This is a genomic window from Leuconostoc inhae, assembly GCF_019656015.1.
GTDB lineage: Bacteria > Bacillota > Bacilli > Lactobacillales > Lactobacillaceae > Leuconostoc > Leuconostoc inhae_A.
The window spans coordinates 1-104,463 of sequence record NZ_BPKW01000008.1; the positions used below are offsets into that span (position 1 = coordinate 1).

105 protein-coding genes, 2 tRNA genes, 1 pseudogene and 1 other annotated feature are annotated in these 104,463 nt (G+C 36.8%); of the genes and pseudogenes, 83 read left to right on the forward strand and 25 right to left on the reverse strand.

The genetic code is table 11. The annotated features are described in order from the left end of the window. The first annotated feature begins 138 nt into the window (after positions 1–138). The 9 genes from K5Q14_RS05825 to dld all read left to right on the forward strand — a co-directional run bounded on the left by K5Q14_RS05825 (position 139) and on the right by dld (position 8,219). Positions 139–396, forward strand: coding sequence for a helix-turn-helix domain-containing protein (locus tag K5Q14_RS05825; protein WP_220734895.1), 258 nt, complete (start codon positions 139–141; stop codon positions 394–396). Between the two features lie 9 nt (positions 397–405). Next, positions 406–969, forward strand: a complete 564-nt coding sequence (locus K5Q14_RS05830) for a hypothetical protein (protein ID WP_220734896.1) — start codon at positions 406–408, stop codon at positions 967–969. A gap of 20 nt (positions 970–989) precedes the next feature. Next, complete coding sequence (locus tag K5Q14_RS05835; protein ID WP_220734897.1) at positions 990–1,913, forward strand: SDR family NAD(P)-dependent oxidoreductase; 924 nt, start codon at positions 990–992, stop codon at positions 1,911–1,913. Between the two features lie 21 nt (positions 1,914–1,934). After that, entirely contained in the window at positions 1,935–2,663 is a 729-nt protein-coding gene (locus K5Q14_RS05840) for an SDR family oxidoreductase (protein ID WP_220734898.1), read from the forward strand. Positions 2,664–2,972: 309 nt separating this feature from the next. Further along, complete coding sequence (locus K5Q14_RS05845; RefSeq protein ID WP_220734899.1) at positions 2,973–4,304, forward strand: dihydrolipoyl dehydrogenase family protein; 1,332 nt, start codon at positions 2,973–2,975, stop codon at positions 4,302–4,304. Between the two features lie 225 nt (positions 4,305–4,529). Beyond that, complete coding sequence (locus tag K5Q14_RS05850) at positions 4,530–5,051, forward strand: PadR family transcriptional regulator (protein WP_220734900.1); 522 nt, start codon at positions 4,530–4,532, stop codon at positions 5,049–5,051. A gap of 66 nt (positions 5,052–5,117) precedes the next feature. Beyond that, complete coding sequence (locus K5Q14_RS05855; RefSeq protein WP_220734901.1) at positions 5,118–5,555, forward strand: OsmC family protein; 438 nt, start codon at positions 5,118–5,120, stop codon at positions 5,553–5,555. A 117-nt stretch (positions 5,556–5,672) separates the two neighbouring features. Next, positions 5,673–6,362, forward strand: a complete 690-nt coding sequence (locus K5Q14_RS05860) for a matrixin family metalloprotease (protein ID WP_220734902.1) — start codon at positions 5,673–5,675, stop codon at positions 6,360–6,362. A gap of 171 nt (positions 6,363–6,533) precedes the next feature. Beyond that, entirely contained in the window at positions 6,534–8,219 is a 1,686-nt protein-coding gene (dld, locus tag K5Q14_RS05865) for a D-lactate dehydrogenase (RefSeq protein WP_220734903.1), read from the forward strand. A 55-nt stretch (positions 8,220–8,274) separates the two neighbouring features. Here the strand turns inward: dld and K5Q14_RS05870 are convergent, their stop codons facing one another. From K5Q14_RS05870 to K5Q14_RS05880, 3 genes are all read right to left on the reverse strand, one after another. Further along, positions 8,275–8,937 (reverse strand): potassium channel family protein, encoded by a 663-nt coding sequence (locus K5Q14_RS05870; RefSeq protein ID WP_220734904.1) that lies wholly within the window; start codon positions 8,935–8,937, stop codon positions 8,275–8,277. Between the two features lie 40 nt (positions 8,938–8,977). After that, positions 8,978–10,381, reverse strand: a complete 1,404-nt coding sequence (locus K5Q14_RS05875) for a TrkH family potassium uptake protein (RefSeq protein ID WP_220734905.1) — start codon at positions 10,379–10,381, stop codon at positions 8,978–8,980. Between the two features lie 134 nt (positions 10,382–10,515). After that, positions 10,516–11,115 (reverse strand): TetR/AcrR family transcriptional regulator, encoded by a 600-nt coding sequence (locus tag K5Q14_RS05880; RefSeq protein ID WP_220734906.1) that lies wholly within the window; start codon positions 11,113–11,115, stop codon positions 10,516–10,518. 105 nt (positions 11,116–11,220) lie between these two features. Between K5Q14_RS05880 and K5Q14_RS05885 the strand changes: the two genes are divergently transcribed. Continuing rightward, positions 11,221–11,715, forward strand: a complete 495-nt coding sequence (locus K5Q14_RS05885) for a folate family ECF transporter S component (RefSeq protein ID WP_220734907.1) — start codon at positions 11,221–11,223, stop codon at positions 11,713–11,715. A gap of 80 nt (positions 11,716–11,795) precedes the next feature. Here K5Q14_RS05885 and K5Q14_RS05890 read toward each other — a convergent pair whose 3' ends face one another. Both K5Q14_RS05890 and K5Q14_RS05895 read right to left on the reverse strand, forming a co-directional pair. Next, positions 11,796–12,209 (reverse strand): Rrf2 family transcriptional regulator, encoded by a 414-nt coding sequence (locus K5Q14_RS05890; protein ID WP_220734908.1) that lies wholly within the window; start codon positions 12,207–12,209, stop codon positions 11,796–11,798. Positions 12,210–12,307: 98 nt separating this feature from the next. Then, entirely contained in the window at positions 12,308–13,162 is an 855-nt protein-coding gene (locus K5Q14_RS05895) for an NAD(P)H-binding protein (protein ID WP_220734909.1), read from the reverse strand. A 246-nt stretch (positions 13,163–13,408) separates the two neighbouring features. On the opposite strand from K5Q14_RS05895, the gene K5Q14_RS05900 reads away from it, so the two are divergent. Continuing rightward, positions 13,409–14,767 carry an MFS transporter gene (locus K5Q14_RS05900; protein WP_220734910.1) on the forward strand — a complete coding sequence of 453 codons (1,359 nt, stop codon included), beginning with the start codon at positions 13,409–13,411 and terminating at the stop codon, positions 14,765–14,767. A gap of 634 nt (positions 14,768–15,401) precedes the next feature. Further along, positions 15,402–15,695, forward strand: coding sequence for a hypothetical protein (locus K5Q14_RS05905; protein ID WP_220734911.1), 294 nt, complete (start codon positions 15,402–15,404; stop codon positions 15,693–15,695). Between the two features lie 70 nt (positions 15,696–15,765). Here the strand turns inward: K5Q14_RS05905 and K5Q14_RS05910 are convergent, their stop codons facing one another. Further along, on the reverse strand, positions 15,766–17,586 hold the full coding sequence (locus K5Q14_RS05910) for an MFS transporter (RefSeq protein ID WP_220734912.1): 1,821 nt from the start codon (positions 17,584–17,586) through the stop codon (positions 15,766–15,768). Positions 17,587–17,792: 206 nt separating this feature from the next. On the opposite strand from K5Q14_RS05910, the gene K5Q14_RS05915 reads away from it, so the two are divergent. The 10 genes from K5Q14_RS05915 (at position 17,793) to K5Q14_RS09920 (ending at position 26,645) form a co-directional block, all read left to right on the forward strand. After that, entirely contained in the window at positions 17,793–18,347 is a 555-nt protein-coding gene (locus K5Q14_RS05915; RefSeq protein WP_220734913.1) for a TetR/AcrR family transcriptional regulator, read from the forward strand. Positions 18,348–18,562: 215 nt separating this feature from the next. Next, positions 18,563–20,119 (forward strand): ABC transporter ATP-binding protein, encoded by a 1,557-nt coding sequence (locus K5Q14_RS05920; RefSeq protein ID WP_220734914.1) that lies wholly within the window; start codon positions 18,563–18,565, stop codon positions 20,117–20,119. Further along, complete coding sequence (locus tag K5Q14_RS05925; protein WP_220734915.1) at positions 20,119–21,255, forward strand: ABC transporter permease; 1,137 nt, start codon at positions 20,119–20,121, stop codon at positions 21,253–21,255. Before K5Q14_RS05920 ends, K5Q14_RS05925 begins: the two co-directional genes overlap by 1 nt. Positions 21,256–21,257: 2 nt before the next feature. Continuing rightward, on the forward strand, positions 21,258–22,214 hold the full coding sequence (locus tag K5Q14_RS05930) for an ABC transporter permease (protein WP_220734916.1): 957 nt from the start codon (positions 21,258–21,260) through the stop codon (positions 22,212–22,214). Positions 22,215–22,594: 380 nt separating this feature from the next. Next, on the forward strand, positions 22,595–23,023 hold the full coding sequence (locus tag K5Q14_RS05935) for a hypothetical protein (protein ID WP_220734917.1): 429 nt from the start codon (positions 22,595–22,597) through the stop codon (positions 23,021–23,023). A gap of 71 nt (positions 23,024–23,094) precedes the next feature. Beyond that, positions 23,095–23,892 carry a hypothetical protein gene (locus K5Q14_RS05940; RefSeq protein WP_220734918.1) on the forward strand — a complete coding sequence of 266 codons (798 nt, stop codon included), beginning with the start codon at positions 23,095–23,097 and terminating at the stop codon, positions 23,890–23,892. 693 nt (positions 23,893–24,585) lie between these two features. Further along, positions 24,586–25,248 (forward strand): hypothetical protein, encoded by a 663-nt coding sequence (locus tag K5Q14_RS05945; protein ID WP_220734919.1) that lies wholly within the window; start codon positions 24,586–24,588, stop codon positions 25,246–25,248. 2 nt (positions 25,249–25,250) lie between these two features. Next, positions 25,251–25,907 carry an ATP-binding cassette domain-containing protein gene (locus tag K5Q14_RS05950; protein ID WP_220734920.1) on the forward strand — a complete coding sequence of 219 codons (657 nt, stop codon included), beginning with the start codon at positions 25,251–25,253 and terminating at the stop codon, positions 25,905–25,907. A gap of 62 nt (positions 25,908–25,969) precedes the next feature. Next, positions 25,970–26,383 (forward strand): hypothetical protein, encoded by a 414-nt coding sequence (locus tag K5Q14_RS05955; protein ID WP_246587582.1) that lies wholly within the window; start codon positions 25,970–25,972, stop codon positions 26,381–26,383. Between the two features lie 160 nt (positions 26,384–26,543). Continuing rightward, positions 26,544–26,645: a putative holin-like toxin gene (locus K5Q14_RS09920; RefSeq protein ID WP_220734922.1), complete on the forward strand. Its 102-nt coding sequence runs from the start codon at positions 26,544–26,546 to the stop codon at positions 26,643–26,645. A 192-nt stretch (positions 26,646–26,837) separates the two neighbouring features. Here the strand turns inward: K5Q14_RS09920 and K5Q14_RS05965 are convergent, their stop codons facing one another. Further along, on the reverse strand, positions 26,838–27,170 hold the full coding sequence (locus K5Q14_RS05965; RefSeq protein ID WP_220734923.1) for a winged helix-turn-helix transcriptional regulator: 333 nt from the start codon (positions 27,168–27,170) through the stop codon (positions 26,838–26,840). Between the two features lie 169 nt (positions 27,171–27,339). Between K5Q14_RS05965 and K5Q14_RS05970 the strand changes: the two genes are divergently transcribed. Beyond that, positions 27,340–28,377 (forward strand): zinc-binding alcohol dehydrogenase family protein, encoded by a 1,038-nt coding sequence (locus K5Q14_RS05970; RefSeq protein WP_220734924.1) that lies wholly within the window; start codon positions 27,340–27,342, stop codon positions 28,375–28,377. Between the two features lie 149 nt (positions 28,378–28,526). Here K5Q14_RS05970 and K5Q14_RS05975 read toward each other — a convergent pair whose 3' ends face one another. The 5 genes from K5Q14_RS05975 to K5Q14_RS05995 form a co-directional block, all read right to left on the reverse strand. Beyond that, complete coding sequence (locus tag K5Q14_RS05975; RefSeq protein WP_220734925.1) at positions 28,527–29,441, reverse strand: L-lactate dehydrogenase; 915 nt, start codon at positions 29,439–29,441, stop codon at positions 28,527–28,529. 113 nt (positions 29,442–29,554) lie between these two features. Then, complete coding sequence (locus tag K5Q14_RS05980) at positions 29,555–30,310, reverse strand: ABC transporter ATP-binding protein (RefSeq protein ID WP_220734926.1); 756 nt, start codon at positions 30,308–30,310, stop codon at positions 29,555–29,557. Further along, complete coding sequence (locus K5Q14_RS05985) at positions 30,303–31,202, reverse strand: ABC transporter permease (RefSeq protein WP_220734927.1); 900 nt, start codon at positions 31,200–31,202, stop codon at positions 30,303–30,305. Before K5Q14_RS05985 ends, K5Q14_RS05980 begins: the two co-directional genes overlap by 8 nt. After that, the gene (gene trpX, locus K5Q14_RS05990; RefSeq protein ID WP_220734992.1) at positions 31,199–32,203 is read right to left on the reverse strand and encodes a tryptophan ABC transporter substrate-binding protein; all 1,005 of its coding nucleotides are present in this window, start codon (positions 32,201–32,203) and stop codon (positions 31,199–31,201) included. The genes K5Q14_RS05985 and trpX overlap by 4 nt, the downstream gene beginning before the upstream one ends. Positions 32,204–32,512: 309 nt before the next feature. Beyond that, a complete protein-coding gene (locus K5Q14_RS05995) occupies positions 32,513–33,400 on the reverse strand; it encodes a LysR family transcriptional regulator (RefSeq protein ID WP_220734928.1) in 888 nt (295 codons plus the stop codon). 335 nt (positions 33,401–33,735) lie between these two features. Between K5Q14_RS05995 and K5Q14_RS06000 the strand changes: the two genes are divergently transcribed. Further along, on the forward strand, positions 33,736–34,866 hold the full coding sequence (locus tag K5Q14_RS06000) for a hypothetical protein (RefSeq protein WP_220734929.1): 1,131 nt from the start codon (positions 33,736–33,738) through the stop codon (positions 34,864–34,866). 260 nt (positions 34,867–35,126) lie between these two features. Here the strand turns inward: K5Q14_RS06000 and K5Q14_RS06005 are convergent, their stop codons facing one another. After that, on the reverse strand, positions 35,127–35,696 hold the full coding sequence (locus tag K5Q14_RS06005) for a cadmium resistance transporter (RefSeq protein WP_220734930.1): 570 nt from the start codon (positions 35,694–35,696) through the stop codon (positions 35,127–35,129). A gap of 83 nt (positions 35,697–35,779) precedes the next feature. Here K5Q14_RS06005 and K5Q14_RS06010 point away from each other — a divergent pair, with 83 nt between their 5' ends. The 5 genes from K5Q14_RS06010 (at position 35,780) to K5Q14_RS06030 (ending at position 40,754) form a co-directional block, all read left to right on the forward strand. Continuing rightward, complete coding sequence (locus K5Q14_RS06010) at positions 35,780–36,103, forward strand: ArsR/SmtB family transcription factor (protein ID WP_220734931.1); 324 nt, start codon at positions 35,780–35,782, stop codon at positions 36,101–36,103. A gap of 201 nt (positions 36,104–36,304) precedes the next feature. Further along, entirely contained in the window at positions 36,305–38,014 is a 1,710-nt protein-coding gene (locus tag K5Q14_RS06015) for a glycoside hydrolase family 13 protein (protein WP_220734932.1), read from the forward strand. A gap of 17 nt (positions 38,015–38,031) precedes the next feature. Beyond that, a complete protein-coding gene (locus tag K5Q14_RS06020; protein WP_220734933.1) occupies positions 38,032–39,456 on the forward strand; it encodes a glycoside-pentoside-hexuronide (GPH):cation symporter in 1,425 nt (474 codons plus the stop codon). 3 nt (positions 39,457–39,459) lie between these two features. Continuing rightward, positions 39,460–39,702 (forward strand): hypothetical protein, encoded by a 243-nt coding sequence (locus K5Q14_RS06025; protein WP_220734934.1) that lies wholly within the window; start codon positions 39,460–39,462, stop codon positions 39,700–39,702. Positions 39,703–39,776: 74 nt separating this feature from the next. Continuing rightward, positions 39,777–40,754 (forward strand): LacI family DNA-binding transcriptional regulator, encoded by a 978-nt coding sequence (locus K5Q14_RS06030; protein WP_220734993.1) that lies wholly within the window; start codon positions 39,777–39,779, stop codon positions 40,752–40,754. Positions 40,755–40,843: 89 nt separating this feature from the next. Here the strand turns inward: K5Q14_RS06030 and K5Q14_RS06035 are convergent, their stop codons facing one another. From K5Q14_RS06035 to K5Q14_RS06045, 3 genes are all read right to left on the reverse strand, one after another. Continuing rightward, positions 40,844–42,133 (reverse strand): pectate lyase family protein, encoded by a 1,290-nt coding sequence (locus tag K5Q14_RS06035; protein WP_220734935.1) that lies wholly within the window; start codon positions 42,131–42,133, stop codon positions 40,844–40,846. A gap of 267 nt (positions 42,134–42,400) precedes the next feature. After that, positions 42,401–43,213 carry a Cof-type HAD-IIB family hydrolase gene (locus tag K5Q14_RS06040; protein ID WP_220734936.1) on the reverse strand — a complete coding sequence of 271 codons (813 nt, stop codon included), beginning with the start codon at positions 43,211–43,213 and terminating at the stop codon, positions 42,401–42,403. Between the two features lie 16 nt (positions 43,214–43,229). Then, complete coding sequence (locus K5Q14_RS06045; protein WP_246587584.1) at positions 43,230–44,804, reverse strand: BglG family transcription antiterminator; 1,575 nt, start codon at positions 44,802–44,804, stop codon at positions 43,230–43,232. Positions 44,805–44,933: 129 nt separating this feature from the next. On the opposite strand from K5Q14_RS06045, the gene ulaG reads away from it, so the two are divergent. The 7 genes and pseudogenes from ulaG to K5Q14_RS06080 all read left to right on the forward strand — a co-directional run bounded on the left by ulaG (position 44,934) and on the right by K5Q14_RS06080 (position 50,607). Next, positions 44,934–46,007 carry an L-ascorbate 6-phosphate lactonase gene (ulaG, locus tag K5Q14_RS06050; RefSeq protein ID WP_220734937.1) on the forward strand — a complete coding sequence of 358 codons (1,074 nt, stop codon included), beginning with the start codon at positions 44,934–44,936 and terminating at the stop codon, positions 46,005–46,007. A gap of 10 nt (positions 46,008–46,017) precedes the next feature. Further along, entirely contained in the window at positions 46,018–46,497 is a 480-nt protein-coding gene (locus K5Q14_RS06055) for a PTS sugar transporter subunit IIA (protein WP_220734938.1), read from the forward strand. Positions 46,498–46,507: 10 nt separating this feature from the next. Continuing rightward, positions 46,508–48,019 (forward strand): annotated as a pseudogene (gene ulaA / locus K5Q14_RS06060) (PTS ascorbate transporter subunit IIC). A 36-nt stretch (positions 48,020–48,055) separates the two neighbouring features. Continuing rightward, a complete protein-coding gene (locus tag K5Q14_RS06065; RefSeq protein ID WP_010017203.1) occupies positions 48,056–48,361 on the forward strand; it encodes a PTS sugar transporter subunit IIB in 306 nt (101 codons plus the stop codon). Positions 48,362–48,371: 10 nt separating this feature from the next. After that, positions 48,372–49,010 carry a 3-keto-L-gulonate-6-phosphate decarboxylase UlaD gene (locus tag K5Q14_RS06070; protein WP_220734939.1) on the forward strand — a complete coding sequence of 213 codons (639 nt, stop codon included), beginning with the start codon at positions 48,372–48,374 and terminating at the stop codon, positions 49,008–49,010. Between the two features lie 2 nt (positions 49,011–49,012). Continuing rightward, positions 49,013–49,876, forward strand: coding sequence for an L-ribulose-5-phosphate 3-epimerase (locus tag K5Q14_RS06075; RefSeq protein WP_220734940.1), 864 nt, complete (start codon positions 49,013–49,015; stop codon positions 49,874–49,876). A 2-nt stretch (positions 49,877–49,878) separates the two neighbouring features. Continuing rightward, positions 49,879–50,607 carry an L-ribulose-5-phosphate 4-epimerase gene (locus K5Q14_RS06080; protein ID WP_220734995.1) on the forward strand — a complete coding sequence of 243 codons (729 nt, stop codon included), beginning with the start codon at positions 49,879–49,881 and terminating at the stop codon, positions 50,605–50,607. Between the two features lie 95 nt (positions 50,608–50,702). Here the strand turns inward: K5Q14_RS06080 and K5Q14_RS06085 are convergent, their stop codons facing one another. From K5Q14_RS06085 to K5Q14_RS06105, 5 genes are all read right to left on the reverse strand, one after another. Beyond that, positions 50,703–52,301, reverse strand: a complete 1,599-nt coding sequence (locus K5Q14_RS06085) for an APC family permease (protein ID WP_220734941.1) — start codon at positions 52,299–52,301, stop codon at positions 50,703–50,705. A gap of 237 nt (positions 52,302–52,538) precedes the next feature. Further along, positions 52,539–52,859 (reverse strand): PTS lactose/cellobiose transporter subunit IIA, encoded by a 321-nt coding sequence (locus tag K5Q14_RS06090; RefSeq protein ID WP_220734942.1) that lies wholly within the window; start codon positions 52,857–52,859, stop codon positions 52,539–52,541. 1 nt (position 52,860) lies between these two features. Then, positions 52,861–53,187, reverse strand: a complete 327-nt coding sequence (locus K5Q14_RS06095; RefSeq protein WP_220734943.1) for a PTS sugar transporter subunit IIB — start codon at positions 53,185–53,187, stop codon at positions 52,861–52,863. Between the two features lie 16 nt (positions 53,188–53,203). Next, positions 53,204–54,295: a DUF871 domain-containing protein gene (locus tag K5Q14_RS06100; protein ID WP_220734944.1), complete on the reverse strand. Its 1,092-nt coding sequence runs from the start codon at positions 54,293–54,295 to the stop codon at positions 53,204–53,206. Between the two features lie 19 nt (positions 54,296–54,314). Further along, positions 54,315–55,601 (reverse strand): PTS sugar transporter subunit IIC, encoded by a 1,287-nt coding sequence (locus K5Q14_RS06105; protein WP_220734945.1) that lies wholly within the window; start codon positions 55,599–55,601, stop codon positions 54,315–54,317. Positions 55,602–56,014: 413 nt separating this feature from the next. Between K5Q14_RS06105 and K5Q14_RS06110 the strand changes: the two genes are divergently transcribed. The 7 genes from K5Q14_RS06110 to K5Q14_RS06140 all read left to right on the forward strand — a co-directional run bounded on the left by K5Q14_RS06110 (position 56,015) and on the right by K5Q14_RS06140 (position 58,764). Beyond that, a complete protein-coding gene (locus K5Q14_RS06110) occupies positions 56,015–56,308 on the forward strand; it encodes a hypothetical protein (protein ID WP_220734946.1) in 294 nt (97 codons plus the stop codon). 289 nt (positions 56,309–56,597) lie between these two features. After that, positions 56,598–56,813, forward strand: a complete 216-nt coding sequence (locus K5Q14_RS06115) for a hypothetical protein (protein WP_220734947.1) — start codon at positions 56,598–56,600, stop codon at positions 56,811–56,813. A gap of 230 nt (positions 56,814–57,043) precedes the next feature. Next, a complete protein-coding gene (locus tag K5Q14_RS06120) occupies positions 57,044–57,271 on the forward strand; it encodes a hypothetical protein (RefSeq protein WP_246587585.1) in 228 nt (75 codons plus the stop codon). Positions 57,272–57,400: 129 nt separating this feature from the next. Then, positions 57,401–57,565 (forward strand): lactococcin family bacteriocin, encoded by a 165-nt coding sequence (locus tag K5Q14_RS06125; RefSeq protein ID WP_220734948.1) that lies wholly within the window; start codon positions 57,401–57,403, stop codon positions 57,563–57,565. A gap of 18 nt (positions 57,566–57,583) precedes the next feature. Continuing rightward, a complete protein-coding gene (locus tag K5Q14_RS06130) occupies positions 57,584–57,802 on the forward strand; it encodes a hypothetical protein (RefSeq protein WP_220734949.1) in 219 nt (72 codons plus the stop codon). A 92-nt stretch (positions 57,803–57,894) separates the two neighbouring features. Beyond that, the gene (locus K5Q14_RS06135; RefSeq protein WP_220734950.1) at positions 57,895–58,086 is read left to right on the forward strand and encodes a hypothetical protein; all 192 of its coding nucleotides are present in this window, start codon (positions 57,895–57,897) and stop codon (positions 58,084–58,086) included. 498 nt (positions 58,087–58,584) lie between these two features. After that, positions 58,585–58,764, forward strand: coding sequence for a hypothetical protein (locus K5Q14_RS06140; RefSeq protein ID WP_220734951.1), 180 nt, complete (start codon positions 58,585–58,587; stop codon positions 58,762–58,764). An 843-nt stretch (positions 58,765–59,607) separates the two neighbouring features. Here the strand turns inward: K5Q14_RS06140 and K5Q14_RS06145 are convergent. Together K5Q14_RS06145 and K5Q14_RS06150 are read right to left on the reverse strand one after the other, a co-directional pair. Beyond that, positions 59,608–60,333 carry a response regulator transcription factor gene (locus tag K5Q14_RS06145; protein ID WP_220734952.1) on the reverse strand — a complete coding sequence of 242 codons (726 nt, stop codon included), beginning with the start codon at positions 60,331–60,333 and terminating at the stop codon, positions 59,608–59,610. Between the two features lie 5 nt (positions 60,334–60,338). After that, positions 60,339–61,523, reverse strand: coding sequence for a sensor histidine kinase (locus tag K5Q14_RS06150; protein ID WP_246587587.1), 1,185 nt, complete (start codon positions 61,521–61,523; stop codon positions 60,339–60,341). 271 nt (positions 61,524–61,794) lie between these two features. Here K5Q14_RS06150 and K5Q14_RS06155 point away from each other — a divergent pair, with 271 nt between their 5' ends. The 5 genes from K5Q14_RS06155 to trhA all read left to right on the forward strand — a co-directional run bounded on the left by K5Q14_RS06155 (position 61,795) and on the right by trhA (position 64,787). Beyond that, on the forward strand, positions 61,795–61,908 hold the full coding sequence (locus tag K5Q14_RS06155; protein WP_220734954.1) for a bacteriocin: 114 nt from the start codon (positions 61,795–61,797) through the stop codon (positions 61,906–61,908). 456 nt (positions 61,909–62,364) lie between these two features. Further along, entirely contained in the window at positions 62,365–62,763 is a 399-nt protein-coding gene (locus tag K5Q14_RS06160; protein ID WP_220734955.1) for a fluoride efflux transporter FluC, read from the forward strand. Next, on the forward strand, positions 62,760–63,098 hold the full coding sequence (locus tag K5Q14_RS06165; RefSeq protein ID WP_220734956.1) for a fluoride efflux transporter FluC: 339 nt from the start codon (positions 62,760–62,762) through the stop codon (positions 63,096–63,098). Before K5Q14_RS06160 ends, K5Q14_RS06165 begins: the two co-directional genes overlap by 4 nt. A gap of 57 nt (positions 63,099–63,155) precedes the next feature. After that, positions 63,156–64,037 (forward strand): DegV family protein, encoded by an 882-nt coding sequence (locus K5Q14_RS06170; protein ID WP_220734957.1) that lies wholly within the window; start codon positions 63,156–63,158, stop codon positions 64,035–64,037. Between the two features lie 111 nt (positions 64,038–64,148). Next, complete coding sequence (gene trhA / locus K5Q14_RS06175; protein ID WP_220734958.1) at positions 64,149–64,787, forward strand: PAQR family membrane homeostasis protein TrhA; 639 nt, start codon at positions 64,149–64,151, stop codon at positions 64,785–64,787. An 83-nt stretch (positions 64,788–64,870) separates the two neighbouring features. Here the strand turns inward: trhA and K5Q14_RS06180 are convergent. Continuing rightward, positions 64,871–64,943, reverse strand: a tRNA-Lys gene (locus K5Q14_RS06180). A 189-nt stretch (positions 64,944–65,132) separates the two neighbouring features. Between K5Q14_RS06180 and K5Q14_RS06185 the strand changes: the two genes are divergently transcribed. The 7 genes from K5Q14_RS06185 to K5Q14_RS06215 all read left to right on the forward strand — a co-directional run bounded on the left by K5Q14_RS06185 (position 65,133) and on the right by K5Q14_RS06215 (position 71,687). Next, complete coding sequence (locus tag K5Q14_RS06185; protein ID WP_220734959.1) at positions 65,133–65,978, forward strand: undecaprenyl-diphosphate phosphatase; 846 nt, start codon at positions 65,133–65,135, stop codon at positions 65,976–65,978. Between the two features lie 110 nt (positions 65,979–66,088). Further along, positions 66,089–66,346: a binding site (T-box leader), on the forward strand. Between the two features lie 186 nt (positions 66,347–66,532). Beyond that, entirely contained in the window at positions 66,533–67,552 is a 1,020-nt protein-coding gene (locus tag K5Q14_RS06190) for a uroporphyrinogen decarboxylase family protein (protein WP_220734960.1), read from the forward strand. A gap of 6 nt (positions 67,553–67,558) precedes the next feature. Beyond that, the gene (locus K5Q14_RS06195) at positions 67,559–68,563 is read left to right on the forward strand and encodes a uroporphyrinogen decarboxylase family protein (protein WP_220734961.1); all 1,005 of its coding nucleotides are present in this window, start codon (positions 67,559–67,561) and stop codon (positions 68,561–68,563) included. Between the two features lie 13 nt (positions 68,564–68,576). Next, a complete protein-coding gene (locus K5Q14_RS06200) occupies positions 68,577–69,437 on the forward strand; it encodes a transporter substrate-binding domain-containing protein (protein WP_220734962.1) in 861 nt (286 codons plus the stop codon). A 24-nt stretch (positions 69,438–69,461) separates the two neighbouring features. After that, positions 69,462–70,184 carry an amino acid ABC transporter permease gene (locus K5Q14_RS06205; RefSeq protein WP_220734963.1) on the forward strand — a complete coding sequence of 241 codons (723 nt, stop codon included), beginning with the start codon at positions 69,462–69,464 and terminating at the stop codon, positions 70,182–70,184. Next, positions 70,181–70,900 (forward strand): amino acid ABC transporter permease, encoded by a 720-nt coding sequence (locus K5Q14_RS06210; protein ID WP_220734964.1) that lies wholly within the window; start codon positions 70,181–70,183, stop codon positions 70,898–70,900. The genes K5Q14_RS06205 and K5Q14_RS06210 overlap by 4 nt, the downstream gene beginning before the upstream one ends. Position 70,901: 1 nt before the next feature. Next, a complete protein-coding gene (locus K5Q14_RS06215; protein WP_220734965.1) occupies positions 70,902–71,687 on the forward strand; it encodes an amino acid ABC transporter ATP-binding protein in 786 nt (261 codons plus the stop codon). A 97-nt stretch (positions 71,688–71,784) separates the two neighbouring features. Here K5Q14_RS06215 and K5Q14_RS06220 read toward each other — a convergent pair whose 3' ends face one another. Next, positions 71,785–72,435, reverse strand: coding sequence for an NAD(P)H-hydrate epimerase (locus K5Q14_RS06220; protein ID WP_220734966.1), 651 nt, complete (start codon positions 72,433–72,435; stop codon positions 71,785–71,787). Between the two features lie 135 nt (positions 72,436–72,570). On the opposite strand from K5Q14_RS06220, the gene K5Q14_RS06225 reads away from it, so the two are divergent. From K5Q14_RS06225 to cysS, 28 genes are all read left to right on the forward strand, one after another. Then, entirely contained in the window at positions 72,571–73,194 is a 624-nt protein-coding gene (locus K5Q14_RS06225; protein ID WP_220734967.1) for a carbonic anhydrase family protein, read from the forward strand. Positions 73,195–73,242: 48 nt separating this feature from the next. After that, positions 73,243–74,754, forward strand: a complete 1,512-nt coding sequence (locus K5Q14_RS06230) for a peptide chain release factor 3 (RefSeq protein ID WP_220734968.1) — start codon at positions 73,243–73,245, stop codon at positions 74,752–74,754. Between the two features lie 560 nt (positions 74,755–75,314). After that, complete coding sequence (locus tag K5Q14_RS06235) at positions 75,315–76,586, forward strand: solute carrier family 23 protein (RefSeq protein ID WP_220734969.1); 1,272 nt, start codon at positions 75,315–75,317, stop codon at positions 76,584–76,586. A 419-nt stretch (positions 76,587–77,005) separates the two neighbouring features. Continuing rightward, positions 77,006–77,731, forward strand: a complete 726-nt coding sequence (gene atpB, locus K5Q14_RS06240) for a F0F1 ATP synthase subunit A (RefSeq protein ID WP_220734970.1) — start codon at positions 77,006–77,008, stop codon at positions 77,729–77,731. Positions 77,732–77,977: 246 nt separating this feature from the next. Next, the gene (gene atpE / locus K5Q14_RS06245; protein ID WP_010016495.1) at positions 77,978–78,205 is read left to right on the forward strand and encodes a F0F1 ATP synthase subunit C; all 228 of its coding nucleotides are present in this window, start codon (positions 77,978–77,980) and stop codon (positions 78,203–78,205) included. Positions 78,206–78,231: 26 nt separating this feature from the next. After that, the gene (gene atpF / locus K5Q14_RS06250) at positions 78,232–78,741 is read left to right on the forward strand and encodes a F0F1 ATP synthase subunit B (protein WP_220734971.1); all 510 of its coding nucleotides are present in this window, start codon (positions 78,232–78,234) and stop codon (positions 78,739–78,741) included. 11 nt (positions 78,742–78,752) lie between these two features. Next, a complete protein-coding gene (gene atpH, locus K5Q14_RS06255) occupies positions 78,753–79,295 on the forward strand; it encodes an ATP synthase F1 subunit delta (RefSeq protein WP_220734972.1) in 543 nt (180 codons plus the stop codon). Between the two features lie 12 nt (positions 79,296–79,307). Further along, the gene (gene atpA, locus K5Q14_RS06260) at positions 79,308–80,822 is read left to right on the forward strand and encodes a F0F1 ATP synthase subunit alpha (RefSeq protein WP_220734973.1); all 1,515 of its coding nucleotides are present in this window, start codon (positions 79,308–79,310) and stop codon (positions 80,820–80,822) included. Positions 80,823–80,837: 15 nt separating this feature from the next. Further along, entirely contained in the window at positions 80,838–81,746 is a 909-nt protein-coding gene (locus K5Q14_RS06265) for a F0F1 ATP synthase subunit gamma (RefSeq protein WP_220734974.1), read from the forward strand. A gap of 156 nt (positions 81,747–81,902) precedes the next feature. Further along, entirely contained in the window at positions 81,903–83,303 is a 1,401-nt protein-coding gene (gene atpD / locus K5Q14_RS06270) for a F0F1 ATP synthase subunit beta (protein WP_220734975.1), read from the forward strand. A 14-nt stretch (positions 83,304–83,317) separates the two neighbouring features. Beyond that, the gene (locus K5Q14_RS06275) at positions 83,318–83,767 is read left to right on the forward strand and encodes a F0F1 ATP synthase subunit epsilon (protein ID WP_220734976.1); all 450 of its coding nucleotides are present in this window, start codon (positions 83,318–83,320) and stop codon (positions 83,765–83,767) included. Between the two features lie 349 nt (positions 83,768–84,116). Continuing rightward, positions 84,117–85,163: a phosphate/phosphite/phosphonate ABC transporter substrate-binding protein gene (locus K5Q14_RS06280; RefSeq protein WP_220734977.1), complete on the forward strand. Its 1,047-nt coding sequence runs from the start codon at positions 84,117–84,119 to the stop codon at positions 85,161–85,163. Positions 85,164–85,314: 151 nt separating this feature from the next. Beyond that, on the forward strand, positions 85,315–86,064 hold the full coding sequence (phnC, locus tag K5Q14_RS06285; RefSeq protein ID WP_220734997.1) for a phosphonate ABC transporter ATP-binding protein: 750 nt from the start codon (positions 85,315–85,317) through the stop codon (positions 86,062–86,064). Beyond that, entirely contained in the window at positions 86,061–86,882 is an 822-nt protein-coding gene (phnE, locus tag K5Q14_RS06290) for a phosphonate ABC transporter, permease protein PhnE (protein WP_220734978.1), read from the forward strand. The genes phnC and phnE (K5Q14_RS06290) overlap by 4 nt, the downstream gene beginning before the upstream one ends. Before the next feature lie 12 nt (positions 86,883–86,894). After that, on the forward strand, positions 86,895–87,704 hold the full coding sequence (gene phnE / locus K5Q14_RS06295) for a phosphonate ABC transporter, permease protein PhnE (protein WP_220734979.1): 810 nt from the start codon (positions 86,895–86,897) through the stop codon (positions 87,702–87,704). A gap of 49 nt (positions 87,705–87,753) precedes the next feature. Further along, positions 87,754–89,259: a bifunctional metallophosphatase/5'-nucleotidase gene (locus tag K5Q14_RS06300; protein WP_220734980.1), complete on the forward strand. Its 1,506-nt coding sequence runs from the start codon at positions 87,754–87,756 to the stop codon at positions 89,257–89,259. 145 nt (positions 89,260–89,404) lie between these two features. Continuing rightward, the gene (locus K5Q14_RS06305; RefSeq protein ID WP_220734981.1) at positions 89,405–90,022 is read left to right on the forward strand and encodes a LysM peptidoglycan-binding domain-containing protein; all 618 of its coding nucleotides are present in this window, start codon (positions 89,405–89,407) and stop codon (positions 90,020–90,022) included. Positions 90,023–90,226: 204 nt separating this feature from the next. After that, the gene (locus K5Q14_RS06310; protein WP_220734982.1) at positions 90,227–91,798 is read left to right on the forward strand and encodes a polysaccharide biosynthesis protein; all 1,572 of its coding nucleotides are present in this window, start codon (positions 90,227–90,229) and stop codon (positions 91,796–91,798) included. Positions 91,799–91,916: 118 nt separating this feature from the next. After that, positions 91,917–93,158 (forward strand): NADH-dependent flavin oxidoreductase, encoded by a 1,242-nt coding sequence (locus K5Q14_RS06315; protein ID WP_220734983.1) that lies wholly within the window; start codon positions 91,917–91,919, stop codon positions 93,156–93,158. 121 nt (positions 93,159–93,279) lie between these two features. Further along, positions 93,280–93,351: transfer RNA gene (locus K5Q14_RS06320), tRNA-Glu, on the forward strand. Between the two features lie 118 nt (positions 93,352–93,469). Continuing rightward, on the forward strand, positions 93,470–95,839 hold the full coding sequence (gene helD, locus K5Q14_RS06325) for an RNA polymerase recycling motor HelD (RefSeq protein WP_220734984.1): 2,370 nt from the start codon (positions 93,470–93,472) through the stop codon (positions 95,837–95,839). Then, the gene (locus tag K5Q14_RS06330) at positions 95,832–96,506 is read left to right on the forward strand and encodes a nucleoside/nucleotide kinase family protein (RefSeq protein WP_220734985.1); all 675 of its coding nucleotides are present in this window, start codon (positions 95,832–95,834) and stop codon (positions 96,504–96,506) included. Before helD ends, K5Q14_RS06330 begins: the two co-directional genes overlap by 8 nt. A 123-nt stretch (positions 96,507–96,629) precedes the next feature. Beyond that, complete coding sequence (locus tag K5Q14_RS06335) at positions 96,630–98,132, forward strand: MDR family MFS transporter (RefSeq protein ID WP_220734986.1); 1,503 nt, start codon at positions 96,630–96,632, stop codon at positions 98,130–98,132. A 1-nt stretch (position 98,133) separates the two neighbouring features. After that, positions 98,134–98,811: a DUF4811 domain-containing protein gene (locus tag K5Q14_RS06340; protein WP_220734987.1), complete on the forward strand. Its 678-nt coding sequence runs from the start codon at positions 98,134–98,136 to the stop codon at positions 98,809–98,811. A 138-nt stretch (positions 98,812–98,949) separates the two neighbouring features. Beyond that, the gene (locus K5Q14_RS06345) at positions 98,950–100,398 is read left to right on the forward strand and encodes a glycosyltransferase (protein WP_220734988.1); all 1,449 of its coding nucleotides are present in this window, start codon (positions 98,950–98,952) and stop codon (positions 100,396–100,398) included. After that, positions 100,395–101,228: a glycosyltransferase gene (locus K5Q14_RS06350; protein ID WP_246587589.1), complete on the forward strand. Its 834-nt coding sequence runs from the start codon at positions 100,395–100,397 to the stop codon at positions 101,226–101,228. The genes K5Q14_RS06345 and K5Q14_RS06350 overlap by 4 nt, the downstream gene beginning before the upstream one ends. 80 nt (positions 101,229–101,308) lie before the next feature. Next, complete coding sequence (locus tag K5Q14_RS06355) at positions 101,309–102,526, forward strand: phosphoglycerate kinase (protein ID WP_220734990.1); 1,218 nt, start codon at positions 101,309–101,311, stop codon at positions 102,524–102,526. A 170-nt stretch (positions 102,527–102,696) separates the two neighbouring features. Further along, positions 102,697–104,106, forward strand: a complete 1,410-nt coding sequence (gene cysS / locus K5Q14_RS06360; protein WP_220734991.1) for a cysteine--tRNA ligase — start codon at positions 102,697–102,699, stop codon at positions 104,104–104,106. The last annotated feature ends 357 nt before the right edge of the window (positions 104,107–104,463 follow it).

Consider the following 104,463-nt stretch of genomic DNA (forward strand, 5'->3'; position numbering starts at 1 on the left):
TTTTGCGTCATGGGTTATTCTCCTACGTCTATTATATCGTAGTAGAAACCGTGTCCATGTTTTTAGACTAACACCATATTGGTATCAAAATGGTAAGATAATAGTAACGAGATACTGTATTTGAAGGTGGGTTTATATATGCAAGATGTACTTAACGAGGCAACCAAACGCATTGGCGAACTGGTTAAATCAAATAGAAAAAAGAAGCGATGGACGCAATCCGATTTAGCAGATGGAATTTGTTCTCAGGCTATGATTAGTAGTATTGAAAGTGGGCGTGACATGCCTAATGTTTTTTTGTTTTATAAATTATGCGAAAAACTAGATGTCACGCTAACAAGTTCATTTTTAAAAGAAATATTGAACTTTGAAACTTCATCGAATTTTTCTGAGTAAGTTTTTCATTTGTGTAAAAATCATCAATATAAAGAAATGATAGAGTATATGGATTCGAGTAAGATTTTGGATAAGCTTGAGTCTAACAGAGACTTTCAAACTTATTATTACTACTATGCTTGTGCCCTCTATCAGACAAAAGGAAGCTTGCATGAAGTAGAAAGATATCTAAAAATTGCTGTAGCTTGTACGCTTAAAAAACCGTATACTCCTAAAAATCAAATCGAAATATTGTTGGTTAACGCACTGGGTGTTGTGAATGTAGACTTTGGTTTTTTTGAAAAAAGTTTTGATCTTTTCGATATAGCCTATAATGCCTTCTTAGAGTGTAAAGAAAACAGTGAAAATTTAAATGTGATTTCTTACCAGTATGGTGTTTTCTTGTACAAACAAGAAAGGTATTTGGAGTCTCTCTCTGTTCTCTTAAAGGGTTTTGACGATGTTGTCAAAAAAGAGACGTTTTTTATGCTGGCTGAATACTCATTATTAATTTCTAAGTGTTATAAACACATTGGTAATAATCTGGATGCAAAACGATATTATGATAAATACGGCGTTTTTTTAGATATGTGAGTAGTTAGGAAAGGAAAATTATGAGACACTTTTCCTTGCATGAACCAAGACCTAAAGTAATACTTGGTGAAATATGTTTGGTGTTTCTAGAGTATTATCAGGAAACAAACTATTTTTATGCAGTAATAAATGTTTTAGAAGGGCGATTACACATTAACAGTAAAACACTTGGATCATTTGTAAAGGATGTAAAAAATATGTCAAGAAGAACAACCAGTGATAAAAAAACTGTTTTTATTACTGGATCTAACAGAGGGATCGGTTACGGGATAGCTAAGTATTGCGATTCACAGGGTTATAATATAATTTTACATGCTAGACATGAATTTTCTGAAAAGATTTTGAGTCAATTTAATAATGTATTAGATATTGCAATTTTTGATATTACGGATAGTAAAACAATGTCCAAAGAAATAAAAAGAATTTTGTCCACAAATGTAGCTATAGATATTTTAATAAATTGCGCTGGTATCACCAATGATTCTATTTTGGTGAACATGACTCATCCTGATTTTACTAATGTTTTAAACACAAATTTTTTGGGAACCGTCAATATCATGAATCAATTAATTCCAAAAATGGTTGAACAAAGGGGGGGATCGATTATAAACATTAGTTCAGCAATTGCTGAGAGTGGAAACGTTGGTCAAGCAAACTATGCTGCTTCAAAATCGGCAATTATTGATTTTACACACATTTACGCACATGAGTATGCATCTGAAGGAATCAGAATTAATGCAATTTGCCCTGGTATGATAGTTAGTTCAATGACCGATAAGTTATCAGAGAAGATGAAAAAATATGCCTTATCCAAAATTCCACTGAAAAGATTCGGAAATGCATCCGAGGTAGCTCAAATTGTTATGGCAGTAGCGCTTAATACATATATGACAGGATCAGTGGTGGATGTTAATGGTGGTTTACGCATGGGAAACAACAGTTAATTATGAAAGGTAATAAATAACATGAAAAAAATTGTGATAACTGGTGGCGGGTCTGGGGTAGGATTTGCCATAGCGAGAGATTTATCAGAAAACAATAGTGTAATTCTGGTTGGTCGTAATGAAAATAAATTACAAGTAGCGAAACGAATGCTTGGAGACAATGTAAATTATGTAACTGGAGACTTGTCAACAACTTTTGGACGCAAAAAAGTTGTTGATTATATTTTACAAAATACAAATAAAATTGATGTTTTGATTCATAGTGCGGGAATTTATCCAGTTAATAGTCGGGATAATATAGACAATAACTTGTTAGCACATTATTATTTGACAGTGGACCTTTTAAATGTTCTAAATGGCAGTCGTGTGTTGATTACTACGGGTAATCCGCAAGCTGTTAATATGGCTCCAATTTGTGAGCAACAATCTAATCAAATGATGCGTGCTGCATGGGTTGTCACTCATAAAACTTTGTTAGTCCAATTGCTTGTCGACAAATTGAGAAATAACAAAACTACTATAAACAGTTTTTTTCCTGGAGATGTTAGAAGTGACTTGATGGATTATACAAAGTCCTTGACAAATACATCAGTGCCAGTAGGTAAATTACTGGCTTTAGGTAAAGAATTTGAGAAGATTAGTGGTCAGTTTTTTGATGAAAAAGGCAATATGGTTGATCTAAATTTGGATAAGTACAATAAGGTTAGTGCAGTGAAATTTTTATCGAACTATATTCCAAATATTAACTAGCAAGACTGATTTCAGATTAGTAGACTTTCTTTGACAGTAATTTTAAAGGCAAAATTAACCTGACAAAATATATTTTATATTCATTTTTTGCTAACCGTTTGTTGCTATATTGAAAGCACAGACGGTTTTCTTACTAAAAAATAGTCTAAAACAATTAAGGTTAATATAGGTCGATACCAAATTATCCACAACCACCCCCAAAGCTAATTCATGTAACTTCACCCAAAGCGGTTTATACTATAGGTAACGTGATCGCTAAACAAGTTGATGTTTAGCGCGATTTCCTAGTACGCCATTGGAGGTTAATGAATGACAAAGCAATATGATTATGATGTGTTATATCTTGGTAGTGGGCATGGTACCTTTGATGGCGCCATTCCGTTGGCACAATCAGGTGTCAAGGTTGGCATCATTGAGGCTGATATGATTGGTGGTACGTGTCCTAATTATGGCTGCAATGCTAAAATCACACTTGATGCACCTGTAACACTAACGCGAGCAGCCGAGCGACTATCTGGTATTGTTCAGGGGAAGCTGACAATTGATTGGACGCAGAATGAGGCCCATAAAGAAGCCGTTATTAATGGCTTGCCGGATATGATTGGTGGGTTATTAGATCAGTCTGGTATCGACGTGATTCACGGACGTGGCGTGTTTGAAGATAATCATACAATCATTGTTGATGGTAAGGCAGTAACTGCTGACAAGATTGTCATTTCAACTGGGTTACGCCCACATCGTCTGGATATTCCTGGTACGGAATTGGCACATGAAAGTCGTGATTTTATGGCATTGAAGACTTTGCCACAAAAGATAGCCATTATTGGATCGGGTTATATTAGCATGGAATTTGCGACTATTGCGAATGCAGCTGGTGCCGACATTACTGTGCTTATGCATGGTGATCGTGTGTTACGACAATTTCACGCCCCTTATGTTGACAAAGTCGTGACCGACTTAGAACAACGCGGTGTCACGTTTATTCCAAATGCTGATGTTACTGCCTTTGAAAAACATGGCAATCAAACGCAAGTGGCATATAGTAATGGTCAGTCTTTGTTAGTTGACTGGGTCTTGGATGCTTCAGGGCGAATTCCTAATGTAGAAAACATTGGTTTAGAAACAATTGGCGTCACTTATAATCAATCAGGTATTCCTGTTAATGATTATCTGCAAACAAACGTTGAGAACATTTATGCATCAGGGGATGTACTTGATAAAAAGCAACCCAAGTTAACACCAACAGCTATTTTTGAATCAACGTATCTTTTCAAACAATTCTCTGGTCAAACAAAATCGCCAATTCAGTATCCTGTTGTACCATCAGTTGTCTTTACATCACCAAGAATTGCACAAGCAGGTGTTTTGGTAGAAGATTCTGAAAAAGGCGATTATGATGTGCAACAAACTGACCTCACCAAAGATTGGTATCGCCAAGTTGACAACGAAACAATCGCTGATAACATCTTGATTTTTGACAAGCAACATCATTTGGTGGGTGTGACTGAAGTCAGTGAACAAGCTGAAAATGTCGTTAATACATTATTACCAGCCATTGAATTTGAATTTGGACCAGATAAAATTGGTCGATTAATTCATTTATTCCCATCGATTGGCATGGCAACTTGGGGACAATTATAAGATAAACTGACAGCGTGGCTTTTGTCACGTTTTTTATTAATTGTTATATATAATCATAAAAAGAACCCTTTCAGTTGGATTTCTCTAACTGAGGGGGTCCTTTTCATCTAGGCATATATTGTGCCTAGAAAAGCATGTTTATTTATTCAAATAAATAAGAATATTAACGAAGACTATGTTAATGGCGTGTATAATAAAGATAGCAAACAAGTGGAGGATATGTTGATGGCAATGAAGGGTAGAGAGATAATTTTAGGTATTTTACAGAGTGGACCGCATACTGGTTATGAAATTAATGACATTTTACAGACACGATTAAGTCATTTTTTTGATGCCACTTTTGGCATGATTTATCCGACTTTAAAAAAGTTGGAAGCCGAAAAATTAGTGACTAAGCAACAAATATCACAAACTGATCGACCAAATAAGAATATTTATACAATTACAGAAGTAGGGCAAGCAGAATTTTCAAAAGCCATCGGTGCACCGACTTCGGATGAAATTCTTAAATCTGATTTTTTGATGCATCTTTATTTTAGTCAAGATTTGCCAAAGGATCAGGTAACCGTATTTTTTCAAGAAGAAATTGCACGTAAGGAAGTTAAGCTGGTGACGTTACAAGCACAATTGGCAACATGGATCGAAAATGGCATGACCGAGCGACAAAAGGTAACGTTTGATTATGGGATTGCTTATTACACAGCGACATTAGCCGTTTTAAAAAAAGCAGTGAAATCAAATCAATAGTCAGCAAATAGTATGCTAACCTGCTACAATAATCTTGTAAAAGTATATTGTCAGTCAGGAGATATTATGATAAATGGCAGCTTGTATCATACTGAAATTGAAAATACAGCTGGTCTAGTTGGTCGCGTCAAAACGGTTACAACCAGTGATTTAAGTGTTCAGACCAGTGGCCCATTAAGTGACGAACCGGGCACTAATCCAGAGCAATTGTTGGGGGCATCACTAGCGACTTGTTTGAATGCGACAATCGAAGCTGAAGAAAAGCGACGACAATTAGCGCATAAAAGCGTTGTGCGTGTTGGCATTGACATGGCACGGGATCAGAAAGGCTTTCAATTTTTTGTAACAGCACAAGTGAAAATGCCACATGTCAATCGTCAAGAGGCGGTAGATATGTTAGCAATTGTTGCGCAGCGCTGTCCAGTATCTAAATTGTTATCGGGCAGTTCGAATGTTCATATTGTATTAGTCGATGAATTTGATTTTAATCAGGCAATAAATTAAAGCAACTAGTCAAAAAGTAGTTGCTTTTTACTTACTTAAAATTAGTTAACATCAATTTAATATGACGCGTGTATAATTTAGTTGCTGATTAACATTTAAATTGGCGGAGGATATCACGTGAAAATTTCTAGAATAATTAAACTAATAATCATAGTCTTTGCGGGGACCTATCTTTTTCAAAATCCTGACAAAGTCACACAGGGGCGCGAATGGGTTGGTCAAAAAGTGCAACAGTGGGCATTTTTACTTGATGAAAAGAGTGATCAGTATAGATCACCAGAACAAACAGCTACGGCAACTAGTGGTGGCACAGTACAAGAATCTGGTAGCCATGATGCGACGCATTTAAATGGGGCAATTTGGGCTAAAAAAACGCTTAATGTTTATTTTGACGTGTCGGCGAATACTATGCCAGAGTATTCTGAAGCATGGCATCGTGCATTTGATCGTTGGAATGCTGTTGGTGTATTAACTTTAGTGGCTGTTACTGATCAATCTAAAGCAGACATTGTTTTGACGACGGAAGATCGTAGTGACACGCAACAGGCAGGGGTCGCGGAAACACAATTCTTAGTTAACCCAATAACTGGTAAAAGAGTGATGACACATGTCGTAGCAAAATTAAATAAGCATTATTTGAATTATTATTCTGCTACGCGTAAAGTCAATACGGCCGAACACGAACTGGGACACGCGCTTGGTTTGGATCATACAGATGATCGTGAATCTGTCATGCAATCTCAAGGATCTGAATATGGTATTCAAACGGTGGATGTTAATCGCTTAAAGGTCTTATATCAAAATTAAAAATTTGTGCTACCATTCACAAAATGATAAAATATCTACTTAAAATTGCAATTCATGTCATAAAAGTGCCCTAAGTCTTTTAAAATCGACTTTTTTAAAATTAAAGTGGTATAGTGTAAATATACTATGCTTTGAAAATTTTTCAAAACATAAATTTTATGGGGGTTTATTATGACAACTGTTCAAGAATTGACAGAAATTGTTGGTAACAATCACATCATCACTTCAGCTGCAAAATCATTACGCTATCGCAGTGGATACCGTAGTGGGCAGGGGGATGCATTGGCGGTTGTACTGCCTGGTAATATGATGGAGTTATGGCAAGTATTGAAAGTACTGCATGCTCATAACATAATTATTATTATGCAAGCTTCTAATACCAGCTTAACTGAAGGTTCAATTCCGGCACCGGGTTACGATCGTGACTGTGTTGTGGTTAATGGGACACGAATTAAAGGGGTACAATTGATTAACCATGGCGAAGAAGCATTGGCTTTTCCAGGGACGACACTATTTAAACTCGAAAACGCATTAAAGGCGATTAATCGAGAACCACACTCAGTTATTGGCTCATCAAATTTGGGTGCGTCTGTTATTGGCGGCATTAACAATAATTCTGGTGGTGCATTGATCCAACGTGGGCCAGCATATACAGAATTATCATTGTACGCCCAAATTGATGCCAATGACGAATTACATCTTGTGAATCATTTGGGTATTGACTTAGGAGATACACCTGAGGAAATGATTAATAACCTTGAAAATCGAAATTTTGATATTGACAAGGTTCAGAAAGATGACAAACGTGTCGGACATAATCGTGATTATGAGGCGCGTGTTCGTAATATTGGTTCACATACACCAACACGTTATAATGCTGATCCCAATGAACTATATGAAGTTTCAGGTTCATCAGGTAAATTAGCAGCGTTTGCTGTTCGCTTAGATACTTTCCCAAAAGAGGGTGCATCACAAGTATTTTATATCGGTACGAATGAGCCAGCGGTGTTAGAAAGATTGCGCCGCCATATTCTATCTGAATTTAAGAATTTACCCGTATCTGGGGAATATATGCATAAAGAGGCCTACGATTTGGCCAAAAAGTATGGGAAAGATTCACTGCTCGTCATTGATACAATTGGTACGAACATGTTACCTTATCTGTTTGGCTTGAAATCAACAGCTGAGCGTATATTAGCTCATATTCCGACCTTTAAACCATACTTCCCTGATCGCATGTTGCAACATGTAGGTCAAGTATTTCCCAATCAATTACCTAAAAGAATTGAAGCTTATAGCGATAAATATGAACATTATCTGCAATTAAAGATGGTGGGTGAAGGCATTGATGAAGCACGTCAATACTTGAAAGAATTTTTCAAAACGGAGTCAGGCGACTATTTGGAATGCACGCCTTCAGAAGCAGACAGAGCGGCAACGCATCGTTATGTTACAGCTGGTGTTGCTATTAGATATCAAGAAGTTTTCCAAAGTAAAAAGTTGGATATTTTACCATTAGATATCGCTTTACCTCGTAATGAGTTTGATTGGTTTGAACATCTGCCAAAGGAAATCGAGGATAAAATTGAACATAAGTTATATTATGGTCATTTTCTTGATCATGTGATGCATCAGGATTATATTTTGAAGCCAGGTGTAGATCCACATGAGTTGAAATTAGAAATGTTGAAATTGCTTGATAAACGTGGGGCTATTTACCCTGCCGAACATAACGTTGGCCATTTATATCATGCTGCTTCAACGTTAGTGAACCATTATAAGCGCAATGATCCAACCAATAGTTTCAATCCAGGTGTTGGTTTGACAACCATGGAAAAATATTGGGGTAATTATTAATTAAAAGTCATAAAAAATACGCGACACATGTTTTAAAACATGTGTCGCGTATTTTTTATTTATTAGTCATTTGATCAAAATCATCAACCATATCTTTTGGCCCAACAACGGATAAAATATCTTTATGGTGTATCTCATATTTCGAATCTGGCGCAACAATCACTTCACCGTCATGGCGTACGGCAATGACATTTAGACCGAATTTTTTGTGAATATTCAATTCGGAAATAGTTTTTCCAGTAAAGGTAGGATTGACAATTTGTACCTCGGCCATTGAGTAATCATCAGATAATTCGATGAAATTTAACATGTTTGGTGCTAGAAGTTTACGTCCAATACGTTCACCCATTTCGCGTTCGGGTTGCACAACCAAATCAGCACCAATTTTTGTTAAGACGCGTAAATGGGTACGATTTTCGGCCTTAGCAATAACATTTTTAGCACCGAGGTCTTTTGCATTGATGGTAGCTAAAATACTGGCCTGCATATTATGTCCAATAGCAATCACAACGTGATCAAAACTTGCAATGTCGAGTTTTCGCAAAACATCATCTTCTTGTGCATCAGCGATGACCACTTGAGTCGCAATATCACGATATTCGTTAACGTGCTCTTCACTGATATCAATGCCAAGCACGTCTTGACCATTAGCAATAAGGGTTTCGAGTAGCGCACCGCCAAAACGGCCGAGTCCAATGATAGCATATGTTTGACGCATAATGAATTTCTCCTAAATTTTGTATGATATAGTGATTAAGCTAACCGATAATAACTGTTTCTTCTGGGTATTGATAAGGTGCGTGATCGGCATGTACGTTTAGAATTGAAAACATGACAGTATAGACACCCACACGACCAATGAACATCGTTAACATGATAACACATTGTCCAAAAACATTTAAATGTGGCGTGAGACCGAGTGTCAATCCGGCTGTTGCGAAGGCACTGACAACTTCAAAAACAATATATTCTAACCCGTATTTGGAATCAGTGCCTTGTGTCAGCATCAGTAAAAATGACAGAACACCTAAGAAAAGTAAGGATACAAAAACAAGTAAGAGCGATCGTGAAATGTTTTCGTTTGTTAATCGACGATGAGCAAAAGTCACGTCTTTTTTACCACGTAAAGCAGCATGCGTCTTGAGTAATAAAACACCTAATGTTGTTGTTTTGATACCACCAGCCGTTGACCCTGGTGTACCGCCGATATACATCATCATAATGGTTAACAGAATTGTAGCGGGGGCCATTTGACTGAAACTAAATTGCGAAAAACCGGCTGTTCGATATGAGATTGACATAAATAAAGTGTTGGCAACGCGATTAAAGCCAGATAAATGTGATGCAATTGCTAAATTACTTTCAGTTAATTCAAATAATAACCAACCGCCAACAATTAGTGCTCCAGTCATCATAAGCGCGAGCTTTGAATGTAAGGTCAATTTATGTGAATGATGATACAGTAGGACATCACGCCAGACTAGAAATCCCAAGGAGCCAGCAATAATCAAAGCGGCAATGATTAATAAAATCCAAGGCTGATTGGCATAAGCCATATCACCAGCTGGCAGTATGGAAAAACCAGCATTTCCAAAAGCAGAAACAGCGTGAAAAACAGCATAGAATAGGCCACGTTTGATACCAAAATCATGAATGAAAAATGGCGTTAATAGTGCGGCGCCAACAAGTTGAATAATAACCGATAATTTAATGACATAACCAAAGACAGCTCGTGTATCATAAAGGCTCTCTAAACTATAGACTTCTTGTACCAACATTTTATCGCGCAGATTCATTTTTTTACGTGTTGCCGTGAACAGAAGTACGGAAAATGACATAAATCCGAGGGCACCAATTTCAATTAAAAACATAATCACAATTTGGCCAAAAGTCGTCCAATGTGTTGCGGTGTTAACAACGGTCAAGCCAGTAACAGAGGCTGCTGACGTAGCTGTGAACAAGGCATCCATGAACGAATGGCCCATATCGCCATTATAGCTAAAAGGCAGCATGAGTAATAATGCGCCGACCGTAATGACAGATAAAAAACCTAACGTCAAACGTTGTGGCATAGAGAGTCGGGACAGAAATGTGCGTCGTTGAGATTGGTTATGAAATTTTTTCATCTCTGCTTCAGTAGGGAGTTCTATTTTCCGTGACATATTTTGTGTAATTTAACTTCCTTTATATCAAAAGTGGGGATTTAACCATTCTAACATGCTTTATTTCATTATACACGTTATAGAACTGTTGATTGATCTCACGGCACATCGTTTTTAAATTTAAATCTTGATTATCAAGTGAGTTGATGCATAAATATCTGAAATTGGTCGTCAATTTGTTGCTCTTTTAGTGTGCCAGTCAATGCCATGATACTCATACCTTCAATGAGCAGCATGAAACTATCAGCAAGTGTTTTGGTATTGTGATTTGTTATTTTATGTTGTTTAACACCAAGATCTAAAATGGATCTCACTGTCGCCTTTGTGGCATTCATTTGTTTTTGTTTTAAATGGCTATCACGAGCATCATGATGAGTAAAAGAATACTCATACATGGCGCGGAGTAGCGATGGGGCACCCTGTATATGATTGATTAGTCGACTTTTGTGTTCACTGAGGTAGGCGTCGAGTAGGTCATCGAAAAGTGGTTCATTTTTAACAGCTTCACGAATATCATCAAATTGGCGCACAGAACGTTGCGTTATTGTTTCAAAAAAAATGTCGTCAGGTGTATGAAAATATAGATAAATACCACCCCGACTAATATCGCAGGCATCAATAATATCTTGCATGGTCACATTCAGAAAGCCTTTTTTTGAAAATACTTTTTGAGCGCCGACTAAAATCGCTGCTTTTTTTGTTTCACTTCGTTTGTTGGAAACATTTTTATTCATACACACACGCTTTCTAAATTTAATATGACACAGATGTCATTATGTAGTATAATTCATTTTATGAAATGACACAAGCGTCATTTTAAAGAAAGAGGGTTTAACTTCATGAATTTATCGATTCAAAAAGTAACAGGGGTTGCAATGCTAATTGCAATCAACATCATATTGGGAAAAATTAGTATTGGTCCAGCGTTTGCTGCTGTTAATTTTGGTTTTGTTGCGTTAGTGTTAGCTGGCTATTTATATGGTGTCAAACTAACAATGCTGGCTGCAATTTTAGCTAATCTGCTGGCTTTTACGATTATGGGTAGTGGTGCTTTTTCATTTTGGTTTGTCATACCGGCAGCCTTGGCAGGGGCAACGTACGGTTTATTGTACCAACCATCTTTACTTCGTATTTTTATGGTTAATATTGTTGTTGTCATAGGTGTCAGTTTTTTGTTGAATACGAGCTTAATTGCCTATGTTTACCATTTGAATTATGAGTTGTTATTGACAACAAGAATATTTAAAATGATTGCTAGCCTTATTGTGCAAACGATAGTTACTTATGTATTATTGAAACACACGGCTATTATTAACTTAAAAAAACAACGATAGTAGAGATATTGTAAGATACAACTAAAAACTGCAGAAGTTCTAAGGTTATTGTCAACAATAACCCCGAGTTTCTGCAGTTTTTATTTTAAAATATCTTGAATCACGTTAGCCAGTGAAATTGTTTTCATTTGGTTATACGCAGCGGATTCAATGTCACTATAAAAGTGATTTAATGTTTCTTGAATATGGCCACCAACTAAACAGTTTGGGTTTGTTTTGGGATCAATATTGAGTAGATTATGTGTCATGTTAATCGCGCAATAAACATCATAAATGCTAATATCATCTGGTGATTTTGCTAGTTGTGGTGTAGCGACACCTTGATGCGTTGAGAGTAGATTGGCCGACCGGAGGTCAAGCATTAAATTACGCACAACACTAGCGTTTGCACCAATGCTAGCTGCAATCGATTTACTGGATAAATCCTGTTGCTTCAATATTTCAATGTAAGCTAAAATGTGTATCGCATCGCTTAATTTATATGAAAGTCCCATATTAGTCGTATCCTCGATTCTATCAGGTAGTCATTCAAGCATTATAGCATAGTTATCACATAAAAAAGGCATCTTATTGGGGATGCCTTTTATCCGGTTTAGTTGCGAGCTAAAATTTCTTTGAGTGCTTCAGGTAGTGGTGTTAATTCGCGACCTAAAACATCAGGTAAGTCATGTGAAGGCACATCTAATGAGCCTTCGTCAATTGGTGACTGGAATGAGGCAAACAAAGTTGCTAAATCCTGAGACAAACCACTTTTTTCAAGTGTGGCAATATAGTCATCTAGTGTTTCTTTTGTTACTGTAATTTTTTCTTCTGTGGCCTGAGCTAAAGCTAAACCAAGTGATTCATAATCATTGATAGATCCAGAGAATTCGTAAATGGCTTTTGGTGCATCGCTGACAAGCACTTTGACAGCAGCTTCGGCATATTCACGTTCCAAAGCCCATCCAGCACGACCGGTTGCCCAATAAGATGTAGCATGTTGACTGGCACCAGCGGTGATAAAGCCCATCTCATTTTCGAGATACCAATTATTTCTTAGTAGTGAATGTGAGAGACCTGATTTTGATAAGGCTTTTTCAGTCGCTAAGTGATCACTTGCTAGAGCACTAACGGACTGATCTGCATGAATGAAACTTGTATAGGCTGCAAAAGAGACTTTACTAGCGACTAGAGCATCAACGACATGTTGATGCTGTGTTTCACGTGGTACTGGGCCACCTGGTTGAGAGGAAATAAACAAGACGCGATCGACACCAGCTAAGGCGTGTGTCATTGCGTCGGTGTCGTCATAATCAGCTTGGCGGACATCAGCACCGGCAAATAATTCTTGCGCTTTTTCCAAGTTTCTAGCAATGACAACAATATCTTTAACGTCGACTAATTCTTGTAGATAATGGTAAGCTAATTGGCCAAAGTGACCTGTTGCAGCAGTAATTGCATATTTCATGGTGTTTTTTCCTTTTCTGTTTTCTATACAAGTATTATAGCACAACTTGTTGTTTATAAAACAACAAGTTACCAAAAAATTAAATGTGATTCAGGTAAAATGATGAATGGCTTGTTTTATTATTGACTTTCATGCCAATTCATCTATAGTTGATATTGGACTAAATAATGATTATAGCCTGTATCAAAGCTGAACGACCAAATTAGGGAGAGCAGTTTTTATTTTTTGAATAGAGGAACTCATTTTATGAAAGAAAATACGTCGTTAAAAACAACTTTAAATATTGTGTCAGTAGCCCTCGTGGCATTCTCAGGAATCATGGCAGAAACAGCAATGAATGTTACTTTTCCAGTCTTATCAAAAGAATTTCATACTGACTTGAATGCCATCCAGTGGGTGACCACTGCTTATTTACTTGCTGTGACGATCATGGTAACAACAAGTTCTTATCTTATTAAACGTTATAGTAGCCGTCATCTCTGGTTGGTTAGTATCGCTTTTTTCGTAATTGGCACATTAATTTGTGGATTTTCATCCAATTTGACGTTCTTAATTTTAGGGCGCGTATTAGAAGGTATTGCTGCTGGTATTGCCATGCCACTAGTCTTTAATATTGTTGTGGCAACAGTACCAGCTGCAAAAATTGGCGCTTGGATGGGTCTAGCCTCGATGATAATTAGCTTGGCCCCCTCTTTTGGACCAACGTACGGTGGTGCCTTAGCCGATACATTTGGTTGGCGGTCGATCTTTTTTATTTTGTTGATTGCGCCAACAATATCTTTGTTGTTAGGTTGGAAAACAGTGCATGAAATAAAGCGCCATCAAGTACAAGGCGCCTTTGATGGATTGGCTTTCTTAGCATTAGCCCTATTTTTAGCAAGTGCCTTACTGTTAGTCAATAAACTAGAGGGTGGGCGCGTTGATTGGACATGGTTCATTATAGCGATTGTCACACTAATTATATTTGTTATTCGGGGGATGACTTCCAAAGCTAATTTCTTAAACCTCAAGCTATTTGTACAGCCAAAGTTCATCGCGTTGTTAATACCTATTTCCTTGTATATGTTCATTTTACTAGGTTTAAATCTTATTATTCCGACTTATTTACAGTACTTTTTACACGCTTCAAGTTTTTGGGCAGGATTTTCTTTGCTCCCAGGTGCATTGATTGGCGCGCTCTTAGCACCACTATTTGGTCGTTTATATGATCTAAGAGGTCCTAAATTACCATTATATTTAGGAAATGGTATTTTTACAGTTGTCATCGTTATCATGACTTTATGGATTCCAAAATTATCGTTACCTTTAATTATTATCCTTTACATTCTTTTTATTATTGGCCGCAACATGGCATATACAAGCGCCCAAACTGCTGTTATTGTAGATGAAGATGCCCTTCAAAAGGCTGACGCGACGGCTATTGTGCAGACCTTACAAATGTTTATGGGGGCACTCGGAACAACTGTCGGTGCACTTTTCCAAGCAAAATATGGTGCTGTTAATGGTTTACAGCATTTTTCTTGGTTATCAGTGGTCTTGTCCATACTAATTTTTGGATTGTTTGCTGTTTATTTTTCTAGAAAACTTCAAGTGAAACGTGCTTAAAAGGGACTAAATTGTATCATAGCTCTTATATTTAAGTTAATGGTAATATCGAATGCACATCAAATTAAATAATATTCAAAGCCAAATATTTGTTATGATAGTATAAGCGTTGAGATTAAGCGCTAGAAGGGAGGTGGACTCCTTTGGAACCTATATATTCTTCACTGCAACAGCTCCAAGCCTCGTTATGGCAGATATTCGTGGCTATAACGGTAATCTGGTTGCAGAAGTTATTTAACGATCACGATCGTTAAATACATGTGCCTCGTCTGGCAGGACGGGGCTTTTCATTTCACAAAAAAAGTTCATCGCTGGCAGGCGACGAACTCGAGGGCTAGTGAACTCCTAGACCTATATATTCTATAATCAAATTATATCATTATACGAGACAAAAACAAAATAATTTGCGTTGCTTTTAAAGGATAAAGATAGTTAAGCATTCGAGTAAGTATGATTCCTACAGTGTCATTAATTAAAATGACTGATAAACTAATGCGTAGACATGATTATTCAGAGCGTGCTCTTTTATGAGGGTAAATGGCGACACAATTATGAGATTAAAAAATGATTTTGATATTAATATCAAGATATATGAGCAAGGTAAAATTAAGAAAAATGGGTGGATTGAGTTAATGTGATTGATTTATTGGGAATGATTGTCATATTTGCTGATGAGCTATTTGATGTGGACGATAAAAAACCTTTTGGCTTTAAATTTTGGTTATCTGTGATTGTGTGGCTCGCTTCTTTGGGCTTTTTAATGACAGCCATTATTTTTGCGTTGTCTTTATTACCCATGCTAAAATCAGACATATGGTGGGTCATTGCAATCGTAGATAGTCTACTGATCATGTTTTCTTTTTACACTGGCAAAAGAGTGATCTTATGGGCTCATGCCATCATCAACAATATCAAAGCACATACTTAAAACAATAAAACCCGATAACTTAGACATCTACGTAGTCTAAGTTATCGGGTTTTATGTCATGTTCATGCGATTAATCCGTCACACGCCTATCTGAAAATAAAGCAATAGGCGAACAAATCACTAATATTATGGCACAGATGAGATAGGTCTTACTAAAGGCTTGGCTCATTTGTGTATTTTTGTGTACTTTAATTTGATGTAATGCGTCTTGCAATTCATCTTTCTGTGCTAAAAGTTGAACTGCGGTTGACGTTTTGTTTTGACCCTTTTCAAGCGTGGTGCTACCGCTCATTAGCGAGTTAATAATTGTCGTTGCTTGTGCATTTGAAGCTGTTAAATGACTCGTTTTTTGAAGTGCTTCGGTTAATTGATTTGTGCCTACGCTTAGTTTTTGTGTGGCGTCGTAGAGTGTTCTATAATCTGTATTTGCTGCAGGGATAGGTAGATGACTTTGATCTGAAGCAGCTGTTTTAAGTTTATGAGTGAGCTGTTTTTGTTTTGCGGCATAATCCGTATTTTTACTGTCATCTTTTGAAAAGAGCGTTTTAATTTCAGTGGTTGCGACATGACGCGTGTGGTCAGAAATGTTTTTGCTGTTAACAGTTGCAATCGCGGTGTCGCTAATATCATTTTTAGCAGTCGCAACATTGGCATTAAGTATGGTCACCAATACGGCAATCCCTAAACACATGCCAATTTGACGTGCAGAATTGGCAATACCAGATCCGGTACCGGTTTTCGCTTGTGGTAGATGCTTAACTGAGGATACGTAAGACACGGTGGAAAAACCAAATCCGGCACCACTAATAATTAAGAATACGATCATCACGGTTCGAGAAGTCTCTGTGGTGATTAATGATAGTGTCAGAAAACTCGCTGATATGAGTAATATACCAATAAAATTGACGGGATTAGCGCCAACTTTATCGGATAATTTTGTACCTAACGGCATGGCGACAACGATTGCTAGAGATACAGGAATAATTGTTAATGCGGCATGCAAGGCCGTATAATTTAAAACGTTTTGCAAATAATAATTGAAAATAACACTAGGAACAACTAAAGCAAAACCAGTGATTAAATAGACAATGCTTGAGGCCGTGAATGTTTTTTCACGGAAAAGATTGAATTCAACGATAGGGGATGATACTTTTAGTTCCACAAAGATAAATAGGATGAGACCAACGATACCAGCACCAAAACTTGATAAAATTAGGGTTGAAGTCCAACCATATTCTCTGCCCTCTAGTAGACCAAATGTCAAACCGCCTAACGTCAGTGTTAACATGAGCATACCTAGTATGTCGAATTTTCCGACTAAGGTGTCGTCATAAGATTCCCTTGTAAAGATGAGTACAAGTAGGAAAGCAATCACACCAATTGGGACATTTAATCCAAAAATCCAATGCCATGAGGTGTATTCAAGAATGATACCGCCGGCAGCAGGCCCACTAGCAGCAGATAGCGCCGTAAACGCACCCACCACCGCAGCAATCTTAGAGATGTTTTGTTTTCCTAAAAGATTAATCCCTATGGGTAGAACAAGTGGTGTGATAATTGCCCCGCCAATGCCTTTGAAAAATCTAAACACGAGTAACATGGACAACGAATTGGCGTACATACAAGCTGCAGAAAAGAGGGTAAAGAAAGCCAACCCTAATAACATGACCTTTTTACGACCAAATTTGTCAGCGAGTTTAGTTGCTGAAATCATAAATACAGCCAACGCCAAGGCATAAATTGTTGCCACCCAACTCGCACCAGATAAATTAGTGTTAAACTCTGTCATGAGTTTCGGCAAGGCAATGTTGACAATTGTGCTATCAAGCGTGCCCATAAACGTGGCAATAATCAGACCTGCAAAACCCAATATTTTTCCTGTTTTACTCATGAAAAATCCCTGCCTTTTTGAATAACATTGTTTATTTCCTCCTTTTTGACAACCTCATAGGTGTCATAATTTTTGTCACTTGTGTGACATCAGTGTATAGTGTACGCTAAATATAGTGAAGAAAACGTTATGTGAATACTATTTTAACTAGTGACGCATTTTTAAAAATGTGTGTCTCACGGTGTGGATAGTCAAAGGAGAGTAACATGAAAAATAGAATAGCGGTACAGACTAAGCGTAGAATTAGGGATGCTTTGTTGACATTATTAAAAGAAGAACAGAACCTAGGGATGATAACCATAGCAACATTGAGTGATGAGGCAGGTATTTCTCGTAGAACTTTTTATCGCTATTATGCATCTAAAGAAGAAATCTTGACAACCTATATCACCAGTTTGATCAATGAATACATTGTAGAATTAAAGCAAAGTCATCCAGAAAAATTTGAAGATTTGGTCGTTTTTTTCTTCAACTTTTGGACGCAGTATGCGGACGAATTATCGATTTTTCAAAAAGCAGGACTATTTTCAATTATTGTGGAAACAAGTAACAAGGTACTGCCTGATCTATATCCGACTGTTGGTGCACCGTGGCAGATCGCATCAAAAAATCAGCAAGATATTGTGTATGCAATAAGATACGGTATTGGTGGTTTTTGGAATGTGCTGAGTCAATGGTTAGCATTTGATAGAGAAAATGTGAGTGTGCCAGAATTATCACATATGTTGTTAAATGCCATGAATTCAGCAAGAGAGAAATAAAAAATTCCTGATACAAAACGTGTTAACTATTTGATTTAATAATAGGGACAACAACTGTCCGGTAAATTAATTGAAACAATTGGACCGCAACAAACATGATATAATATTCTTTAACGAAAAAGCCACGAACAATGTGTGTTCGTGGCTTTTTTAAAAATATTTTAGAAAGTGGAATTGCGTGAGTCGTCTCACGACTCATGCTTTGGTAAAATATAATGACCGAATTAACACCAGTCATTGAGATGCGACATATTATCAAAAAATTTGGTAATTTTGCAGCCAATGATGACATTAACCTACAAGTCCAACAAGGTGAAATTCACGCGTTACTTGGTGAGAACGGTGCTGGAAAATCAACATTAATGAACATTCTAACAGGCTTGTTGCAGCCCACGTCAGGAAAAATTCTGATTAATGGTAAACAAGTGACAGTTGATTCACCATCAAAATCTGATGCGCTCGGGATTGGTATGGTACACCAACACTTTATGTTGATTGATGCTTTTACCGTAACAGAAAATATTATGTTAGGGTCAGAAATTACTAAGGGTTTCTCGCTTGATACTAAAACGGCAGCCCAAAAAATCAAACAATTGTCTGAACAGTATGGGTTACAAGTCGACCCTTATGCTAAAATTTCAGATATTTCAGTTGGTCAACAACAGCGTGTTGAGATCTTAAAAACACTATATCGTGGCGCTGATATTTTGATATTTGATGAACCAACTGCTGTGCTAACGCCACAGGAAATTGATGAATTAATTACAATTTTCCATAACTTAGCCAAAGAAGGTAAGTCAATTATCTTAATTACACATAAACTCGATGAAATTCGTGCTGCTGCGGATACGGTGACGGTTATTCGTGCAGGCAAGTCAATTGAGACCTTCCCAGTTGCTGGTGTATCGTCACAGGAGTTAGCTGACCTCATGGTCGGTCGCGAAGTGCATTTTAAAACGGTTAAAGAGACAGTCGAAGTTGGGGAAACAATCCTTAAAATTGATAAAATTGAAGTCCAAAATGCGCGTGGTGTTGCGGCTGTTAAAGATTTCTCATTAGCAGTTAAGGCGGGCGAGATCGTTGGTATTGCCGGCATTGATGGCAACGGTCAAACTGAATTAGTCCAAGGTATTACTGGACTAACGAAAGTGCAATCCGGTGCTGTGCTGTTACATGGTAAAGATATGACGAATAAAACACCACGTCAAATTACTGAAACGGGTGTTGGGCATATCCCAGAAGATCGCTTACGTTTTGGTATGGAAGTTGATATGACTTTATCCGAAAACTTAGCATTGCAAACGTACTACAAATCACCACTTTCAAAAGCTGGGGTGCTACAACCAGCTGAAATGGATAAATTAGCTCAAAAGTTAGTTAAAGAATTTGATGTGCGTTCAGCTGGTATCCAAGTGACTGCGGGCTCAATGTCTGGTGGTAATCAGCAAAAAGCAGTTATTGCACGTGAGTTAAATCGTGACAATGACCTTATCATTGCTGCCCAACCCACACGTGGATTAGATGTTGGTGCTGTTGAGTATATACATCAACGTCTTATTGCGCAACGAAATGCAGGCAAAGCAGTCTTGGTTGTCAGCTTTGAGTTAGATGAAATATTGAACTTATCAGATCGTATTGCTGTGATTAATGCCGGTCAAATTGTTGGTATTGTTAATGCAAAAGATACAAATAAACAAGAATTAGGGTTGTTAATGACGGGAATGAGTTTAACAGATGCACGTGCAGCACTTAAAGAAAAGGTGAATGCCTAATGACAACACAAAAAAATTCGCTTTCAGTTGCCCTATTTTCTGTTCTTTTTGGCCTCATTATCGGGGCTATCATTATGCTAGTGTTTGGTTATAATCCAATCGCCGGTTATATGGCATTACTTGGTTCTGCTTTTGGATCGATGCAAGATATTGGTGGTGTTTTAACACAAATGACGCCATTAATATTAACGGCGTTAGGTTTCACAGTGGCTCAAACAGCTGGCTTCTTTAATATCGGCTTATCTGGTCAAGCATTAGCTGGTTGGGTTGGCGCTGTTTGGTACAGTCTTAGTTTTCCAGATATGCCAGTTTACCTGATGATTCCTAGTGCCTTGATTATAGGTGCTGGTTTAGGTGCCCTAGCAGGGGCTATTCCAGGTTGGCTACGGGCACAATTTGGTGCCAGTGAAGTGATTGTTACTATTATGATGAATTATATTCTATTATTTTTAGGTAATAACATTTTACAAAATACGATGTCTAAAGGCATTAAAGAATCTGCTGAGACCACAAAACAAGTTGGGGCAAATGCTTCTTTGCAAATGAAATGGTTAACTGATTTAACCCAAGGTTCTAGTATTTCAGCGGGTATCTTCATTTCATTAATTATGATTGTTGTGGTGTGGTTTATCATGACAAAAACGACACTTGGCTTTGAAATTCGTGCAGTTGGTTTGAACCCAGATGCAGCAAAGTACGCAGGTATGTCAGCTAAACGCAATGCAGTTGTCGCCATGGCTATTTCTGGTGGTTTGGCTGGCTTAGCCGGCACAATTGAAGGTCTAGGTAATTATCTGAACTTCTTTACACAAAATGGGTCGCCAGCTATTGGATTTGATGGTATGGCGGTTGCCTTATTAGGTGGCGGCTCATACCTCGGTATTCTTGGCGCTGCGGCTATCTTATCCATATTAAAAATTGGTGGTTTGGGTATGCCAATGTCTTCTGGGGTACCATTTGAATTAGTTGATATTGTGACGGCATCGATTATTTTCTTCGTGGGTGCCAGTTATTTGATTAAGCTCATGCAAGCACGTATTAAAGCCATGGATGAAAAAGCCGCCCAAACAACTAAAGCTAAAAAATTAGCAACTGTTGGTTCGACAAACGACAGTAATCAGAAGGACGGTGAATAAATATGACATTAATGGCGATGTTAGCACTTATTATTTCTAGTACATTAGTTTATTCTGCACCGTTAATTTTCACGTCAATTGGGGGTACTTTTTCCGAACGCGCTGGTGTTGTTAACGTGGGTTTGGAAGGTATCATGGGGATGGGCGCATTTGCCGCCGTGGTCTTTAACCTGACATTTGCAGGTACTTTAGGCGCTGCAACACCTTGGTTAGGGTTACTAGCTGGTGCAGTTGTCGGACTATTGTTTTCGTTACTGCACGCAGTTGCGACAGTCACATTACGTGCTGATCATGTTATTTCCGGAACAGTGATTAACTTGATGGCACCAGCGTTGGGTGTGTTCTTAATTAAAGTACTTTACGGAAAAGGCCAAACGGCACCCATTGCACAAGATTTTGGTTATGCGTCGGTACCAGGTTTGTCAAAAATCCCTTTCTTGGGACAATTGTTTTTTGAAAAGACGTCTGGACCCGCATGGTTAGCAATACTTGTTGCGGTCATTTCTTGGTATATTATTTTCAAAACAAAATTTGGGTTGCGTTTACGATCAGTTGGTGAAAATCCACAAGCAGCTGATACACTTGGATTAAGCGTGGCACGGTTACGTTATTCAGGTGTGATGATTTCTGGGCTACTTGGCGGTGTTGGTGGTGCCGTTGTGGCGCAATCAATCTCATTAAATTATTCAGCCAGCACCATTGTTGGTCAAGGGTTTATGGCAATGGCGGCCATGATATTTGGTCGTTGGAATCCGATCGGGGCGCTATTTGCTTCACTTTTCTTCGGGTTGTCACAATCATTAGCAGTGGTTGGTGCACAATTACCAGGATTGAACACTATTCCATCTATATGGCTACAAATTGCACCTTATATCCTAACAATTATTGTGCTTGTGTTCTTCTTTGGAAAGACACGGGCACCTAAGGCGGATGGTGTGAATTATATTAAGGCAGCTTAGTTGTTGGTATGTGAGTTAAAAGACGTTATACTTTTTAACAAAAAATTGCAATAAGGCACAATAGTTTTGATCAGTAAATCAAAACTATTGTGCCTTATTTTTTATATGTATTACACTAAGTTAATATTATTAAAATTATATATAATTTATCACATTTATATAGACGCTGTACGCGGATTTCTGAGTAAAATCAAATACTGCACGTTTTAAATAACGTAGTTATTTACGAAGAAGTGAGTGGTAAAAATTATAATTGTAAATATTTTCACGAAGCTCAAAATTGAATTATTTATTAATAATTTAATTAAAAATTTAATTTTCATTGACAAGTTTTATATTAACCTGTAATATTATATTTCTATTGAAAAGGAGGATTTTTAATGAATAGAGTGAAACAACTTTGTTTAACTACGCTGGGAGCTGCAATACTGACTACGGGATTTCTAGTAACATCACCAAATGTTAATGTATCAGCAGAGAATATTTATACTGGTCATCAAGAATTTAGATGGAATAGCCCGACAGATTGGAGTTATAACCAGCAAAAATGGACGACATCAGCATATAAATTATATGCGACAAAAATGTCTGTGCCATCTTATAGAGCCACAGCTTGGGGACATTCTTATCTAGCTGGTCGTACTGGGAACGCTGATGTTTCTGAAGGACGAAGCTATGTTGTTAGGCCATATAGCAATATATATCTTTATAATAAGTTAGTGGAGTGGTATGGTACTGGGAATAACGCATTTATTAATGCGTATTCCCAAAATAACGGCAGTGCTGATGGTAGTTGGTACGCGGATTGATGCAAAAATATCTGTGAATTCTATTCATGGATTTTTTTTATGATTAATAATGATATACATGGGGAAGTAAAATGAATTTTTGGATGCATCGATTCAAATTAAAACAATATTTTATAGGCATAACAATTGCTATAGCTATTGTTATTTTTCACGCTGGTTCAACAATTTTAAACATTTGGTCATTTTTCGATCAATCACCTTTTTTATTTACACCATTTACAAAATGGATTTCAATTGATTCTGGACCAATAACATTACTTTTATTTTTGAGTTTACCACTTTTGTGTTGTTTATCAGGTAGTCAAATATATATTGATGATATTGAATCTGGTTTCGTTTGGCATGTTGTTCAAAAAAGACCGTTAAAAAAATATATATTAAGTATTGAAGTCATTTCTTTTTTGAGTGGTTTTATAACTGTCTTTATCCCACTGTTAATAGATTTTGTTATTTTATGGTTTTTTCTACCGTATTTATTGCCGAATTTAGTTGTTAACGAAAATTTAACCGTATTAAATGCAACAACTTTTTTTGCTAATACATATTACACCAAGCCAGTATTATTTGTAATTTTTTATATTTTACTGCCGTCATTTTTTGGCGGTATGTATGCTTTATTTTCGACTATGATTGCAAGTTTTACAGGAAAAAAATTCCTAAGTGTCACAGCTAGTTTTCTAGTTATATCTGTACTATCTGTCATATCGGGAATTTTACCCGATATATTTTATGCGCCAAACCTAATTTCCATAGCTTCCAGTCCTGTTTACTTACCAAACTTTCTGCGGGTTATTTCTAGCTATCTGATTACAATGTTATTTATCTCTATAGCAATCATATTTGGAGTCAGACGTCATGTTAATCAATAAATTTATTGCTAGAAAAAAAACGAGCATACAACGAATAGCGGGATTGTTAATTTTTATGACGTGGACTGTTTTATGTCTTTTGGGTATTTTGAGTGCAACTAGTCATTTAAAATCTGAACATAATTTATTCGAACTTTTTTTTACTGCGATTCAAAACCCTAGAAATCAATTGCAGTATGGCATACCTTTAATGATTGTGATGGCTTTAATCATGTTCATTAAGCCTACGGCACATGAGATTTATAGTTTAGTTAATAATAAGTCTTTGGGAAAATTTATATGGCGCTATTCTTTTAAAATAGCTTTACTGTTTTTATGGGGATCAATGACAGCCTTACTTATTTTTTATGTACTGATTCAAGATCATGACTATGTTATCAAGCAGAGTACAATTATTTTCAGTTTGATACTTTTAGTATTATATTTTCTGAGTATATTCACTTTAGTATTATTGTTAAATTTTATAACTGTTCTATTCAGTAAATTAATTGGGCTAACGTTCGGATTCATATTACTTTTTTTTGAAAATTTTTTATTCACAAATCTGCATGTCACGTTATTTTTTTCTCGTGGTTTGTGGATAGATCCTAAAAGTTATAATAGCTTACTAATCTTTAATTTTCTTATTTTTTCAGTATATTTATATTGTATCTACCATTCAAATAAGCTGATTGAAAAAGTGGGTATAAAATTATGAAGCTACAGCACTATTATTTATTATTAAAAAGAAATCGTATTTTGTATTGGGAGCAAATACGCCTCAAGTTTGTAATTGTCACGCTTGTTTACGTGATGCTTTTGCTACAAGGAAGGTATCAGCAGCAATTTTATGGCATTTTTTATGGTGTCGTACAAGCACCAAATGATTTCGTCATGCCAGTTCAATGGTTTTTAATGATGTTATTGCCGAGTATTGTTGTTGGTGACAGTTTCAATCAATTAGTGAAAATAGAATATCCCTTATTGAATGGTGTGGGATTGGGCATGTATGTTTTCAGTATATTTCAAATCATAGCTGAAATGTTGTTTATGTTTTGGCTATTATGGATTCTAATACCTGGAAGTAATCATTATTATTGGTTTAGTTTGATTTTGTTTTTAAATGTCAATTTGGGCACATTCATTTTCTCATTAATCAGTTTGTTTTTACCACCAGCTATTGTATATTTTATAGCTATACTGTTAACAATGATGACAATTGCCGATAATAATTTGCCAATACTATCTCAATTTATGCTTAGCCGGTTTGATTCAAATTTAATGGTTAACTTGATTAACACAGTTATTTTGATTTTAATCGTGATTATACTGTTTAGTTGCATTCGATTGATAGAATTTACACAGATAAGGAAATAAAAATGACACAACTTGTTGTTGAACTACGCAATGTTAATAAAAAATTTAGAGGGAAACATGTGCTTCATAACATAAATTTAAAGGTTTATGAGAATAAGGTCTATGGGTTTAGTGGTCCCAATGGTGCTGGAAAAACGCTGACATTCAAAACAATATTAGGGTTTATCAAACCATCCAATGGTGAAGTAATTGTTGAAGGTAAACGAATAAGAAAAGATACGATGTTTGCTGAAAATATTGGTTTTTCAATGCAAGAATATGGCGTATTAGGAGATAAAACAGCGACAGAAAATCTAATTTTGCTCAATATGTTGAATAATAATGCAGAGACATCTGATATGAGTATGCAACAATTATTGTCATATGTTGGTTTGGACCATCACAATAACGATAAGATTAAGAACTATTCACTTGGTATGAAGCAAAGATTATCAATAGCGGTTGCGCTTTTAAATGATAATGATATTTTAATATTTGATGAACCGACTAACGCATTAGATGATTCGGGACAAGAATTTCTTGTTGCGCTGGTTAACGATTTAAAGTTAAAGGGTAAGACGATTTTGATATCCAGCCATGATAAAACTTTTTTGAATCAAGTTTCTGATCATATTTTTAAGTTTAATGAAGGCACTATTGTCGGTGAACAAGTACTATGAAAAAGTATGTATTAATAGTTATCATTTGTTTATTAGTGCTATTGCTTATGGTTAGGTCGCAAATGCAAAAAAAATATGTTGGATTTGGGATTAATCAAACCAGTGTCAATCTAGAAAAATCTGATTTTGTGTTAAATAAAAACATTATTTTATTACAGAACCAACAAAAAATAATCAAGCACGGCGTTGATGAAAATGCTGATTTATATATGGCAAATTTAACAGTCAATGTTACAAATCCCAATATGACATTCCCAGTTGAGTCTTTTCGATTATATTCTGAAAAAAGCGGGCAACCATATGCGCCAAATAGTTTTCTGAAATTTAAAATTAATGGTAGGGAAGATAGTAAAAAATTGACTTTAGGTCGCAATAAAATCGAAATGACAACACCGATTTTGAATAAGGCAACGCGATACTATCTTGTTTTTGTTAGACATAGTCACGAAACATTCGATTTAACTCAGATCAATTAATACATTAGTGCGTGCAATAATTTATAATTTTAAAGCCAAAAAGTATATATGGTATACTAGTAACACAGCGTTATAAGTTAAGTGGTGGCTATCCTGAAATGGCGGTGGTGCGTATGGTGTTAAAACCGGTGTATCAGATTCTAGGAAAGGAAAAGCCCTTGTGTCTATTGCTTCAGCTATAGGACTTATGTTCAGTTTTGGTATGTTTATCATTGCTTTGCTAAGCCTTATAATATTGATAATTAACAGCACAAAAAAATAACCGCTTAACTTTGACGAATAACGGTTATTAATTAACAGTTATGATAGTCACTATTTGATATAGTAACGTTGTGGGCACCTATTACAAGTAGGTGCCTTTTCTTATGCCTTAATTATACCAGACCTAGAATAAATATCAATAAATTGATTTGAACGCTTAAAAAATGACATTAACTTTTCTGATCAAAAATACTTACTTAACCATTTGATTATAGTGAGCACCCCATATTTCCATCGCTTCAATAACAGGATAGAGGCTACTGCCTAATTTAGTAACCCGATACTCTGTTTTAACCGGAATGACTGGATAAACGTGTTTATCTAATATGCCATCTGCTTCCAATTCTGATAATTGCTTTGCAAGCATTCTTTTCGAAACATAAGGTAGCTTTGCTTGTAATTCTGAAAATCTCAAAACATCATTTTTAAAAATATGATAAAGTATAACACTTTTCCATTTGCCAGATATGAATTTCAGTGTGTTCTGAACGGGGCAGCCTAAGTCACAATCATAAATTTCTTTCATTTTCAGATCACCTTTAATTTTTACTGACTTTATCATAGCATGTATCAGGTAGAAAAATCAGGTGAATTAAAAGGCACCTAGTCTATATTCAGGCACTTAGTGCCATTAAATTCACGTCTTAACAATTTTTTTAAAAGGGCTATCATTAGTCTTGTCAGGAGGCAAGAAAATGATAAAACAAGTAAAGGCGGTTGGTTTTTATCGCCACTTACCAATTACCGATAACAATAGTTTTGAAGACGTGTCAATTGATACACCAAATGCTAGTGGGCATGACATTCTCGTTAAAGTTGAGGGTGTCTCAGTTAATCCTGTTGACACATTTGTGCGTAAAGGTGGCCGAAAAAATAAGTTAATCAAACCAAAAATTATTGGTTGGGATGCTGTCGGGACAGTTATTGCAAAAGGTGATAACGTATCACTTTTTAATATCGGTGATCGCGTGTGGTACGCAGGGGATTTCACAAAGTCAGGTAGTAACGCACAACAGCAATTGGTAGACGAAAGAATTGCCAGTTTAGCCCCTCATAATTTAGACGACTCACAGGCAGCAGCGATACCGCTAGTAGGGTTAACTGCCTACGAATCTTTATTTGAAAAGCTTAATATGAGTTGGTCTGGGAACAATACTAAAAAAACCATTTTAATTATCAATGGTTCTGGTGGTGTGGGTTCTATAGCCATTCAGCTTGCAAAATTAGCTGGTTTAACTGTCATAGCCACTGCTTCAAAACCAGAATCAGTGGCATGGGTTAAAAAGTTAGGTGCAAGTGATGTTGTTGATCATCATGAAGACTTAATCACGCAAGTTCACAAAACTGGTCATCAATATGTTGACTATATTTTAAATTTGAACAATTTAGATGCACACTGGCATGAGATTGCTGAATTAATCAAGCCAAATGGGCAGGTTGTTGCTACGACAGAAAACCACAGATTAATTGATCTTCAAAAATTGACCAAAAAGCGGGTGACTTTCAGTTGGGAATGGATGTACAGCAAATCATACTATCAGACTGAAGATATGATTAGTCAGCACGACATTTTAAGGCATTTGGCAAAGTTGTATGAGGAAGACAAGTTACAACCCATTGCAACAAAAACTTACCATCCAATTAATGCTGAAAATATGGAAAAAGCGCACGCTGATGTCGAGTCAGGGCATATGATCGGCAAAGTAACGTTAGTTAGTTGGGAGGGGAAATAGGAAAGTCATTATATTAGGGCATAAAAACAATGCCATACACTTCGTAAGTTAACGTTACTTTTGACGTATATGGCATTGTTTATTTTAATGAGTCATGTGATGGTTGTTGAAAGTAGTGGGAGACATATATTGAGTAACTTAGATAATAATTACAAATAATCCGCTGTTTTTTCAGCAATAGCATTAGCAGATTGTTGTAACGCGATTTCTTCATCTGGTGTCAGAGGCAAGTCAAATGTCTGCACAACGCCACCGCGACCAATGATAGCTGGTGTTGAGATATAACTTTTGAACTTGTCATCATAGTGAGACACAATGGCTTCATTACGTGCATCAGATAAGACAAGTTGAGCTAATGAGACGGCAGCATGTGCAATGGCAAAATTAGTATATTTTTTACCATTAAAAACAGTAAAACCACCAACTCTGGCATCGTTAGCAATTTTATCAAGGTCTAAATGGTGTTGCGCAATTAAGGATTGAATGTCTTGACCTAGAATCTTTACGGTTGACCAAGCGGCAAATTGTGAGTCACCGTGTTCACCTAACATATAACCTTGCACACTACGAGGATCAACGTGTAATGTTTCTCCCAAAACACGCTTGAGACGTGCTGTGTCAAGATAAGTGCCAGTACCAAATACCTGATTGGTAGGCAATCCGGTTGCTTTTTGATAAATACCTGTAATAACATCAACGGGATTTGAAATCACAATCAGTACACCATTGAAGCCTGCTTTTTTCAAATCAGCGCCAACTTGTTGTACTTCAGGTGTGTTTGCTTTGAGCTCAGTGAAACGATCACCACCTGGTTTGATTAAATCAATATGGCCAAGAGCCGAAATAACAATATCTGCGTCTGTTAAGTCATCGGCTGTGCCTGCATGAACAGTCACGTGTGTGCTAAGCAAACTAGCAGCGTCACGAAAGTCTAAGGTGTCTGCTGCTACTTTATCTGGATTTTTATCTACTAAAACTAATTCATCAGCTAAACCTTGCGCAATAATAATATGGGCAACCGTTGCGCCAACATGTCCAATACCTACAACACCAATTTTCCTCATGTTTTACCTCGTTAGTATAAAATGTGTCTTTAATTAGATTATACACATATTGAAAATAAAATAAAGGGCATCGTAATGTTTCACGTGAAACATTACGATGCCCTTTATGAAGATTAAGCAATAAAATATTTGAGAATGTCTGCTTCATTTAAGGCTGATTTATCCTGACCACGTACATCAAGCACAATATCACCAGCATTGAGAATAATGAGGCGGTTACCATATTTCAACGCGTCGGCTAAATTATGTGTAATCATTAGAGCTGTTAATTGATTTTTAGTTACTTGCTCGTTAGTTGCTAGCATCAATTGTTCAGAAGTTTTGGGATCCAGTGCCGCTGTGTGTTCATCTAACAGTAGCAGTTCAGGCTTTACGCGGGTTGCCATGAGAAAACTAAGTGCTTGACGTTGACCACCGGACAAATTACCAGTGGCCGTATTCAGACGTGTATCTAAATTATTGCCCATCACTTGTGTGATTTTAGCATATTCGCTGATTTTTTCTTTAGTCAAACCACGGCTACGTAATGTACGTTTTTGACCACGTTTTTCAGCAAGCAACAGGTTTTCAGCAACAGTCATACGTGGTGCGGTCCCCATTTTGGGGTCTTGGAAAACACGCGCGATATAATTTGTACGCGTCACAGCAGATTCATGCGCAATACTATGACCGTGGTGTAGCAATTTCCCAGAATCAATGGCTAAATTACCAGCAATCGTATTAAACAAAGTTGATTTACCAGCACCATTTGTACCAAGAACGGTAATAAAGTCACCTTCATAAATATCGAGATTAAGTGATTTTAAGATTTGTACGTTGTCACCAACAGTGACAATAATATCTTTAAGTGAGAAAACAGGTTCAGTCATGTGTAGCCACACCTTTCTTGATTACTGTATCGAGCTTCAGTGCTTTACGTAATTGTGGGAGCATCATAGCAACAGCTAGCACAATTGCTGAAATCAAATTCAAATCGTTTGTTGAAAAACCAAGACTGAGTACGGCTAACAACACAAGACGGTATAGAATTGAACCAACAATGACGGCAACCAAACGACCATTAAGTGACAAGTCGCCAAAAGCGACTTCACCAATAATAATTGATGCTAGCGCGATAACAATAATGCCAATACCCATGTTAATGTCGGCGTAACCATTATTTTGGGCAATGACTGCGCCACCAAATGCAATTAAGCCGTTAGATAACATTAAGCCCATGATTGTCATACGATCTGTTTTTATCCCAATTGATTGGGCCATATTCGCATTATCACCAGTAGCAATGAACGATTGACCTAGTTCTGTTTGTAAGAAAAATATGAGTGCCAATGTGATGATTGTGATGATGATAAAGCCAACAAAGACAGAATCAAAGTTTTTGGGTAAATGCTGTAGCAATGGGGATGAAAAAATTGATTTTTGATTAAGTAATGAGATGTTGGCTGAACCCATAATACGCAGGTTAATCGAGAGTGCAGCTGTCATGACGAGTATACCAGCCAATAGGATTGGAATCTTGCCTTTCGTGTAGAGCAAGCCGGTTGCTAGACCAGCAATCGCACCAACAACAAAAGCTGCGAGTGTTGCTAAATAGGGATTAATACCATGAGAAATCATGGCAACTGCGGTGGCGGCACCTAAGGGGAAAGAACCTTCAACAGTCATATCAGGAAAATTTAAAATTCTAAATGTGAGAAATAAGGCGACCCCAAGTACAGCCCACAGAAGCCCTTGTCCGATACTAGATACAATAATACTCATTTGAACACCTCGCCTTTAGTTTCTGCTGTTTTTATCATGTCTGCTGGTAATCGCAAACCAAGTAGTTTAGCTTGTTTTAAATTAATTACCATGTCACCCTTGGTAATTGTTTTGACGGGATAAGTTGCAGTGTCTTTGCCTTTTAACACTTGCCCTGCCATAATGCCTGCTTGATAACCAATATCATATTGACTAACTGAAATTGTTGCCACACCGCCATCTTTTACCATTGTATCAACAGCTGGAATGACTGGGATATTGTCTTTATTAGTGATATTAATGAGTGTCTTCATGGCACTGGCCACACCATTATCTTGTGGCGCGTACACGACATCCACCTGACTGGACATTGTTTCGGCCACTTGTTGCATATCATTTGTTGTCGAGATCGTATACATATGCACATCGTAGCCAGCTGTTTTGGCAAGTTGTGCCATTTTCTTAGCATTGTATTCGCCACCATGATCAGATGTGGTATAGATGATACCTAATTTTTTAGCCTTAGGGACAACTTTTTTGATGACGCTAAGATGTTGCTCTAGGGGAGAATCACCAGATGTACCAGTAATATTTGCACCCGGCCGTTGGGCGGTTTTAACTAATCCAGAACCGGCTGGATCAGTGATACCAGCTAAAATAACTGGGCTGTTACCATCAGCGGTTTTAGCCAAAGATAAGGCTGCCGGTGTTGCGATACCAAGTGTCAAATCAGCATTCTCGTTAGCAAATTTTTGCGACATTGTTTTGAGGTTAGCCTGATTAGCTTGGGCATTTTGATAATCAATTTTAATTTTTTTACCCGAATAGCCCTGTGTTTTCAACCCAGCCACGATACCGCGATGGATTTCATCAAGGGCAGGGTGCGTCACGAGTTGTAGTATACCAACTGTTGGCACGTAATCTTTGTTTTTGGTTTGTTGGGCAGGTTTACCTGTTACAATAAAGGCAACTGCTAGAAAGCCAACAATAATGGCGATGGTAGATATAAGACGTTTGTTCATCATTTTTCTCCGAAATTTCCCTAAAATAAAATTGACCTTGGACGGCCATACAAGGCTTTCCAAGGTCAAAAGAAAAGTCTGCATGGCATATTCCCATACAGACTCGATTGCTACACAAAATGCGTCGGTATGGATAAAACAAATGTTTTAAACATCAGCTTTATCCGTTACCGAAAAGCCGACTTTACCGACGCCACCAGGCATTGTTAAGTTGTGCTACTACTTTTTGCATGTGTTATCTCCGAGTTATTTATAGGTTAAGGATACTAAGAATTTGATGAGTTGTCAATAGGTTTTTTGAAATTAACACTAATCGTTCACGTTTAAATTATTTAAAAATTTAGAAACTATGTGAGAATTATTTCCTTTTTTCCAAATAACAGCCTCTTTAACTGTAACTTCTGGCTTTTTGAGAGGATAATAATTAATTGCGCTACTTAAAGTATCCATAAAACTTCCTGGTACAATTGCAATTCCTAAGCCACTAGCAACCAATCCCAATAAAGCTAAATCGGTATCTGCTTCTTGAATAATGTTAGGTGTAAACCCACTGTTATGACAGACAGTAATTAGCTGATCATATGAGTAAGGACGTCTTTCTCGAGAGTAAGTGATAAATGGCATATTACTTAGAGCTACAAGATTGATATCATTATTACCTGTTACAGGTAATAATGAACCTTTAGCGACAGCAATCATGGCTGAGTCAGTGTAAATTGTACGGTAATCTAATTTGTCGAATGACTTATCATAATAAGCAACAATTCCTACATCCACTTGATTATTTATTACCGCTTTTTCCAGTGAAGGTGAGTCCTTTTCAATTAGTTCAACTTTAATTTTAGAAAACTCAGACCGAAAAGAATGAACAATGGTTGGCATCACATTATGCAAGCCCATGCTATTATATGCAATACGCAAAACACCTACCTGACCGTTAGCAATTGCTTTTGCTTCATGAACACCTTGCTCAATAATATTTAGCGCGCTTGTAACTTTATTCCTAAATGCTATTCCAGCAGGTGTCAGTTTGACTGAACGTGTCGTTCGTTCAAATAGTTTAAATCCTAATTCATTCTCTAATTTTCTTATTTGGTAGCTTAATGGTTGTTCTGAAATATGTAAGTCTTCGGCGGCTTTGCGAAAGTGTAGAAAGCGAGCTACTGTTAAAAAATAGTTTAATTGCCTTAATTCCATAACGACACCATTCCTTTTTTAATTAATAATGATTTAAGGTAGTAATTGACACAGTTAAAGTGTTTTATTAATTATAATGATACAGCTATATTAAAAATGTACAATCATTAATTATTATTTTTTGGTTAATCGTTTGAGCAAATTTTTGTTTTTTACTGAACATAATTTTCGATTGTTAGCGTAAAGTTTGAATTCATACGAGTGCCAATAACTTTTTTAATTATGTATGTATTGAGTGTTAAACTGAATCGATTAAGTGATTTTATTTTTATAAAGTTCATTGTATACTTTATGCATAAGCCAAAGCTTAACAAATCCAAGGAGGAAATAAAACTATGGCAAATGAAAATAATTACAATGAAAAGTATAATAGCATTAAGGCTTCTCATGAGGATATCACATTAGAAGACGAAACGACGCATTTCGAATCGCTTTCAGTCCCCTCATCAAAAACTGACATCTGGGAAGAAACTGCTGCAGGAGTTGTTGCAGAGGCAGGAGATTATGATGTTTTGCTATGGGCAGCAGGGTATGCGCTTTTTGGAAATGGGGAAGGCATCTGGGGGCCCGGTCAGTCAGCAGAAAGAGAAATCCAATTAATTGTTGTGCCCAAATCTCAACGTGGTACGATGAAAGACAATAATTTTATACGTGTTGGATGGACACCTAAGGAGCGGTTGCATGGTGATAAATTTAAGGTTACAAAAGCCGCGGATAAAGTTACTTGGGATTTTAACGGACTTAAATTTGTAGCAACGCCACCAACATGGAATATTTCAGGTAAAGCTGGAGCTGCTGAATTGGATCTTGTGTACGAACAAATTGGTACAGCTCTTTGGAACTGGGGGCCATTCGCAAAGGCGAATGAAAGTGACCGTGCTGGATATGATGCATTTGTTAATGTAAACGGCACAATTCGTACAGCGGAACATGATTTAAAAATTGAGAACGGATATGGTGTTCGTGAACACATTATTACAGGGCAATCAAATGATCCAGTAAAAAATCTTCCTGTACCTAACTGGATGTGGTGGCTTTACACAATTAAAGAAGACGTAAAAGTAAACTTTTTCCAACCAGGTCCTAACAAAATTGGTTTCGTAAAATATGGTGATAAGCAAGTTGATTTTGGACCCAATAATGGTTTAATTGAGTATGAAACACTTGAAAAGTGGGAAGATCCCAAAAGCGGTGTATATATGCCTGTTAAGTGGCGATTGAAGATGGAAAAGGATGATTGCGTTGTGGATGTCAAAATCGCTGCGCATGGTCGTTCATACAGTCACTGGCCAGTTGCGACAGGAACACGGATGTATTGCTATCTCCTTTCAACAATGACGGGAACGATTTCTCTTCCAGATGGTCGTGTTGTGACACTTGACAATCACTTGACGGTAAACTCTTTCTGTAAGACTATTCTTACTGCAGGGGAGAACTTATCTGGTTCTAAACCAGAACTTGATTAAAATGAATACAAGATAAAATAGAAGACATAAGCTGCAGATCCTTTATGGTTGATTTTAGTCAATTACCAATAAAGCGTCTGCAGCTTTTTTATGCAAGTGTTCAGTCTTTTTTACAGTCTCCCATTAGTTATAATATGAATCTGTTAATGTCAGTTTGAGGGTGTTTGTTATACGAAAAATAAAGCGTCAATTTTGGGGTTTTATTTCAGTAAAGAGTTTATAAAAGGCAGGGGTTGATGTGAAACTATGACACTAGTTATTCAAACTAAGTTGAAAAGAAACTGAATAAGCCCTGTATCGAACATCACAAAAAGTCCGATTATAATATAAATGATGCGACTTATTGGTGATCCCCAACGTTCAAAAACGTCCTTTATAATTGGAATTTGCCCAAAGAGATAAGCTAATATTAACGATATAGCAGTCAAAATAATAAAATAGATCATTGTTATTAAAATAGCAGTTGTCGTCATTGTGGCTAAAACAGGGACGTAGACAGCAATATTATCAGCGCCACAACTGACCAAGTACATGAGCAACACTGCGATCATTCCTTTTTTTGACGTAGACTTTGAATTATCATCATCATCTTCACCTTTGATGCCCATATAAATTGGTAGTAAACCAAGAAAGCCGATAGCCCATGTAGGAATCATAGTCTGAATTAACTGACCAGCGAGGGCACTGATAGCAAAAACAATGAGCATGCCTAATTCATAGCCGATGAAGTTGTCTCTGAAACGATATTTCTGTAATAAAAATAATAAAATAACAAAAAAATCTAAATTAACGCCAATAAATAACATTGTTACGAGTGATAGGTCTGGCATATTCTTTCTCCTGTTCATGATATACTTAAGATATATCAGTATAAACATATGTTATCATTAACATATGAAGGAGTCAACATATAATGAAAAAAAATAACGATGCACGTTATCAAAGTGAAATGGAACGTATTTTCAAATTATTGAGTAATCCAACCCGGTTGAATATTTTAGTGTTACTCGAAAATCAGCAACTAAGTGTCAATGACATTGTGGAGCAACTTCAAATTACACAACCACAAGTGTCTCATCAATTAGCTATTTTAAAAGCACATCAATTAGTGAGTTCAGAAAAAGTCGGCAAAAAAAGTTTATATCAATTAAACGATCCACATATTTTGAATGTGATTGATTCTACCAAGCAACATGTGGCACATGTACTTGTTGGAAAGCAGCACGGGGAGTTATAGTAAAGCAAGCATGAATTGTCATCATGTTTTTTAAAAAGCAGATTGGGACAACATATAACTGCTCTTACGGTAGTGTTTAATTTTTTATCTAAAGGATTAAAGTTAATAAAAAGTAAAATGTAAGCGCTTGCATTTTACTTTTTATTGTTTTATACTTGCTGTATAGAAATGGAACGTTCCAAATATAAAAGAGGAGAAATTATGGCAGAAGCAATGTGGTGGCAAAATGCGGTTGTTTATCAAGTATATCCCAAAAGTTTTCAAGATAGTGACAATGACGGCGTGGGTGACTTACGTGGGATTATCAATCGGTTAGATTATATTAAACAATTAGGCGTTGATGTTATTTGGTTAAACCCAATTTATAAAACATCCAACATTGATGGTGGATATGACATTTCAGATTATCAGAAAATTAATCCTACCTTTGGTAATATGGCAGATTTTGAAGAACTGCTTGGTAAAGCGCATCAAAAGGGTTTAAAAATCATGATGGATCTTGTGGTTAATCATAGCTCGTTTGAACATGAATGGTTCCAAAAAAGTGTGCAAGATGACAGTAAAGATAACAAGTATCGTGATTATTACATTTGGCGTGACCCTGTTGATGGGCATGAGCCAAACAATTGGGGCTCATTTTTCTCAGGTCCAGCATGGACATATGACGAAAAATCAGGGCAATACTATTTGCATTTATTTGCTAAGGAGCAACCCGATTTAAATTGGGATAATCAAGCGGTGAGAAATTCTATTTTTGACATGATGAATTGGTGGGCTGCTAAAGGTATTGATGGCTTTAGAATGGATGTCATTTCGTTAATTTCAAAACCTGAGGGCTTGCCAAACGCACCAATTCCAGAAGGTGCGTTATATGGTAATTCTGGGGATGCATCTGCTAATGGACCGCATGTACATGACTATTTGAGTGAAATGAACAAACAAGTTTTGAAAAAGCATGATTGGATTACTGTGGGAGAAACAGCTGGTGTGACAACAACTGAAGCCGAAAAATATGCTAATTTGGATGGGACAGAACTCAATATGGTTTTCCAATTTGAACATGTAAGTTTAGATGGTAATCATAATCCAACGCTTGGAAAATGGTCGGATGAGCATGTGTCATTAATGGCACTGCGCAGCAATTTGGTCAAGTGGCAAAAAGCATTAGCTGGCAAGGCGTGGAACAGTTTATATTGGAACAACCATGATCAACCGCGTGCCATATCACGATTTGGAAACGATTCGCCTGAGTATAGAGTAGTGTCTGGTAAAATGCTTGCGGCATTATTGCATTTTATGCAAGGCACACCATATATCTATCAAGGTGAAGAGATTGGGATGACAAATGCAAACTTCCAGGAAATGGCTCAGTATAAAGATCTTGAGTCAATCAATGCCTATCATGAACTCGTTGAACAAGAGCATTTAATTCCGGCTGACGTGATGATGAATTATCTGCGAGCACGCTCAAGAGATAATTCACGTACGCCAATGCAGTGGAATAGCACAACGTATGCAGGGTTTAGTGATGTCACGCCTTGGTTAGAGGTTAATGCTAACCATGAATCGATTAATGTTGACGAAACGTTAAGAGATAAAACATCATTATTTTACTTTTATCAAAAATTAATTAGGTTACGTCATGAACTACCTGTTATTACTGATGGTGTTTTTGATCTCATCACAGACAATGAAAAAGATGAATCCGTATTTGCATACACAAGAAAAAATGACACAGAAGCACTATTGGTGATAGCCAATTTTACTGCGCAATCTGTCAGTCGAGACTATAATATACCGCACAATAGTGAACTTTTGATTCAAAATTATCCAGATGTGACAAGTTCATCACTTAGGCCATATGAAGTCAGGGCTTATCTGTTTCCTAATCAAAAAGATGAATCTGTATAAAGAAGGGAGTTAGTAAGATGGTTGATAATGCAGGAATGACAATAAAAACAGGCCAGGGTAAGTTACCTTGGAATGAGCGATTAAGCTATGGTGCCAGTGATTTCGCATGTAGTTTTACGTTTAGTTTGATTGGTACTTATCTGATGTACTTTTATACCGATGTTTTTGGTATTACAGCAGCAGCTGTTGGTACATTGATGTTGGTTGCCCGTGTGATTGATGCTCTTGATGGCCCATTTTGGGGCATCATGATCGATCATACCCACACAAAATGGGGACGTAGTCGGCCCTACTTATTGTGGTTTAATGCACCATTTACAATATTTACAGTGCTGTGTTTTACAACACCGGATTTACCTATGAATTGGAAAATTGTGTGGGCATACGTCACCTATATCGGCATAGATGTTTTGTATTCCGCAGTCAATATTCCTTTGACATCAATTTTACCAAGTATGACAACGGATCCAGATGAACGTGTCTTACTATCAACAATTCGTTCTCTATTTTCTAATTTTGGTGGCACATTAATCTCTGTGATAGCACTACCATTGGTAGCCCTATTTGGTGGTACTGATAATCCTCGGCGTGGTTTCTTCTGGTTAGCTGTCATGGCTGCGTTGGTATTTTTCGTTATATATTTGGTTGTTTTTGCTAATTTACGTGAGCATGTGCAAACACGACAGTCTCAAAAAGCATTGCCGATTAAAACGTCTCTAAAAGCGCTCAAAAATAATTGGCCTTGGGTTATCGTTGTTGGTTTGAATTTTATTTACTGGCTAGGTATGCAAACAAAAGGTCAGGTGACAATATACTTTTTCAAATATAATTTGGACAAGCCAGGTCTTGCGTCACTTGCGTTATTCTTTAATGCTGTAGGATTAATATCTGTCTTTTTGACACCAAAACTTGTTATGAAGATTGGTAAAAAGCGGACAATATTATCGGGATTGGCATTAAGTATTTTCGGACAACTCATTTTAGGTGTTGGCGCACAAATGTTGAGTATTCCGCTCGTTATTATTGGCACAATTGTTGGTAATTTTGGTAATGGCTTTGTCGGAGCATTAATTGCTGTTTTGTTAGCTGACTCTGTAGATTACGGTGAATGGAAAAACGGTGTTCGTGCGGAAGGAATTGTGACTTCTGCGTCTAGTTTCACTGCGAAGTTTGGTATGGGTATTGGCGGTGCGATAACGGGTATGCTACTATCGATAGGACATTACACACCTAATAAAATGCAATCAGCCGCAGCATTATTTAGTATTGAAGCAAATTATGTCTGGGTGCCATTGATTGCGTTAGTTCTATCATTTATCTTAATATTATTTTATCGTTTAACGCCCGAAAAAGAAGTAGAAATGACACGTTATATTAATGCAAAGCATGCTCGAGAAGATTCAGAAGATAAGCTAGCAGCTGCAAATAGTATAGAGGGGTAAGAGATGATTGATAAAAAAATAAGGATTGATCCTAATGAATTTGCAATGGGATTAATCAAAGACGCCAAAAAAACTGATAATATGACTAATCAAACGTTTATTAAAAAACAGCTAACGCTGTATCTTGAGGCATATTTTTTGATAGAAGACTTTAACAATTTGGAAGTTGACCAACTTGGTAAGATGAAACAACAGCAAATGTTAGATTTATTTGATAAAATGTTATCAGGAAGATTTACACCATAATTATTGTAAAAATGCCGATTAGGCATTTTTTTATTAAATCATTAATTTAGAGAAGGTCACTGAAATTGGTAAATATGAATGATGTCGCTAGTTTAGCTGGTGTTTCAAGAGGATCAGTATCTAATTACATTAACGGTCAAAAGACTAAAGCAAGTACACAGGCTAAAATAAAATCAGCTATTGATACCTTGGAGTATGTTCCAAACGCAATGGCACGCGCCTTAAAAACAAGTAAGTCAAATTTCGTTGTATTTATTGTTCCAACAGTGAATTCACCTTTTTTCTCGGAATTAAGTTATCATATGCAACAAGAGTTACAACGCCACGGCTATAAAATGATTTTATGTAATTCTAACAATAGCTCGGAAGAAGAAATTGAGTATATACAGATGGCTAACGCACAAAAAGTTGCTGGGTTAATTACGATGTCTTATGCTAATGCCGCTAACTTAGTTGATACTAATATTCCATTGGTTTCTATAGAAAAGCGTGTATCTCAAAATGTACCGCTAATTATATCAGATAATTATATGGGCGGTAGACTTGCTGGCGAAACATTAACAAAATTGGGGGCAAAACGATTGCTATTTGTTTCTAAAAAGCCAGTGAGGAACATTTCTGCAGTAAGAGAAAAAGGGTTTTTAGATTACTGCCAAGAAAATAACATTTCTGCTGAAGTTTTTCTAGCTAGAAAGAAAATAAATTTTATTAGTGATTTTAAACGATTTGTTAAGGATAATTTAGTCGATCACCAGTTTCCTTATGATGGGATCTTTTCTGATTCTGATGAATATGCAAGTGATTTCTACAATATACTCATTCAGGCAGGTATTCAGGTTCCCAACCAAGTACAAATTATTGGCTTTGATGGGTCACGCGTGTATGCTAGACAAAGAATTACACTATCATCAATCAAACAGTCAACTGCTCATATTGCAAAATATGCAGTTGAAAAACTATTATCACAAATCGAATCACAAAATAAAGAGACTTTGTTGGGGGAGGCAACTGTTGTACCAGTATCATTTGAAAAGGGCATAACCACTAAGTAACATCATGTGAAAATTTAAAAAATGGCGGTTGTATATAAAAATGCGTAGCCTTCCTCACTGAGGAAGGCTACGCATTTTTTAATGGTTTGTTATTTTAATATGGGACCCGCGCTGTTAGAGACAGCTGTTTTTGCCACAGAGGGATCTTGTAATGTCGTTTGATACTTTGGCGTCCAAGATGCAGGACTTAATTTATTACTTGTTGCTATTCCTGTTACTTTTTGACTGTTTAGCAATGTCCCACTATCAGTTAGATTTGATCCACCGAATATTTTAGCAATATTTTTTGTCGCAAGATTTGGTATATCAAAAATGTTATTTTGTGCGTAAATTTGAGATTGCTTACCAACGCCAAAAGCGTACATAAACTTGTAGACAGATGAGTTGGTTGCTGAATAGTAGTTATTATACATGTGAACTTGGCCAAATCTGACGCGCGGTTGGCGTTGAACAAGGTTATCAAAACGATTATGATGCATGGTTACATGTAATTTACCAGCATCACTTGTTTTGCTATCGCTATTACCAATGTTCATTGATTTGTCATGATTTTGAAGCATATTGTATGAAAGTGTAACGTTATTAGCACCATTAACAATATCTACTAAACCATCATGATGTTGGTACTCTCGGCCATAGTATGAACCATTTTGATTATCTGTTTGTGTACCATCAGAAAAACGATTATGATCTAGCCAAACCTTTGATCCACCAGTGACCGTTAGATTATCATACTGGGAATTCCAGTTGCCACTAGTGCCATCTGTTGGATCCCACTGTGGGAAAAAATCATAAGCGTTTTCAAATATGATGTTACGGACAATCACATTTTGACTGTTAATAATCATGTTACCACCGGTAATTTTAGCATTGTTAGTGCCAATAATCGTTGTGTTAGATGGTACTTTGTATTGAACTTGTTTAGCCTGATTTTTTTGGGCTTTGTTACGTGCTGTTTCCTGCGAGCCAGTAGGTAATTTTTTACCATAAGTACTGGGATCATAAGCTTTCAAATAAGTAGTGAGATTATAACCCGTCCCATCAGCATAATTATTAGCAGTTAAGGTTTTGCCATTACCATCAGTATTCATGTCTATCGTACCAGTAACATAAATAATTTTGTTCGTTTGGTTTGTTTCGTTTCCTAAAGCGCTGAGTAGCTGTGTGCGGTTACTAACTTGATAAGTGTGTGAACTATCAGCTTTACTACCGCCCGTTGTGCCAGCAGCAAAGCCTTGTGAAGCGTCTGCTGATTCTCGTGAAACTTTTTGCAAATTGTCAGAAATTGTTGCTGCGTTAATGCAAGGTGTTAGGCCAAGTGTTGCGATACATATGGTAAGTGCAACAATAATATGTTGCTTATGTCGTGTTTTTGTCATGATTTTCCCCTAATAATTTTGTTTTTTTAATCACAAATTATTATTATACAAGATAAAAACAGAAAAGTAAAATATTCACAAAGATGGGCTATGACAAATAAATTAATCAGTTAAATAACTTTTAAGTTGTGGATTACTCGACAAAAGTACCTGCTTTTAAACAGTGATCAGCAGTTCAGTTTTTGACCATTCAAAGCAAAATAATGACCAGTTAGGGCATTTTGGTAGACAGGGTATGCTATAAAATACGATGGTATTTTACAAGCATTAAAAATAGTTTTCCAAAAACACGGCGACACCATCTTGCTGATTACTTTTAGTCGTATGGTTTGCAACTTGTTTAATACTTGGGATAGCATTGTCCATAGCGACACTAACTTTTGCTAATTTAAGCATGGTGAGGTCATTTTCCTCATCACCAAATGCCATCAAATTGTCTGATGTTAACGAAAAATGGGTCAGTAACTTTGATAAAGCAGTGCCTTTATTAACGCCATGAGGGATAAACTCTAATAAGATACGCCTTGAACGAACAAAAGATAAGTTTTGCGTGAGACGTGGTGTGTGTTGCAGAACGGTTTCTAAATAATCTAATTGGGATTCCGTCGCACAAACCACGAATTTATTGAATGTTATTGCTTGTGGTAATTGGTCTAATGTTGATTCGAAATAAGGAATTAATTGGCCTACCAAATCAACATAATGTGATTTGCCAAAATCTTTAATCGAAAAAACGCTATCGTGGCTCACAATATCAATAGATAAATTCAAATTAGCAATGACATTAAATATATCAGTCACATCTTCGAGAATAAAGTGTTTATCTAAAATATTTTGGTCAGTGTAGATATTTTTAATTAAACCGCCATTAAACAAAATAACGTGATCGTCTGGTTGATTTAAACCTAATTGTGTAACAAAATTTTTGACATTAGGAAATGGTCGGCCGGTTGTTAAAACAATTTTTTTACCATTTTGATGTAATTTTCTGAGCACGTGAGTGCTTTTTTCAGAGAGTGTTTTGTTTGGCAATAGCAGGGTATTATCCATATCTAAAGCAATCATTTGAATAGTTGTCATTTGTAACCTCCATAAGTTAAAGTTGGGCTAAGACTGTTTTTAGACGATCAAACTCATTATTTGTCAATTCTCTATCAATTAAAAAAGTGGGTAATTTCGTATCGATATCCGTTGATTCAGTGATAATTAAATCAAAATTATCACGATCAATTGAAGATTTGTCAGTATTGGTTAATTGCTTAATCGTTAAGTCACAAGGTGTCACATTATTTTTTTCAATGAATGTTTGAAATAAATTTTGACTGTATATTGGTAATGAAGTAAGCATGAGAATATGCAATCGTGGCACTTCTTGATGTTGTAAATTGAAATTATAAAAAATCATGGCAAGAATTGTAATTTGGTCTGGCAATAAGCCAAAGGGAAATAGACGATTATACAATGCTTGGTCGGGTAAGCTATTTAATGATTTTTCAACGTCATTTTCTAATATTGGATCGTGATAGAGATAATCATATACTGTAATACTTTGGTATCGAACTGAATACCAAAAGGGTTTGAGTTGTGTTTGAATGTCTCGCGTAAGCGCCTTTTTTTCAGAAGGCGTGCTATCAATATGAGTAATGACCATAAATGAGTTCACAATGTGCTCACTAAGTATTAGTAAACTTTGAAAAGAGTGTGAACTAAAATGTTCATCCTGTTCTTTGGTCACACTAAGGAGTTGTAACGTTAAAAATAATTTGACAAATGTTGGTATCGTAATAGCAAAATTGGTTGTAATCACGCATGCAAAGTCTTTGATGACAAGGTGTTCTTGACGTTTCTTAAAGGAGTCAATATCTGTTTTATTAAAAAGTGCTGAAACAGACGCCTTGGGATGATAATTACTGTATAAGGATGCGACGACGCTGAAAATCGTTAGTGTCATAGCATTGGAAGCTGATATTTGTTTTTTTAGCGTACTTTTGTACATGTTTTTCAATTTATCGCTGACTAATAAAACTTTGGAATAAGAAAGTTGGCAATCTAACGTGTGAATGAAATGTTCCAAAGCACTAGCATGGTACTGTAATAAGGTTAAATTATTATACACGTTAACTAACAAATCAAATAGCGATTCTTTAAATTCAAAACCATTTTTTTTAGAAAATTCAGGTTTAAATTTGTTTCTCTTTTTTAATTCTGATATATCACGTAAAACAGTATTACGAGACACATCAAACAACAATTGAAATTCAGATAACGTCCATTTTTTTAAAGGTAATGCGATGCAAAGAGACATAATGAGTTGGCGATCATAAGAATTGATATATTCATTAGTAGTAGCAATTGATAATTGAGTGGTTAATACAGACACTTGCTGCGCCGTGATTTCGAAATTGGGAACTAAAAAAGGCTGGTGCACGGAGCGCAATTCAGAATTAGCTGCTTGTAATAAATAGTAAATTTTACGATTTGATAAGTTGAGATGATTTGCAATTGTTTGCACATTTGGCAATAGCTGTTGTGTAGAAATGTAATTGATAAATTTTGTATAGTTCATACCAGATACTTGCATAGCAGTATTCCCTTCTTTTATGAACGCAACTAATGTTGTTTGGTGTTCATCATTATTGTACAACGTAGAGTATGCGCAAAACAGTCTCATTGGGGCAACTTTATTGTGGCACAATGAGACTGTTTTTTTAGATCTTGATAACAGATAATATAATTGTACCAAAAAATGTAAGCGCATACATTTTAAAACAACAATTTAGAATTGGAAAGGGATAGCATCATGGCAAAAGCAACAAATATTGAAGAAGCAACACGTGAAAATTGGATTGAGAACACATTTCCAGAGTGGGGAACTTGGTTGAACGAAGAAATTGAGCAGGCAAATGTGCCTGATAAAAATTTCAAAATGTGGTGGTTAGCCAATAATGGTGTTTGGTTAAAAACACACGAAAATACAAACATTTTAGTAGACTTATGGAATGGGACAGGAAAGCAGACCCATGGCTCAGGATTAATGAAAAAAGGACATCAAATGATGCGAATGAGTGGTGTCCAAAAAATGCAACCTAACTTAAGGTTACAACCGTTTGTTATTGATCCTTATGCCGTCAAAAACGTTGATGCTTTACTTGTAACGCATATTCATTCCGATCATTTAGATATTAATACAGCTGCTGCTGTTTTACAAAATAGTGGTCCAGAAACAAAGTTTATTGGGCCACAGGCTGTGGTTGATATTTGGGAAAGCTGGGGTGTACCGTCAGAACGCACAGTGGTTGTGCATCCCGGTGACGAAGTCACAGTTAAGTCAGTAACCATTAAAGCATTGGAAGCATTTGATCGTACGGCGCTTTTGACAGTAGATTCAGAGGTTAAAATTAAAGATTCATTGCCTCAAGATATGAATGAAATTGCGGTCAACTACCTATTCAAAACTTCAGGCGGTAATTTGTATCATGCGGCTGACTCGCATATGTCAAACATGTTTGCCAAACATGGTAATGAAAATGATGTTGATGTTGAAATCATTAACTATGGTGAAAATCCCCGTGGTATTACTGACAAAGTCACATCATTAGATGTCTTGCGTTCGGCAGAAGACTTGAAAACAAAAGTTGTTATTCCAGTGCATTACGATATTTGGTCTAATTTTGATGCTGATCCTCAAGAAATTGTAAAAATTTGGGAAATGAAAAAGGATACACTGGACTATAAATTCCATCCATTTATTTGGAAGGTTGGCGGTAGTTATACTTTTCCACAAGATAAAGATCGCGTCCAATATCACTATGACCGAGGCTTCTCAGATGTCTTTTCAACAGACAATGACGTGCCATTCCCTTCATTTCTATAAGGAGTAGAAAATGACAATGCTTAAGTATTTTTATGATAATGATTTAGTACGTATTTATGATGAAACGCCTAAACAGTGGCAAGTAGCGTTACGTGTTGCTAGTGAAAACTTGAAAGAAAAAGGCATCATCACCGATGATTATGTTAATGAAATCATCAAAAATGTCGACACAAATGGTGCCTACATTGTCATAACGCCAGGAGTTGTCATGCCACACGCATTGGCGACGGGACCAGGTGTATTAGGAACAGGTATTGGTTTTGCTAAATTTAGTGAACCAGTGTCATTTGAAGAGGGCAATCCAGATAAAGAAGGCAAATTATTCTTTACGTTGGCGGCTAAGGATGAAACCCAACATTTGGAAAATATTCAAAATTTAATGACGTTACTCATGACTGATGGCATGATTGAAGCGTTGTCAGATATTGAAACGATGGCAGATTTTGTTCAAGTGATGGGTCAATTTGAAAATACCCCTGCAGAGCAGTGAGGAGAGAATAATGAGTAATATATTTGCAGGAATATTGAACATTTGGGAATTTTTTGCCAACAATATTTTGACACAACCAGCCTATATGATTGGGTTCATTGTGTTGATTGGTTATATGTTAGAAAAGAAACCTTGGTATGAAAGTTTAGCTGGTTTTTTGAAAGCAACGATTGGTTATATGATTTTGATGGTTGGTTCCACTGGACTTGTTACAAGTTTCCGACCAATATTAACTGGCTTGAAGGACCGATTTCATTTAACAGCAACAGTGATTGATCCGTACTTTGGTCAAAATGCTGTGACAGATGGTCTAGAGAAAACATTTGGTCGCTCATTTGGGGATGTCATGATCCTATTATTGATTGCCTTTGTTTTCAACATTTTATTGGTTCGTTTTTCAAAATACACGAAGTTGCGTGCCGTCTTCACAACTGGAAATGTCCAAGTACAACAAGCAGCAACTGCATTTTGGATTTTATTGTTTGCCATTCCGAGCTTAGGACGCATTGAAGTATTGTTAGTTATGGGTGTTATCCTCGGTTTGTACTGGGCTGTTGGGTCAAACATGACGATTAAACCAATACAGCAATTAACTGATGGTGGTGGATTCGCTATTGCCCATCAGTAAATGTTTGGTATAGCGTTGGTGGCTTGGATTTCTGACAAAATGAAAAAATCATCCGATAAAAAGGATCATAAGCCATCAAAACGTTTGGAAGATGTTACTTTACCAGGATTTTTGAGAATATTTAATGAAAATATGGTCGCAACTGCTATTTTGATGTTTTTGTTTTTCGGAATTATCATGGTTGTCTTAGGACCAAGTTATTTCCATCAAGTATTTATTACCAGTAATGGGGCATCTGGATTGGCTAGTGGTGCAAGCTTTTTCTTCTATATTTTGACGACATCATTGGGATTTGCGGTTAATTTAGCTATTTTGCAACTAGGTGTGCGAACATTCGTTGGTGAGCTAACAGAAAGTTTCACTGGTATCAGTGATACAATCTTACCCAATTCAGTTCCCGGTATTGATGTTGCAGCCACATTTGCGTTTGGTGAGCAAAATGCTGTAACAATCGGCTTTTTATTTGGTGCATTAGGACAATTCTTAGCGATCGGTGCATTGATGGTCTTCCACTCACCGACGATTATTATTGCTGGCTTTATTCCCTTATTCTTTGATAACGCTGTCTTCGGTGTTATTGCCAATAATCGTGCAGGTGCCAAAGCTGCTATGATTTTGCCATTTTTCTCGGGGATCATCCAAGTGTTTGGCGCTGCGTTAATCTCAACATGGATTGGCATGTCAAAATTTGGTGGTTACTTAGGCATGTTCGATTGGGACACTGTTTGGCCAGGATTTGCAGTTATTTTGAAATATTTAGGTTACTTTGGGGTTGTTGTTATAGCTGCATTGTTATTGATTATTCCACAACTTGAATACCGTAAAGACCCTAAAAACTACTTTTTGATGGTTGAAGATTATGAAGCGTATAAAAAAAATAAAGGTATTGATTAAGCATACTTTTTACACAAATAGAAATGGAGAAATATAATGAATATTTTAGTATCTTGTGCTAACGGTTCTGGTACCAGTTTAATGATGATGAAGAGTGTCGAAAAGTCAATGAAAAAATTAGGCATTCCAGTCACAAAGATTAATCACACGAGTATTGCTGAGGGTAAGTCAACGGCTGCCCAATATGACGCAGTTTTTACGCCACTAAACTTTGTCGACATGTTTGCAGATGTTGCTAAAAAAGGGGTGACAGTTGTTGGTGTGAAAAACGTTATGAGTGATAAAGAAATTACACAACGTATTATTGATGAAACTAATTTTGAAGAAAAATATAAAAAGTGAGGATAGAAAAATGACAAAACCTAATTTACAAATTGCTTTAGACCAAAATACCTTAGCAGACGCAGTTAAAATAGCACATTTAGCAGGAGCCATTGTTGACATTGTTGAAGTAGGAACGATTTTAGAACTACAAGCAGGGCAAGATGCAATCCGCGTGCTGCGAGCCATGTTTCCGGATAAAATCATTGCTTCTGACACAAAATGTGCCGATGCTGGCTCAACAGTTGCACAAAATTCTAAAGATGCTGGTGCTGATTTGATGACGGTGATTGATTCTGCAACGATTGCGACGATGAAGTCGGCAAAATCAGTGTTAGATGGGATTCAAGTCGAGTTATACTCAGCATGGAATTGGGATTTAGCAGCAAAGTGGCAAGCAATTGGCATTGAACAAGTTATTTATCATCAAAGTCGCGATGCGTTGCTTGCTGGAGAAGTATGGGGTAAAAAAGATTTAGATATTGTTAAGAAATTTATTAAAATGGGATTTAAAGTCTCTGTAACAGGGGGCTTAAATTTAGACACAATCAAACTATTTAAAGACGTGCCGGTTTATACATTTATTGCTGGTCGCGCGATTACTGGTCAAGCAGATCCCGCTGCAGCTGCGCAAGACTTCCAAGATGAAATTAAAAAGTACTGGTCATAATAATGGTGAAACTTGGAGTTAATGAAAAATCATTGCCAGCCACGATGTCATGGTTGGACAAATTAAAGTTTGCTAAAAAGCGAGGTTTTTCATTTGTAGAGCTGTCAATTGATGAAACTGATGCGCGTATAGCGCGCTTAAATTGGAATAGAGAACAGCGATTTAGTTTAGTCAAAGATATTTATGAATCTGGTGTCTCCATTGATACGATGATGTTATCAGCACTTAGAAAGTTTCCACTTGGTTCAGAAAACAAGGATATTTATGACCAATCGTTCGACATGTGTCAAAAAGCGATTGTCTTAGCTAAAGATCTCGGTATACGTAATATTCAAATTGCAGGTTATGATGAGTATTATGGCTCAAAAACACCATTGACTCACGAAAATTTTATTGAAAATTTGCAACGCGTCGTGAATTTTGCAGCCCAACATCAAGTCATGATTTCTATTGAAACAATGGATGATTGTTTCATTAATTCAATTGCTAAAATAAAAAATGTTAAAAAAGCGATTGTATCACCTTGGTTACAAGCTTATCCTGATCTAGGAAATATTTCAGCTTGGCCAGATAATAAACCAATAGAAGATTTGACACAAGGTTTGGATAACATTATTGCTATTCATGTAAAAGATGTGTTAGCTGTAACTGAACAGACGTCTGGAAAATTCAAAGATGTACCATTTGGTAAAGGGGATGTTAATTTTCTCGGTTTGTTTAAAGCATTAAAGCGTGTTGGGTACCAAGGGACTTTCACCATTGAAATGTGGTCAGAAAATGATATTGATGCCGATAGCAAAGTTATTTTTGCCCATGATTTCATTGTTGATTTGTTAACGCAAGCTGGTTTATTAGTGGAAGGATAATGATGTTAGAAAAACTAAAACAAGAAGTATACAATGCCAATATGTCATTGCCTAAATTAGGGCTTGTCACTTTTACATGGGGCAACGTATCTGGTATTGATCGTGAAAAGGGATTGTTTGTTATTAAACCATCTGGTGTGGCGTATGAGGCGTTAAAACCTGCTGATATGGTTGTGATTAATTTAGATGGCGAGGTTGTTGAAGGTGATTTAAATCCATCAAGTGATACACCAACACATGCCTATTTGTATCGTCATTTTGAAAATATTGGTGGCATTACGCATACGCATTCGCCTTGGGGGGTATCCTTTGCAGCAGCGAAAATGGATATTCCAGCGGTGAGTACAACACATGCTGACACGTTCTATGGTGATATTCCATGTGTACCGGCACTTAATGAAGAACAAATTCGCTCAGCCTATGAGATGAATACAGGGGCCGTCATTGTGTCAGAATTTGAACGGCGAGGCATAGATCCAGATGCGACACCAGCGGCATTAGTTAGTCAGCATGGGCCATTTTCCTGGGGACCAACACCTGAAAAATCAGTTTATAACGCTAAAGTATTAGAAGTATCAGCTGAAATTAGTTATCATGCACTACAGTCAACACGATCAGATATCCACGTGCCACAGTATTTATTAGATAAACATTACTATCGTAAACATGGTGCTAATGCTTATTATGGACAAGGGTCTGCGCAATCGAGGACTCATATATCACATGTATAATGGTATGATGTGATATATAGTATTTAGGATCATAAGCAAACGTATACTAAAATACCGGACAGATTTTCTTCTGTCCGGTATTTTAGTATGTCTGGTTATTTTTTAACTTTTGCGTTAACACGCTGTGCTTGTTTAAAGTATTTTGTCATAACCGAGCTAACAGTTCCCCAATAGAAAAAAATTAGAGAGCCAACAATAATGAAAATAAAATCAAAAGGATAGTGAATCCAATTTTGACCATTAAATTCTTTTGATCCGATGTAAGACATGATAGAAATAAAAATCAAGTAACCAATCATCCAAAAGCTACCTTTGAAAGCACGTTTCGTTTTGTTAAAACCGTTACGCCATTCGTAGTAAAAATAAAAAGGTAAGCCTAGTAGAATGACTAGGATGACTTCTATCGTTGTTGGCCACATCGCCCAGTAAGTAGCCAGGGATGCAAGAACAAAAGATAAAGGTGCCATGTAATTGAGTAGCTTGCCGCGGAAAGGGCGTGTAAATTCAGGCGCCATTTGCCGCAATGAGACGGCAGTTACCGGGCCAGTTAAGTAAGCAATTAGTGTAGACGTTGAAATCACACTGGCAAGAGTGCCCCAAGACCTGAAGATAGATACCATGAGCATACTCAAAATTGCGTTGACAACCATAGCAATGCGGGGTGTACCATACTTTTGGTTTATTTTACCTACAAATTTTGGAATGTGATTGTTTGACACCATTGCTGCCAAAGTTCGACTCGAAGATGCTACAAACGATACGCCAGTACCAAATGGTGAGATGAAAGCGTCCATGTAGAGTAACACTGATAACCAATGAATACCCAGTAAAATAGCTAAATCAGCAAAAGGAGAAGCAAAGTTAATACCATGCCACCCGCTCTTAGCAATCATAGCTGGATTAAGTGATGTAATGAAAGTACTTTGCAGTAAGACATATATAATGCCACTGATAATAAGAGAATAGGCGATACCACGTCCAATATTACGTTTTGGGTTTTCTATTTCACTCCCCATATTAATCACTGTCTGGAAGGCGTTAAATGAAAAGATAATACCTGATACGGTTGTTGCAGCAAATATAGGTGCTGTGCCATAGGGCATAAATTCGTGCAGGTTGGTCCCGTAATTTTCTGGGTGAAATCCTGATAATGTCAGCATGACAATCGTCAAAATAGGAACACCAATTTTGAAAATGGAAATCACACTTGTGAAGTTAGTTAATAGTGCGACAGACCAATAATTGAGTAACGTGAAAACAACAATAAAAGCAAAGACAACGAGTAAACCAGTTGTTGTAATTGAACCGTTTGAAATGAAATTTCGTGTCCAATTAGCCCACGCCCAAGGCCATGAGCTCATATATTGTACAGCAGCAACTGATTCGATAGGAATTAATGTAATTAATGATATCCAATTAGCCCAAGAGGCAATAAAGCCAAGCAGCGAGCCATGCGTATATTGCGCATATTTACTCATCCCACCTGATTGTGGGAACATTGTTCCGAGTTCAATATAATTGTAAGCAATTGTACCAATGATGATTCCGCCAATTACCCAAGAAATAATTGAAGCTGGGCCGGCAATCTTTGAGGCTTCCCAAGCGCCGAATAGCCAACCAGATCCGATAAGTGATCCTAGACCTAGCATGATGAGCTGAAACAGACCGATCTTTTTATTATGATGTGTGTCCATGTGTCCTCCGTGACATATGCTTAAAAGCATACCACTTTTTGCGATAAGAATAAAATTCATGCCGCCAAATACTGTGATTTTTGAGGTGAGGTTTAAGAATTTGTTAAAATAAAGGGACAAATTTGACGATAGTGGCACATTAAAAAATTCAATAATTAGTTACTTTTTGAATTAAAGTAACATCATATTGAATTTTTTATCAATTTAGTGGGTAATATTATTGGGGCATGTCTGTGATCAAGATTCACTGACATTTTTCTTATATAGTGTGATAAATTCTTTTATAAGATCTTGATAGGTAATAGCGGTCATCAAGTGATCTTGTGCATGGACCATATACAAATTAACCTCGGTATGTTCGCCTTGCGCCTCTTTCGTTAACATATCACTTTGAATATGATGGGCTTCGCTCAATGCTTGGTTGGATTGTGTCATGAACTGATCAGCTTTTTCAAAATCATCTTTTTTCGCCGCTTCAAGCGCTTCATGAGCTAGTCCTTTAGCATTGCCGGCGTTCATAATGATACCCATAACGACGTTCATATACTGATCGTCCATATTACTCAACTCCCATCAAATTTTCTGCAAGTTCAAGTACTTTTTCGCCGTTCATCATGCCGTAGTCGACCATAGGTATAACTGCCATTGGAATATTTTTGGCATCGGTTTTAGACTGCACTTCTGCTTTTAAATAGGATACTTGTGGACCTAAAAGTACCACATTAGGTATGTTGTCAGAATTTAATTGTGTATCAATGTCAGAGGTGGATTTTGCAAAAATTGTGTAATTTTTATTTTGTTTTTCGGCAACTTGTTGGATTTTTTGTACCAGCAATGAAGTTGACATACCAGCAGCACAGGCCAACATGATAATTTTTTCAGACATAATATTTCTCCTTTATTCAGTTACTAGTTACTAATTTAAATGTTTGCCAAGGTTTAATTGTGTTGAGAATAGCCAAATTAGTACTGTCTACTTGACCAATAACATTATAATGCCCATCATTTTCCCAAGGTTGTAAGGCAATTTGTAATTCGCCTTTGTATTGTCCAAAGCTGTCATTACCAATAATAATATCACCTAAAACAATGTCAGATAAATTATTCGGTGTCATGTCAGCATGACTATATTTGATACGTGATTGGCTAGATCTAATCATGTATCCCGAATAATCACCTCTATACAATTGTAATTCATCTAATGTGATGTGTTTTTCAACATCAGATATATTCGAATTCAAATTTACTTCTAATACAGGATAAGGACTTAGAAATGCGTCTCTAATAGCTGTTAATTCTGATACATCAAGCATAGAACTACTTGTATAGATGTTATCTATCAAATTAGTTTGTTTGATTAGTTGTACTTGACTCGCAGCTGACATATTGCGTTGTGCTTCCATTGACACCATTTTATTAGCAATCGGCCATGGACCAATTTTGCCAGTGGTGCCATCAATAAATGCTGATGTTTCAAGATTATGGTCTTTATATTTTTTTGCGGTTGCCATGAAGTAATCCGCTTGAAGACCTGTACGTAGCTGAGGGTAAAAATTATGAGAGCCAGTCAGATTATTAGTATTGGCACCGAAATCACAAATCATGTCAATATAGTGTTGGCCACGCGAAATGTTGGTTTCTATTTTTAAATTCCAAGGATTAAAAGTCATTTTGGTTTCTTCGTATCCTGTGAAGCCTTCATCTAAACGGATAGTCGTGACACCTAATTCTTTAAAAAAGCTTAGATCAGAATAATCAATATTAAGCTGTTTAAATAATTTAGGATTAATATCGATGCAGGTTTGCATATCCAGTTGATTGCCATATTGAATGATTTGTTTAAATTGACTAATGACAGTAGACGAATCTTTTGCGACTTCTAACAAAGATGTAAAAATTTTTTTATATCCTAATTGATGAGCTTGATCAAGGTAAGCTTGCATGTCCTTAAAGGAACTTTTAGATGGATAAATTGAAATGCCTAATTCACTCATGATTAACTCCTTATTTAATTTATCGTTCGTTTTTGAGTTCGATTTTATCAATATTCTTGACGAAAGGTAGATAAATGATAATATCTAGCACGATTAAGATTATTTGCAATATTGATCCCGATATGTGCGAACCTGTTGCTAAGAATCCGGAAATGATGGGTGGTGTCACCCAAGGAACAACGACACCAACTGTGGCATGAACAATACCTGTGGTCATCGCCACATATGTGATGATGGCATTTAAAACAGGTGCTAAGATAAACGGAATAAACAAACTAACATTTAAAACGACGGGCGTACCAAACATTGTGGGTTCATTAATGTTAAATAAACCAGGTGGCGTAATTAACGTTTTTAACGTGGTATACCGTTTTGATTTAGCGATTAACCAAATAGCTAAGACCAAGCCAAGTGTTGCACCGCCACCACCCATGTAAACAAAGAAATCCATGAATGGTTGTGTCACAATATGAGGCATAGTTGCATTAGGATTGTTTTGATAAATTTTTAAATTTTCACCCATCAGTGCTAACCAGATTGGGCTCATAATTGCACCAGTGATATTACCACCATGAATACCAATGAACCATAGTAACGAGGTAATAATACTAACAATAATTGCACCTGCTAACGAACCACCAAAAGCACCTAAGGGTCGTCCAAGTAGTACTTGAAGTACTTGATGTATATTTTCAAATGACGTCATTTTGAAGCCAGCGTATATGAGTCCCCAAAATATTAAGATGACAGCGCCGGGAATTAAAGCTGCGAAGGAATTAGCTACAGCTGGTGGTACACCGTCAGGCATTTTGATTTGAATGTTTCTTTTGACAAACCAGTTAAAAATAGCTGTGCTAATTAAAGCAACAAGAATTGCACCAAATAGTCCAGATGCGCCTAAGTAGGCATATGAAATTCCTGTTTGAGGCGTGCTACCTGCGCTCATTAAATCAGGGGTCACCAAGAAAAAGCTAGCTAGTGATAAAATACCAGCCGATAAAGCGTCGGTGCCATGTGATTCAGCATAACGATAGGCAATACCGAAAGCCGCTACTAATCCCATTAATCCAAAACTAGAATTAATGATTTTCACTAGCCAATCGAACACGCCGGTCGTTACCAACCAGTTTTTAAAAGGTTCAATAGAAAAGCCATTGGCAATCAGTAAAGCCATTGATCCGACAATAACTAGTGGCATGCTCAGTGCGATACCATCACGTATAGAATTAAGTGGTTTGTTGGCAGCTAATTTGGCACCAACCGGCTGTAAATACTTTTCCAGCCAAAATGATATTTTATTGTTCATACGACGATCCTCCTAAGTTCTTGTAGCTATAATGTAAGCGTTTACAACGCTATTGTCTAGGATTTTTTTAATAGGACATAAAAGGTCTAAGTATACCAAATATGATAATAATGAAGGATTATGAATAAAATATCAATTAAGTGGTATAGACCAATTAAAATAAAAAAATTGTTCGATAATTATTTTAATAAAAAATTAATAAATGACAAAAAATCGTATGATACGATTTTTTGTCATTTATAGTGTTTGATATGTTCATAATTCGTTGAATAGTTACCGCTTTAATATAGTTGATAACCATTCAACGTCAAAAAGTGACCGTTCATGTTGTTTTTATGGGAAGTAAGAATATATTTGTGTATATTGAGTAGTGAATAATTTGCGGTCACAATCACCGCGTTAAAGGAATCAATATGATAAAGAAAATACTACTTTTTGTACAATTCAGAATAGTTGTTGCTTTATGTTTATTGTTGGTATTAATTGGGCTGAGTGATCAGCAGCGGTTCGATATGTTGTCACAACAATTTATGCTTGCGATGTTAAATATTTTGCTGACGTTAGAATTTTGTTTACTGCTGATATTTGCGTATTTGTCTGATAAAGTGTCAACTGTTTGGGCGCAGTACTTGGCACGAAAATCTTGGCAATACGTATTTTTATGGACAGGTATCGTTGGTGTATTCCTATTTAAACGGAAAAAGTAACTTAAGCCTTTGTACTGCTGATAGTGACAATAGATGAAAGGAATTATCATATGAAAATTAAACATCAAAATTCAACACAGCCAGTCAAGATGATTATCACGTCAGATACGGTTATGAAGTTCAGCCTAAAAGTGAGTATCGTTTTTTATGCTTGTTATCTTATAGCGTCATTAGTGGGATGGGTTAAAAATGATGACACAGTGACAATAGCGATACTGTTATGTTTGTCGACTTCGTTTTTAACTTCACAGTAGGCGTTAAATAAAGCATAAGTCAGGAATTTTATATTATGAAACGTCATTTTTTAGCATTCACAGCACCAATTAAAAAACTAGTAATAAACACAAAGTTAAATATTGTTGTGCATGCAGCATTTATCATATTAACCGTTATCTTAATATTGGGTGATACAGGTATTGTGGGAAAAATTAGGGTAGTCGAACAAAATTATACGATTGCCCTCGTTTTTTATGCTTTATTTATTAGTTTACAAGATAAATCTTAAGTGCTCATCAATTAAAATGGTTATTTTTTCAATAATTGATGTTGAATATAACAAAGTTAATTGAAAAATGAATACATTGCTGGTATTTATACAATCTGTTTTGAATTATGTCTTATCAATAAAGCGGTTCGGAATTTCAGTATAGAGGGCAATGAAGCATAATGAAATTAAGATGTATTATTGTATATCATGTCAGTAAAAGTGAGCGATCACTTTCTAAGGAGTTGTTGATGGTTATGGGCAAAAGTATGATTTTTAAAATCGCTGTAAAAGATGCTGGTATGACACTAGCAGCTATACTTCCAATTATGGTTTTTGCATATTCTGTTAAAACGTTTCTGCTATTGGCTGGTCTCATTATTATCAGTATTTTTATTTTTTATATGGTGGACATACTCTTTTTATCCTATACGCATATTGGAAAAAACAGGGTTGCTAAATATGCTAAAAAATTATAACAATTAATTTCAACAGTTTTATTTGAAATTATAGCCGCAGAAATTGGAGTATATGATTGATAACTTATTATTTATTGTAGTTGATGATTTAATTGTGGTTAGTTTAAGTAAAAGAAAAGAGGAAAAAATTTGAATTATCAAAACTATAAAAAATTATCTGATAGTGAATTAAGTGAAGTTAATGGTGGTTTGGTACCGGTCATTATTGGCGGGGCTGTAGGCCTGTATCTTTTGAAAGATGGATGGACACATTCAGATCAAATTGCCAAGGGGATTAAAAAAGGATGGGGATAAAAATTAGAGGAAATTTATATGGAGAAGACAGTCCGCGTTTTTTTTGAAAATGTGCATCCGATTTATGTTGTGATAGTTATTTTAATTGGCATCAGCATTGGAGATTTTTTAAATAGTTTAATTATCAAAATTATTGACAGTTTCATCATAAATACAATTGTTGGTGGATTGTCAGTATATTTCACCTTGATTATAGCCAGTTACATATGCTATTTAAAAATGAAGCAGGGAAAATAATCAGATTTTAGTATATGTGAAACAGTAATCAAGGGTTAACATATGATGTTATCATTTTTGACTAATGAAAATACAGAAGGATAAATAGAAAAATGAAAAAATATGAATTAAATGAAATGGTTCAAAAATATAAATTAACGACAATTAGCAATGAAGAGTTAATGATTACGGTAGGTGGTTCGAATGACGGATTTTGGACGGGATTTGGATATGTTGTTGGAAAAACAGCAAGAGGTGGATCTAATGCAGCAGTTTATACATATAAACATCTTTTAGTTTTATAAGAACAGAATTGTCATTGGTGAGTACAACATTTTAACTAAAAATCGATGGCTACGGAATAAACGGCTGTCCATGGGCTCAATGTTTTGTAGATATTTTGACGTGAATGGCTGATTTAAACCTTTCAGTGCAGTAAACAGACCATTGAGGTTATTGATGTATCAAACGTTACTTTATCAGCGTATATTGAATGTATTCGTTGCGCAACGATAAAAAAATATAGGACTGCTGTATTTTGAGATGATTATATAGTTAATGTTGTTCTGAGTATCGTGAACTGTAGATTGGAAATAAAGTGGTGCGGAATTTCAGTATGGGAATAAATAGGTATATTGATGAAAAAGACGTTCGAAGAATTTTATAAATATCGTTATTGGATACTTTTTACAATTGTATTTTTTGTAGGACTTGAAATAGGCGTGGTTATTGGATTAAATGCTGTTAACCATGGTTAACGAAAGTCATTGAAAAATATTGTAATATACAGAGAGAAATCAACTATGACTCATCAAGACAAAACAAACAGTGTTAATGAATTTCAATCATTAACACATCAACAGTTAGCAGAAATCGAATTAAGCAAAGTGGCAGGTGAAAAAAACACATGGCAGGGTAACGTTATAGGATCAGTAGGTCTAGTTAGAGCTGTTATTGATGTTCATTTCGGGGAGACTGTATAATTTAATATGATGATATTAGTAATTCAGGCATGCATAGGTGTTCTGACTATGGCATCGTTTATAGACGTTATCCTACATGGATTAAAGTCGAATCAAAAAAAGTTTAAATCAGCAGATATATCTTATCTTCTAGTTTTTTTGGGATTAGGATTAACGTTGAATCAGCTATCTTACGTTAACGTATTGCTTACGACCCTTGCAGCAGTTAGTCTGTGGATTAATAACAGGAAGTCAGAGTAACATATCTGATAGCAGTGAGTGTGACTAGAAAGTCACTAACTAATATTTTGTTAATAGTTATTTTACTAAATTAAAACTAAGAACAGGTAACAGTATGAAAAAGAGTATATTTTCGGAATTCGTGTCGCTCAATGAGAAACCGTTGGAAGCTTTTAGTGGTGGGCGAAATACTTGGCAACAAAACGTTAGTCAATCTTTGGGTACGCTGTATTGATTAGAAACTTATTAATTATAGTAGTTGCAATTCTAACCATTTTCGGTTTTATTGCTAGTGCATTGAGAATATTTGGTAATAAGGAAAATAAGTCACTCACACTAGAACTTGTAATTTTGTTTTTAGGATTGTCTTATAGTTTATGGCAATTATCTTATTTTAGTATATTAATTGCTACCATAGGAGCATTAGGCGTTTTGGTGGAGACAAAAAATAAATAATATGTTTAACAAATATTGAGCGTTGTTACTTATAAAAGCTATGTAGACAATATGTATGTGATATCAGTTTACAACCTGCATCATTAATAATTATAGCTTGAGTTGCTTTGCTATACACAGCCAAAAACCGGTGACAATGCTACTAATAGCATTGTCACCGGTTTTTAGTTATAAAATATTTATCAATGCTTTCACTTTTCGGCGTGAGATCAAGCAGGTTGATTGATTCTTAAAAATAATGATATTATTAGCTTTATCGATCTGTTCAACATTATTAGTATTGACAAGATAAGCACGATGGCTACGAAATAGACGACTATCCATGGCTGCAATGTCTTGTAATTGGCCTGTAAATTCCATGCGTTGCGCAACACCAACGAGCACAATTTGACGCGTTCCGGGTTGTGTTTCAAAATACAGAATATCACTAAAAGGTATTTTAAAGTGAGCCTTTGGTGTGTTGAATTGGAATAAGTCGAGTGGCGTATCGATGTTGAATTGTTCAACGACATGTTGTAAATTATTTTCTAGTTGTTGCTTAAAATCTTTGGCATCTTGATCTTTTGCAATGAAATCTAGTGCGGATACGTGATATTTGAAAGTGAGCGATAAAAATTCAGAGTGTGTTGTTACAAAAATAATAGTGGCATATGGATCATGGTTTCTGATTGCTTTGGCAACCTCGAATCCTTTTTTATCGGAACCTTTGAGTTCAACATCGAGAAAATAGAGGTGATGTGTACCACGACTAGTTAAAGTAGTGAGTAACTGTTCCGGTCTAGAATAGGTATTGATTTGCTGATAAGACCAATCATTTTCTTGCAAAATTTCAACTAAATAGCGCTTTAATTTTTGTTGTTGTATAATGTCATCTTCTAAAATATTGATATGCATAAAAATTATCCTTGTGTAACCAATGTTTGGCTGAATTTTTGGTTGGCGTGTGCTGTTTCTAAGTGTGCTTGTTCATAATCGATTAAAATCTGTTGCACGCTGTGTAGGCCTGTGCCATGGTCGTTTCCTTTTGTTGTGACACCATGTTTAAAAAGTTGATGAATTGAACTCGTTTCTTCGGTGGTGGCATTTTCAATGATGAAGCGATTTTCTTTTTGTACCGGATCGATAATCACGGCAATATGAATAAATGCGTTAGCAGTATTTTCGCTTGCTTCGATAGCATTATCAAGTAAGATGCCTAGAATTCGAATGTAGTCAAGCGTATCCATGTGGCAGCTTGTCCACTGTTGTTCAATTTCAATTTCGGTACGAATGCCCTTTTCCAAAGCATAGATAATTTTATGAGATAATAGGCTTTTAATAGCGGGGATCATAATTTTTGATAAGACGCCTAGAGAATGGTGATCGTGATTCAGTATGTTAGGCGATTTTTGTAATACGTTATTATATATTTCGCGAATTTGTTTTATATCACCATTGTGGATACTTGTTTCCAGACTAATAATTAAATTAATATAATCGTGACGAAAGCCATTAATGTTGTTGTAAAGTGTTTCAATTTCCGTTGTGTAATTTGTTAAGTTATTTAGTTGTTGTTGTCTTTGTTCTGCTAATTGTAAATTAAAGTAGTTTTGGGTAGTGTTTTTAAGATAAATTAATAGTGAAACAACGCTAATAGCAAAAAAAATATTAACAGTAGCTTTATACTCGTTGTTTTTAAATAAGGGGATTAACAAGTAAGATAATAAACTTAGAGATAAAAGTAAGTTTACGAATTTGAATCGATTGCTTTTTTGGAAATATTGATTTTTTCGAATAATTGTCAAGTTCGGGGAGATTAATTTAATAATGAAATATTGTAAAATGCCGATAATGACTGGTGATAAAATTGTTTCGTACATAGTTGTTGTATTATATGAAAGGAATCTTATCGGTAAAAAGATTGTACCAAGTGACTGAATAATCGTACCAAAAGCCGATACACTCAATACAGCGTATAGCCCGTAAAAGTATATGAGGTGAATGCTTTGGGTTCGCCGATTAAATTTGAATCCTAATGTAATCAGCAAGACTACTTGTACAATGTGACCAAATGTACCTAAAATATATGCTGTCAATGTGGTCATTACTAGGAAGATTAGGTAATATTCTATGTGCCATTGAGTTTTACTTATTGCACAAAATACAGTGAATTTTATAATTGATAACAATAAAAGGCCAAACACAAGATGAAGTAAAATTAATAAATTCAAAGCAAGTCCCCCCAAGTATACTAATATTTTACACTAATAAGTAAACGTTTACCATTAAATATCCTTAATAATGATAAGACATGACAGTTGTAGTTCTATTTAATATTGCGTATAATTTATCAAATAAATGAAAAAGGAAAATTTTATGGTAGAAATAGTAAATTTTGAAGAATTAAGTGAAGAAGCATTGATGCAAATTGAAGGTGCGGGCTTCTTAAGCAAGTTACAGATAATAGTTAGTAAATCACAGTTTTTTTGAAAATGATTACTAACAACAAAATAAACTAAAAAGCATTGATTGAAATTTTCAATCAATGCTTTTTAGCAAGTACTGCTATTTTTTCTGCTGTCGTACGCGCATGACTACACGGATTAATGATAAAAATAATGTGATGTTAAACCAAAAGCCGTAGAATTGCGTGAGCGTACTCGTTGTAAGTGTGACTACTAAAATAGCGAGCAACACCGCCTTCATTGTAACGCGTTTAAATTCGGACGCTGTGATTGCAAAACGCGCAGGTTTGAGTAGTGAAAAAATAAAAAGTAATAGCATATAGCTGGTCGGCAAAATATAATATGAAAACATCGGAGCCCCTTCACTAGTTGGTATTGAATAAAAAAATCAACCTTTATATTGTGTCATGAACCTGATAAAAAAGCAATGTGACAAGCGTTTTTTTTGCTCATTACACTTAAAATTGTTAAAATGGTACTTATGCAAAAACAACGTCAATTTTTAAGTGAATTGCTGCTTGTTGGATTCGGTGGTGGCATTGGTGGCAGTTTACGCTATTCACTCAGCTTGATACCAATTATTGGGCACTTACCAGTTATAACAATGGGAATTAATTGGTTAGGCGCCTTATTACTTGCCATGCTTGGCGCATATTTAGCCAAAAATAGCAATCGATTAACGCGATGGCAACCAGTCATTGGAACAGGCATTATTGGTGGGTTCACGACATTTAGTACAATGATTTTACAGTTTAATCAATTACTTCGCCATGATGTTTTCGGCGCGTGGTTGTATATTTTATTGACTGTTTGTGGTGGTGTTGTCATGGTCACTATAGGACAATATATTGGTCGAATAATAGGTGAGGGTACGCGATGACTTTATTATCGGTATTTATAGGTGCTGCACTAGGGACAATGTTGCGATACTTAGTTATCATGTTTTGGCCATTTCATACACCTATTTTTACAGCTGTTTTCGCGATTAACTTAGTTGGGGCATTATTTATGGGCATGCTATTTGCAAGTCATCAAGTATCTGATATGCATAATTTTTTGTCTGTCGGTCTACTAGGCGGTTTGACAACATTTAGCACGATGATGGTTCAAAGCGCACAACAACCACTGTACAAGCAATTAATTTATCTCGTGGTACAATTAATTGGCGGCATGCTATGTTTTATTGTGGGTGTCGCGTTAATCAGTATATTTTAAAAAACGATTAAGATAATGATGCACATTGTCAATTGGTGTATTCATTTTGGAGAAAAAATGTCTAAAATAGCAATCATTAGTGATTCAGCTTCAGCAATACCAGCAGCAATTCGTAATCGTTATCACATTTTTCAAGTAAACGATCCGATTATTTTTGGTGAAGAAGTCTATAAAGAATCAGTGGATATTCATGATCTGGGCGAATTAGTTAAGATGATGAAGGATAAAAAAATGGTAGCGTCAACATCGCAACCGGCTCCGGGTGACTGGGAAGAAGTTTTAAATGTTGCTAAGTTATCTGGCTATGATCAAGCGTTGATTGTGCCTATTTCTTCAGGATTATCGGGTGCCTACCAGACAGCACGTCTAGTAGCAGAATCATGTCAAGATCTTTCAGATGTTCGGGTATGGGATTCGAAGTTTGCCGTAATGGGATCAGGCATGCAAGCCGTCATGGCAGCTTTTATGGCTGAAAAAGGGCACACGTTAGATGACATCATTGCTGCTCTACACACTTTACAACAGACCTTTGATGTGCGTTTTGTTGTCAATGATATTTCACACTTACAACGTACCGGTCGTTTATCGCGTGGTGCAGCCTTGGTGGGTGGCTTACTTAACATCAAACCAATTCTATCGATGGATATTCAAGATGAAGGTAAAATCGGTGCAGTCGGTAAGGCTCGTAAAATGAGTGGGGCGTTAAAAGAAATTAAGACAGCACTTAATCACTATTTAACACAAGTTGATTTTCCGGTTCGTGCAATTGTTGTGGATGGCAATGATCCCAAACTTGGCGATAAGTGGTTGAAAGACCTGCAACATGACTATCCAACAGTTAAATTTGAACGTGGTGTCATCGGTGCTTACATCGGTGTGCATACGGGTGACGGTGCAATGGGCGTTTTATGGGCGCGTGACTGGGAAACGCTTGTCTAAAATTTTCAATAAATAATCCTATAACTGAAAAAGTTGTGGGGTTTTTATTGTTAATAAAATAGGGAAGCATGTTATAATATTAACAATAAATTGATTTATGGGGACCACTAAATGCAACGATCTAAACGTTACCAAATTACTTACGAAGTGTTAAATGCTGTGACACATGGGCTAGGATTTTTACTGGCTGTGTTAGCAAGTATTGCCCTGGTTTTTCATGTCTTAAGACGACCGGTGACGGCCTTTGAAATAACTGCTATTGTAATATATGTTAGTACTGTTGGCTTTTTTTTACTCGCTTCAACACTTTTTCATTCTCTGGTATTTACACGCGCTGCTAAATTATTTCAGTTTTTTGATCATGCTGGTATTTATTTTGTTATTTTAGGCAGTTATACACCATACACTTGGTTGTTGATTAAAGGATGGCAAGGCTGGGCCATCTGGGGCGCGATACTGACCATGACAATTGCGGGATTTACCTATGATTTATTCTTTGTAGGCCGTTGGCCTTGGGTATCTGTCACTATTTACATGATCATGGGTTGGCTAATCGTCTTAGCGATGCCAATTTTGTGGGGTGTTTTGTCACCGGTTGCCTTTTGGTTTTTAGTTGCCGGTGGCATCACGTATTCTGCAGGTACAATTTTCTATTTGATACCAAAAATTCCAATGGGACATGTGTATTGGCACGTATTTGTCTTAGTTGGTGCCGGCTTAATGTTTGCCAGTATATATATTAGTTTATAAACAAATAACCGAAGCAGTGGCTTCGGTTATTTTAGTACGCGGAATGGATCAAAAAAACCAGTATTTCTACTGGTTTAACTTAGTGGACAGCCAGGGGCTCGAACCCTGGACCCACGGATTAAGAGTCCGTTGCTCTACCAACTGAGCTAGCTGTCCATACAATTATTTTTTACAACATATAATATAATACCATGCAGGTTTTCAAATTACAATACTTTTTTGAAAACCTGCCAATTGTGGCACAACGTTACAATATAGTATAGAATGAAGAGAGTTAAATTGGAAGGAAACGTGACGTTTTCTGGGTAAAATAAACCTGGTAATTGGTCACACACGCTATAGCATATGTTAGATATATTAAAATCAATTATTATTGGTATCGTTGAAGGTATCACCGAATTCTTACCAGTATCGTCTACTGGTCACATCATTTTGGCAGAGGCTTTAATGGGGATACCTGGTGGTAGCGTCTGGACTAACAGTTTCAAACCAGTCTTTGATTATGCCATTCAGCTTGGTGCAATTTTTGCTGTCATTCAGCTTTACTTTAACCGATTAAACCCATTTTCATCACAAAAAACGTCAAAAGAACGTTTTCAAACTTGGCGTTTGTGGATAAAAGTAGTTGTGGGTGTTATTCCAGCAATGATATTTGGTTTATTGCTCAATGATTTTATGGATGCACACCTACTTAATTTCTGGGTTGTTTCCGCAACTTTAATTATTTATGGTGTTGCCTTTATTTTAATCGAAAATCGTCAAAAAAATATTGCCCCTAAAATTACAAATGTTAACAAAATAACTTTCAAATTGGCATTATTCATTGGCCTATTCCAAGTTTTGTCGTTGGTTCCTGGTACATCACGCTCAGGGGCTACAATTTTGGGTGCGGTTATCCTGGGCGCATCACGATTTGTAGCGGCCGAATTTTCGTTCTTCTTGTCTATCCCAATTATGTTTGGCGTGACAATTTTAAAAGTTGGGACATTCTTATTACACGGTGGCCGATTTACAGGTATGCAAAGTATTGTGATGCTCGTTGGTTTCGTTGTATCATGGATTGTGGCCTTCTTTGCTATTAAAGTAATGATGCGTTACATTCAAAATAACGACTTTAAGATTTTTGGTTGGTATCGTATTGCAATTGGTGCGATCTTCTTGCTACTTGGTTTTGCTGGCTTCGTTAAATAATATAACGCTGTGCGTTTAAACTTCGGTTTAAACGTTTTTTGTTACCTATAAATAAAAAATGATAATAAAAAGATTGACATTAGAAAATGAGCGTTATATAATATTTCCAACGTATAACATTGAAAAGATAAGTACCTATTGACATGATTGAATAGAGAGCTAACGCTTGGTGAAAGTTAGTATGATGCCAATTGGGAAAATGGTCTTGGAGTTAAAAATGATGTGAGCTTTACTGGTGAAGTAAACGTCATTCGGGTACACCCGTTACAGTGTCAGAGTATCGAAAGCAATTTTTTCCGTACTTGGTAAGTGTGTATAAGTAATTATATGCAAAAAACGGGTGGTAACACGATCATGTCGTCCCGCAGCTTGAGTCATTTCAAGCTGCGGGATTTTTTGTTCTGAAAATGTGAGGAGACAAATAAAATGTCCTATTTAATGATTAAAAGAAGATCAATTTACTTAAAAGGTTTAGGAATAGCCAACACTCGAATGTGACTCTTAAAAATGAATTTGTTATGTTTCTAATTTATTTATCTTTTTAAGGAGAATACATGAGTGATATAAAAAATATAGTTATAAATCATAGCAATCAACAGGTACCGGTTGGGTTTTGGTACCATTTCTCAGCAGCTTCTGGGGTTGATCTCGATGCCTTTAAGGATCCTGAGATTATTGATCGCACGGTAAGTGGCACGCAAAAACTTGTTGATAGTTTAGCACCAGATTTTGTTAAATTAATGAGTGACGGCCTATTTAATTACCAATTTAATTATCAAAAAAACAGTGAGCATCGCACAATTTATGATGCTTTAGCGCCAATAACAGATGATCATCCGTGGCTAAAACAAACGGCAACGTTGATTGCCAAACAACGCGCAGTAATAGGCAAGCGAAAGTGTTTCTATAATATTTTTTCACCAACAACGCTACTTAAATGGGCGTTGGTGAAACAAGAAAATGGTCAGCATGACAAAGCAAATGCTGATAAAACATTAGCAACTGAAATTTTAAAGAACCCTGATGCGATCAAACAAGCTTTGCAAGTCATGACACAGGATGTCATTAAACAAGTCCAAACAGCCATTCGGGCTGGTGCCGATGGCATTTACTATAGTACCCAAGTTATCCAAGATCAGCGGCTTGATCAAGATGATTTTGAAAAGTTCGTTGCCGATACTGATCATCAGGTGTTGCAAGCAGCTAATAAGTTATCGGATGTCAATATTTTACATATTTGTGGTAACGGTGGCGCTAGAAACAACGTACATTGGTTCCAAACTTATGAAGCAGCAATTATCAATTGGGCAACGGATATTGAATCAGTATCGCTGCGTGAAGGTAAACGTATTTTTCCGAACAAAACAGTTTTAGGTGGCTTTGGTAACACAAAGTATGATTTATTGTATCAAGGAACAAAAGCAGACATACAGCAATATGTTCATACACTGATTCAAGAAACAGGTCGTGATCATTTAATCATTGGGGCAAATTGTACAGTGCCACGTGACATCGATCTGAACCGTCTACGTTGGGTGTCAGAAGCAGCACAGCAGAAGAAAGTAAAGGCATAATTACATATGAGTAATCAACAAGCTATATTAACAGAGACAAAAAAAGTCATACCAGTCAGTTTTTGGCGCCATTTTGCCGACGATGAGACCGTTGATGCACTAAAGCATCCAGAAGAAAATCAGATTAATATTGAAGGGCACAAGGCATACATTGAAGCGGTACAACCAGATTTTGTTAAATTAATGAGTGATGGTTATTTTAATTTACCCTTGGATGGTGTGGATAACCCAAAAAATATTGACGATTTGAAAAAGATTCAGGTGATTGCCGATGATGATGATTGGTTATTACGACAAGTCGATTTGGTCAAAGCGCAGCGCCAGGTGATCGGTAATCGACAAGCATTTTATAACATTTTTTCGCCGGTGACACTTTTGAAATGGGCTTTGTTTGATAGTAGTCAAGAATTACCAAAACAAGGAGATGAACGCTTAACACAATTTTTTATTGATTACCCTGATGATATAACACATATATTAGAGGTTATTGCACAAGGTGTCATCAAGCAAATTAAGGCTGTTGTAAACGAAGGCGGTGCAGATGGTGTCTACTATAGTACACAAGAGCTTCAAAGTGATCATTATAACCACGATCTTTTTGATCACATACAAAAAAAGATCGACTTATCAATCATTGCAGTCATTAACGAAGTGAGTGATGTTAATATTTTACATATTTGTGGCTACAGTGAGACAAAAAATCATTTGTCATGGTTTACTGATTATGATTTACCCATTGTCAATTGGGCAGTTAAAATTGAAGATGTTTCTTTGCGCGAAGGGCAAGATATTTTTAAGGATAAAATCGTTTTGGGTGGTTTTGGTAATAATACACAAGATATTTTGTACCAAGGCAGTCGAGAAGAAATTGAAGCAGAGGTTACGAATGTCCTAGCAGATGTTGACACAAGTCGTGTCATTATTGGTGCGGATTGCACCGTACCGCGTGATATTTCAATCGATCACTTGAAATGGGCAATTGACGCTGTACATCAAGTTGCTATTGTGTAATGAGGAGAAGAGAATGGTTAAGAAAAAAGGATTGATTATTGGTGCCGCTGTGGTGGTCGTTGTTGTCGGAGCAGGTGCAGTCGTTCGTCATTTGAATGCAGATAGTACAAAATCGGCACAAAAGGTGCGAACAATTAATGTGGCGCATACACAGAATTATGTGCCCTATGACTACGCAGAAAATGGCGTATCTAAAGGCTATGAAGTTGATGTGTTAAAAGCAGTAGATAAACTGTTGCCAGATTATAAGTTTAAGTATCATCCAACGTCAGATGAAGATTTATTAGTGGGATTGGATTCTGGTAAGTATGATGTCGGCGTTAAAGGTGCTTGGTGGACAAAAGAGCGCGCACAAAAGTATATTTTACCAAAACAAGCAGTTGGCGCTTCTATTATAGGAATTACCTATAGGAAAGATGATAATTATAAAACATTTGCTGATTTTGCTAAAAAGTCAGGTAAATTGGTGCCGATTTCACCGCAAAATGGGCAATATACGGTCGTACAGGATTGGAATAAGGCACATCCAAACGAAAAAATTAATCTTAAGGCAGCCGATCAATTTACTGTCGGGGATGCTTATAATTGGGTGCTAGAAGGTCGGTATGACGCTTACTTTGATGTCAAGGTGAATTACCAAAATTCTGTTGCGGCTGCTAATGGTGCTTACCATAAGTCAGCTGATAAATTAGCTTACGCGCCTTATAAGGGAATTAAGACCTATCCAATTATTAGTCGTTCAAATAAGGATAATTCACGTTTTGCTAAAGAATATGACCAGGCGATTAAAAAACTACAAAAGAATGGCACATTGACTAAATTATCACAAAAATACTTTAAAGAAAATGTTTGGGACTTTGTTGGTGATAAATAACATCAACAAAATGAAGGAGTGAATATGCCGCCATTTAGTTTTAAATTTTTAGTATCTGTTTTTGGTGAAGTCTTACCTTATTTGCCAGTTACTTTGCTTATTATTGTCACATCAACTATTTTCAGTACCTTATTAGGTGTACTTATTGCCCGTGGTCAATTAAGTCAATCATCAGTATGGCGTGGCATATCTCAAAGTTATGTGTTTGTATTACGTTCTACACCGCCGATTGTATTACTATTCTTAATTTTTTATGGGTTGCCAAAGTTATTATTATTAACGCTAAATATCAATATCAATGATTGGCAAAAGTCGATTTTTGTCGTGATTGCCTTATCATTATTGTTTGCATCTAATTTAGCTGAAGTATTTAAATCAGCTTATTTATCTGTTGACGGTGGACAGCGTGAGGCAGCATTGATGGTTGGTTTATCAGAATGGCAAGCTTTTTATCGCGTGACATTACCACAAACAGTTGTTGTTGCTTTGCCAAATTTTGCCAATACGATTGCTGCATTAATTAAAGATGCCGCGTTAGCATACGTGATTGGATTAGTTGATATGATGGGTGCAGGAGATAATTTAATTTCTCGCAACTTTGGGCATCATTCATTAGAAACATATCTTGCACTGGCAATGATCTATTGGATTATATTTATCGTCGTTGAACAAAGTACAAAATACTTAGAGAAGCACCTAAGTCAGAGTCAAGTGATTGCATCAAAGCGAGTGGAGGTTACAGCATGAATATACCATTTTTAATTCATACTTTTTGGTTAGCAATCAAAGCTATCCCCATGACGCTCTTAATTACTGGTGTATCGGTATTGATTGGCTTACCATTTGGATTTTTACTCGCGTGGATTAAAATCAAGAAAATTAAGATATTATATCCATTAACGATTATCTACACATCACTCATGCGTGCCACGCCGATGGTGTTGTTGATTTTAGTATTCTATAGTACATTACCTAGTTTACTGAATGTTATTTTAAATCGGCAATTACATTTGGGAATTAAAATATTTGATGTTAATCCAGCCATTTATGCCATTGTTGTATTTGCGTTAATTGCTGTGGCTAATTTGTCAGAGGTATTTCGGTCTGCTATTTTAACAGTTGATCCGGGACAACAAGAAGCAGCTATGATGGTCGGCCTATCACCATTACAAACCTACTACCGCATTATTGTGCCACAGGCACTTGTGTCAGCTATTCCTAACATTGGTAATTTGACTTTAAACATTTTAAAAGGGACATCACTTGCTTTCATGATGACTGTTCAGGAAGTTACTGCAGTGGCGAAAACAGCTGCAGCGTATACGTATGATTACACTGAAGCCTATATTGACATCTTTATTGTTTACTTCATTTTAGGAGCCATACTCCAATTAGGATTTAAATTTTTGGAACGTTATTTAAGTCGACATAAAATCCGCGGCACAGTTAGACAAGGAGCATAGCATGTTAAAAGTTAAAAATTTTAGAAAAAAATATCAACAACATGAGGTGTTAAAAGGCATTGATATTAAGGTTGATAAAGGGGATGTTGTGGCGTTACTAGGACCATCAGGATCTGGTAAAACAACTTTTTTACGGGGTCTTGCTTTCTTAACACCAGGTGACTCGGGGCATATTGAATTTGATGATCAAAAAATTGATATTCAAACAGCGACTTCAGAAGAAATTAAACAACTACGTCAAAAAATGGGTTTTGTTTTTCAAAACTTTAATTTGTTTGCCAACAAAACAGCTCTCGAAAATGTTGAAGAAGGCTTAGTTATTGGACGTCATATACCTAAAGTGCAAGCAAAACAAACAGCGCTGGAAGCCTTGAAGAAGGTTGGGTTATTAGACTTTCAAAATCACTACCCGAGTCAGTTATCTGGTGGCCAAGCACAACGTGTTGGTATAGCCCGAGCAGCAGCGTTGAACCCTGAAATTATTTTATTAGATGAACCAACAAGTGCACTAGATCCAGAACTTGTAGCAGATGTTTTACAAGTCATTAAGCAATTGGCTGATGAGGGTAAAACAATGATTGTCGTGACGCACGAAATGGCCTTTGCTAAAGATGTCGCCGATAAAGTGATATTTATGGACAAGGGATTAATTGTTGAACAAAATAATCCGATTGAATTCTTTGACCATCCTAAGTCACCACGACTAAAGGAGTTTTTGAGCCGTATTAGTGCAGCTACAATAGCACATAATGGTTTTGAATATGAAAAAGCGATGATCATTGAATAACATGTTATCGCCATTTAACCATGAATATAAAAATATCGTATCGTTTAGACTATTAATCTAAACGATACGATATTTTTGTCTAATGGCATGATACGTGTTATTTTTCTGGTAACGAAAAATTGAAATCGGTTGGTGTTAGTAAACCAATATCTTTGACAATCACATTACCTGATAAATAACCACCAACACGTTGCGTTAAGCCAATTTTATTATAGCCAAATGTGACAGTTGTATGTGCTTTTAAGGCGGCCCCACGAACTTCGCCAGTTGTTGCATCAATACCAGTTGGCGTATCAATAGCAATGACTGTTTTCTCGATGTGATTGGCAGCTTTAATCATTTTTTGCAGGCCTTCAGGTAGTAAATTATTCAATCCTGTTCCAAAAATAGCATCAATGATGAGGGTAGCTTCGTTGAAGTCACTTTTTTCAGCGCGAACAAGACCATATTTTTCAATGATAGCCAGTTGACGTTGAACACTTTCTTTGGCACGAGAGACATTACCCACAAATTGCAGAGAAACATTGAAGCCTTGTGCATATAAAAGTCTTGTGATGGCAACGCCATCTGCGCCATTATTGCCAAGTCCAGCCAACACCAAAATATGATCTAAATTAAAATGTCCCGCACCAATGACGTCAAGTACTGACAAAGCTGCTCGTTCAATGAGTACATCTTGCGGCATACCAATCGTTTCTACAGTATAAGTATCAATTTGTTGCATTTCAGAAGCAGTTACAAGTTGCATTATAGTCACTTTTCTTTCTCAATCTTATTTTTATTATACAGGATAATGATGTATAAGTGGACGTGTTTTATGAGATTTCTTAATGTTCGGGTCTAAATTTGATACAATATAAAATAAATGTTTTGCGAGGGTAATATGAAGCACTTAGATTATAGTCAACAAGAGGCTTGGCGTGAAGCAGACGATACGGTATGGCAGTCCCCTATTGCCATTAATAGCAAACAGACACAAACTGTTATGGCTTCCGATTTGGCACTCACTTTTAATGGGCGAACACAATATGATGATCGTATTGTAGGCGAGCAATTTTTAGTTTCTGGTGAATTAATTATTGCCAGAGAAAAGTGGTCATTAGAACGCTTTCATTTTCATGATGGTGCCGAACATACTGTTGACGGCATACGTCATGATGTTGAAATTCATTTTGTCTACCGACGTGAAAATCGCATTTTGGTTTTGGCTGTGTTTGGCGACGTATCAAACCAACCCATTGACACGCATATTAAAGATGTATTTGCAGATACAATAGATGCCAAAATATTGGCTAATTGGTTACCTAAAAGTCATTCATATTATAGTTATGTAGGTTCTTTGACAACACCGCCCCTCGGTGAAGGTGTCACATGGGTGATACTAACGGAAACAATTTCGGTAGGTGTAGATGATTTAGCAATCATACATGAACATTATCCAGATAACTATCGTAAGGTGCAAGATATTGCTGGTCGTGATGTGTTATCAGTTCGTGTCACAAAATGATTCATTTTTTTGTTGTGAAACACTGCTATATCAGGTAAACTAAACATTATGGAAAACTTTCAAGAACAATTAAAAAATCGCCGAACTTTTGCTATTATTTCGCATCCCGATGCTGGTAAAACAACGTTAACAGAGCAATTATTACTACATGGTGGTGTTATTCGTGAAGCTGGAACAGTTAAGGGCCGTGGCTCACATAAATTAGCTTCATCTGATTGGATGGCGATAGAACAGCAACGTGGTATTTCAGTGACTTCTTCTGTTTTACAGTTTGATTACGATGGTAAACGTATTAACATCTTAGATACTCCGGGACATGAAGATTTTTCAGAAGATACTTATCGGACACTGATGGCTGTTGATTCAGTTGTCATGGTTGTTGACGCTGCTAAAGGTATTGAACCACAAACTAAAAAATTATTTGAAATTGTTGCACAACGTGGTATACCCGTTTTCACATTTTTTAACAAAATTGATCGTGATGCCAGACCTGCATTAGATTTACTTGATGAGCTAGAAACGATTTTGGGAATTCAAGCGTATCCAATGAACTGGCCCGTCGGCTCAGGCCAAATATTACAAGGTATATACGATTTACAAAAGCAAACGATGGTACCATTTAAGAAAGCAACTGCACATCCAGAGATTGTTGAAGAAACAATGGATGAAGTTGAACTTCTACGTGATGCTGGTAATGCCTTTGACCAAGAAGCAATTGCGCATGGCAAGTTAACACCTGTATTTTTTGGATCCGCGTTGGTTAATTTTGGTGTGACAGAATTTTTGCGTGAATATTTAACCTATGCGCCAGCACCTGCTGCTATTAAAACAAATGACGGTGAAATAGTGACACCAGATCAGCCACAATTTACTGGTTTTGTATTTAAAATTCAGGCAAATATGGATCCACGTCATCGAGATCGCATTGCGTTTGTCCGCATTGTTTCTGGTGAGTTTAATCGGGGAATGGATGTCATACTAAGAAGAAACAATAAAAAATTAAAATTATCTAATGTGACACAATTTATGGCCGAAGAACGTGAGAATGTTCAAACGGCAGTGCCCGGTGATATTATTGGTGTTTATGATACCGGTAATTTTCAAATTGGGGATACAATTTACGCTGGTAAAAAAGCGGTACAATTTCCGGATTTACCAACATTTACACCCGAATTATTTAATCGTGTGATTGCTAAAGATGTTATGAAGCAAAAATCATATCACAAAGGAATTGAACAGTTGGTACAAGAAGGCACAATTCAACTGTATAAGTCATGGCAAGGCAGTGAGTATATTATTGGCGCTGTGGGGCAATTGCAATTTGAAGTTTTCCAATTCCGTATGGAAAATGAATATAATGTTGAAATTCAATTTGAACAGATCGGTTCAAAAGTAGCGCGTTGGATTTCACCGGAGCAACTAGATGAAAAAATGGCCTCTAGCCGTAACTTACTAGTAAAGGATCGTTACGATCAACCGGTGTTCTTGTTTGAAAATAGATTCGCTATGAATTGGTTCCATGACAAGTATCCAGATGTTGTACTAGAAGAAAAGATGTAAAAACTGTTTCATAATAGGACGCAGTTTATTTGATCAAAATAGCGTAAAAGCTATTTTTTATTTAAATATATTGTAAGCGCTTACAATATATGCTATAATAAACTTAACAAATAAAGAGGAGGCCATGAATGACGCAAAACAATTTGACAGAAATTGAAACTTCATGGACTATTATCTTGTAGACGACGGTTAATAAATAATAAATTCCTTTAGGAATAACATTGACAAATGATTTGAGTGATTAACTAGAGTTACAAGGGTTCACCAACTACAAATAATACAATTAAACGCAGACAAAAAGCTGTCTGGACGCCGGATAACGATGGTGTAGTTGTGGTGAATCGGCGAGAAGCAAGACGATAATCTGTTGTAGATATTTCAGCAACAACGATGCGTTTGCAGCGCAACTCATAATTAAATAAACTGAGGACCTGACATAGTAAAACACTATGTTGGGTTTTTAGTTTATAATTAAAATGTTTGAAACTTTGTCAGTTTGCATCATATTTTGACTATTTTAGGAGGACGTACACGAGAAGATAGACGTGTACAATAAAGGTATGACAACGAAACAGAATAATGCAATTTATGATTTGCATGACAAACCACCATTTTTTACATGGCTTGGTTTATCATTGCAACATCTTTTCTCGATGTTTGGCGCAACGGTTTTAGTGCCACTATTGGTTGGTTTAAATCCGGGGGTGGCATTGTTTACTTCGGGTGTGGGAACATTACTACACTTGTTAATTACACGAGGTAAAGTGCCAGCCTACATGGGATCTAGTTTTGCTTTTATCATTCCAATGGCCTCACTCATGAAAACAATCGGTTATCCAGCAGTGGCGCAGGGTATTATTTCCGTTGGGTTGGTTTATCTGATTGTGGCTTTTATTATCACGTTTACTGGGACGGCATGGATTGATGCTATTTTTCCAGCAGAAGTTGTTGGTCCAATCATTATGGTTATTGGCTTGAGTTTAGCTGGTTCAGCAGCCAGTTCAGCAACCACAGTCAATGGTAAATATGATTGGAAAATTTTTGTGGTTGCGCTGATGACATTATTAGCAACGATCGCTTTTAACATGCTTTTGAAAGGATTTTTGGGCTTGTTACCCATTCTATTAGGTATTATTTTTGGTTATATCCTGGCGCTGTTATTTGGTTTAGTTGATTTATCACCAATTGCTGCAGCACACTGGTTCCAATTACCTGACTATGAAACATTTATTGGCAAGGATGGCTTTAAATTTTATCCAGCCGCTATTTTAAGTATGGCCCCGCTAGCATTAGTCACTTTGTCGGAGCATTTAGGGCATTTAATGGTATTATCAAAAATCACAGGACATGATTTCTTTGTTAATCCTGGTTTAAAACGCACTTTGACTGGAGATGGTGCGGCCTCTGTTGTTGCAGGATTAGTTGGTGGACCAGCGGTCACGTCGTATGGTGAAAACATCGGGGTCATGCAACTTAGCCGTGTTTATTCTGTTTGGGTTATTGGTGGTGCGGCATTTTTTGCAGTAGTCTTTAGCTTTATAGGTAAATTATCAGCGTTAATTTCAACTATTCCAGGTGCTGTCACTGGTGGTGTTGGGTTTATGCTTTATGGTGTTATTGCAGCAGCTGGCTTGCAAGTTATTGTTGATAACAAAGTTGACTATAGTCAGAAACGTAATTTAATGATTGCAGCACCGATTTTGGTTGTTGGTATTGGTGATTTTCATTTACAACTTGGGACACAAGTTAATTTTTCCGGTGTGGCTATTGCCACATTATTAGGCATTATTTTGAATCTTATTTTACCAAAAGTAGCAGCTAGTGAAAAATAAATAAAACACCCAAAAAATCCGATATTGTTGTCGGATTTTTGTTTGTTTTATCACAAGTCTAATGGATATTGACCGCTATCTTATAAACTTGTTCTGCATGAAGACGATAAAAAAAGGCGCTTAATAAGCATTGAAATAGGTACGGAAATGTTGCGTTAAGTTCTAAAAAAATCAAGGTTTCACCTGAATTTATTAAGAATTTTAACAGGATATAAATAATTAAAAGCAAAGCAGATTTTAATAATTAACCGTTACAAACTAGCATACCAATGCTCTGAGTGAGAATGTCTTATTTCTTTGTGAAAAAGTGCCATAAAATAGTTGTATTTCATTTTCAAAGGCGTATTATAGGTTTATACGTTATGACGAATAGCCGTTTACGACCATTTCGCCAAATTTATTGAGAAAGGAGAAGGCGCATGGATGAACCTACGGCACCGTTTGAGTTTCTAGGCCTTACATTTGACTGGGGTACGATACTTTCAACGTTGCTGGCTATGGCAATCGTTGTGATTGTATCGATTCTGCTCACACGAAGACCTACAGTACGACCAGGTAAGCGACAAAATGTGATTGAATACTTACTTGACTTTACCAACGGTATTATTGGTGGGCAATTGAAGAAGCAGCAGGCACGCCAATTTGGTTTGTATGCATTTACGCTGTTTTTCTTCATCGTTGTATCAAACGAAATGGGATTATTACTTCAATTGCAGTGGACTGATGGGGTGACTTATATTAAATCACCAACAGCAAGTCCTATTGTAACAATGACGTTAGCAATTATGTCTTTGACGATAGCCCACAGTATTGGTGTAAAAGAACTTGGCTTTAAGGGATACCTTAAAAACATGTTATTCACACCTTATGCTTGGATGTTACCGTTAAACATCATCGAACAATTAGCTAATTTCTTGACGTTATCATTACGTTTGTTTAGTAACATTTTCGCTGGTGAGATGGTGTTGACACTCGTGTCAACTAGCTTAGCATGGCCGGGACACTTAAACGGGTTTTGGAGTGTGTTGTCATTACCGATTGAAATGCTCTGGCAAGGATTTTCACTTTTTATCGGCGGAATACAAGCCTACGTGTTTGTTATTTTGACAGGTGTATTTATTTCACAATTGTCAGGGAACGATTAAAGAGTATCCAAGCAAATGAGATTTGTGCCACAATTTGACTAGCAATAATCAAGTTATGACACGAGTTGGTTTGCTAATTACGCGGGAGCGTTTCATCCAATTAAAATGGAATCGCGTTTGGCGAGGCTTAATTATTTGGAAACAAATGGTAGCTTTTTCACTGATTTTACTCAGTTTGAAACCCACAGTTTGTGTCCTAATGTTGAGTCATAGACTGCCAAACGCTGTACAATAAGGAGTAATCTCATGGATTTGCACAATCTTGGTGTAATCGCAGCGGGCCTTGCGGCCGCTGGAGCCGCTATTGGTGGTGGTGTTGGAAACGGTGTTTTGATTTCACAATTCTTGGCAGGTATGAGCCGTCAACCTGAACTGGAAAGCCGATTGTTGTCACGCATGTTCTTGGGTGTCGCATTGGTCGAAGTTATGCCAATTTTGTCAATTGTCTTCGCCTTCATGTTGATGGGCAAGTAATCACAAGTATATAGTGGAGGAAAATCATGTTTGGTTTAACAACCTTAGCAGCAAATAAATTGCCATTGGGTAATATGTTGTTTGTTATCATTTCATTCCTCTTGTTGATGCTCATTTTGAAGAAGGTGGCTTACGGGCCATTGACAAAGGTTCTTGACGAACGTGCTGATAAAATTTCTGCTGATATTGATGGCGCTGAATTGGCACGTCAAGATGCTGAAAAGTTAGCAGTACAACGGCAAAGTGAATTGGCAGATACACGTCAACAAGCAACACAAGTTGTTGCTGAGGCAAAAGCCAGTGCACAAAAGCAGAGTGATTCATTAATTTCTACTGCTTCTGACCGTGCTACTTTAATTAATAAGCAAGCACAAACTGATGCTGAAAAGCTCAAGGAAGACGCGATTTCTAACGCAAAGAATGATGTTGCAGCGCTATCAGTAGCAATTGCTTCAAAACTTATGCAAAAAGAACTATCGTTAAATGATCAACAAGCATTGATTGATGCTTACATTTCAGATTTAGAAACTAAATAAGGAGTATTGGGATGGCAAAAAATCTTAAAGATATAGCTGACCAATACGCCAAAGCAATTTTTGAATTGTCTAGCGAACAAAACAGTATAGAAGAAACTAGGACAAGTTTGAACGTTATAAAAACTGTTTTAAACGAGAATCCTAATTTTATTAGGGTTGTAACGTCTAATGATGTTGATACTGCTTCACGTGATAATTTGGTACAAACATTAACAAATGGCACATCGGAACCAATTCAAAATTTGGTTAAGTTGCTTGTCTATAATAATCGTTTGAACATTTTATCGCAGGTGGTTGATGCGTTTAGTGATTACTATAATGAAGCCAATGGTATTGTGGATGTTACGGCAACCACAGCTGTTGCGCTAGACGAAACACGTTTGGATAAATTAGCAGCGGTTTTTGCATCAAAAACAGGTGCAAAACACGTGAATTTAAAAAATGTTGTGGATGAAAGCATACTTGGTGGCGTGATTTTAAAATCACAGTCAACTTTAATTGATGGTAGCTTACAAACAAAAATTGCCAAAATGAAGGCACAATTATTAGGTTAGTGAGGAAGAATAATGGCTATTCAAGCTGAAGAAATTTCTGCTTTAATTAAGCAACAGCTCGAAAAGTTCGACACGACGCTAACTGTAGAAGAAGTGGGAACTGTTACCTATATTGGTGATGGTGTGGCTCGTGCAAATGGTCTAGCAAATGCTATGGCTGGTGAATTGCTCGAATTTGCCAATGGCACATTCGGTATGGCCCAAAACCTCGACTCTAGCGAAGTCGGAATCATCATTCTTGGTGGTTTTGATGATATTCGCGAAGGTGATACAGTTAAACGTACCGGCCGCATCATGGAAGTGCCGGTTGGCGAACAATTAATTGGACGCGTTGTCAACTCTTTGGGTCAACCAATCGATGGATTGGGTGAAATCAAAACAGACAAGACACGTCCTGTCGAAGTTAAAGCACCTGGTGTTATGCAACGTAAATCGGTTTTTGAACCGTTGCAGACAGGTATTAAAGCAATCGATGCCCTCGTTCCAATTGGACGTGGGCAACGTGAATTGATTATTGGAGACCGTAAGACAGGTAAAACATCTTTGGCCATCGATACAATTTTGAATCAAAAAGATCAAGACATGATTGTTATCTATGTTGCTATTGGTCAAAAAGACTCAACTGTTCGTACACAGGTTGAGACGTTACGTCAACTTGGCGCAATGGATTATACAATTGTTGTTAATGCGGGTCCTTCAGAACCAGCACCAATGTTGTATTTAGCACCTTATGTCGGCGCAGCCATGGGTGAAGAATTTATGTATAATGGCAAACACGTTTTGATTGTGTATGATGATTTGTCAAAACAAGCCACAGCATATCGTGAGTTGTCATTAATTCTTCGTCGTCCGCCCGGACGTGAAGCTTACCCAGGTGATGTCTTCTACTTGCATTCACGTTTGTTAGAACGTGCGGCTAAGTTGTCTGACGAACTTGGTGGCGGATCAATGACTGCATTACCATTTATTGAAACACAAGCTGGGGATGTGTCAGCATATATTCCCACAAACGTTATTTCCATTACTGATGGACAAGTGTTCTTGGATGCAGATCAATTCTATGCTGGTGTTCGTCCTGCCATTGATGCTGGAACTTCTGTTTCACGTGTTGGTGGTGATGCGCAAATTAAGGCAATGAAAAAAGTTGCTGGTACATTACGTTTGGATCTAGCTTCATTCCGTGAATTAGAAAGTTTCGCGCAATTCGGTTCAGATTTGGACGCTGCTACGCAAGCTAAGTTAGCCCGTGGTCGTCGTACAGTTGAGATTTTGAAACAACCCTTACATCAACCAATGCCAGTACAACAACAAGTTATCGTATTATACGCTCTGACACGTGGTTATATTGACGATGTTGCTATTGCTGACATTCAACGTTTCCAAGACGAATTAATTGCTTACGTTGATGCCAATGCTAATGACTTGTTCAAGACAATTCTTGAGACAAAGAATTTGCCTGAAGAAGCTGCAATGAATTCAGCAATCGAAGCCTTTAAGGCTGGATTTGCTGGTTCAACAGCGGAATAATAGGAGGACGCTGCAATGGCTTCTTTGCAAGATATTCAGCGTCGTATTTCATCCACTAAAAAGACGCGTCAAATTACGAGTGCCATGCAAATGGTCTCAACGGCTAAATTAAGTCAAATTCAACGCTACAGTAAGGGCTATCAAGCCTATGCTGCTCGTTTGGAAGCGATTGTGGAACATCTTGTATCTGCTCATCTTTTTGATAATGCGGATGCTAAGCATATTCCTTTGATTGCACAACGTACCATTGAAAAAACTGGCATCTTAGTTGTGACATCAGATCGTGGATTAGTTGGTTCGTATAACGCCAATGTCATCAAGCAAACAAATGCTTTGATGGCACGATTGAATTTGGATACTACCAACACCACAATTCTTGCTGTTGGTGGTAACGGGGCTGATTTCTATAAGAAACGTGGCTTTGAAGTCATATTAGAACACCGCGGTGTTTCAGATGTACCATCATTTAACGAAATTCGTTCAGTTGTAAAAACGGTAACGAGCTTGTATGAGACTGAAGTGTTTGATGCACTTCATGTCGTGTATAATCATTTTGTAAATCGTTTGACTAGTGAATATCGTGATGTGCAACTCTTGCCATTAACTGGTGATACCTTGAATGCCATGGGTGGTACAGAAGCTGAAAAAGCAGAATTGAACATTCAAAGTGCGTATGAAATTGAACCGGATACAACAGCTGTTTTAAATGTTGTATTACCGCAATTTGCACAAAGTCTAGTGTATGAAGCAGTGCTTGATGCGAAAACAGCTGAACATGCAGCCTCATCGACAGCGATGAAGGGTGCTACAGACAATGCCAAAGATCTTATTGGTCGTTTGGAATTGCAGTTCAACCGTGCACGTCAAGCAGCGATTACGACAGAAATTACAGAAATTACAGGTGGTATGGCTGCATTGGAGTAAACAGCCTGTTCATACGGGCACTTGTCAGTGTGAACATGTTTATGAAAAGGACATATGACTACTATTAAATTAACTGCTTTCGAGCAGAAATGTGAGAGATAACGTGCAACAACAAAGCATGCGTTATCTCGCTCTTAAACTGAAAGGAAAACGACAATGAGTACTGGAAAAGTCGTACAAGTGATTGGTCCGGTCGTCGATGTTGCGTTTGAAGCAGGCCAACAAGTGCCTGATATCAATAATGCGCTTAAGATCGATAAGGGCGAAGGCCAAACATTGACAGTTGAAGTTTCATTGGCATTGGGTGACGGGATCGTCCGTACAATTGCCATGGATTCAACGGATGGACTCCAACGTGGTATGTCAGTAACTGATACTGGCGATGCAATTACAGTGCCGGTTGGAGAGGCTACTTTAGGTCGCGTTTTCAACGTGTTGGGAGAACCAGTGGATAATAACGGTGATCTTTCTGCCGAAACCCCACGACATTCTATTCACCGTGAAGCACCTAAATATGATGAATTAGCCAACTCTACGGAAATTTTGGAAACGGGTATCAAAGTGATTGATTTACTCGCACCATATGTTCGTGGTGGAAAAATTGGTTTGTTCGGTGGTGCTGGTGTTGGTAAAACAGTTCTAATTCAAGAATTGATTCACAACATTGCACAGGGTCACAATGGTATTTCTGTCTTTACGGGTGTCGGAGAACGTACTCGTGAAGGAAATGATATGTACCATGAAATGGCAGAATCAGGTGTATTGAAGCAAACTGCCATGGTTTATGGTCAAATGAATGAGCCACCAGGTGCACGTATGCGTGTTGCTTTGACTGGCTTGACGATGGCTGAAAACTTCCGTGATGACGAAGGTAAGGATGTGTTGTTATTTATCGATAACATTTTCCGTTTCACGCAAGCTGGATCTGAAGTTTCAGCTTTGCTTGGCCGTATTCCTTCTGCAGTTGGTTACCAACCAACTTTGGCAACAGAAATGGGTCAATTGCAAGAACGTATTACGTCAACCAAAAAAGGGTCAGTTACATCAATCCAAGCTGTATATGTCCCTGCTGATGATTATACTGATCCTGCACCTGCAACAACATTTGCACATTTAGATGCGACAACTAACTTGGAGCGTTCATTAACGCAACAAGGTATTTATCCAGCTGTTGATCCTTTGGCTTCAACTTCTTCTGCGCTTGATCCTCAAATTGTTGGTCAAGAACATTATGAAATTGCAACAGAAGTACAACGGACACTACAACGTTACCGTGAATTACAGGATATTATTTCAATCTTGGGCATGGATGAATTGTCAGATGAGGAGAAAACGACTGTTAATCGTGCACGTCGTATTCAATTCTTCTTATCACAACCATTCTCTGTTGCTGAAACATTTACAGGTATTAATGGTGAATATGTACCAGTTGCTGAAACTGTGCGTTCGTTTAGGGATATTTTAGATGGTAAATATGATGATTTGCCTGAAGATGCATTCCGTAATGTTGGTGCCATTGAACAAGTTGTTGAAAAAGCCAAAACAATGGCCCAATAAGGGGGTATTGAAAAATGGCAGATGAAACAGCTACTGTAACATCCACGGGTATCACAGTGCAAATTGTAACACCTGTTGGTGAAATTTATAATGAGAGCAACATTGAATTGGCAATTGTGAATACACAAGGTGGACAAATTGGTATTATGCGCAAGCATGTTCCGTTATTGGCTGCTTTGACAATCAATGAACTGCTGGTTAAAAATAACGGTCAAACGGAAACGTTAGCTGTTAATGGTGGGATTGCCGAATTTTCTAACGATCTGTTGACTGTTGTCGCAGATAGTGCTGAAACATCTGGTAATATTGATCTCACACGTGCTGAAAATGCAAAAGAACGTGCTGAAACACGAATTGCACATGCACAAAATGACAATAATGATGCAGAATTATTACGTGCTCGAGTTGCTTTGATGCGTGCGGTAAACCGTATCCACGTTGCTGCAATTAGACAAGGTAAATAATTAGATACTGTATTTGTTTTAATATTGAAAGCCGAGTGGAAACATTCGGCTTTTTTGTGTGTCACATGAAATAATGACGTGGCGAAAAACAGCGTAAAAACCAAACGTTCGTAAAAATGGTTATATTTTAGTGTAACGTTCGTCATGTGCCGGACGTTTCATAATTAAATGAGATTATCCTAACTATCTAAAAGGTTTAAGAGGCTGTTTTTCTGTTATATTAGTAATCGGGGAAAATATATAATATCTTTACAGTAAAGAGATTATATGTTGACTCGGTTTTAATATAGTTAAGTTGTCGCATTTTTGACAGATGATCTGCCACCAGGCACACAGGAGAGAAAATACCATGAGTAAGAACACGAAAACACTTGTAGGAATCATTGTTGTTGTTGTCATTGCAATTGCAGCATACTTTGGATTCACACATACTGGATCACAGTCATCTTCTGATAAATCTATCAAAGATTTAAAAATTTACTTTGTACCATCAAAGCAACCTGATCAAATCGTTACAATGACAAAGCCTATGAAAGGGCTGTTAACGAAAGAATTGAAAAAAGAGGGCTATGATGTCAAAAATGTTGATATCAAAGTTGGTACAAGTTATGAAGCCGCTGGTGAAGCGCTTTCGTCAGGGACTGCTGATATAGGTTTCATTCCCGGTGGTACTTATGTTATGTATCAAGATAGTGTCAAACCTTTGTTAACAGCTACGCGTGCTGGTCTAAACAAGGATTTTTCTGACGCAGCTAAGTGGAACAATGGTAAGGCGACAGAATTAACCACAACACAATCATCAAAGTACCGATCATTACTCATTGCTGGTCCTTCAGCAAAGGGTCAGGCATTAGCGAAAAAAATCAATTCAGGTGAGAAGTTAACTTGGGAAGATCTTAACTCAGCTAAGTGGGGCTTGTCATCAACTACTTCATCTGCTGGTTATATTTATCCATCACTATGGTTAAATAAAAATTATAAGAAAACAGTTGCAGATTTAAAGAGCACAGTGACTGTCGATTCATATGGTTCTGGAATGGCTCGTTTAGCATCAGGGCAAATCGATATTATGCCAGCGTATGCTGATGCCCGTCGTGATTTTGCCGGTGCATGGACAACAGATTATAAACAATCAAAATCTATTTGGGCAGAAACAAATGTTATTGGTGTGTCACAAGAAATTTATAACGACACAATTTCAGTATCAAAAAAGTCAAAGACAATGACACCAGAACTTGAAAAAGCATTGTCTAAGGCATTTATCAATTTGGCAAAGACTAAAGAAGGAAAGAAAGTTATTGCTATCTATTCCCATGAAGGTTACGTACCCGCAAAATCATCTAACTATGATGGGGAACGTACAGCACAAAAGGTACTAAAAGATTCACAAAAGTAATGCAATGATCGTGCTATCGCTTTTGATATATGATCAACATTTTATTAAACTCACAAATTTCAAAATGTCAGAAAAGCAGCGCAAAACAGCGCCGCTTTTCTTGCGTTAAAGCCATTAAGGCGTAACTACATAAAAATTTAGGATGGCAATGATGATTAAATTTGAACATGTTTCAAAAACATATCCCAACGGTGTAAAGGGATTACAAGATATTAATTTAGAAATACAAGATGGTGAATTTATTGGCATTATTGGTATGTCTGGTGCTGGTAAGTCAACGTTTATTCGTACAATCAATCGTTTAAATGATATCACTGAGGGTCAATTAACAGTCGATGGCGTAGAAATTTCTGGATTAAAAGGTAAAAGTTTACGCCAATATCGTCGTAAAGTAGGCATGATTTTTCAGTCTTATAATTTAGTACCACGTATTTCAGTGATTAAAAATGTCTTAAGCTCGTTGGTACCAGACATGCCTTTTATTCGAGTTATGTTTGGATTGTTTTCCAAAGAAGATAAGATTAAGGCGTTAGAGGCATTAGATCGGGTATCTATGTTAGACAAAGCTTTTGTTCGTACAGATCAATTGTCTGGTGGACAGCAACAACGCGTATCATTAGCTAGAACGTTAGCACAAAATCCCAGTGTATTATTGGCGGATGAACCAGTTGCAGCTTTAGATCCAGTTACAGCACATGAAGTCATGGATGATTTTAGACGTATTAATGAAGAATTAGGTCAAACAGTATTGATCAATATTCATCATGTGGATTTGGCTTTAGAATACTCTAAACGTATTATTGGCATTCGTTCTGGCAAAATTGTTTACGATGGTCCAGTTGCAGGCATTACAAAAGATATGTTAGATTTGATTTATAGTAAAGATGGAGCTGATAAATGAAGTTGTATGATAAATTATTTGATGCTGAGCAATTTACATTGACCAATGGCAAAACAGTATCACAAAAATTCACACGTACACCGCTAATTATTTTGTTTTTGCTGATTGGTATTGCTGTGTCTGTGTGGGTAACTGGATTTAGCTTAACAATGCTAGTGACTAATATTGCTGGTTTTTGGCACATTTTTGGCAGTATGTTTCCACCTAAATTATCTTACTTCCTTCAAGTATGGCGTCCTTTATTAATGACAATTCAAATGTCATTTTTCGGTTCTTTTTTTGGTTCGTTACTAGCATTGCCATTTGCTGTGTTAGCTGCCAGCAATATTACAAATAACCGTGGCATAAACCTTGTTGTGCGTTTTATACTAACAGTTGTCCGTACAATACCAACACTAGTATCTGCGCTGATTGCAACCTATATCTTTGGATTAGGTACATTTGCTGGTACAGTAGCTATTTTCTTATTTAGTTTTTCATTTGTTGGCAAGCAATTATTTGAATATATTGAAACTGTTGACATGGGGGCCTATGAAGCCTTGACGGCAACTGGAGCTAACGCGCCACGTGCATTTGTGACAACTGTTTTCCCACAAATTTTACCAACTTATTTATCAACAGCGTTATTTGCATTCGAAGGAAATGTGCGTTATGCAGCCATTCTTGGATATGTTGGTGCTGGTGGTATTGGTATGATTTTGAATGAAAAAATTGGTTGGCGGGAATTTCAAAGTGTCGGTATGATTTTGCTATCAATCTTTGTTGCTGTCGTCATTATTGAAACAGTCAGTCAACAATTACGAAAGCATTTGAGTTAGGGGGAGAACAATATGAATAAAAAATTAGAAGCAGTTCTCAGTAAAGAGCCTAGTCGTCGCGTGCAGTATAGCATTACTGGTGCGATACTTTTGATACTTTTAGTAGCCTCTTCACCGGCATTAGGCGGAGCTAATATGACGTCTAAAGGTTTTGAAATTGGTTGGAATATTTTAACTGGTATTTTTACACCTGACACAAGTTTATTGTTTGGCCTTGGTGATAGCGGTGTTGCGTACTTGATATTGCAAACAATTGCCATTGCATTTTTAGGAACGTTGGTTGGTGCAGTTATTGCGGTTCCTCTGTCATTTATATCAGCTACAAATATTGTGCCGCGACCAGTTGTATTAGTGACACGTTTTATCATTATGGCAATTCGTACAGTGCCTTCATTGGTATATGGCTTAATGTTTATCAGAGTAACTGGTCCTGGGCCTTTTGCTGGGGTGATGACGTTAGCCATTGTATCCATTGGCATGATTTCAAAATTGTTTATTGAAACAATTGAGGATTTGGATACAGGCATTCTAGAATCTTTAGATGCTTTTGGATCAACACTATTTCAAAAAATAAGATATGGTATTTTACCGCAATTAGGATCAGATTTCATATCGATTTTAGTTTATCGTTTTGATATGAACTTACGTGAAGCAACCATTTTGGGACTGGTTGGTGCTGGTGGTATTGGGGCACCAATGATCTTTGCTCTAAGTGCCTATCATTGGCATCAAGTTGGTGCGATACTCATTGGTTTGTTTTTGCTAGTTTTTATTGTTGAAATTTTATCAGATAAGTTGCGTCAAAAGATTTTACATGGCTAACAGTATATAGGAATGGACGACTATTGTCGTTCTTTTTTTGGAGAAAAATATGAAACAGTTTAAAATTTACTATACGTCTGATGTACATGGTTATTTATTGGCAACAGATTATATAAATAATGGGAAGCAACCACTTGGATTGAGTAATGTGGCAGCTAACTATAAGAAAGATGGTAATACAATTATTATTGATGGTGGTGATATGTATCAAGGATCACCAATGATACAGTACTTACAAAAAAACGATGATATAGATGCTGTTACCGTTGCTATGAATTTGGCAAAATATGATTACGTTACACTTGGAAATCATGATTTTAATTTTGGTTATGATAGCTTACAAAAACATTTGGCGCAATTAGATGCAACAGTCATTGCCGAAAATGTCGTTGATATGGGTGGCAACACGATATATCCTGCTCAAGTTAAAGTATTAGAAAATGGGACTAAAGTAGGGTTAATAGGATTGGTGACAGACTATATAAATGTTTGGGAAAAGCCAGAACATTTGACAGGAATAATGATTGAATCACCGCTCATTAAGGCCGCACAGACAATAGCCAAATTACGTCAAGAAGTGGATGTTATGATTGGTGTTTACCATGGCGGATATGAACGAGATCTGGCTACGGGTAAAGTTGTGAGTGATACGACAGAAAATATTGCGTGGCAATTGACGAAGGAACTTGATTTAGACGTCTTATTAACTGGACATCAACATGGTAACGTATCACCACGTGTTATTAATGATGTCTTAACTTTACAAATGCCGAATCAGGCAAAGATGTATGCCGAGGTTGATGGTATTAAGATCAATGATCAGTGGCAAATAAATGCTGAGACAAAGCCAGCCGGTGTCGTTAGCCAAGACAATATCGTAGCTGCATTGAAACCCTTACAGGCCCAAGTAGAAACTTGGTTAGACCAACCTATCGCACAACTAGATAACAGCATTCCAGCACAAAGGCCGTTATATTTAGCACAATATGGGAATCAAATTTTAGCTTGGATTGCTAGTGTACAGTTACAAGCGTCGCAATCAGATATAACTTTAGTGAGTTTAAATAACAATCCATCAAATTTACCGAAGGACTTAACATTACGAAATATTTTGCAGAATTACCCATTTGACAATACATTGGTAACCAAACGTGTCAGTGGACATGATTTACGGTTAAGTTTAGAGCATACTGCGCAATATTTTGTCTTAAAAGATGGCCAACTAGCTGTTAATTCTGAGTGGTTAGTACCAAAAGTGGAACATTATAATTACGATCTTGCTTTCGGAATTACGTATGAATTCGATATTACGCGTCCCGTGAATCAACGAGTTACAAAGTTACAGTACCATGATGTTAATATAGAAGATAAAGATGAATTTACGATTTCGATGAACAATTATCGGGCAGTGGGTGGCGGAAATTATAAAGAATATGCACAATCAAAAACAATTTTAGCAGGAGATCAGTCAATACAAGATATGTTAGTAACCTTTTTTAAGACAAATAATCACTTGTCTAATTCGCCCAAATTGCAATTACAAGTTAAATTATAAACAAATATATAAAAAATGTTTATTAAATAACAGACCGTAATAGAACTGACATCGTCTCGATGTTTCGTTATTATATTCAAAGCATAAACTTATCTACATACAGAAAGACAACAGAACTTAAATCAATCTATGAGGTAGAAAATACATGTTTAGTTTTACAAAGTCATTAACTATTGCCGCTGGTGTTGCTGGTGCATTCGCATTCGGTGCATCAAATGTTAACGCTGATACAACAGATGGATCACAAAACACATCAGCAGATTATGTCGTTAAGTCAGGCGACACGTTGAATAAAATCTCTAAAGAATTTAATGTCGCTGTGGCACAAATTGCAGCTAATAATAACATTAGCAACATTGATGTTATCGTAGTTGGTCAACATTTAACTTTCGCTGAAAAGACATCAGTATCAGCACAAGTACAGCAACCAGCAACAACAGTTGTTTCACAAGTACAACAATCTACAACAACAGTGACAACACAAGTACAACAGCCTGCAGCACAACCTGCAGCTGCAACATCAAATGTTTCGTCATCTGCTGCGTTAGATTCTTTGATTGCCCGTGAATCAAGTGGTAATGTTAACGCTACAAACGGTCAATATTATGGCATTGGTCAATTATCACCTCAAGCCCGTGCAATGTATGGTGGTAACTCAACTGACTATAATGATCAATTGAACGCAATGAAGTCTTATATTAGCGCCCGTTATGGTACTGCTGAAAATGCTTGGGCACACTCACAAGCTACTGGTTGGTATTAATTAGCAGGTTATTGCTAACTAGCATAATTTATAGAAAACGCTTTGGCGTTTTTTTTTTGGAAAAATAATTAATTTTTAACAAATTTCTCCAGGCTTAACTCTTTTTCATGTTAAAATATGACTAAATGTTAACTGATCGGTGTCAGTAATACTTTTAATAGTTGGGGGAATCATAATTATGGTGAATAAAGCGTACAGTATGCTATGAAACAAGCTAATCAACCAAAAAACCAGCTAACCAATGGCACAGCGTGGCTTGCGTTTGGTAACATTACTTCCAGAGTGCTGGGTGCACTGTATGTTATTCCATGGACACTAATGTTAGGCACATTGTCACTGCAAGCCAACACATTAATGGGGAAAGGGTATAACTTATATCAGTTTTTCTTGATGTTATCAACAGCTGGACTACCCTCAGCTGTTGCGAAACTGACAGCGCAATTGCAGGGAGATGAAAAACAGAAATTTATTGGTAAAGCGACTGTCATTAGTTTATTTGCGGGTTTGTTATGTAGTCTACTACTTTGGTTCTTAGCGCCATTTTTATCAGTAGGGGATCATAATGTTACACCTGTTTTACGGTCATTATCCTTTGCAGTGCTCATTTTTCCTTTTCTTTCAGTCTTGCGCGGACAATTGCAAGGTGAACTTAAAATGGCAGATATCGCTAAGTCAGATATTATTGAACAATTTGTCCGAGTAGCTTATATGTTGTCCTCTGCATATTTTATTTTAAACATTCAACATGGCAGTTGGGTGACAGTCGTTGTTCATTCAACTTTTGCTGCCTCCTTAGGCGCATGGGTAGCGACTATTTTTTTGCTTTTTCGCATTTATCATACTAGTAAAAGCATGCAGTGGTCGCAACCAATAACTCAAGCATCGATTAATCAAGACAAGCAAGACATTAATTTGTGGCACATACTTATTCAAGCATTGCCATTTGTTCTTATCGGAGGATTCTTGTCAGCCTATCAATGGATTGATCAATTTAGTTTTCATCCTTTGATGGCAACATTTTATGCCAAGTTATCTAGTGAGAATATTGAAACAATATTTGGTATATTTAATTTCAATACTAATAAATTAATTATGATTATCGTTTCGCTATCTGTATCTATCGCTTCTACTGTTTTACCACTTGTGACTAAACATCGTTTTGATTCACAGATTTTGAAAAAATTTGTTAGTCAGGCCTACTTATTATTTTGTTTAATCACGTTGCCAGCATGTGTCACACTGTATACGCTAGCTAAGCCCATTTATATTTTGTTCTATGGTAATTATGCGCAACCGCAGCAATATATACCAATGGTTCAAATTTCAGCGCCTATAGCTTTGCTTATGGGATTGACCACAGTCCTTGCTATGATATTACAGGGACTTAGTAAGACACGCATTGCTTTGAGAGCAATTGCTATTGGTATGCTTGTTAAAATAGGCGTTCAACCAATCATGATTTATCTGACTGGGACGATTGGTGCGTTATTATCTACCTTAATCTCAATGACTGTCATCACAATATTGATGAGTATTTATGTTATTAGACGATTCCACCTTTTATCATATTTTGATACGCAAAAATTAAACGTGATATATATAAGTACGTTATTATTGTTAGTTGTTTTTTCACTCATTAGTCGTTGGGAAGCGCAATTCATATCCCCTACCAGAATTAATTCTTTTATTTTTCTTGTTGTAGTCGGCAGTATTTTTGGTAGTGTCTTACTAGTTGTGTATAAAAAATTTGGTATTCTAGAGACAATAAAAAAATAAATAAATGGACTAGCAATAATCGGAAAAGCGACCATTTTCTGATCAGGGTTAAATTGAGAACATTAATTTTCTTGTACGTAAACTCGCCTAAAAACAGTTTTTTTTGTATAATAAAACTATGCAAATTAATTATGATTTTTTAGACAAATATACTTTTAAAAGTAAAGATATCACGTTAGCTAATCATGTTATCATGGCGCCTACCACACTGAAAGCTTCTTTGTCAGATGGCAGCGTGAGTGATAATGAATTAAACTATTATCGTCTTCGTGCTCAAGGGCCGGCGATGATTATCACTGAAGCAGCTTACGTCAATGATCTTGGACGTGGTTGGGAAGGGGGGATTTCGGCCGCTGATGATGATAAAATCCCCGGTTTAAGGCGTTTAGCCCGCACAATACAATCAGGTGGCGCTAAAGCTATCCTGCAAATTTTTGCTGCCGGTCGACAAACCACAACGACTATTTTACGTGGACAACAACCTGTGTCTGCTTCATCACAGGCTTATCCACATGGTGATCATGAAATGCCACGTGCCTTGACCCACAGTGAAATTTCTCAAACAATTTCAGATTTTGCTCAAGCCACAAAACGAGCAATTTTGGCAGGATTTGATGGCGTAGAATTACATGGTGCTAATCTTTACCTCATGCAGCAATTTTTTTCGTCAGATAGTAATAGGCGTGATGATATATGGGGTGGCACAGCTGAAAAAAGGCAACGTTTTGGTTTAGCTATAACGGCTAAAGTGGCACAGACAATTGAAAAATATGCTGATAAACCATTTTTGTTAGGTTATCGTCAATCACCTGAAGAGCCAATGACACCAGGCATCACACTTGATCAGTCACTTACATTTGCTGAAAAACTAACGGCACTATCTGTTGATTATCTTCATTTGTCATTAAATAATGCGTTTCAAACACCTTTCCGTGATAAAACAGACACTAAAAAAGTGATTGATTATTACCGAGCAATTTTACCACCAGATTATCCGTTAATCATAGCAGGACTGCTCAAAAAGCCAGAGCAAGTGGAAGCATTATTAGATGTTGGTGGTGAGGGGACTTTTGCTGCATTGGGACGTGAGTTGATTGTCGAACCAAATTGGGTAGCAAAAGTTAAAAATAATGATGAAACAGCCATTCGTTATGCGTTATCACCATCAGATTTTGAATTACTTGCTGTGCCTAAAACGTTAGAAAATTGGTTATTAACACGCTTTAGGAATGGTTTACCAATTACGACAGATTCTGAGTTTAATCCTAAACAACCCTGGCAATACTACAAACATGTTATGATTAAAGCAGCTAAACCAATTGATCCAACACAATTAATGACATTAAAAAAGCGGCCATAGTGATCGATTGACGTCGTATTTAGCAAAATATAACAACAATATACAAAAAGGTGTTGACGATTAAATTAATTCTTGATATACTAATATAGTTGTCTGATAGATATTAGACATCACTGACCATGGCTCGTTGGTCAAGCGGCTAAGACGCTGCCCTTTCACGGCGGAATCGAGAGTTCGATTCTCTCACGAGCTATATCAAGTCGCAACTTCGGTTGCGGCTTTTTATGTGCAGTTGTGATGGCAATTTTTTGTGTTTTACCACCAAAAAGCGTATAATTAAAGCACTGAATTTGAAGAGAGTGAGACTCATTTTGGACAATAAAATTAAAACCGATGAAACACAATATCTCAATAAAACACTATCTGCGATGGAAAAATCATTGCAAACGACAAAATCCAGCATTAAATCAACCAATAAAAGCATTGACTCAGTTGCGCGAAATTGGGGAGATGTCCGTTTAAAAACCGATACTTATTCTGGTATTGTGGAAACGGCTGCTTCGATTCGTCAGCAACAGCAAATGTTATCTGAACGTGAAAATTCCAAAACACGTGCTGAACGTCGTTTTGCCACATTAACAAAACAAATTGATAAGCCTTACTTTGCTCGCATTGATTTTAGTGAATCGACTAACCAAAACCCAGAACAAGAAACAATTTACATCGGATTAGGGTCATTCAGCGATGACAATAACCGTTTTCTAGTTTATGATTGGCGTGCACCTGTTGCATCAATTTACTACGATGGTGGCATTGGAAATGTGTCTTATTTGACGCCCGATGGGTCGCAACAAGCCAATGTGACATTGAAACGTCAATTTCAAATCGAAGATGGTGTGATTGTAACATTGTTTGACACAGAAGAAGCCATTGGTGATGCAATGTTGATGAATGCGCTATCTGGTGAATCATCAACCAAAATGAAATCAATTGTCACAACGATTCAAAAAGAACAAAATAAAATTATTCGTAATACCGCTGCAGATTTGCTATTTGTTCAAGGTGCTGCTGGATCTGGTAAGACGGCAGCTGTGTTACAGCGCGTTGCTTATTTACTTTACCGTTATCGTGGCAAATTAACGTCTGGACAAGTCGTGTTATTTAGTCCAAATCAATTATTCAATGATTATATTGATAATGTTTTGCCAGAACTCGGTGAACAAAATATGGTGCAAATGACATTTTATCAATACGCATCACGTCGATTACCAAAAATTGACGTCGAAACTTTGCAGGCGCGATTTGAGCATGATGAAAAGGATACGACGATTAATCTGGCGAAAGGTAGTTTGGCCATGTTTGATGCTGTTACAGCTTATGCTGATCACTTGAATCATTCAGATATGAAAATTCGCAGTGTCATGTTTCATGGTGAACCATTAATCTCAAAAGAACGAATTGCTGAAATTTATTATCAATACAATGATAATTACAAATTAGGTCAAAGACTAGAGGCGACACGCGACACTTTGATGCGTATATTGAGCTCACAAGTGGGTCTAGAGGTACGTAAAGATTGGGTTGAATTGGCAATTGAAAATCTATCAAAGCAAGAATATGACGAGCTTGTTGGCGCTGGGAAAGTGCGTATAGGGGATGATGAAGAAACTGATGCTGCAGCACGTACACGGCAAGCACAACTTGGCGAAGGACCTAAGGAACGTGAGTTTGCAAGTGAAAAAGCAGAACGTCAATTTTTGTCTAGACAAATTGTTACGCAATCATTAAGGCCATTGGCGCGTCAGATACGTCGCGCTAACTTTTTGAATATTAATGCACAATTTATTGATTTTCTAAGACAAGCACATCACTATTTGGATTTAAAATCATTTAACATCGCTGAGTCTGATTGGTTTGCTCATGTTGAAACAGTTATTGCATCATTACGTGCTAAACAATTGTCCTTGACTGATACAACATTATATCTTTATTTATATGATTTAATTACTGGTAAACGTGGCGAACGTGATATCCGCTTCTTATTTATTGACGAAATTCAAGATTACACACCGTTTCAATTAGCATTTTTAAAGTTTAGCTTTCCTAGAGCTAAATTTACTGTTTTAGGTGATTTAAATCAGGCTATTTTTACAAAAGATAATGCCACAAATCTACAAGTAGATTTTTCATCGCTATTTGATAATGAACGGGTTGAAAGCGTTAAATTAACACAAACTTACCGCTCAACACAACAAATCACTGATTTCACCAAATATATTTTGCGTGGGGGTCAAGACATTGATGCCTTTAATCGTGACGGCCAAAAACCCATACTTTATACTGTATCAAATGAATCTGAGATGTTATCAAAACTACGATTACAGATAGAGCAACACGCGTTAAATCAAGATACAACTGCAATCATTACAAAAACACGCGCGGATGCACAGGCACTTGCTACAGAACTTGGCGATAAGAAAGTGACACTCATTCAATCAGAAAATCAACGATTAGCCAAGGGGATGATTATTGTCCCTTCCTATTTGGCTAAAGGTTTGGAGTTTGATGCTGTCATTATTTGGCATGCTGATAACTCGCGTTATGGTAATGATTCGGAACGTCGCTTGTTGTACACGGTGGCAAGCCGAGCTATGCATACATTGACATTATTGGCTGAAAATAGTGGCTCTATTTTACTAGATACTGTGCCTAAAGATTTATATGAGGTCAATAATGGATGAGTTGGTTCAAAAAATTAATCAAAAATATCAAAATAAATTTATGACTATTGCTATTGCAGGCCCAGTCTCTGTTGGTAAAAGTACGTTTGCAAAAAAATTAGCTAGTTTATTGGCTCAACAAGCGACGGTAATTAGTACAGATGATTTTTTAATGCCAAATAACGTGTTGATGAATAAAAACCTTTTTAACCAAAAAGGTTTTCCGCAAACGTATGATTTAGCAGAGTTAGAGCAGGTTATTAGACGGTTTAAGTCTGGCGAGACGTCTGTGCAGATACCTTGTTACACACAAGAATTAGCGGATATTCATCCGAAAGAGAAACAGACCATTAAAAAACCTGAAATTCTGATTATTGAAGGCGTTGTCGCCTTACAATTGCAACAAACTGACTTTAAAATATACTTAGATGCGAATTTGGCAGATATTAAGGCATGGTATTTAACACGAACATTAGAGATGACAGCATTATCAAAAAATGACCCAAAATCTTGGCGGTATCAGTATGCACAGATGCCAGTTGGTGAATTTTCAAATTTGGTAATGAAAATTTGGGACGAGACAAACCAAGTCAATCTAGATCGCTATATTTTACCTAGTAAGCAGTATGCAAATGCATTAGTTAGGTTTGATGAAAACCATGATATTAAACATATCACAATAAAATAATCAGAATAGATTGTCAACTTTGTTGACAATCTATTTAGTTAGGCGTAAGATACTGTAAGTAATTAGACCAGATCTTTTTAAGTCAGTATTGGTCAATCAGTAATTTAAAGAAGGAAACTAACTATGAGTGAAGAAATACTTGATAGACATGGTAAACCAGTCAACCGTATGGCAATGATGCTGGTTCTACTAGTCGGCGTCTTTTCAGTAATGTTAATGCAGACAGCCCTCGGAACAGCTTTGCCAGCACTAATGCGGGCATTTGATGTGAATGCATCAACCGTACAATGGTTAACAACGATTTTTTTAATGGCTAACGGTATTATGGTTCCGGTTTCGGCATTTTTGACGACCCGTATTCCAACAAAAAGATTATATTTGTCAGCATTAAGTTTGTTCACGATTGGGACGTTAGTTGCCTTTGTGACACCTACTAGCGCGTTTTGGATGCTAATGGTCGCACGTGTATTACAAGCCATGGCTGTCGGAATTTTGATGCCTTTGATGCAAGTTGTGTCATTATCGTTATTCAATGCTGAGTCACGTGGAAAAGCTATGGGGCTTGGCGGTCTAGTAATTGGCATGGCACCAGCCATTGGTCCAACATTATCAGGATGGATTTTAGAAAAAGATCATACATTTTTAGGATTGACGTTACAAAATTCATGGCGATCAATTTTTGGCGTTGTCTTACCAGTTGTCATTGTTGTGATGATTGCGTCATTTTTCTTCTTCCATGATGTCTTACCAACACAAAAAGTAACATTAAATGTACGGTCATTGATTGAATCAACATTAGGATTTGGTCTAGTATTGTACGGTTTCGCAATGGTTGCAACAGATGGCTGGGGCAGTATCAACGTTATTCTACCACTAATTGTCGGACTGACTATTGTGATTGAATTTATGTGGCATCAGTCAAATATGGATAAGCCATTTTTGGATATGTCAGTCTTTAAGTCAAAACAGTTTACGATTACAACAATATTAGTATCCTTGTCCATGATGGCCATGATTGGCGTTGAAATGGTTTTGCCTATTTATATGCAAAACATTCGTGGTTTAACACCACTTAATTCAGGATTAACATTATTACCTGGTGCCTTGATGATGGGAGTTATTTCACCAATTGCGGGGGCTTTTTACGATAAACATGGGGCTAAGAGATTAGCTATGACAGGCTTTACTGTTCTAATCATTGGTACAATACCACTGTTTTATATGACAGCTACAACACCAACGATATATATTACAACGCTTTATACCTTACGTATGTTCGGTATCGCGATGACGATGATGCCATTAACTGCCTCGGCCATGGGAGCACTGTCGCCAAAAACAGCAGCACAAGGCACTGCGGCTAACAATACAATGCGACAAATTGCTGCCTCATTGGGAACAGCGGTATTGGCATCGGTTATGCAGTCTGTAACAAAAAATAATATGCCTAAAAACATTTTGAAGGGCCAAGACCCAATAGAATTCGGACGTCGTGCTTTAGATGCAACATTGAGCGGTTTTCATGCTTCGTTCCTTTTAGCTGCTGCGTTTGGTGTTGTTGCCTTTCTTGTCACGTTCTTGTTACACAGTGGCAAAGTGAATACACCAATAAAGGAGGAAGCATAACATGATTATTCTAATAATGGCATTATTTGCCATATTGGCGTTTTGGACTAATATGACAATCAAAAAGTCTGGTATGCGTTATGCTGTCACATTGGTTATGTTCGCTGGTCTAATTTTGAGTGTGATAATGATTGTTGCAAACATGCATGATCATTATGGTATGACTTCAGTCACCACAACGACTAAAAAAGAAATTTACTCCGCTGGTCCAAATGAACAAAATTTTGGTATGTTACTGTACCAACCGGTTGGTACAAATGGCAAAGAAAATGCTTATATTTATAAAGCGGCAATACAAAATAAAAAAACGACCGTGGCTAAGCCTGATTTGAATACGACCACTAGGCAGGTGGACATTTCGGGTAATAAGGCTTATAAAGTAACTAAAACAACACGTTTCGTGTATAAATTGAATGGCTTTAAAGTATTGTTTGGTATTGCAGGCAATGATGGACAAATAAAACATCGTCAAGTCACCTATCAAGTGCCGCCTACTTGGGTGGCACTGACGACAGAACAGGCGAAATCGTTAACTGTTAAATTAGCGCCAAAAAATGCTGCTGAGAAAACGATGGCAGCACAACAACAAAAGCAACTTTCTGACCTAGCAAAATCTAATCCAGATCAGGCTGCCAGACTAACAGTTAATCAAGTTAAAAAAGTTTTACAGCTTGATTGAACAAGGTAATCTATCATAAAAAGCGACAATCTCTACTTCAGAGACTGTCGCTTTTGTGCTATGATAATGGCAATACAATGATAAGTAATGATGAACATTAAGTGATAAAAAGTTTTAAGATCAGGGGGTAGTCACACAATGAACTTTTTTGTAAATAAAAGCATGGGACATGGTAATAGTGGTGTTGAACACGCACAATTCTACCGTGCTGCGCGCTTTCGTGAGAAAGATATCCCGTTTAAATTAATTTTTACTGATTGTTTACCACAGTTACATCAGCATATGAAAGAATGGTGTATTGCTGAGTCGGAAGTAATCGGTATGTATGATTATTTTTTGAGTGATGATCCGGATAGGTATTTACACGAAGGCGAGCAACGTACGCATGATTATTATGAGGAAGTACTTTGGGATACGACAAGTACACAACGCATGATTAAACGGCAAGCAACGGGAAATTATACAGAAACAGTGCAACGTCGTAAAAGATATGTAAAAGAAAAAAATATTTATCATATAGAAGATGATCGTGTCATACTCGAAAATGGCAATCGAAAAGTTTCTTGGCATTATCGACATAAGGGGTTACATGATAGGCGCGCTACAAATATTAGAGTGGATAACTTCCGAGGTAAGCATTACTTATTCACAACTTTTGAAGAGTTACTAGCTTTCTTTTTTTTAGAGTTGCAACGGCGATTTGAGCATAATATTTATATTATTGACCGCGGAACGGAAAATGAAGAGGCGCTGATTCACATGAAACAGCAAGGCGCGGCTTTGAAAATTGTAGATGTGGTGCATGCGAATCATTTTGTCACCTGGCATGCTGGGCATCCACTTTGGAATAATTATTATCAGTATATGTTTGATCATTTGGATGACATCGATCTGGTAATTGTGGCAACCCAGTTACAAAGAGAAGCAATGATGTCACAGCTAACTACTATTGGTGTGTCAAATGCGTCTAAAAAAATTAACGCTATCGCAGTTGGGGGGGTATCTGACTCAGTAGTTCCTAAGCTTTGGAATGGTAAAACAGCCAGATTTGTCACAGCTTCACGGTTACATCCAGAAAAGCACATCATGCATATTATCCAAGCAGTCAGTCAATTGCGTTTGAAGGGCATGCCGGCAACGTTAGATATTTATGGTATTGGTAGCGAAGAAAATCAGTTAGCAAACTATATTAAATCGCTTAATTTGGAGCCATTTATACATTTAAGAGGATTGAGTCAAGATATGGTAAAGGATATGCGAGCATATGACGTATTTGTGTCTGCTTCCTATTCTGAGGGTTTTGGGTTAACCTACATTGAAGCAATTAGCAATGCAATGCCCATTGTAACCTATGACAATTTATACGGGGCACAAGAACTGGTCCATGAAGGTGTGAATGGCTATTTGGCAAAATTTAGTCACGAAAAAACTGATGAAGTATCTAATATCAAACATTTAACTGAGGCTATGGGGCATGTGTTTGAACACTATAATGCCCTGTCAGTAGGCGCTGCCAATGTGGCGAAGCGTTTTGACAATAAAACGATTGCTAATCAATGGCAAAAAGTGATGGCAAAAATACTATGACAATCGAAATTATTAATTCACTCGCTTATACAAATTCTCCTGGTGTTGCATGGCAAATTGAACAAGTGAAGTCAGGGAACAGTAGTGCGCTATGGTTAGCTACACCACATGAAGATGCGGTGTATTTGTTGACTAAAATGGGGCTTAATCCTGCGCGTGTTTATGACATGTATGCACAGCGTTATCTGGAACCTGTTGCCAGTGACAATGGTATTTGGTGGACAGATCTACCAGTGCCAAATAATGCGCAGTTTATTTTAAACAAAGATCGAACCAAGAGTATTATGAGTAGGGGTCACGAAATCGCACGTGTCAGATGGTTTAATGATTCAAAACGTATCGTACAAGCTGTTGTGTGGTATGATTTAGACGGCAAAATTGATTATAAAGATATTTATCGACGTGATGGGAAATTATTTGCTAAACAATATTTTAGTGAGGGTAATTTGTTAGAGTCAGATTTTTATGTCGGGCAAGAAACGGTACAAATTAGAGACTTTTATTTTGAAAATCACCGTAATTTTGTTTATGCTTATGATCAAAAATATCCTCAGGCTGAAGACTATATCGTGAGTGTTGGAAACAGGTGGGTATCAGAAACATTTAATATCACACAGCTAGGACGTGAAATTAATTTTGCGCCACAAAATACAACCTTAACACTAGTCGGTGGTGTTCTGGATGAAAAAGGACAAGTTTGGCATAACTTAGCATCTATATTGCAAGATAAGACGCATAAAATTCAACAAGTTATCGTGACACAACGCGATTTTGATGTTTTGAAGTCACTTGGCTATGTCACACATAAATTACGTGTTGGTATAATTTGAGTAGTATTTCACATATCACAACACAACAACCGCTTTTTGTTTTATAATGGAGTTGTAACTATAAAATTTTGGAGGCTATCATGGCTAAATTGACTGTTTCGGATTTGGAACTTTCAGGTAAGAAAGTATTAATGCGCGTTGACTTCAACGTGCCTATCAAGGCAGGTGTTATTGGGAACGATAACCGTATTGTGGCAGCTTTGCCAACAATTAAATATGTGCTTGAAAACAAGGGACGTGCTATTTTGTTTTCACACTTGGGTCGTATTAAATCTGAAGATGACAAGAAAGAATTGTCATTGGCACCGGTTGCTGCACGTTTGGGCGAACTGTTGAATAAGACTGTTAAATTTATCCCACAAACTCGTGGAACAGAATTGGAAGCTGCTGTTAATGCGTTGCAAGATGGCGAAGTATTGATGGTTGAAAACACACGTTTTGAAGACGTTGTTGATGGTCAAGAAGTTAAAAATGAATCAAAAAATAACCCTGAATTGGGTAAATACTGGGCTTCATTAGGGGATGATTTGTTCATCAATGATGCCTTTGGTACAGCTCATCGAGCTCATGCTTCAAACGTTGGCATTTCAGCAAACGTATCGCAAGCTGCTGCTGGACTTTTGATGGAAAAAGAAATCAAGTTCTTGGGGGATGCTGTTGCTAACCCAGTTCGTCCTTTTGTTGCTATCATTGGTGGTGCAAAAGTTTCTGATAAAATTGAAATCGTTAAGTCATTGTTAAATAAAGCTGATAAGGTAATTGTTGGTGGCGGTATGGCTTATACATTTGATGCTGCTAAGGGAAATAAAATCGGCAATTCATTGTTTGAAGCTGATAAAGTTGAATTGGCTAAGAAATTGATGGCTGAAGCTGGTGATAAGTTAGTATTACCTGTTGATTCAATTGCGGCTGATGCTTTCTCAAATGATGCACAAACTGAAATTGTTGATGCTGAAGCTGGTATTCCAGATGGCTACATGGGTCTAGATATTGGCCCTAAGTCAATCAAATTATTGCAAGAAACATTAGCTGATGCTAAGACTGTTGTTTGGAATGGACCTATGGGCGTGTTTGAAATGCCTAACTTTGCCAAGGGAACATTAGCAATTGGCGAAGAATTAGTTAAAGTAACTGAAAACGGTGGAACAACAATCGTTGGTGGTGGTGATTCAACTGCTGCTGTACAACAATTGGGTGTTGCTGACAAATTGTCACACATCTCAACTGGTGGTGGCGCATCATTAGAATACCTCGAAGGTAAAGAATTACCTGGTATTGCTGCCATTTCTGAAAAGTAAAAAGCCTGATGACAAAAAAGTTTTTCAAACTCATAGTTTGAAAAACTTTTTTAATGCCTTAATTATTTCAGGCTTAATGACAGTTATATTTGACTGACTTAACGCGTTGCTGGTAAAAAGGTTGCAGAGTCCTGTATAATGGGTGCTAAGTAATAATAAAGGAGCGTATCATGATTAAAATTTACAATACTCTGACTCGTGAGAAAGAAACTTTCAAATCAATTATGCCAGGTAAAATTAATATGTATGTTTGTGGACCAACAGTGTATAACTACATTCATATTGGTAATGCACGGTCATCAATTGCGTTTGATGTTGTCCGTCGCTATTTTGAATATCGTGGTTATCAAGTAAAATATGTCTCTAACTTTACCGATGTTGATGACAAGATTATTCAACGGGCCCGTGAAGAAGGCGTAGATGAGATGACTATTGCTAACAAGTATGCTGATGCCTTTGATGAAGATACTTTACCTTTAAATATTCAACCAGCAACAATACGCTCTCGTGCCACAGAAGTTATTCCTGACATTATTGTCTTTGTTCAAGATTTAATTGATAAGGGGTATGCTTATGAAACGCAAGGGGATGTTTATTTTCGAGCCAAAAAATTTAAAGGATACGGCATTTTAGCACACCAAGATCTCAATGAAATGACAGAAAATGCTGCTGGTCGGTTAGATGATGAAGAAATGACCCGTAAAGAAGATCCGATAGATTTTGCCGTTTGGAAAGCCACACAGGCAGAAGATGAAATTTCATGGCAGTCACCATGGGGCAAAGGCCGTCCTGGTTGGCATATCGAATGTTCAGTTATGGCACAAAAATATTTATCAAATACTATTGATATTCATGGCGGAGGCATAGACTTGGCCTTCCCGCACCATACAAATGAGATGGCGCAATCAGAAGCCCACACGGGTCAAAAATTTGTAAATTATTGGATGCACAATGGCTTTGTTAATGTCAATGATGAGAAAATGTCTAAATCATTAGGCAATTTTACTACGGTTCACGATATGCTAAAGCATTACGATGATCCAATGACAATTCGATTCTTACTAGCGACGACGCAATATCGACGACCTATTAATTATTCACCTGATACTTTAACACAAGCACGTGTTGCGCTTGATCGTATTCGTACAGGTTATCGCAATTTATTATTTCGTTTGAATAATGCTGATGTTGGAAAAGACGTTGATATAGAAACAGCTATTAAAAAGCAAATTGATGTTTTTGAGTTAGCAATGGATGATGACTTCAATACCCCTAACGCGTTAGCGGCAGTTTTTGAACTTGTTACATTGGCAAATACATATACTGAAAATAAAACAGTTAAAGCTGAAACAGTACAACGATTACTGGATACGCTATTATTGTTGCTAGGTGTTTTTGGTATAACAGAATTAGATGATAAGCCACAAATAACAGACACACAAAAACAACTATTGGCTGCACGAGTGTCAGCACGAGCAGTACATGATTTTGAATTATCAGATAAAATACGTCAACAGCTTAGTGAAATTGGGATAATTGTTGAAGATACATCACAAGGACAAAGGTGGCATCAAGCATAGAAATCAAAAAACCGCTTTTGCGGTTTTTTTAATAGTAAAGAAAGGGTAAAGGGGTGGCGAAAAAAGCGAACGAAAGTAAAAAGAGGGGGAAGAAGGGGGGATAAAAAGCGAACGGTAAAATCAGATAGGGGCAGAAAGTAGGAAGAAAAAAGGAAAGAGAAAAAGGTATCAATAAAGTGTTGACGGCGGGGGAGAAAGTTGGTATATTAATACATGTCCTAACGCAGGATACGCGCAACGAAGTGAGCGACAAAAAAGTTAACTTAGAGAAAAAAGTTAAAAGAAGTAGTTGACAAGCGAGAATGAGCGTGGTAAGATAATATAGTTGTCTCAGAGAGATAGCGTGTAGCACATTGA

Excerpts from the sequence above, each read along its gene's own strand:
- K5Q14_RS05825 (WP_220734895.1), top strand. The coding sequence starts at position 139 with ATGCAAGATGTACTTAACGAGGCAACCAAACGCATTGGCGAACTGGTT.
- K5Q14_RS05835 (WP_220734897.1), top strand. The coding sequence starts at position 990 with ATGAGACACTTTTCCTTGCATGAACCAAGACCTAAAGTAATACTTGGT.
- K5Q14_RS05840 (WP_220734898.1), top strand. The coding sequence starts at position 1,935 with ATGAAAAAAATTGTGATAACTGGTGGCGGGTCTGGGGTAGGATTTGCC.
- K5Q14_RS05845 (WP_220734899.1), top strand. The coding sequence starts at position 2,973 with ATGACAAAGCAATATGATTATGATGTGTTATATCTTGGTAGTGGGCAT.
- K5Q14_RS05850 (WP_220734900.1), top strand. The coding sequence starts at position 4,530 with ATGGCAATGAAGGGTAGAGAGATAATTTTAGGTATTTTACAGAGTGGA.
- K5Q14_RS05855 (WP_220734901.1), top strand. The coding sequence starts at position 5,118 with ATGATAAATGGCAGCTTGTATCATACTGAAATTGAAAATACAGCTGGT.
- dld (WP_220734903.1), top strand. The coding sequence starts at position 6,534 with ATGACAACTGTTCAAGAATTGACAGAAATTGTTGGTAACAATCACATC.
- K5Q14_RS05870 (WP_220734904.1), bottom strand. The coding sequence starts at position 8,937 with ATGCGTCAAACATATGCTATCATTGGACTCGGCCGTTTTGGCGGTGCG.
- K5Q14_RS05875 (WP_220734905.1), bottom strand. The coding sequence starts at position 10,381 with ATGTCACGGAAAATAGAACTCCCTACTGAAGCAGAGATGAAAAAATTT.
- K5Q14_RS05880 (WP_220734906.1), bottom strand. The coding sequence starts at position 11,115 with ATGAATAAAAATGTTTCCAACAAACGAAGTGAAACAAAAAAAGCAGCG.
- K5Q14_RS05885 (WP_220734907.1), top strand. The coding sequence starts at position 11,221 with ATGAATTTATCGATTCAAAAAGTAACAGGGGTTGCAATGCTAATTGCA.
- K5Q14_RS05890 (WP_220734908.1), bottom strand. The coding sequence starts at position 12,209 with ATGGGACTTTCATATAAATTAAGCGATGCGATACACATTTTAGCTTAC.
- K5Q14_RS05895 (WP_220734909.1), bottom strand. The coding sequence starts at position 13,162 with ATGAAATATGCAATTACTGCTGCAACAGGTCACTTTGGCCAATTAGCT.
- K5Q14_RS05900 (WP_220734910.1), top strand. The coding sequence starts at position 13,409 with ATGAAAGAAAATACGTCGTTAAAAACAACTTTAAATATTGTGTCAGTA.
- K5Q14_RS05910 (WP_220734912.1), bottom strand. The coding sequence starts at position 17,586 with ATGAGTAAAACAGGAAAAATATTGGGTTTTGCAGGTCTGATTATTGCC.
- K5Q14_RS05915 (WP_220734913.1), top strand. The coding sequence starts at position 17,793 with ATGAAAAATAGAATAGCGGTACAGACTAAGCGTAGAATTAGGGATGCT.
- K5Q14_RS05920 (WP_220734914.1), top strand. The coding sequence starts at position 18,563 with ATGACCGAATTAACACCAGTCATTGAGATGCGACATATTATCAAAAAA.
- K5Q14_RS05925 (WP_220734915.1), top strand. The coding sequence starts at position 20,119 with ATGACAACACAAAAAAATTCGCTTTCAGTTGCCCTATTTTCTGTTCTT.
- K5Q14_RS05930 (WP_220734916.1), top strand. The coding sequence starts at position 21,258 with ATGACATTAATGGCGATGTTAGCACTTATTATTTCTAGTACATTAGTT.
- K5Q14_RS05935 (WP_220734917.1), top strand. The coding sequence starts at position 22,595 with ATGAATAGAGTGAAACAACTTTGTTTAACTACGCTGGGAGCTGCAATA.
- K5Q14_RS05940 (WP_220734918.1), top strand. The coding sequence starts at position 23,095 with ATGAATTTTTGGATGCATCGATTCAAATTAAAACAATATTTTATAGGC.
- K5Q14_RS05945 (WP_220734919.1), top strand. The coding sequence starts at position 24,586 with ATGAAGCTACAGCACTATTATTTATTATTAAAAAGAAATCGTATTTTG.
- K5Q14_RS05950 (WP_220734920.1), top strand. The coding sequence starts at position 25,251 with ATGACACAACTTGTTGTTGAACTACGCAATGTTAATAAAAAATTTAGA.
- K5Q14_RS05955 (WP_246587582.1), top strand. The coding sequence starts at position 25,970 with ATGCAAAAAAAATATGTTGGATTTGGGATTAATCAAACCAGTGTCAAT.
- K5Q14_RS05965 (WP_220734923.1), bottom strand. The coding sequence starts at position 27,170 with ATGAAAGAAATTTATGATTGTGACTTAGGCTGCCCCGTTCAGAACACA.
- K5Q14_RS05970 (WP_220734924.1), top strand. The coding sequence starts at position 27,340 with ATGATAAAACAAGTAAAGGCGGTTGGTTTTTATCGCCACTTACCAATT.
- K5Q14_RS05975 (WP_220734925.1), bottom strand. The coding sequence starts at position 29,441 with ATGAGGAAAATTGGTGTTGTAGGTATTGGACATGTTGGCGCAACGGTT.
- K5Q14_RS05980 (WP_220734926.1), bottom strand. The coding sequence starts at position 30,310 with ATGACTGAACCTGTTTTCTCACTTAAAGATATTATTGTCACTGTTGGT.
- K5Q14_RS05985 (WP_220734927.1), bottom strand. The coding sequence starts at position 31,202 with ATGAGTATTATTGTATCTAGTATCGGACAAGGGCTTCTGTGGGCTGTA.
- trpX (WP_220734992.1), bottom strand. The coding sequence starts at position 32,203 with ATGAACAAACGTCTTATATCTACCATCGCCATTATTGTTGGCTTTCTA.
- K5Q14_RS05995 (WP_220734928.1), bottom strand. The coding sequence starts at position 33,400 with ATGGAATTAAGGCAATTAAACTATTTTTTAACAGTAGCTCGCTTTCTA.
- K5Q14_RS06000 (WP_220734929.1), top strand. The coding sequence starts at position 33,736 with ATGGCAAATGAAAATAATTACAATGAAAAGTATAATAGCATTAAGGCT.
- K5Q14_RS06005 (WP_220734930.1), bottom strand. The coding sequence starts at position 35,696 with ATGCCAGACCTATCACTCGTAACAATGTTATTTATTGGCGTTAATTTA.
- K5Q14_RS06010 (WP_220734931.1), top strand. The coding sequence starts at position 35,780 with ATGAAAAAAAATAACGATGCACGTTATCAAAGTGAAATGGAACGTATT.
- K5Q14_RS06015 (WP_220734932.1), top strand. The coding sequence starts at position 36,305 with ATGGCAGAAGCAATGTGGTGGCAAAATGCGGTTGTTTATCAAGTATAT.
- K5Q14_RS06020 (WP_220734933.1), top strand. The coding sequence starts at position 38,032 with ATGGTTGATAATGCAGGAATGACAATAAAAACAGGCCAGGGTAAGTTA.
- K5Q14_RS06025 (WP_220734934.1), top strand. The coding sequence starts at position 39,460 with ATGATTGATAAAAAAATAAGGATTGATCCTAATGAATTTGCAATGGGA.
- K5Q14_RS06030 (WP_220734993.1), top strand. The coding sequence starts at position 39,777 with ATGAATGATGTCGCTAGTTTAGCTGGTGTTTCAAGAGGATCAGTATCT.
- K5Q14_RS06035 (WP_220734935.1), bottom strand. The coding sequence starts at position 42,133 with ATGACAAAAACACGACATAAGCAACATATTATTGTTGCACTTACCATA.
- K5Q14_RS06040 (WP_220734936.1), bottom strand. The coding sequence starts at position 43,213 with ATGACAACTATTCAAATGATTGCTTTAGATATGGATAATACCCTGCTA.
- K5Q14_RS06045 (WP_246587584.1), bottom strand. The coding sequence starts at position 44,804 with ATGAGACTGTTTTGCGCATACTCTACGTTGTACAATAATGATGAACAC.
- ulaG (WP_220734937.1), top strand. The coding sequence starts at position 44,934 with ATGGCAAAAGCAACAAATATTGAAGAAGCAACACGTGAAAATTGGATT.
- K5Q14_RS06055 (WP_220734938.1), top strand. The coding sequence starts at position 46,018 with ATGACAATGCTTAAGTATTTTTATGATAATGATTTAGTACGTATTTAT.
- K5Q14_RS06065 (WP_010017203.1), top strand. The coding sequence starts at position 48,056 with ATGAATATTTTAGTATCTTGTGCTAACGGTTCTGGTACCAGTTTAATG.
- K5Q14_RS06070 (WP_220734939.1), top strand. The coding sequence starts at position 48,372 with ATGACAAAACCTAATTTACAAATTGCTTTAGACCAAAATACCTTAGCA.
- K5Q14_RS06075 (WP_220734940.1), top strand. The coding sequence starts at position 49,013 with ATGGTGAAACTTGGAGTTAATGAAAAATCATTGCCAGCCACGATGTCA.
- K5Q14_RS06080 (WP_220734995.1), top strand. The coding sequence starts at position 49,879 with ATGTTAGAAAAACTAAAACAAGAAGTATACAATGCCAATATGTCATTG.
- K5Q14_RS06085 (WP_220734941.1), bottom strand. The coding sequence starts at position 52,301 with ATGGACACACATCATAATAAAAAGATCGGTCTGTTTCAGCTCATCATG.
- K5Q14_RS06090 (WP_220734942.1), bottom strand. The coding sequence starts at position 52,859 with ATGGACGATCAGTATATGAACGTCGTTATGGGTATCATTATGAACGCC.
- K5Q14_RS06095 (WP_220734943.1), bottom strand. The coding sequence starts at position 53,187 with ATGTCTGAAAAAATTATCATGTTGGCCTGTGCTGCTGGTATGTCAACT.
- K5Q14_RS06100 (WP_220734944.1), bottom strand. The coding sequence starts at position 54,295 with ATGAGTGAATTAGGCATTTCAATTTATCCATCTAAAAGTTCCTTTAAG.
- K5Q14_RS06105 (WP_220734945.1), bottom strand. The coding sequence starts at position 55,601 with ATGAACAATAAAATATCATTTTGGCTGGAAAAGTATTTACAGCCGGTT.
- K5Q14_RS06110 (WP_220734946.1), top strand. The coding sequence starts at position 56,015 with ATGATAAAGAAAATACTACTTTTTGTACAATTCAGAATAGTTGTTGCT.
- K5Q14_RS06115 (WP_220734947.1), top strand. The coding sequence starts at position 56,598 with ATGAAACGTCATTTTTTAGCATTCACAGCACCAATTAAAAAACTAGTA.
- K5Q14_RS06120 (WP_246587585.1), top strand. The coding sequence starts at position 57,044 with ATGGTTATGGGCAAAAGTATGATTTTTAAAATCGCTGTAAAAGATGCT.
- K5Q14_RS06130 (WP_220734949.1), top strand. The coding sequence starts at position 57,584 with ATGGAGAAGACAGTCCGCGTTTTTTTTGAAAATGTGCATCCGATTTAT.
- K5Q14_RS06135 (WP_220734950.1), top strand. The coding sequence starts at position 57,895 with ATGAAAAAATATGAATTAAATGAAATGGTTCAAAAATATAAATTAACG.
- K5Q14_RS06140 (WP_220734951.1), top strand. The coding sequence starts at position 58,585 with ATGACTCATCAAGACAAAACAAACAGTGTTAATGAATTTCAATCATTA.
- K5Q14_RS06145 (WP_220734952.1), bottom strand. The coding sequence starts at position 60,333 with ATGCATATCAATATTTTAGAAGATGACATTATACAACAACAAAAATTA.
- K5Q14_RS06150 (WP_246587587.1), bottom strand. The coding sequence starts at position 61,523 with ATGACCACATTGACAGCATATATTTTAGGTACATTTGGTCACATTGTA.
- K5Q14_RS06155 (WP_220734954.1), top strand. The coding sequence starts at position 61,795 with ATGGTAGAAATAGTAAATTTTGAAGAATTAAGTGAAGAAGCATTGATG.
- K5Q14_RS06160 (WP_220734955.1), top strand. The coding sequence starts at position 62,365 with ATGCAAAAACAACGTCAATTTTTAAGTGAATTGCTGCTTGTTGGATTC.
- K5Q14_RS06165 (WP_220734956.1), top strand. The coding sequence starts at position 62,760 with ATGACTTTATTATCGGTATTTATAGGTGCTGCACTAGGGACAATGTTG.
- K5Q14_RS06170 (WP_220734957.1), top strand. The coding sequence starts at position 63,156 with ATGTCTAAAATAGCAATCATTAGTGATTCAGCTTCAGCAATACCAGCA.
- trhA (WP_220734958.1), top strand. The coding sequence starts at position 64,149 with ATGCAACGATCTAAACGTTACCAAATTACTTACGAAGTGTTAAATGCT.
- K5Q14_RS06185 (WP_220734959.1), top strand. The coding sequence starts at position 65,133 with ATGTTAGATATATTAAAATCAATTATTATTGGTATCGTTGAAGGTATC.
- K5Q14_RS06190 (WP_220734960.1), top strand. The coding sequence starts at position 66,533 with ATGAGTGATATAAAAAATATAGTTATAAATCATAGCAATCAACAGGTA.
- K5Q14_RS06195 (WP_220734961.1), top strand. The coding sequence starts at position 67,559 with ATGAGTAATCAACAAGCTATATTAACAGAGACAAAAAAAGTCATACCA.
- K5Q14_RS06200 (WP_220734962.1), top strand. The coding sequence starts at position 68,577 with ATGGTTAAGAAAAAAGGATTGATTATTGGTGCCGCTGTGGTGGTCGTT.
- K5Q14_RS06205 (WP_220734963.1), top strand. The coding sequence starts at position 69,462 with ATGCCGCCATTTAGTTTTAAATTTTTAGTATCTGTTTTTGGTGAAGTC.
- K5Q14_RS06210 (WP_220734964.1), top strand. The coding sequence starts at position 70,181 with ATGAATATACCATTTTTAATTCATACTTTTTGGTTAGCAATCAAAGCT.
- K5Q14_RS06215 (WP_220734965.1), top strand. The coding sequence starts at position 70,902 with ATGTTAAAAGTTAAAAATTTTAGAAAAAAATATCAACAACATGAGGTG.
- K5Q14_RS06220 (WP_220734966.1), bottom strand. The coding sequence starts at position 72,435 with ATGCAACTTGTAACTGCTTCTGAAATGCAACAAATTGATACTTATACT.
- K5Q14_RS06225 (WP_220734967.1), top strand. The coding sequence starts at position 72,571 with ATGAAGCACTTAGATTATAGTCAACAAGAGGCTTGGCGTGAAGCAGAC.
- K5Q14_RS06230 (WP_220734968.1), top strand. The coding sequence starts at position 73,243 with ATGGAAAACTTTCAAGAACAATTAAAAAATCGCCGAACTTTTGCTATT.
- K5Q14_RS06235 (WP_220734969.1), top strand. The coding sequence starts at position 75,315 with ATGACAACGAAACAGAATAATGCAATTTATGATTTGCATGACAAACCA.
- atpB (WP_220734970.1), top strand. The coding sequence starts at position 77,006 with ATGGATGAACCTACGGCACCGTTTGAGTTTCTAGGCCTTACATTTGAC.
- atpE (WP_010016495.1), top strand. The coding sequence starts at position 77,978 with ATGGATTTGCACAATCTTGGTGTAATCGCAGCGGGCCTTGCGGCCGCT.
- atpF (WP_220734971.1), top strand. The coding sequence starts at position 78,232 with ATGTTTGGTTTAACAACCTTAGCAGCAAATAAATTGCCATTGGGTAAT.
- atpH (WP_220734972.1), top strand. The coding sequence starts at position 78,753 with ATGGCAAAAAATCTTAAAGATATAGCTGACCAATACGCCAAAGCAATT.
- atpA (WP_220734973.1), top strand. The coding sequence starts at position 79,308 with ATGGCTATTCAAGCTGAAGAAATTTCTGCTTTAATTAAGCAACAGCTC.
- K5Q14_RS06265 (WP_220734974.1), top strand. The coding sequence starts at position 80,838 with ATGGCTTCTTTGCAAGATATTCAGCGTCGTATTTCATCCACTAAAAAG.
- atpD (WP_220734975.1), top strand. The coding sequence starts at position 81,903 with ATGAGTACTGGAAAAGTCGTACAAGTGATTGGTCCGGTCGTCGATGTT.
- K5Q14_RS06275 (WP_220734976.1), top strand. The coding sequence starts at position 83,318 with ATGGCAGATGAAACAGCTACTGTAACATCCACGGGTATCACAGTGCAA.
- K5Q14_RS06280 (WP_220734977.1), top strand. The coding sequence starts at position 84,117 with ATGAGTAAGAACACGAAAACACTTGTAGGAATCATTGTTGTTGTTGTC.
- phnC (WP_220734997.1), top strand. The coding sequence starts at position 85,315 with ATGATTAAATTTGAACATGTTTCAAAAACATATCCCAACGGTGTAAAG.
- phnE (WP_220734978.1), top strand. The coding sequence starts at position 86,061 with ATGAAGTTGTATGATAAATTATTTGATGCTGAGCAATTTACATTGACC.
- phnE (WP_220734979.1), top strand. The coding sequence starts at position 86,895 with ATGAATAAAAAATTAGAAGCAGTTCTCAGTAAAGAGCCTAGTCGTCGC.
- K5Q14_RS06300 (WP_220734980.1), top strand. The coding sequence starts at position 87,754 with ATGAAACAGTTTAAAATTTACTATACGTCTGATGTACATGGTTATTTA.
- K5Q14_RS06305 (WP_220734981.1), top strand. The coding sequence starts at position 89,405 with ATGTTTAGTTTTACAAAGTCATTAACTATTGCCGCTGGTGTTGCTGGT.
- K5Q14_RS06310 (WP_220734982.1), top strand. The coding sequence starts at position 90,227 with ATGAAACAAGCTAATCAACCAAAAAACCAGCTAACCAATGGCACAGCG.
- K5Q14_RS06315 (WP_220734983.1), top strand. The coding sequence starts at position 91,917 with ATGCAAATTAATTATGATTTTTTAGACAAATATACTTTTAAAAGTAAA.
- K5Q14_RS06330 (WP_220734985.1), top strand. The coding sequence starts at position 95,832 with ATGGATGAGTTGGTTCAAAAAATTAATCAAAAATATCAAAATAAATTT.
- K5Q14_RS06335 (WP_220734986.1), top strand. The coding sequence starts at position 96,630 with ATGAGTGAAGAAATACTTGATAGACATGGTAAACCAGTCAACCGTATG.
- K5Q14_RS06340 (WP_220734987.1), top strand. The coding sequence starts at position 98,134 with ATGATTATTCTAATAATGGCATTATTTGCCATATTGGCGTTTTGGACT.
- K5Q14_RS06345 (WP_220734988.1), top strand. The coding sequence starts at position 98,950 with ATGAACTTTTTTGTAAATAAAAGCATGGGACATGGTAATAGTGGTGTT.
- K5Q14_RS06350 (WP_246587589.1), top strand. The coding sequence starts at position 100,395 with ATGACAATCGAAATTATTAATTCACTCGCTTATACAAATTCTCCTGGT.
- K5Q14_RS06355 (WP_220734990.1), top strand. The coding sequence starts at position 101,309 with ATGGCTAAATTGACTGTTTCGGATTTGGAACTTTCAGGTAAGAAAGTA.
- cysS (WP_220734991.1), top strand. The coding sequence starts at position 102,697 with ATGATTAAAATTTACAATACTCTGACTCGTGAGAAAGAAACTTTCAAA.